General features: G+C 66.1%; 80 protein-coding genes, 7 tRNA genes, 3 pseudogenes and 1 riboswitch. Of the genes and pseudogenes, 31 read left to right on the top strand and 59 right to left on the bottom strand.

What is annotated here, in order from left to right:
- Window positions 1–273 (top strand): hypothetical protein (locus AC1DIP_RS19120; protein ID WP_477734700.1); only part of this gene is annotated, 273 nt, incomplete at its 5' end.
- A 174-nt stretch (window positions 274–447) separates the two neighbouring features.
- On the opposite strand, the gene AC1DIP_RS19115 is transcribed toward AC1DIP_RS19120, so the two are convergent.
- From AC1DIP_RS19115 to AC1DIP_RS19100, 4 genes are all read right to left on the bottom strand, one after another.
- Entirely contained in the window at window positions 448–2,808 is a 2,361-nt protein-coding gene (locus AC1DIP_RS19115; RefSeq protein ID WP_476210781.1) for a N,N-dimethylformamidase beta subunit family domain-containing protein, read from the bottom strand.
- Window positions 2,809–2,811: 3 nt separating this feature from the next.
- On the bottom strand, window positions 2,812–3,159 hold the full coding sequence (locus AC1DIP_RS19110; RefSeq protein ID WP_477734695.1) for a N,N-dimethylformamidase alpha subunit family protein: 348 nt from the start codon (window positions 3,157–3,159) through the stop codon (window positions 2,812–2,814).
- Window positions 3,160–3,523: 364 nt separating this feature from the next.
- Window positions 3,524–4,930 carry an APC family permease gene (locus AC1DIP_RS19105; protein WP_477734694.1) on the bottom strand — a complete coding sequence of 469 codons (1,407 nt, stop codon included), beginning with the start codon at window positions 4,928–4,930 and terminating at the stop codon, window positions 3,524–3,526.
- A 126-nt stretch (window positions 4,931–5,056) separates the two neighbouring features.
- On the bottom strand, window positions 5,057–6,199 hold the full coding sequence (locus AC1DIP_RS19100) for a hypothetical protein (protein ID WP_477734693.1): 1,143 nt from the start codon (window positions 6,197–6,199) through the stop codon (window positions 5,057–5,059).
- Window positions 6,200–6,543: 344 nt separating this feature from the next.
- Between AC1DIP_RS19100 and AC1DIP_RS19095 the strand changes: the two genes are divergently transcribed.
- Window positions 6,544–7,554, top strand: a complete 1,011-nt coding sequence (locus tag AC1DIP_RS19095; protein ID WP_477734692.1) for a helix-turn-helix transcriptional regulator — start codon at window positions 6,544–6,546, stop codon at window positions 7,552–7,554.
- 72 nt (window positions 7,555–7,626) lie between these two features.
- Window positions 7,627–8,433: a DUF6805 domain-containing protein gene (locus tag AC1DIP_RS19090; protein ID WP_477734691.1), complete on the top strand. Its 807-nt coding sequence runs from the start codon at window positions 7,627–7,629 to the stop codon at window positions 8,431–8,433.
- Window positions 8,434–9,075: 642 nt separating this feature from the next.
- On the opposite strand, the gene AC1DIP_RS19085 is transcribed toward AC1DIP_RS19090, so the two are convergent.
- Window positions 9,076–9,486: a MerR family DNA-binding transcriptional regulator gene (locus tag AC1DIP_RS19085; protein WP_476210773.1), complete on the bottom strand. Its 411-nt coding sequence runs from the start codon at window positions 9,484–9,486 to the stop codon at window positions 9,076–9,078.
- A gap of 92 nt (window positions 9,487–9,578) precedes the next feature.
- On the opposite strand from AC1DIP_RS19085, the gene AC1DIP_RS19080 reads away from it, so the two are divergent.
- Window positions 9,579–10,562, top strand: a complete 984-nt coding sequence (locus AC1DIP_RS19080; protein WP_477734690.1) for an aldo/keto reductase — start codon at window positions 9,579–9,581, stop codon at window positions 10,560–10,562.
- A gap of 332 nt (window positions 10,563–10,894) precedes the next feature.
- On the opposite strand, the gene AC1DIP_RS19075 is transcribed toward AC1DIP_RS19080, so the two are convergent.
- The 7 genes and pseudogenes from AC1DIP_RS19075 to AC1DIP_RS19045 all read right to left on the bottom strand — a co-directional run bounded on the left by AC1DIP_RS19075 (window position 10,895) and on the right by AC1DIP_RS19045 (window position 16,164).
- On the bottom strand, window positions 10,895–12,103 hold the full coding sequence (locus tag AC1DIP_RS19075) for a cytochrome P450 (protein ID WP_476210771.1): 1,209 nt from the start codon (window positions 12,101–12,103) through the stop codon (window positions 10,895–10,897).
- A 26-nt stretch (window positions 12,104–12,129) separates the two neighbouring features.
- Entirely contained in the window at window positions 12,130–13,101 is a 972-nt protein-coding gene (locus AC1DIP_RS19070; protein WP_477734689.1) for a PDR/VanB family oxidoreductase, read from the bottom strand.
- Window positions 13,102–13,202: 101 nt separating this feature from the next.
- Window positions 13,203–13,967 carry an IclR family transcriptional regulator domain-containing protein gene (locus tag AC1DIP_RS19065; protein WP_476210769.1) on the bottom strand — a complete coding sequence of 255 codons (765 nt, stop codon included), beginning with the start codon at window positions 13,965–13,967 and terminating at the stop codon, window positions 13,203–13,205.
- A 64-nt stretch (window positions 13,968–14,031) separates the two neighbouring features.
- Window positions 14,032–14,277: pseudogene (locus AC1DIP_RS19060) on the bottom strand (SDR family oxidoreductase); the annotation flags it as partial.
- 31 nt (window positions 14,278–14,308) lie between these two features.
- Window positions 14,309–14,795 (bottom strand): annotated as a pseudogene (locus AC1DIP_RS19055) (transposase); the annotation flags it as partial.
- 32 nt (window positions 14,796–14,827) lie between these two features.
- A complete protein-coding gene (locus tag AC1DIP_RS19050) occupies window positions 14,828–15,751 on the bottom strand; it encodes a hydroxymethylglutaryl-CoA lyase (RefSeq protein ID WP_477734688.1) in 924 nt (307 codons plus the stop codon).
- Window positions 15,748–16,164, bottom strand: a complete 417-nt coding sequence (locus AC1DIP_RS19045; RefSeq protein ID WP_477734687.1) for a hypothetical protein — start codon at window positions 16,162–16,164, stop codon at window positions 15,748–15,750. The genes AC1DIP_RS19050 and AC1DIP_RS19045 overlap by 4 nt, the downstream gene beginning before the upstream one ends.
- 374 nt (window positions 16,165–16,538) lie before the next feature.
- On the opposite strand from AC1DIP_RS19045, the gene AC1DIP_RS19040 reads away from it, so the two are divergent.
- Window positions 16,539–17,714: a GDSL-type esterase/lipase family protein gene (locus AC1DIP_RS19040; RefSeq protein WP_476210765.1), complete on the top strand. Its 1,176-nt coding sequence runs from the start codon at window positions 16,539–16,541 to the stop codon at window positions 17,712–17,714.
- Between the two features lie 267 nt (window positions 17,715–17,981).
- Here the strand turns inward: AC1DIP_RS19040 and AC1DIP_RS19035 are convergent.
- A tRNA-Leu gene (locus tag AC1DIP_RS19035) sits at window positions 17,982–18,063 on the bottom strand.
- Window positions 18,064–18,264: 201 nt separating this feature from the next.
- On the opposite strand from AC1DIP_RS19035, the gene AC1DIP_RS19030 reads away from it, so the two are divergent.
- The gene (locus AC1DIP_RS19030; protein WP_009358190.1) at window positions 18,265–18,870 is read left to right on the top strand and encodes an ANTAR domain-containing response regulator; all 606 of its coding nucleotides are present in this window, start codon (window positions 18,265–18,267) and stop codon (window positions 18,868–18,870) included.
- Between the two features lie 127 nt (window positions 18,871–18,997).
- Here the strand turns inward: AC1DIP_RS19030 and pyk are convergent, their stop codons facing one another.
- The 11 genes from pyk to hisI form a co-directional block, all read right to left on the bottom strand.
- A complete protein-coding gene (gene pyk / locus AC1DIP_RS19025; protein ID WP_224025746.1) occupies window positions 18,998–20,506 on the bottom strand; it encodes a pyruvate kinase in 1,509 nt (502 codons plus the stop codon).
- A gap of 77 nt (window positions 20,507–20,583) precedes the next feature.
- Window positions 20,584–22,041, bottom strand: coding sequence for a glutamate synthase subunit beta (locus AC1DIP_RS19020; RefSeq protein WP_477734686.1), 1,458 nt, complete (start codon window positions 22,039–22,041; stop codon window positions 20,584–20,586).
- Window positions 22,034–26,647, bottom strand: a complete 4,614-nt coding sequence (gltB, locus tag AC1DIP_RS19015) for a glutamate synthase large subunit (RefSeq protein WP_477734685.1) — start codon at window positions 26,645–26,647, stop codon at window positions 22,034–22,036. Before gltB ends, AC1DIP_RS19020 begins: the two co-directional genes overlap by 8 nt.
- 261 nt (window positions 26,648–26,908) lie before the next feature.
- Entirely contained in the window at window positions 26,909–28,075 is a 1,167-nt protein-coding gene (lgt, locus tag AC1DIP_RS19010; RefSeq protein ID WP_477734684.1) for a prolipoprotein diacylglyceryl transferase, read from the bottom strand.
- A 2-nt stretch (window positions 28,076–28,077) separates the two neighbouring features.
- Window positions 28,078–28,926: a tryptophan synthase subunit alpha gene (trpA, locus tag AC1DIP_RS19005; protein ID WP_476210706.1), complete on the bottom strand. Its 849-nt coding sequence runs from the start codon at window positions 28,924–28,926 to the stop codon at window positions 28,078–28,080.
- Window positions 28,923–30,242, bottom strand: coding sequence for a tryptophan synthase subunit beta (gene trpB / locus AC1DIP_RS19000; RefSeq protein ID WP_477734683.1), 1,320 nt, complete (start codon window positions 30,240–30,242; stop codon window positions 28,923–28,925). Before trpB ends, trpA begins: the two co-directional genes overlap by 4 nt.
- A 120-nt stretch (window positions 30,243–30,362) precedes the next feature.
- The gene (gene trpC / locus AC1DIP_RS18995; RefSeq protein WP_477734682.1) at window positions 30,363–31,184 is read right to left on the bottom strand and encodes an indole-3-glycerol phosphate synthase TrpC; all 822 of its coding nucleotides are present in this window, start codon (window positions 31,182–31,184) and stop codon (window positions 30,363–30,365) included.
- Window positions 31,184–31,471 carry an HGxxPAAW family protein gene (locus tag AC1DIP_RS18990; protein ID WP_141160741.1) on the bottom strand — a complete coding sequence of 96 codons (288 nt, stop codon included), beginning with the start codon at window positions 31,469–31,471 and terminating at the stop codon, window positions 31,184–31,186. Before AC1DIP_RS18990 ends, trpC begins: the two co-directional genes overlap by 1 nt.
- A 104-nt stretch (window positions 31,472–31,575) precedes the next feature.
- Entirely contained in the window at window positions 31,576–32,247 is a 672-nt protein-coding gene (locus AC1DIP_RS18985) for a Trp biosynthesis-associated membrane protein (protein WP_477734681.1), read from the bottom strand.
- A complete protein-coding gene (locus AC1DIP_RS18980; protein ID WP_476210698.1) occupies window positions 32,247–33,809 on the bottom strand; it encodes an anthranilate synthase component I in 1,563 nt (520 codons plus the stop codon). The genes AC1DIP_RS18985 and AC1DIP_RS18980 overlap by 1 nt, the downstream gene beginning before the upstream one ends.
- 112 nt (window positions 33,810–33,921) lie before the next feature.
- Window positions 33,922–34,362: a phosphoribosyl-AMP cyclohydrolase gene (gene hisI / locus AC1DIP_RS18975; protein ID WP_477734680.1), complete on the bottom strand. Its 441-nt coding sequence runs from the start codon at window positions 34,360–34,362 to the stop codon at window positions 33,922–33,924.
- 112 nt (window positions 34,363–34,474) lie between these two features.
- Here hisI and AC1DIP_RS18970 point away from each other — a divergent pair, with 112 nt between their 5' ends.
- The gene (locus AC1DIP_RS18970) at window positions 34,475–35,119 is read left to right on the top strand and encodes a TIGR03085 family metal-binding protein (RefSeq protein WP_224025739.1); all 645 of its coding nucleotides are present in this window, start codon (window positions 34,475–34,477) and stop codon (window positions 35,117–35,119) included.
- A 73-nt stretch (window positions 35,120–35,192) separates the two neighbouring features.
- Here the strand turns inward: AC1DIP_RS18970 and hisF are convergent, their stop codons facing one another.
- From hisF to AC1DIP_RS18900, 14 genes are all read right to left on the bottom strand, one after another.
- Window positions 35,193–35,969, bottom strand: coding sequence for an imidazole glycerol phosphate synthase subunit HisF (hisF, locus tag AC1DIP_RS18965; RefSeq protein WP_476210693.1), 777 nt, complete (start codon window positions 35,967–35,969; stop codon window positions 35,193–35,195).
- Between the two features lie 53 nt (window positions 35,970–36,022).
- Complete coding sequence (gene hisG, locus AC1DIP_RS18960; RefSeq protein WP_477734679.1) at window positions 36,023–36,883, bottom strand: ATP phosphoribosyltransferase; 861 nt, start codon at window positions 36,881–36,883, stop codon at window positions 36,023–36,025.
- Between the two features lie 83 nt (window positions 36,884–36,966).
- Window positions 36,967–37,230, bottom strand: a complete 264-nt coding sequence (locus AC1DIP_RS18955) for a phosphoribosyl-ATP diphosphatase (protein ID WP_009358176.1) — start codon at window positions 37,228–37,230, stop codon at window positions 36,967–36,969.
- 104 nt (window positions 37,231–37,334) lie between these two features.
- Window positions 37,335–37,823 (bottom strand): 6,7-dimethyl-8-ribityllumazine synthase, encoded by a 489-nt coding sequence (gene ribH / locus AC1DIP_RS18950; RefSeq protein WP_476210686.1) that lies wholly within the window; start codon window positions 37,821–37,823, stop codon window positions 37,335–37,337.
- Between the two features lie 33 nt (window positions 37,824–37,856).
- A complete protein-coding gene (gene ribA / locus AC1DIP_RS18945; protein WP_476210685.1) occupies window positions 37,857–38,591 on the bottom strand; it encodes a GTP cyclohydrolase II in 735 nt (244 codons plus the stop codon).
- Window positions 38,588–39,277 (bottom strand): 3,4-dihydroxy-2-butanone-4-phosphate synthase, encoded by a 690-nt coding sequence (gene ribB, locus AC1DIP_RS18940; protein ID WP_477734699.1) that lies wholly within the window; start codon window positions 39,275–39,277, stop codon window positions 38,588–38,590. The genes ribA and ribB overlap by 4 nt, the downstream gene beginning before the upstream one ends.
- 80 nt (window positions 39,278–39,357) lie before the next feature.
- Window positions 39,358–40,020, bottom strand: coding sequence for a riboflavin synthase (locus tag AC1DIP_RS18935; protein ID WP_477734678.1), 663 nt, complete (start codon window positions 40,018–40,020; stop codon window positions 39,358–39,360).
- Entirely contained in the window at window positions 40,020–41,159 is a 1,140-nt protein-coding gene (ribD, locus tag AC1DIP_RS18930; RefSeq protein ID WP_477734677.1) for a bifunctional diaminohydroxyphosphoribosylaminopyrimidine deaminase/5-amino-6-(5-phosphoribosylamino)uracil reductase RibD, read from the bottom strand. The genes AC1DIP_RS18935 and ribD overlap by 1 nt, the downstream gene beginning before the upstream one ends.
- A 170-nt stretch (window positions 41,160–41,329) precedes the next feature.
- Window positions 41,330–41,478: riboswitch (FMN riboswitch) on the bottom strand.
- Window positions 41,479–41,517: 39 nt separating this feature from the next.
- Entirely contained in the window at window positions 41,518–42,195 is a 678-nt protein-coding gene (gene rpe, locus AC1DIP_RS18925) for a ribulose-phosphate 3-epimerase (RefSeq protein WP_477734698.1), read from the bottom strand.
- A gap of 81 nt (window positions 42,196–42,276) precedes the next feature.
- Window positions 42,277–43,911, bottom strand: a complete 1,635-nt coding sequence (locus AC1DIP_RS18920; RefSeq protein ID WP_477734676.1) for an RsmB/NOP family class I SAM-dependent RNA methyltransferase — start codon at window positions 43,909–43,911, stop codon at window positions 42,277–42,279.
- The gene (gene fmt / locus AC1DIP_RS18915; protein WP_476210674.1) at window positions 43,908–44,828 is read right to left on the bottom strand and encodes a methionyl-tRNA formyltransferase; all 921 of its coding nucleotides are present in this window, start codon (window positions 44,826–44,828) and stop codon (window positions 43,908–43,910) included. Before fmt ends, AC1DIP_RS18920 begins: the two co-directional genes overlap by 4 nt.
- Entirely contained in the window at window positions 44,825–45,427 is a 603-nt protein-coding gene (gene def / locus AC1DIP_RS18910; RefSeq protein ID WP_476210672.1) for a peptide deformylase, read from the bottom strand. The genes fmt and def overlap by 4 nt, the downstream gene beginning before the upstream one ends.
- Window positions 45,428–45,505: 78 nt before the next feature.
- On the bottom strand, window positions 45,506–46,360 hold the full coding sequence (locus tag AC1DIP_RS18905; RefSeq protein WP_477734675.1) for a cytochrome: 855 nt from the start codon (window positions 46,358–46,360) through the stop codon (window positions 45,506–45,508).
- A gap of 104 nt (window positions 46,361–46,464) precedes the next feature.
- Window positions 46,465–46,536, bottom strand: a tRNA-Val gene (locus AC1DIP_RS18900).
- 305 nt (window positions 46,537–46,841) lie between these two features.
- On the opposite strand from AC1DIP_RS18900, the gene AC1DIP_RS18895 reads away from it, so the two are divergent.
- The 7 genes from AC1DIP_RS18895 (at window position 46,842) to AC1DIP_RS18865 (ending at window position 49,163) form a co-directional block, all read left to right on the top strand.
- Window positions 46,842–46,914 (top strand) — tRNA-Gly (locus AC1DIP_RS18895).
- Window positions 46,915–46,961: 47 nt separating this feature from the next.
- A tRNA-Cys gene (locus AC1DIP_RS18890) sits at window positions 46,962–47,032 on the top strand.
- Window positions 47,033–47,069: 37 nt separating this feature from the next.
- Window positions 47,070–47,141 (top strand) — tRNA-Val (locus AC1DIP_RS18885).
- Window positions 47,142–47,199: 58 nt separating this feature from the next.
- A tRNA-Gly gene (locus AC1DIP_RS18880) sits at window positions 47,200–47,272 on the top strand.
- Window positions 47,273–47,305: 33 nt separating this feature from the next.
- Window positions 47,306–47,377: transfer RNA gene (locus tag AC1DIP_RS18875), tRNA-Val, on the top strand.
- 147 nt (window positions 47,378–47,524) lie between these two features.
- Window positions 47,525–47,788, top strand: coding sequence for an Rv0909 family putative TA system antitoxin (locus tag AC1DIP_RS18870; RefSeq protein WP_476210668.1), 264 nt, complete (start codon window positions 47,525–47,527; stop codon window positions 47,786–47,788).
- A 142-nt stretch (window positions 47,789–47,930) separates the two neighbouring features.
- Window positions 47,931–49,163, top strand: a complete 1,233-nt coding sequence (locus AC1DIP_RS18865; protein WP_477734674.1) for a benzoate/H(+) symporter BenE family transporter — start codon at window positions 47,931–47,933, stop codon at window positions 49,161–49,163.
- On the opposite strand, the gene zapE is transcribed toward AC1DIP_RS18865, so the two are convergent.
- Complete coding sequence (gene zapE / locus AC1DIP_RS18860; RefSeq protein ID WP_476210666.1) at window positions 49,160–50,197, bottom strand: cell division protein ZapE; 1,038 nt, start codon at window positions 50,195–50,197, stop codon at window positions 49,160–49,162. The two genes, AC1DIP_RS18865 and zapE, sit on opposite strands and share 4 nt — an antisense overlap.
- Window positions 50,198–50,410: 213 nt before the next feature.
- Here zapE and AC1DIP_RS18855 point away from each other — a divergent pair, with 213 nt between their 5' ends.
- From AC1DIP_RS18855 to ybaK, 3 genes are read left to right on the top strand one after another with little or no spacing between them, the layout of a single operon-like run.
- Window positions 50,411–51,337: a rhodanese-like domain-containing protein gene (locus AC1DIP_RS18855; RefSeq protein WP_476210664.1), complete on the top strand. Its 927-nt coding sequence runs from the start codon at window positions 50,411–50,413 to the stop codon at window positions 51,335–51,337.
- Between the two features lie 27 nt (window positions 51,338–51,364).
- Complete coding sequence (locus AC1DIP_RS18850) at window positions 51,365–51,817, top strand: SufE family protein (RefSeq protein ID WP_477734673.1); 453 nt, start codon at window positions 51,365–51,367, stop codon at window positions 51,815–51,817.
- A gap of 9 nt (window positions 51,818–51,826) precedes the next feature.
- Complete coding sequence (gene ybaK / locus AC1DIP_RS18845) at window positions 51,827–52,339, top strand: Cys-tRNA(Pro) deacylase (RefSeq protein WP_477734672.1); 513 nt, start codon at window positions 51,827–51,829, stop codon at window positions 52,337–52,339.
- A 23-nt stretch (window positions 52,340–52,362) separates the two neighbouring features.
- Here the strand turns inward: ybaK and AC1DIP_RS18840 are convergent, their stop codons facing one another.
- The 4 genes from AC1DIP_RS18840 to AC1DIP_RS18825 form a co-directional block, all read right to left on the bottom strand.
- Window positions 52,363–54,093: a multicopper oxidase family protein gene (locus AC1DIP_RS18840; RefSeq protein ID WP_477734671.1), complete on the bottom strand. Its 1,731-nt coding sequence runs from the start codon at window positions 54,091–54,093 to the stop codon at window positions 52,363–52,365.
- 141 nt (window positions 54,094–54,234) lie between these two features.
- Window positions 54,235–55,068 carry an SDR family oxidoreductase gene (locus AC1DIP_RS18835; RefSeq protein WP_477734670.1) on the bottom strand — a complete coding sequence of 278 codons (834 nt, stop codon included), beginning with the start codon at window positions 55,066–55,068 and terminating at the stop codon, window positions 54,235–54,237.
- A gap of 33 nt (window positions 55,069–55,101) precedes the next feature.
- The gene (locus AC1DIP_RS18830) at window positions 55,102–56,673 is read right to left on the bottom strand and encodes a succinic semialdehyde dehydrogenase (protein ID WP_477734669.1); all 1,572 of its coding nucleotides are present in this window, start codon (window positions 56,671–56,673) and stop codon (window positions 55,102–55,104) included.
- 1 nt (window position 56,674) lies between these two features.
- Window positions 56,675–57,958, bottom strand: a complete 1,284-nt coding sequence (locus tag AC1DIP_RS18825) for an alpha/beta hydrolase family protein (RefSeq protein WP_477734668.1) — start codon at window positions 57,956–57,958, stop codon at window positions 56,675–56,677.
- Window positions 57,959–58,135: 177 nt separating this feature from the next.
- Between AC1DIP_RS18825 and AC1DIP_RS18820 the strand changes: the two genes are divergently transcribed.
- From AC1DIP_RS18820 to AC1DIP_RS18780, 9 genes are all read left to right on the top strand, one after another.
- Complete coding sequence (locus tag AC1DIP_RS18820; RefSeq protein WP_477734667.1) at window positions 58,136–58,627, top strand: hypothetical protein; 492 nt, start codon at window positions 58,136–58,138, stop codon at window positions 58,625–58,627.
- 77 nt (window positions 58,628–58,704) lie between these two features.
- Window positions 58,705–59,190 carry a peptide-methionine (R)-S-oxide reductase MsrB gene (gene msrB / locus AC1DIP_RS18815; protein ID WP_477734697.1) on the top strand — a complete coding sequence of 162 codons (486 nt, stop codon included), beginning with the start codon at window positions 58,705–58,707 and terminating at the stop codon, window positions 59,188–59,190.
- Between the two features lie 150 nt (window positions 59,191–59,340).
- Entirely contained in the window at window positions 59,341–60,708 is a 1,368-nt protein-coding gene (locus AC1DIP_RS18810) for a DUF6421 family protein (protein WP_477734666.1), read from the top strand.
- On the top strand, window positions 60,705–61,457 hold the full coding sequence (locus AC1DIP_RS18805; RefSeq protein WP_477734665.1) for an SDR family NAD(P)-dependent oxidoreductase: 753 nt from the start codon (window positions 60,705–60,707) through the stop codon (window positions 61,455–61,457). The genes AC1DIP_RS18810 and AC1DIP_RS18805 overlap by 4 nt, the downstream gene beginning before the upstream one ends.
- A gap of 8 nt (window positions 61,458–61,465) precedes the next feature.
- On the top strand, window positions 61,466–62,563 hold the full coding sequence (locus tag AC1DIP_RS18800) for a threonine aldolase family protein (protein ID WP_477734696.1): 1,098 nt from the start codon (window positions 61,466–61,468) through the stop codon (window positions 62,561–62,563).
- Window positions 62,564–62,621: 58 nt separating this feature from the next.
- Window positions 62,622–63,314: a DUF3000 domain-containing protein gene (locus tag AC1DIP_RS18795; protein ID WP_477734664.1), complete on the top strand. Its 693-nt coding sequence runs from the start codon at window positions 62,622–62,624 to the stop codon at window positions 63,312–63,314.
- A 12-nt stretch (window positions 63,315–63,326) separates the two neighbouring features.
- Window positions 63,327–64,661 (top strand): HRDC domain-containing protein, encoded by a 1,335-nt coding sequence (locus AC1DIP_RS18790; protein ID WP_477734663.1) that lies wholly within the window; start codon window positions 63,327–63,329, stop codon window positions 64,659–64,661.
- A gap of 121 nt (window positions 64,662–64,782) precedes the next feature.
- Entirely contained in the window at window positions 64,783–66,060 is a 1,278-nt protein-coding gene (locus tag AC1DIP_RS18785) for a thiolase family protein (RefSeq protein ID WP_477734662.1), read from the top strand.
- Window positions 66,057–68,222 carry a 3-hydroxyacyl-CoA dehydrogenase NAD-binding domain-containing protein gene (locus AC1DIP_RS18780; protein ID WP_477734661.1) on the top strand — a complete coding sequence of 722 codons (2,166 nt, stop codon included), beginning with the start codon at window positions 66,057–66,059 and terminating at the stop codon, window positions 68,220–68,222. The genes AC1DIP_RS18785 and AC1DIP_RS18780 overlap by 4 nt, the downstream gene beginning before the upstream one ends.
- Before the next feature lie 12 nt (window positions 68,223–68,234).
- Here the strand turns inward: AC1DIP_RS18780 and AC1DIP_RS18775 are convergent, their stop codons facing one another.
- The 11 genes from AC1DIP_RS18775 to AC1DIP_RS18725 form a co-directional block, all read right to left on the bottom strand.
- On the bottom strand, window positions 68,235–69,827 hold the full coding sequence (locus tag AC1DIP_RS18775) for an ABC transporter ATP-binding protein (RefSeq protein WP_477734660.1): 1,593 nt from the start codon (window positions 69,825–69,827) through the stop codon (window positions 68,235–68,237).
- Complete coding sequence (locus AC1DIP_RS18770) at window positions 69,820–70,614, bottom strand: CbiQ family ECF transporter T component (RefSeq protein ID WP_476210645.1); 795 nt, start codon at window positions 70,612–70,614, stop codon at window positions 69,820–69,822. Before AC1DIP_RS18770 ends, AC1DIP_RS18775 begins: the two co-directional genes overlap by 8 nt.
- Before the next feature lie 10 nt (window positions 70,615–70,624).
- A complete protein-coding gene (locus tag AC1DIP_RS18765) occupies window positions 70,625–71,530 on the bottom strand; it encodes an ECF transporter S component (protein ID WP_476210644.1) in 906 nt (301 codons plus the stop codon).
- Window positions 71,531–71,679: 149 nt separating this feature from the next.
- Window positions 71,680–72,705: a nucleoside hydrolase gene (locus AC1DIP_RS18760; RefSeq protein WP_476210642.1), complete on the bottom strand. Its 1,026-nt coding sequence runs from the start codon at window positions 72,703–72,705 to the stop codon at window positions 71,680–71,682.
- Window positions 72,706–72,711: 6 nt separating this feature from the next.
- Window positions 72,712–73,689 carry an aldo/keto reductase gene (locus AC1DIP_RS18755; RefSeq protein WP_477734659.1) on the bottom strand — a complete coding sequence of 326 codons (978 nt, stop codon included), beginning with the start codon at window positions 73,687–73,689 and terminating at the stop codon, window positions 72,712–72,714.
- Window positions 73,690–73,698: 9 nt separating this feature from the next.
- On the bottom strand, window positions 73,699–74,259 hold the full coding sequence (locus AC1DIP_RS18750) for a hypothetical protein (protein WP_476210638.1): 561 nt from the start codon (window positions 74,257–74,259) through the stop codon (window positions 73,699–73,701).
- A complete protein-coding gene (locus AC1DIP_RS18745) occupies window positions 74,256–74,876 on the bottom strand; it encodes a DUF402 domain-containing protein (protein WP_476210636.1) in 621 nt (206 codons plus the stop codon). The genes AC1DIP_RS18750 and AC1DIP_RS18745 overlap by 4 nt, the downstream gene beginning before the upstream one ends.
- Window positions 74,873–76,846, bottom strand: coding sequence for a 1-deoxy-D-xylulose-5-phosphate synthase (gene dxs / locus AC1DIP_RS18740; protein WP_476210634.1), 1,974 nt, complete (start codon window positions 76,844–76,846; stop codon window positions 74,873–74,875). The genes AC1DIP_RS18745 and dxs overlap by 4 nt, the downstream gene beginning before the upstream one ends.
- A 129-nt stretch (window positions 76,847–76,975) precedes the next feature.
- Entirely contained in the window at window positions 76,976–79,789 is a 2,814-nt protein-coding gene (locus AC1DIP_RS18735) for an aconitate hydratase AcnA (RefSeq protein WP_476210632.1), read from the bottom strand.
- A gap of 166 nt (window positions 79,790–79,955) precedes the next feature.
- A complete protein-coding gene (locus tag AC1DIP_RS18730) occupies window positions 79,956–81,359 on the bottom strand; it encodes a class I SAM-dependent RNA methyltransferase (protein ID WP_477734658.1) in 1,404 nt (467 codons plus the stop codon).
- Window positions 81,356–83,332 carry an amino acid permease gene (locus AC1DIP_RS18725; RefSeq protein WP_476210628.1) on the bottom strand — a complete coding sequence of 659 codons (1,977 nt, stop codon included), beginning with the start codon at window positions 83,330–83,332 and terminating at the stop codon, window positions 81,356–81,358. Before AC1DIP_RS18725 ends, AC1DIP_RS18730 begins: the two co-directional genes overlap by 4 nt.
- 118 nt (window positions 83,333–83,450) lie before the next feature.
- Between AC1DIP_RS18725 and AC1DIP_RS18720 the strand changes: the two genes are divergently transcribed.
- Both AC1DIP_RS18720 and AC1DIP_RS18715 read left to right on the top strand, forming a co-directional pair.
- Window positions 83,451–84,125: a potassium channel family protein gene (locus AC1DIP_RS18720; RefSeq protein WP_141160783.1), complete on the top strand. Its 675-nt coding sequence runs from the start codon at window positions 83,451–83,453 to the stop codon at window positions 84,123–84,125.
- Entirely contained in the window at window positions 84,122–84,880 is a 759-nt protein-coding gene (locus AC1DIP_RS18715) for a potassium channel family protein (RefSeq protein WP_477734657.1), read from the top strand. Before AC1DIP_RS18720 ends, AC1DIP_RS18715 begins: the two co-directional genes overlap by 4 nt.
- Here AC1DIP_RS18715 and AC1DIP_RS18710 read toward each other — a convergent pair.
- The 4 genes from AC1DIP_RS18710 to dut all read right to left on the bottom strand — a co-directional run bounded on the left by AC1DIP_RS18710 (window position 84,877) and on the right by dut (window position 87,321).
- Window positions 84,877–85,632, bottom strand: a complete 756-nt coding sequence (locus tag AC1DIP_RS18710; protein ID WP_477734656.1) for a DUF3159 domain-containing protein — start codon at window positions 85,630–85,632, stop codon at window positions 84,877–84,879. The genes AC1DIP_RS18715 and AC1DIP_RS18710 overlap by 4 nt on opposite strands.
- Window positions 85,629–85,880 (bottom strand): single stranded DNA-binding domain-containing protein, encoded by a 252-nt coding sequence (locus AC1DIP_RS18705; RefSeq protein WP_476210621.1) that lies wholly within the window; start codon window positions 85,878–85,880, stop codon window positions 85,629–85,631. Before AC1DIP_RS18705 ends, AC1DIP_RS18710 begins: the two co-directional genes overlap by 4 nt.
- A 100-nt stretch (window positions 85,881–85,980) precedes the next feature.
- Complete coding sequence (locus AC1DIP_RS18700; RefSeq protein WP_477734655.1) at window positions 85,981–86,694, bottom strand: DUF3710 domain-containing protein; 714 nt, start codon at window positions 86,692–86,694, stop codon at window positions 85,981–85,983.
- A 108-nt stretch (window positions 86,695–86,802) separates the two neighbouring features.
- Window positions 86,803–87,321 (bottom strand): dUTP diphosphatase, encoded by a 519-nt coding sequence (gene dut, locus AC1DIP_RS18695; RefSeq protein ID WP_477734654.1) that lies wholly within the window; start codon window positions 87,319–87,321, stop codon window positions 86,803–86,805.
- Between the two features lie 117 nt (window positions 87,322–87,438).
- On the opposite strand from dut, the gene AC1DIP_RS18690 reads away from it, so the two are divergent.
- The 3 genes from AC1DIP_RS18690 to AC1DIP_RS18680 all read left to right on the top strand — a co-directional run bounded on the left by AC1DIP_RS18690 (window position 87,439) and on the right by AC1DIP_RS18680 (window position 90,102).
- Window positions 87,439–87,927, top strand: coding sequence for a DUF3093 family protein (locus AC1DIP_RS18690; RefSeq protein ID WP_476210616.1), 489 nt, complete (start codon window positions 87,439–87,441; stop codon window positions 87,925–87,927).
- A 130-nt stretch (window positions 87,928–88,057) separates the two neighbouring features.
- Window positions 88,058–89,389 (top strand): septation protein SepH, encoded by a 1,332-nt coding sequence (gene sepH / locus AC1DIP_RS18685; RefSeq protein ID WP_477734653.1) that lies wholly within the window; start codon window positions 88,058–88,060, stop codon window positions 89,387–89,389.
- Between the two features lie 104 nt (window positions 89,390–89,493).
- A complete protein-coding gene (locus tag AC1DIP_RS18680) occupies window positions 89,494–90,102 on the top strand; it encodes a dihydrofolate reductase family protein (RefSeq protein WP_477734652.1) in 609 nt (202 codons plus the stop codon).
- A 43-nt stretch (window positions 90,103–90,145) separates the two neighbouring features.
- On the opposite strand, the pseudogene AC1DIP_RS18675 reads toward AC1DIP_RS18680, so the two are convergent.
- Window positions 90,146–90,379: pseudogene (locus tag AC1DIP_RS18675) on the bottom strand (HNH endonuclease); the annotation flags it as partial.

Raw genomic sequence — 90,379 nt, 5'->3', positions numbered from 1 at the left:
CCTCGATCCGACCGGTGCCGGCAGGACCCGATGGACAATGCGCTGGAAGCCCGCTTTGAACGCCTTCGCCATCACTTTCAGCGACCGATTCCCGGCAGCCGAAAGCTACTAAAAGAAACCGCCGGATACACCGTTAATGAGATAGTCCCGGGCCAATCTGACGGCGGTGGTTATGCTGTCCTCGATTTCTGTGGTGGTAAGCCCTGTGATGTGGAAGTAGCGGTCGGCTTCTATTGTGGTGATCATTGGACCTCCGTCGTGGCCGCTTGGTAGTCGACTTTAAACTTTGATGCCGCGGGTCCGCGTCACTGTGCGATGGTCGGCAGGCTCTGGCGGGGAAAGCTGGGTGGTGTTGCGCGCCTGAGGGCGGCCAACTCGGAGAATGGGCCGCCCTCAGGCTTCGCGCTGCTGTCCTCGTGGGGCAGCTGAGATTCTTTGGTTTACGCGTCAGCTGCCGGTTACCTGAAGTGTTTCTGTTTCATTGAGTGCTACTTCAAGTGGCTGGGCCTGACGGAACCGCCTTAGGACGTTCCCTGTCATCTTGGCGATGTTGTTGTCGTAGTTGTTGTGGGAGAGCGCGGCTGTGTAGGCGATGGAACCGACTGAGAAGAAGCCGCCGCCTCCTTCCAGGGGGCAGTAGACGATGTCTGACCGGACGCCTGGGTGTTCGGTGCCGCCAGTGCCGGGCAAGGATTCGTACACTTCTTCTGCGGCCAGGAGGTAAGCGTCCGACAGTGGGCCTGATGTTGCGAGGACGAGTGTTCCGGGGGGCGAGCCGAGACCGGGCTGGTAGCAGTCGACTTCGGCGCCGGCGGCGCCGCCTCCCATGATCCCGAACTCGCCGAGGCGCTCGTCTTCACCGATTCCGTCGAAGATGAATTCTGCGGCTGGGGTGTGACTGTCCTCAAGTCGTTCGTAGTAGGTGCAGCGGTCAAAGCCCTGCGCGGCGAACCCTACTCCGGCGAGCTTCTGCGGCGGTAGGCCTTTGTTCCTCCAGATGCCGGCGAGTTCCCCGGATGTGGCGTGGCGTTTGTCTCCGTACGGGGACTGGTGGGGGCGCGTGCCGCCGTCGGAGCGTCGGAGTTCCATCAGGTGTGGCTGGTCGGGGTCGAAGGAGACGGTGGCGTAGAAACCGTTCCCGCCCAGGTACATCAGCCTTCCGCCGTTGGCGGTGAATTCCTCCAGGGCGGTGAGTTCGTTGCGTGTGACGTATTCGGGGTGGCTGCCTGTTATGACTACCCGGTAGTCGCTGAGAAGGCTGTATCCCTCGCGGTCGAGGTCTTCATCAGTGATGGCGTCGTAGTCGCAGTTCTCGGTTTCGAGCCAGTGAACGATGCACAGGTCTGCGGGCAGCCCCCATACGCCTTCGGCTTGGAACCATGCCCGGTGTTTGGGCTGGAGGGTCAGGATGGGTTTGCGGACGCTGCCGAAGACAACTCCGGAGCCATCGTTGTGGATTTCATAGCAGGAGCGGCCGAATTCGGGGTGATCCTGGAGCGTGAGGTCTTCGCGGTCCAGGATGGGCGTCCGGCTGACGATGATCTCGGCTCCGTCTGCCTCGAAGGCAATGCGGTCGTTGGCGTACGCGAGATATGTTGCTGTGGAGAACAGCACGGCGACGTCGTTCTTCTTTTCGCCGGCCCGGACAAAGAAGGGAAGGTACTGTTCCGCGCCTTCGGCAGTGAGTTTGGCCGCGTATACGCCGCTTGGCAGGTCAGAGGGAACGTTCAAAGTGAACGCTGTTGGCCAGCCGGCGTCGGTGATGTCGTCGTCGTGGAAGTGGATTGCGTCGTATTCATCGGGGACAAGCCGGAAGTCATCCACCAGACCGGTGAAGGAGTGTCCTGCGACGGCTCGGGTTGGTGCGTTGTGACATGTTCCGTGGAGCTGGTTTGGTGATTCGTCGATGACGTCCCACAGGAGCAGTCCGTCATCACGGCTGCTGCGTCCAAAGTGCCAGTCAGCAACGGTCTCCGTTCTGGTGGGAGTGCGTCGCTGAATGGAGACATCGCCGATCTTGCCGTTGAAGCCGTTGGCTGCAAGCCATCGTTCGCCGTCTCGACGCGCTCCGGCGCCGATTCGGAACGGGGCTTCGGGTGCGCTGGCTGCAGGGATGGCGTCTGCGACGTTGTCTTCGGCTTCCAGGGGCAGTGCGTGGTCGGTGTACCGGTTCATGATGTTGGACAACGGTGCCTGCGTCAGATGGATCTGGCCATCTGCGGTGTTCACCTCGACCTGGAGGCTGTACCAATGATGTCCTTCCAGCGGGCTTTCAAGAGCCAGTGACTTCACGGTGCCCTGTTCGCTCCAGAGGAAGGTGGGTCGGCCGGCGTCCAGGACAAGTGCGTAGCCACTGGAGGACTCTTCGTCCCAGTTGCCCAGGATGACCTGCCGGTCGCTGCCTCCTCCGAATGAGTTCTGAGTGACGTGGTAGGCGCCGTAGTTACCGGAGCGGGAGCTCAGGGGCAACGTGGGGTACACCTTGGCTTTGATGACCAGTCCGTCCGGTTTCGTCATCAGCGAGGACGGGTCTGGCACCTCGACATAGGATCCGGGCTGGCATACGTATTGCGTGCCCTGTTTTTGACCATCGAATTCTGATGCAACCGGAGTTTCCAGGAAGCCCGGCCCGGCTTCGCCGGTGAACCCGTGCCGTAGGCGGACAAGTGAGGCTTGGTAAGCGGAGGGTCCCTCACAGCTGACGTGGAAGGAAATGCTTTCACCCGGGCGGGCGGCAAAACGGTCGGTGTAGCCGAAGATTTTCGGTTCGACGAGGATCTCGGATGAGGGGGCGGCTTGGGCAGTCATGGTTCAGCTCTCCAAAAAGTTCTTGCGACGCAGCGCGAACACTCCGCGTAGCGCGTTTTCATAGGTGTAGAAGGTTGAGGGCAGAAGAACCAGGTTTCCGGGTGCTCCTACGGTGATCCTGCCGATCGCCCAGGGACCGTTGGGGCCGAGGTTCAGGACGATCTCTTTGCCGTTGACCGAGGCGTTGCCCAGGGCCCGCACGACGCGTGCGGTCTTGTCGTCATGAGGTCCCAGCGGGCAGCGGTCGTACGCCGCTGCTACTTCATCGGTGAAGTCGCGGCGAAGCCGGGCGGAGAACCGCTGTTCAAAAATGCTCAGGAGTTCGGATGAGCGGTCCGCGCTGGTACGCATCAGTTCGCTCCCCTCCGGCAACAATTTGCTTGGCCACTTGGTGGACTGGTCCGCGGATTCAAGAGGTTCTCGCTTTCATTCTGAGATGGGATTGCTGTGGAGCGGGCTGGTTCGGGGAACTCCCCCGTTACCTGCGCTGAAGCGTTTTGTGTTCTAGGTAACTTCAACGTTAGGGCCGGGGTGACGGGAAAAATATCGGTAGTTTTGCGTAGTCCAGAGCCTCCTATTGGAGAGTGGAGCCCTCTCCTGCCGGGAGCCTTGGGGCAAAAGACTTCCTGACACGCCACGAAAGCACCGGGCGCTGCTAAGGCGGCAGACCCGGTGCTTTCGGCCCGTCGGTGAACGGCAAGGGGCGCGTGGCTGTCTAGAGACCGTCCTCGGTTTCGAGGGTGCGGCCGGTGCGCTTCAGAACGAGCGCGACGATCGTTCCTATGACCAGCCAGGAGATGCCAATGACTTTGGCCAGAATGTTAGTGCTGTAGAGGGCGTATCCGAGCACGGCAATGCCGAGGATTGGCGAGATCCAGTGCATGAAGTACTTCTTGCTGGACTGCCGGATTCCAAAGTGAATGATGACGCTGACGTGCAGCAGGATGTACGCGGTGAGTGCGCCGAAGGTGACCATCGTGACGATGAGTTCGATCTGGCCTACGGCCAGGACGCCGATAACGGCGGTGAGGATGGTTACGACGATCATGGCAGCGGCCGGAACTTTGTGTTTCTGGGTGACCACTGCCAGACGTCGGGGCAGCTGCCCGTCGCGGGCCATTGCGAAGATCATCTTTGAGGTGGTCGCGTGGGATACCAGCACGTTGGCAAAGAGCGCTATCAAGGCCGTGATCAGGGTGAAGACGATTTTGAACCAAGGCGCCACCACGGTTTCACTGATGTAGTAGAAGGCGTTGTTCACGGCGTCACCGTCGGCGAAGGGTTCGTTGTTCGGAACGAAGAGAGCCGCGAAGTAGACCTGCGCGACAAACATGGCGATGACTAGCCAGAGCACGATCATGGTCGCTTTCGAGACCGCTTTTCCGCCGCCCTTGGCTTCTTCATTGAGCGTCGAGATCGCATCGAAGCCGATGTAGCTAAGGGCAGCGACCGGGATGGCCGTGAACACGAGCTCCCAGGAGAAGAATTCTGGCTGATAGAAGGGTGCGAGGCTGAACTGCGCCCGCCCTTGAGTAATTGCTACCAAGGCTCCGCCCACGAACACGACGAGCGCTGCTCCTTGAATGATCAAAAAAATCATGTTCATCCGTGCCGTGACCACGATTCCGCGGAGATTGATGAAGGCGACCACGGCGATAAAGCCAATGACCCACACCCAGCCTGGAACTTCAGGCATGAGTGCTCCCATGGCGGATGCGGCGAGGATGCACAGCAGCGCCGGCAGGAGGAGGTAGTCGAGGAGGATGGCCCATCCAGAAAGGAAGCCAACGAATTTGCTGGTCCCCAAGCGGACATAGGAGTACACGGACCCTGCCACGGGGTATTCCTTGGCCATCTCCTTGTAGCTGACGGCGCTGAAGAACATGGCGATACCGGCGACCAGGTAAACCAAGGCGGCCATGCCGTGGGAGAAGTTGAAGATGGTACCGAAAACGGGCACGGGGGCCAACGGCACCATGAAGATGAGCCCATAGACAACGACGTCCGTGAGGGTCATGGTGCGATTGAGCTCTTGCTTGTAGCCAAGAGCCCCTAGTTTCTGCTGCTCGACGTCGTTGATCCCGGCGTCACTGGCCGGGGTAGCGTGACTGTCAGTTTTCATGGGCTATCTGTGCCTCTCGGAAGAAATCCTAGCCGTGAATTCGGCTCAGCGGATTCTGTAGGTGGATCGGTGAAAACGAGCGATCGATGGGCGCTCTGTGCTGTGATGCGGCCTCGTGGGCGGACGTTAATGGGACTTGGGCTGTCTTTGCTGCAGTGGGTCGTCAGGTTCCGTTGCGGGTGAGACGACAAAGGGAACAAATTCCTCGACGTTTAAGGCCTTTAGTCGCACGGCGTAGAACCCTGCCTGCAGTGTTTGTGGTATAGGGAGGACGATCCGCGATTTCCATCTCTCTGGATCTGGACGGCGGTCGAGCAGGTGGATGGCACCGTAGCTCTCCGGGGTCGTTCCGATGCCGTCGGCTATGCAGCTGCGGTGACCAGGGACGGCTCTCATCGGGGCGTTAACGCAGTGGGCGGGAAACGAGCCAACGACATCCGGAACCTGGTTTGTGTGGATCCCGCCCTCGGAAAGCCCTTCAGAGAAATCCCACGCCGCTACGAGGTCCGGGGCCTGGAGTCGCCGGGCGTGTAGCCCCCACAGATCAGTTGCCGGCGTGGACTTCGCGATCACGTAAGGCGACTCGATAGTTCCCTTGAAGGACTCTTCTGCGGCCATCCACCCTGAGACGTATTTGGCACTGGTGCCGAGCATCATCGGAACGGCTGGCAGTTGCTCGAGTCTGCGATGTCCGGCCGTTGTTTGGCTGCCGCGAAGTTCCGAATGGACTGATGCGGTACGAGGCTTCAGGAAAATAACGCCGAGACCGGCTGCGAGGTCATACGACGCGGCGACTTCGTACCAGAGGCCAGGACGAAGTTCTTCAGGAAGACTGAGTTCCAACCTGGCGTGACCGTCCCCGACCAGAAGCGTCAGCTTGCGCTTCTGCAGGAAGAGCCCAATGCCGCTGTTGCTGCTTGTATCCCAGGCGGTCACAACACCTTGCCAAGAAGCCTCGGGCTCGTCTGGCCGTATCAACGCTCCCAAGGTGACACCCTGAACTCCGGTAAGCGCACCTTCGCTGCCTGGAACTTCCAGAAACGGGCGAAGACAGGTTGCGTGGACCCGGCGTTCCGTCACCGCGTCAATAGTGCTGGTAACTGGCATGGCATCCATGAAAGATGCGATCGCTTCGCCGCGGTATTTTTCGATCCGCAACAACTGAGACTGAAAGTTGGAAGTTCCGCGGCATACAACTGTGAAACAGATGTCCTCGAGCGGCCCGACGTTGAAACGGTCTGCCTGCCCGTGGATCTCAAGGGAGGACATTGGCTTGCTCCTTGGTGCCAGATGCGTCGCCGGAATCGCTTCTGTCGTTGCAGCCGGCTGGCCGCGTTGCCCTGCCAAAGGGGCACTTCGTCTCACACTTGGTGTGAGTTCCGAGAAGAAGTTTTGGCTCATTGCTTGTCACTTTGTGCTCTTTCACGACTCAGGTGACGCTCATCACTCCGTGTGATCAAGCCTAGGAATACAGAGGTCCTGGCAACATCGGTATTTGTACGTACGCCCTGACGAAACCGGACGGCTGCGGCCTGCCTAGGCGTCCGTCAGGCCCGATACGAAAGAGAGGGCCGTATAATTAGCCCGTACCCGGAGGTCAGGATCCTCCCGTCTTGGAGGCCATCATGGTCAGCGGAAAGTCCCAAATTCTCCTCAAGGCAGCTTTCGCTGCCGGCGCAGCCCAATACCAGCGCGACGGCGCCAACGAGATTCTGCACGTTCTGGCCGACGGAACCAGGCACGACGCCGCCGCACTGATTTTCTGGAACCGTGCGCTATCCAAACACGACGTGCTGGCAAACGATGGCTACCAGCCAGAAACCCTCACAGCACTGGGTGACCCCTACGCTTCAACCAAAGCCCATCGGAAGCTGCTTAAGCTTCATCAACCGTTACGCATCGATGACCTGAAGTACGACTACCGGGATACGGAGCTGTACCAGACGGCGCTGGCACCCGCAGGTTTCGCGGATGGCATGAGCGCCTGCCTCATCTCCGACGACGGCCAATACGCGGGAATGCTCCACCTTTCCGCCTCCCGTTTCCACAACTTCGACGATGATGCCCGCGACCTTATTGGCGCGCTGTCCCCGATCGTCGCAGAGCTGTGCCGAAGGCAATCTTCCGGCTACCCAATACTGCGACTTCGCGAAGACTGTAGAGCAGCGCTCTTCGATGGACAGGATTCGCCTAGGCCCGTCATTTCCAGGGAGATGAGCGGTGTCGTATTTGACTCCCGGTTCAGGGACTTCGTCTCGCGCTTTCTGGCCGGACCGGCAGCTTCCGTGTCCGGGCTTTGGACCTCCGAGAAGGGAACCGTAGCGCTGGAGATCACCCGCACTGCCGGGGTGGCATCAGGCAAAGGTGACGTCGCTTTGATCGTTGAGACTCCAATGGAGCTTCCCTTCGGGCTGACAGCACGCGAAGCCGAGGTTACCGATCGCATTGCATTGGGGCGCTCTAACCAACAGATCGCATCTGAACTCGGCATTTCCATCCGCACCGTCACAACGCACGTGGAGAACATCCTCGTGAAGACGGCCCAGGAATCCCGAGCCGGTGTTGCTGCAGTAGCGATCAACGCCGGCCTTCGAAGACTCGACTCATACAGTACCTCCCTGTGAGGACCATCTGACCGCCGCAGATCATTAAGCACACGGAATCCGAGCCGCGAAGTGCACACACGGAAATCAGCAATGAAGGGGCGTGGGCTTATGTCCCACTTCCTTGGACGTGGAACAACCTCGTGGCGGAACACTCCCCGAGATCTATTGGTGGATGGCTCGGCGGAAAGCTTCGAAGCACCTGACGAACGCATGGGCCATGTCACCAGCGGCCGCCAAACAGCCCTCGCGAACACTCCGGTCGTCTCCGCACGCCAGCCGGCAGACGCAGTTGTCATGATCAACCGCGAGACGCTGGCCGCGGACCTCACGGCCACAAAGGATGGCTCTACCGTCCGTGTCCGCCTTGAACCATTCGCGGGGCTCCACAACGACCGCTACACGGTCTACTGGCCAACCGGACCGGTCCCCGAGGTCCGGACCGCCGAACTCGCCATCATGGATGCAGATGCAGCGACATCGGAGGCCGTCACCGACGCCGTCACCGCCGGCGAACAGCAACCAGAAGCTGACCATTTCTTCGCTGGCGAAGGCACGCGCGCCGCTGGACAGGACGGCCTGCACTGGCGAACCGCAACAGGCTGGTTCTCCTGCATCCTCAAGGACCCCCACATTGAAGCAGCCTGCCTCAGGATCAAAAGCCGCAAAAATCCGGGACGTCGCCAGCGGCTCACCCGGCTCACCCTAAACGGTGCGCCTCTGACTAAGGTATTGCGTTCCGCAACGAATGATGGCCACGGGGTAATCGAGTACGCCATCCCGGCGGAAGCAAGAATTCAGGACTCGCAGACACTCGTGCTCGCGGTGCATGCGGAGGCAGGCTCCACCACCGAGGACTTGCTGTCGGTGGAACTGCGAAAAACAGATGACCACGGCTAACGAAGGCAACGATCGCATGCTCTCGAAGCGGGCCACCTACCCCACCCCTTGCTCATTGCATTTGTAGAGACTTAGGTTTGTTGCGAGCACGTGGAAGCCCCCGCAACGAACGTTTCTGACCAGGACGGGTCTCTGACCCGCATTCTGCAAGGTTGGTCGCGACACAGGTTTGCCCATTGCTGAGGAGCTTGGCGAAGGTCACCCGGTTCCCTCCGCTGCTGACAGCGAAGTACACCTGTTCCCCATCCGGAAGTCGTGGCCCATGTAGGCAATAGGTACCCATCTGCTCTATTTGATTGTGGTGTTCCCTGCGGCCCGGCGTCCACGTTGTGATCCCTGCACTCCCGCGGGGAAGCCAATCGGCTGGAGGGGGCAATGCAGGTATTAGGGACACGCGAGCAGGTCCTGGGGCCAGCGCCGGGCGCGCAGCTCGATCGCAGCGAGGCCCACTTGCCGCGCGGATCTTCTTGACGTGTGGTCCCGCAGGAAGGTGGCGTGATGATTATTCGCCAACACCGGGAGAACGAGGACTAGGAAAGCTTGTCGAGTACAGTGGGACTGCTCGCGTAGTTAGCTGCAGAAAATCGCGTTTTGTTCCACACCCCCGCTACATTGCCTTCTCGTTGACACGGCTGACGGCAGCTATGGGCTCGGCACCTGATTGCCGGTGTGGATGGCTTCCCTGTAGGCGCTGATTTTCCGTTCCAGGGCACCGAGGTGCACATGTACTTCCGCGAGTCGGTCAAGAACCGCCTCGTGGTGCTGCTCAAGCAGGGCGAGCCGGTCTTCTGCAGAGGCCCCGGCCTGGTACGCAACGGCGTACTCACGCATCTGTTGGATATTCATGCCGGTACCGCGGAGCATGAGCACCCCAGCGAGCCAACTCACGGCCGAAGCATCGTATCTGCGCCACCCGCTCGGCCCTCTTCCCGGCGCGGGGGCGATGCCTTCCTTCTCGTAATAGCGGATGGTGTCCACGGTGGTGCCCAGAAGGTCTGCCGCTTCACTGATGGTGAGGCCGGGGTCGGGTCCGGCCGGTGTCAGGGGAGGCATGCTCCCCAGTCTCCCATTTGACATGGTGTGCACACCAGCACCGACGCTGGAAGCATCCGGACGCTCCGGACCTTGATGTGAAAGGGCAGCATATGAAACAGGTTCCACTGGGCTCGCAAGGCCTGACCACCTCCGTCATGGGCCTTGGTTGCATGGGTATGAGCGCTTTCTACGGCGGCGCCACCGAGGACGAATCGTTCAGGACCATCCGCCGGGCGCTGGACCTCGGAGTGACTATGTTCGACACCGCTGAGGCCTACGGGCCCTTCACCAATGAGCAACTGCTGGGGAAAGCGCTTGGCGGTGATCGCGATCGCGTGAGCATTGCCACGAAGTTCGCCATTGAGTTCGACGACGACGGGACGCCTCATGGGCCCAACGGTTCCCCTGAGTACGCACGCCGGGCCCTCGACCGGTCCCTTCGTCATCTGGGAACCGACTATATCGATCTCTGGTACCTGCACCGCGTCGACCCGGCAACACCGGTTGAGGAAACGATCGGGGCGATGGGGCAGGCGGTGGAGTCCGGCAAGGTCCGCTACATCGGCGTCTCCGAAACGTCAGCCCAAACACTGCGGAGAGCTCATGCCACGTTCCCGATCACAGCCATTCAGTCGGAGTACAGCCTGTTCGAGCGGGATGCGGAGCACAACGGAGTCCTTGATGCCGCCCGTGAACTGGGCATCGGGTTTGTTCCGTTCTCGCCGCTGGGCCGGGGCTTCCTCGGCGGCACGATCACCAGAAAGGATGATCTGCCGGAAGGTGATGCCCGCAGGAACCTGCCTCGATTCTCCGATTCAGCCATCGAGGCCAACCTCCGGATCCTGGACGTGCTGCGGACGATCTCGGAGCGAAGGGGCATCACACCAGCGCAGCTCGCACTTGCCTGGGTGATCCACAACGGCACAACCCCCATCCCAGGGACCAACAAGACCCATCGCGTGGAAGAGAACGCAGCCGCAGCCGACGTCGAGCTCACCACGGCGGACCTCGCCCAAATCGAGAAAGCCTCACCCCACGGAGCAGCAACCGGCACCCGGAACACCCAAGCAGCCATGGCGCGGGACCGAGGCTAGCACGACCAGGCGCCATCTTGGGATGTATGTGTCTAGTGGCCGGGTCAGGGCTCCTGCGAACTCCTACACCAAGGTCAGAACGTCGGCAGGCCGCGCCTGCTACAGCGGACATTCCCCTTTCCGTCGGAATAACAATCAGCGGTATGGCCGTGGCAATTCCTCCAGCGCTGCATTAGCACTTAGGAGTTAGCGCCGAAAGCAGTTCGGGATGAGAGGTGGCAAGGGGTGAGTCAGGGCCGCCGCCCGAAGGTGGCCGTCATCATGTATGTCGCATTACTTGTCTGGTATCCCGGATGGGTGGGTTTCCGTCTTGAGTGCCTCGTCTGCGGCTTTCAGGCCAGTTCGACGCGCACGGGCAGGGATTCCCAGGCCCGCAGGGTGTTGTTGTGGTGCCGACGGGTTGGGCCGTTGATTTCAAGGGATGTGATGCGTTTCGCCAGTGTGTTCAGGATGGTCGACGCCTCCAGCCGTGCGACGTGCTGGCCGACGCATTGGTGGATGCCGAAGCCGAACCCGACGTGGCCGGAAGGGTCCCGGTTCAGGTCGAAGATTTCGGGGTTTTCCCAGCGGCGTGGGTCGCGGTTGGCTGAGCCAAGGAACATCAGGATCTTTCTGCCCTCGGGAATGAGGGTTCCGCCCACTTCGATGTCGCGGGTCGTGGTCCGGAAGAACGTCTGCACGGGCGACTCGAACCGTACGGCCTCGTCAAACGCAGTACGCGACAGGGCAGGATTTTCGCGCAGCCGGGCCCACTGGTCTGGGTAGGTGGCGAACGCGGAAAGGACGGCAGCGAGACCGTTCACTGTTGTGTCGACGCCGGCAGTGAGCAGTGACCGCACAATCAAAGGTGCCTGGGCTTCAGTGATGTCTCCCCTGTCAGCCGCTGCCCAAATCTGCGCACCAAATCCATCCGGTGTCAAAACATCTCGGGCGCACTGAGCGGCAATGGACGCCGAAAGCTGGGCGACGCGCGGTGCTCCCTTGGCGACGAGTTCATTGGGAGGGCCGAACGCGTTGAAGACGTGGTCTCCGTAAGGCAGGAGGTTCTCCCGCCCCTCTTGGGGTATGCCGACGGCATCCGGAAAGATCCTGAGGGGGAACGCTGCGGCGAGGTCCGTGACAGCGTCAAACTCGGTGCCCTTCGCCAGTAGATCGTCCACAAGTTCCTCCGCGTCGGCTGCCCAAGACTCGGCCAGCAGGCGGAGCTCGCGGGGCCCAAGTATTTTGGAAAGGATTGCGCGGGGTGCATCGTGGTGAGGAGGGTCAGCTTCCAGGAGCAGGCTCGGCGGCCGCCACGGCTTTTCATAGCGGAAGTTGCTCAGCCCCACGCCGGCGGCAGATTGGAAGGTTTGCCAGTCAGTCAGGGCAGCATGAACTTCCGCGTAGCGGCCCATCGCATAAACATCGTACTTTTCCAGATACACAACAGGACCAGCCTCGCGGAGGGCGGCTTGGAACGGTAGGGGGTCCTCGAGTACGTCGTAGCTGAACGGGTCGACGTTGCTTACGGGGGTATCCGAGGTAATTGGTTGTGCAGTCATCGCGGGTCCTCTCTCAGGAAGCCGGGTTAGAGGTCAATAACTAAGCGGTCACTGCAGGAGCGTGAGACGCATGGAAGCATGCAGTGGCCCGCGGCCCGGTCAGCGTCGCCGAGAATGGAGTCGCGGTGGTCAGGCTCCCCCGCAAGGACGGTCACTTCGCAGGTTCCGCAGGTCCCTTCCCGGCAGGACGTCAAAACGTTTATTCCGGCCCCCTGAAGTGCGTCAAGAACGCTCTCGTCCGGGGAAACAGTAACGGAGAGGCCTGCCCGGGCAAGCTCGACTTCGAAGGCTGTGTCCCGCGCCGGGGCGCCCTGCGCCTTGGCCGCGAAGTGTTCCAGACGCAGCAAGCCTGTCGGCCATTGGGCGCAATGATGTTCGACGGCGGTCAGAAGGCGTTGCGGACCGCAGACGTAGACTTTCGTATCCATGGAGGGCCCGCCGATGAGCTCACCCAGGTGACACGGCCCGGTTTCGTCCTTGGGCATGACCACAACCCGCTCGCCGTAGGCAGCGAGCTCGTCCAGAAAGGCCATAGTGTTCCTTGACCGGCCAAGATAGAGCAGCTTCCAGTCAGCCCCAAGCATCTCTGCCTGCTGGATCATCGGAAGCATCGGGGTTATGCCGATACCGCCAGCGATGAACAGGTACTTTTCGGAAGGCACAAGAGGGAAATTGTTCCGGGGCCCGCCCAGCGCCACCATAGTCCCCTTCGTCAGCTCTTCGTGGATGTAGGCGGAGCCCCCGCGCCCGGTCCGCTCATGCAGGACAGCAATGCGGTAGCTGTAAGCGTCCCACCTGTCCCCGCAAAGCGAATACTGACGAATAATGCGGGAGGGAAGCACTACATCCACATGGGATCCTGGCGTCCAGTCAGGCAACCTCCGCCCATCAGGGCGGGCCAGGTTCAGGGCAACCACGTCTGTCGAAACCCTGATCTTCGCCGTCACGGTCAGCTGGATTTGCGACCCGTCGGCGACGGAATTCTTTCCCGTTAACATCTCGGCTCCTTTGCTCGCAGCGTTCTACCCAAGGTTCAACCGAACGTGACCTACACCACTACGCGAGTCTCAATGATTGAGAGAATAAATCTTGGGGGGAGCTATGAAGGAGGGGGCGCCGGGTACTCCATCGCACGGGACACAGCGGAGGAAGCGGCTTGAAGTACGGCGATGCGAGACTTTGCGGCGGCGTCGTTCGGTACAACGATCGCCAAGGCGGCCACTACTTTTCCGGCCGGGTCCTTGACGGGCACGGCGACGCCGGTGGCATCGGGGTGTATGTGTCCGGGCAGGAAGGCATATCCCTGGCGACGCACCTCTGCCAGGGCTGCCCGTAGCTGTGAGGGGGTGCTGATGGTCTGTTCAGTGAACACTTCCAGCGGTTGCCCCAAGATGCGTTCCTGCTGCGCCGGCGGGGCGAATGCCAGGAGCAGCAGACCTGAGGATGAGGCGTGCAGGGGCAGGCGTCCTGCAACCCTCGTGATGTTGATGACGGCTCCGGGGGCTGTGAGACGCTCGACGAAAAGCACCTCGTCGCCTTCCATGACACCCAGTTGGATGTTCTGGCCAACAATCGCATGGAGGTCCTCCATGACAGGCATGGCGGCTTCCCTGAGGCTGAGGGTTGGCGAGGCGCGCGAAACCACTTCCCACATTCGAACCCCGATCCGCACGCGGCGGTCCTCGTCCCTTTGAAGCCACCCAAATCTACCGAGTTCTTCCACCAAGCGAGATGCGGTCGCGATGTGCAGCCCGGACCGCCGCGCAATTTCAGTGATTGTCAGGGCCGTATCACCGGGCCCGAAAGCCTCTACGATGCGGACTGCGCGCGAGAGGACCGATTCCCCTCTTTGAGTACGAGGCATGTTCTATAGCTTCCGGTACTGCCAAGGAAGTGTCGAGCCTGCTTAGACGATGGCGAACGTCAGTCTAGGCGAAGAATCCACCATCGACCGGAAGGCTGGTGCCGGTCACGAAGAGCGCACGGTCTGAGATCAGGAAGGCTGCAGCGTAACCGACCTCCCCTGGCTCTCCCATTCGTTTGATCGTCTGAGGGGCAATCAAACTTTCGATAACCTCCGGAGGCGCGGTCCCGGCAAGAGGTGTGCGAATCGCATTGGGGAGAATAGCGTTGACTTTAATACCGCGTCCTCCATACCCTGTAGCCGCGTTCTTGGTGACCCCATTACGCCGTGCTTGGTTGCGGGTTCTGCCACTCGATCATCTCCCCGCTGCCCTTCTCGGTGATGCGCGAGGTGGTGTCCTTGGAGCCGCTGGCGCCGAACACTTCGGCGAAGTGCGCCGCGATCTCCTCGGTCGTGAGCCCTTTCGGGCTCAGTGACAACACGATCTCTTCAACACCGGTCAGCCGCCGCTGCCGCTTGCGCACGATTGAGGATCGGAAATGGAGCCGGCGTCCCGCGGCGCATCGATCTCCACCGGCCCGATCTCAGTCAGCAGGGTTTTCGTGCGGGTGCCTTTGCCGGAGCTCCCGCTCCCCAGCCCGGCCACGTCGTGCTTTTCGTATCCGAGGTGTTCGTTCCTTTCCGCTTCCAAAGCGGTCTCCAATACGTTCTTCGTCAACGGTTCAACAGCCCGTCAGGGCCGACGAGGCCCATGCCCCGCTCCCTGGCCTGGGCCAGGAGCTGCTGCGCTAACTCTTCCTGATCCACATCAGTCACCATGGGATCCATGGTTACGCTCATGATCAGTCCTCCCCGCCAGATCAGCCAGCCATAGCGTGGGCAATCCGGGAAGGCCGACGGCCAAGGAGATCAGTGATGGTCTGGCCCGCCCGCACTACTGCGTCCAGGTCAACGCCTGTACTTATTCCCAGCCCGTGGAGGAGCCACAAGAGTTCCTCCATGGCCAAGTTGCCCGTCGCGCTTCCTGCGAAAGGGCATCCACCTATGCCGCCGGTAGATGCGTCGAAGCAGGTGATCCCGGCCTGGAGACCGGCCAGGACGTTGGAGAGCGCCTGCCCGTACGTATCGTGAAAATGCAGGGCAAGCCGCTCCAGCGGTACGCCGCCTTGGACGTGCTCATCTATTAGGGCTTTCACGTGCCCGGCGGTGGCGACGCCAATGGTGTCACCGAGGCTGATTTCGTAACAGCCCGCGTCCAGCAGTTGACGCGAAACTTCTGCCACCGTGTCTTTCCCCACCGGCCCTTCCCACGGGTCCCCGAAGCACATGGACACGTAACCGCGGGCTGTCATGCCTCTCTTGATGGCTTCAGCGACGACTTCCATCGCCGTCTCACAGGCTGAGGCGCGGCTCATGTTGAGGTTCTTCCGGGCGAACGTCTCGGTGGCGCTGACAAACACTGCCACGGACTTCGCCCCGCTCTCCCGGGCCCGTTCAAGTCCGCGCATGTTGGGGACCAGAACAGGATGGCTGGTGAGGTCGCCGAGTTCCGCGAGCACCTCCGCAGCGTCGGAGAGCTGGGGCACCCATTTCGGCGACACAAAGCTGGTCGCCTCTACGACTGGCAGGCCAGCTTCAGCAAGCTCTTTAATGAAGCGAACCTTTACATGCGTGGGTACGAGCGTAGCTTCTGCCTGAAGGCCGTCGCGGGGGCCCACCTCGTAGACCCTGACATCCGTGGGGAAGCCTGGAGTGCTGTAGACCGCTGGCCGCGGCCCCGTCACGCCTGGGCTCCGGCGCGGAATTCGGCGAGGACCTTCTCCGCAAAGTCGGTTCGGACGCTCTTCTCTGCAATCATCCGGGCGACGACGGCGTCCACCTCGTCCAGATGCGCTCCGACAGTGACTGCGATGTTGCGCGCGTGCAGGGACATGTGGCCCCGCTGGATGCCCTCTGTTGCCAGGGCACGGAGAGCCCCTGCGTTCTGGGCCAGACCGACGGCCAGGATGATCTCTGCCAGCTCGGTTGCGGTGCCCACACCCAGAACGGCAACATTCGCCTGCGCCACCGGGTGAACCTTGGTGGCGCCTCCGACCAGGCCGACCGGCATCGGCAATTCCAACGTTCCGACGAGGTTTCCCCTCGCTGTCCGTGGAACTGCGAAAAATCTAACGGTCTCGTAGGTAGCTGGCCTCATTAGGTCCGGAGAATCGGCGTCAAGAGCTATGTTTGCCAGGTCGGGCACACCTCAACCTGACGTCCGGCAGCAGTCCCGGATGCTTCTATGTTCGTCAAGCCGTCAACCACCCCCGATCCAAACTCGTACGCACTTCTGTCCGGGCAGCAGCCCGTCAATGCGTTCTGGGCCGATCGCACTTGCGAAGGTAGCCGGGTATGTCGGTCACTTCGCCATGGGTGCCTTGGCCGAGGAAGACCACGTTTCCGTAAAGATGTAGCTCAGCGGCAGGCCGGTTGTCACTCAATGAAAATGGTGATGTCCACTTGGTTCCCGATAGAGAATCCTAAGTCGGACAACTGGGGTTTGCCCTAAGAACTTTGAGGAATTCGACGATGCCATTTTTGACCGAGTGGGACCTTGCGGTAGGGAACTTTCCGCTGATCAGGGATGCGGTCCGCGGGGCCTTGCATGTAGAAGCTGTGGAAGATGGGATTAGCATTTCGCGCCTTCCTGGTTGGACGCGTGCTCAGGACGGTGGGGATCTGATGATCGGGCGAGCATCCTCAGAGAGTTCGGGAGTCCGGCTGGTATTGACGACCGCTGCCAGTTGGATCGAGTTGGAAATGACATTCACCCGAGTCTCGCTGGAGTGGCTCGGATTCCCCGCCCGGCCCGCGGCAGTTTGCCTCACGACCGGAGGCGGCCACGAGGAAAGTGTGTTCTTCGAGGAGGGCGATATTCTGCAGGTCGGTGATCGTGATCAGCCACCTGTCACGGTCCCGGGTTCGCGGAGCATTGTGCGGTTCGAACTACCTCCCGCTGATGGCGATCAGACTGTCGAGATTTGGCTGCCGCACAACTCCAGTATCCGACTTCACCGGCTGCGTGCTGATTCTGAGCTGCGGCCGGGAAATCGGACCGGTCCGCGTTGGATCCACTATGGAAGTTCTATCAGCCAGGCAGCCGCGGCCGACACACCTTTGGGTGTTTGGCCGGTGATCGCCGCGCGTGAATTGGGTTTGGATTTGCTCAACCTCGGGCTGGGCGGTTCGGCACATCTTGATCCGTTCGTTGCCAGATCCATCAGGAATGAACCGGCTGAACTCATCACGCTCAAACTCGGAATCAATGTGGTTAATGGAGCAACCTTTCGAAAGCGCACCTTTGGGCCAGCAGTTCACGGCTTTCTGGACACGATCCGTGAGGGCCAGCCAGAGACACCAGTCGTCATTATCGGCCCAATTTTCTGCCCGGCGCACGAAGAAACACCTGGACCGACGATGTCCGAAAACGGGACCGTTCGTGGCAGCGATATTCCTCGCCGACCCAATGACGGGCAGCTAACATTGGTCGAAATTCGAAAGATTCTTGCGTCCATCGTCGAGTCGAGGGCCGCAAATGACCCGAACCTCTATTTCCTCGACGGGCTCCGACTTTTCGGCGCCGGCGACGCCGAGTACCTGCCGGATGGTCTGCACCCTAATGCTGCGGGATACGAACTCATGGGCAAACGCTTCACAGCGATTACCCGCTCTGAACCGTGGCGCCCGGCCATTTCACCCTCGTAGTCCTGGCTGTGGCTCCAGCCGTAGCCAGCCAGCCTAATCGCTTTCGCGGGCCCCCAAGCCGCGGAAGAGCAGCATCCCTTTGCTGATGTATCTCGCGATGGAAGGCTGTGCTGGCTGACGTAATTACAAACTTCCGGAGGACGCGAGCCCATTAGCCGGCCTGGTCGGAGAGCACGCGACCGAACCTGCTTGTACGCCCAAAATTTACCGGCGTCAAGGTTTGTACACACTAAACAGCAAAAAAGCCTCTGACCCGCGGAAACACTGTGCCCGAGGTGGGACTCGAACCCACACACCTTTCGATACCGCATTTTGAGTGCGGCGCGTCTGCCAATTCCGCCACTCGGGCGCGGACTACGTGGAGCCGAAGTACGCCCACAGCTGACTGTGAGCAACGCGATCGCTTCACGTACGCGGAATTACTCTACATGCAGATAGGCTGAATTCCAGAATCGCGCCGCCGTCGCCGCAAACGAACCCTGCAAGCCAAGTACAGCCGCGGTGGCACCTAAGATAGTGATGTCCCGCCGTACCTTTTCAAGGAGATCCCGTGACTGAACAGACGGAGTCCAAGCCCACGTCCCAGCCGGCGCGCCGCGTCATTGTGGCGGAGGATGAAACCCTCATCCGCCTCGACATCATCGAGATCCTGCGCGGTGAAGGCTACGACGTTGTGGGCGAGGCGGACAACGGCGAGAAGGCCGTCCAGCTCGCCGAGGAACTGAAGCCGGACCTGGTCCTGATGGACGTGAAGATGCCCGTCATGGACGGCATTTCCGCGGCCGAGAAGATCGTCAAGGCCCGCATCGCCCCCGTGGTGCTGCTGACCGCCTTCAGCCAGAAGGAACTGGTGGAGCGTGCCCGCGACGCCGGCGCCATGGCGTACGTGGTGAAGCCGTTCACGCCTGCAGACCTCATCCCGGCGTTGGAGATCGCGCTCTCCCGCCACGAGGAAATCAAGGCACTCGAGAGCGAAGTTTCAGACCTCCAGGAGCAGTTCGCCACCCGCAAGCTCGTGGAACGCGCCAAGAGCCTGCTGACCACCAAGATGGGCCTGACAGAGCCTGAAGCCTTCCGCTGGATCCAGAAGACCTCCATGGACCGCCGCCTCAGCATGCGCGAGGTCGCCGAAACCATCATCAACCAGGTCAACTAGCGCTTCGGCTGGCCCGCGGAAACGCACGACGGCGGGACAAGCCTCGCGCAGGCAGGTCACCGAACCAGCCAAACCAGCACAACGCAAAGGACCCCTGCCAACCGGCAGGGGTCCTTTTCGTTGAAGCCTAGGCCTGGGCGGCCTGGTTCTTCTTCTTCTTTTCCGGCCAGGGGCCGAGCTTCTCGCGGTTGCTGCCGGGCTCGCCGCCCTGGCTGCCGGCATCGGCGAGGTCGCCCACCTTGTGGACCTTCAGCATGTTCGTGGAGCCGGCTTTTCCGGGAGGGGAACCGGCGGCAATAACCACCAGGTCGCCGTCGTCCACCAGGTCCATTTCCAGCAGGCTGCGGTCAACCTGGGACGTCATCTCATCGGTATGCCCCACCATGGGGACCAGCACCGGCTGAATGCCCCAGGTCAGCGCCAGCTGGTTCCACACGTGCTCCACCGGGGTGAAGGCAAACACGGCCTTGATGGGCCGCAGGCGGGAGAGGCGCCGGGCGGAGTCGCCGGACTGGGTGAAGGTACAGATGTACTTCGCATCCAGCTGGTCGGCGATTTCGACGGCGGCACGGGTGATGGCGCCACCACGGGTCTTGGGCTTGGTCCCCAGCGGAGGAACGCGCTCCAGGCCATGCACTTCGGTGGACTCGATGATCCGGGCCATGGTCTTGACCGTCTCGATCGGGTACTTGCCCACGCTGGTCTCACCGGACAGCATGACCGCGTCAGCACCGTCCAGCACGGCGTTGGCGCAGTCGGACGCCTCTGCACGGGTGGGGCGCGGGTTGTCGATCATGGATTCCAGGACCTGGGTGGCCACGATGACCGGCTTGGCCCAGCGGCGTGCCAGTTCCACGGCGCGCTTCTGGACGATCGGCACTTCCTCCAGCGGCAGTTCCACGCCGAGGTCGCCACGGGCCACCATGATGGCGTCGAACGCGTCGATGATCTCGGGCAGCTGCTCCACGGCCTGCGGCTTTTCGATCTTGGCGATGACCGGAACGCGGCGGCCTTCCTCGTCCATGATCTCGTGCACGCGGGTGATGTCCGAGGCATCCCGGACGAAGGAGAGCGCCACCAGGTCGACACCGCGGCGGATGGCCCAGCGGAGGTCATCCTCGTCTTTTTCGCTCAGTGCGGGGACGTTGACTGCCACGCCGGGGAGGTTGATGCCCTTGTTGTTGGACACCATGCCGCCGACGGTTACCTCCGCGACCACCTTGACGTCGTCGACCTCGATGGCGCGCAGCGCCACCTTGCCGTCGTCGATCAGCAGGGCGTCGCCCACGTTGACGTCCTCGGTGAGGCTCTTCAGCGTGGTGGAGCAAATGTCCTTGGTGCCGGGAACATCCTCGGTGGTGATGGTGAAGATGTCGCCAACAGCGAGGGCGTGCGGGCCGTCAACGAAGCGGCCCAGGCGGATCTTGGGACCTTGCAGGTCGGCCATGATGGCCACTGCCTTGCTCAGGTCGGACGCGGCCTTGCGGACGTTCTCGTAGGTGTTGTCATGCACGGTGTAGTCACCGTGGCTCATGTTCATGCGGGCGACGTCAACGCCGGCCTCCAGCACCGCGAGGGTGTTTTCGTAGCTGGCAATTGCCGGGCCGAACGTAGCCACAATTTTTGCGCGTCTCATATACCTACCCTATTGGTCTCTTGCATTGGTTAAGTTGTCTGCGAGGTGAACCCTCGATGCATCCCCCAGGTCAGCGGTCAGAGGACGGCGATGGCGCGGTCCGTTGGCGCGACGGGTGCAGGAAGGATGGTGCTTCCCATCAGGTACTTGTCCACCGCGGCGGCAGCTGCGCGGCCCTCGGCGATGGCCCACACGATCAGGGACTGCCCGCGGCCGGCGTCACCGGCAACGAACACACCTTCGGTGTTGGTCATGTAGTAGCCGTCACGTGCCACGTTGCCGCGGCCGTCGAACTCAGCGCTGACCTGCTCGGTGATTCCGGCAGGTTCGGCGCCGGTGAAGCCCAGGGACAGGAACACCAGGTCGGCGGGGATGATCCGCTCGGTGCCGGCCTTGGGGAGCCGCTTGCCGTCCACGAACTCGGTCTCGGCCACCTTCACCCCGGTGAGCTTGCCGTTTTCGCCAACGAACTCGACGGTGGAGGCGAGGTAGGTGCGTTCGCCGCCTTCCTCGTGTGCGCTGGCCATCTCGAAGAGGGTGGGGAACGTCGGCCAGGGCTGGTGGCTGGCCCGCTCGGCCGGCGGCTGCTTGCCGATGGCCAGGGTGGTGACGGACGCGGCGCCGTGGCGGTGGGCGGTGCCCAGGCAGTCGGCACCGGTGTCGCCGCCGCCCAGGATCACCACATGCTTGCCGTGGGCGTTGATCTGGTTCTCGATGGTTTCCCCGGCCACCGCGCGGTTGGCGGGCACCAGGTAGTCCATGGCGAAGTGGACGCCGTCCAGGTCACGGCCCGGGATGGGCAGGTCGCGCGGGACGGTGGCACCGGTGCAGACCACGACGGCGTCGTAGCGCCTGCGCAGCTGCTCCCAAGTGACGTCGGTGCCCACGGACACGCCGGTCCGGAAGCGGGTGCCTTCCGCCTTCATCTGCTCGACGCGGCGGTCCACCTGCTCTTTTTCCATCTTGAAGTCGGGGATGCCGTACCGCAGCAGTCCGCCGATCTTGTCGTCCCGCTCGTAGACGGCAACGGTGTGGCCCACCCGGGTGAGCTGCTGGGCGACGGCGAGGCCGGCGGGGCCGGAGCCGACCACCGCAACGGTCTTGCCGGTGAGGCGCGTGGGCGGCAGCGGGCTGACCCAGCCGTTGTCCCAGGCCTCGTCGATGATCGACACTTCCACCTGCTTGATGGTCACGGCGGGCTGGTTGATGCCCAGCACGCAGGACGCCTCGCAGGGGGCCGGGCAGAGCCGGCCCGTGAACTCGGGGAAGTTGTTGGTGGCGTGCAGGCGCTCGATTGCTTCATCGCCCTTGTCCCGCCACATGAGGTCGTTCCACTCGGGGATGAGGTTTCCCAGCGGGCAGCCCTGGTGGCAGAAGGGAACACCACAGTCCATGCAGCGCCCGGCCTGGGCTTTCAGCGTGCCCTTTTCCTGCGCTTCGTAAACCTCTTTCCAGTCCATGATGCGGACGGGAACAGGGCGGCGTGGCTGGGTTTCACGCTGGCGTACTTTCAGAAATCCGCGTGGATCAGCCACCGGTAACCTCCAGGATTCGAGACCATACTTCTTCGCCGTCGGGGTCAAGGCCCTCTTCGATGGCGTCGAGACGGGTTTGCAGCACGGCCGCGTAGTCGCGCGGCAGCACCTTGGTGATGCGGGCAGCGGTGTCATCGAAGTTCTCGAGGAGGCGTGCCGCCAGCTGGGAGTCAGTTTCTTCCTCGTGCTTGACCAGCAGGTTGTGGACGATGTCGCGGTCCTCGGAGTCCAGCTCGCGGAGCTGCAGCTCGCCGGACTCCAGCGCCTGCTTGTTGACGCGGGTGGTCCGCAGGTCCAGGACGTAGGCGGTACCGCCGGACATGCCCGCGCCGAAGTTACGGCCGGTGCGTCCGATGATCAGCGTCTGGCCACCGGTCATGTACTCGCAGCCGTGGTCGCCAATGCCTTCGACGACGGCCGTGGCACCGGAGTTGCGGACCAGGAAGCGTTCGCCCACCTGGCCGCGCAGGAACATCTCGCCGCTGGTGGCGCCGTAGCCGATCACGTTGCCGGCGATGACGTTGGTCTCCGCCTTGAACACGTTGGTACGGTCCGGGCGGACGATGATCCGGCCGCCGGACAGGCCCTTGCCCACGTAGTCGTTCGAGTCGCCGTACAGCCGCAGGGTGATGCCCGCCGGCAGGAAGGCGCCCAGGGACTGGCCGGCGGTGCCGTTCAGCGTCACGTCGATGGTGTCGGTGGCCAGGACGTCGGTACCAAAGGTCTTGGTCACCACGTGGCCCAGCATGGTGCCCACCGAGCGGTCGGTGTTGATGACGTCCACGGTGATCTTGACCGGGCTGCGGTCCGTCAGCGCCTCAGTAGCCATGGTGATCAGGCGCTGGTCGAAGTGCTTGTCCAGCTCGTGGTTCTGGCCGGTCATGTTCCGCAGCGGCGCGTCGTCGTCGAACTCCAGGCCGTGCAGGATCGGGTCCAGGTCCAGGCCGTCGGCCTTCCAGTGGTCCACCGCGTCGCGGGTGTCCAGGACCTCGGCGTGGCCGATGGCCTCCTCGAGGCTCCGGAAGCCAAGCTCCGCCAGGATCTCGCGGACTTCCTCGGCCAGGAACTCGAAGAAATTGACCACGAACTCCGGCTTGCCGCTGAAGCGGGCCCGCAGCTCGGGGTTCTGCGTGGCGACGCCCACCGGGCACGTGTCCAGGTGGCAGACGCGCATCATGATGCAGCCTTCCACCACCAGCGGGGCCGTGGCGAACCCGAACTCCTCACCACCCAGGAGGGCGGCGATGACGACGTCGCGGCCGGTCTTGAGCTGGCCGTCCACCTGCACCACCACACGGTCGCGCAGGCCGTTGAGCATGAGCGTCTGCTGGGTCTCGGCCAGGCCGAGCTCCCAGGGAACGCCGGCGTGCTTGAGGGAGTTCAGCGGCGAGGCGCCGGTGCCGCCGTCATGTCCGGAGACAAGGACGACGTCGGCCTTCGCCTTGGTCACGCCGGACGCCACGGTGCCGATCCCCACCTCAGAGACAAGCTTTACGTGGACGCGGGCCGAGGGGTTGGCGCGCTTGGCATCGTAGATGAGCTGCGCCAGGTCCTCGATCGAGTAGATGTCGTGGTGCGGGGGCGGGGAGATCAGTCCGACGCCCGGGGTTGAGTGCCGCGTTCGGGCCACCCACGGGTAGACCTTCTGCGCCATCAGCTGGCCGCCTTCGCCGGGCTTGGCACCCTGCGCCATCTTGATCTGGATGTCGTCGGCGTTGGTCAGGTAGAGGCTGGTCACGCCGAAACGGCCGGACGCGATCTGCTTGACGGCGGAGCGGCGCTTCGGGTCGAGCAGGCGGTCCACATCCTCGCCGCCCTCACCGGTGTTGGACTTGCCGCCCAGCTGGTTCATGGCGATGGCCAGCGTCTCGTGGGCCTCCTGGGAGATGGAGCCGTAGCTCATCGCACCGGTGGAGAACCGCTTGACGATGCTGGAGACCGGCTCCACTTCCTCAAGGGGAACGGAGGGGCGTTCGTTGTTGAACTTGAGCAGGCCGCGGAGCGTCATGAGGTTGGTGGACTGGTCGTCCACTCCCCTGGTGTACGCCTTGAAGATGTCGTAGCGGCGCTCACGCGTGGCGTGCTGCAGCCGGAAGACGGTCTCCGGGTTGAACAGGTGCGGCTCGCCGTCGCGGCGCCACTGGTACTCGCCGCCGCCCAGGAGCGGACGGTGCGGCTGTTCGATGCCGCCCTCCGGGTAGGCCATCTGGTGCCGGGCGGAGACCTCGGCGGCGATGACGTCCAGGCCCACGCCGCCCAGCTGGGAGTGCGTGCCGGCGAAGAATTCGTCCACCAGGTCCTGGCCCAGGCCCAGTGCCTCGAAGGTCTGGGCACCGGTGTAGGAGGCCACCGTGGAGATGCCCATCTTGGACATGATCTTCAGGACGCCCTTGCCCAGGCCCTTGATGAGGTTGTAGACGCCGTCCTGCGGGGTCACGCCGGTGACGTCGCCGGCTGCGATGAGCTGCTCAACGGATTCCATGGCGAGGTACGGGTTGACGGCGGAGGCGCCGTAGCCGATCAGGACTGCCACGTGGTGCGTCTCGCGGACGTCGCCGGCCTCGACCACAAGGGCGGTCTTGGTGCGGTTGGCGCTGCGCAGTAGGTGGTGGTGCACGGCGCTGACCAGCAGCAGCGACGGGATGGGCGCCCACTGGGCGTTGGAGTCACGGTCGGAGAGCACGATGTACTGCACGCCGCGGTTGATGGCACCGGAGACCTGCTCGCAGATTTCGGTGAGCCGGGCGCGGAGCGCGTTTTCGCCGCCTTCGGGGCGGTACAGGCCGCGGACCTTCATGGCCACGCGGTTGCCGTCGGCGTCCTCGATGTTGGCGATCTTGGCGAGCTGGTCGTTGTTGATCACCGGGAAAGGCAACTGGACCTGGGGCTGGCGGACCTGCTTGGTGTCCAGCAGGTTGCCGTTGGGTCCGATGGCGCAGGTCAGCGAGGTGACCAGTTCTTCGCGGATGGCGTCCAGTGGCGGGTTGGTGACCTGCGCAAAGGATTGCACGAAGTAGTCGAACAGCAGGCGCGGGCGCTTGGAGAGCACTGCAACGGGGGTGTCGGAACCCATGGCACCGAGGGGCTCGGCGCCGGTGCGGGCCATGGGGCCCAGCAGGATTTTCAGTTCCTCGGTGGTGTAGCCGAAGGTGCGCTGGCGGATGTTCACGGACGCGGCGGTGTGGACCACGTGCTCACGCTCGGGCAGGTCGTTGAGGTCGATCAGGTTGTCCTTGACCCACTCGGCCCACGGGTTGGCCGCGGCCACTTCGGCCTTGACCTCTTCGTCGTCGATGATGCGGCCGGCGTCGGTGTCCACCAGGAACATCTTGCCCGGGGACACCCGGCCCTTCTTGACCACCTTGGAGGGTTCGACGTCGATCACGCCCACCTCGGAGGCGAAGACGATCAGACCGTCCTCGGTGATCCAGAAGCGGCCGGGACGCAGCCCGTTGCGGTCCAGGGTGGCGCCCACGAGGTTGCCGTCGGTGAAGGAGACGGCGGCGGGGCCATCCCAGGGTTCCATCAGCAGCGAGTGGTATTCGTAGAAGGCACGGCGGGCCGGATCCATGGTGGCGTGGTTTTCCCAGGCCTCCGGGATCATCATCATGATCGAGTGCGTGATGGGGCGGCCTGAAAGCCACAACAGTTCCGCTACCTCATCGAAGGAGGCGGAGTCAGAGGCACCCGGGGTGCAGATGGGGTACAGCTCTTCGGGCGAGTCACCCAGCAGCGGGTTGGCAAGCTGCGACTGGCGGGCGCGCATCCAGTTCCGGTTGCCCTTGACGGTGTTGATTTCACCGTTGTGGGCGATGGTCCGGAACGGCTGCGCAAGCGGCCAGGACGGGAAGGTGTTGGTGGAGAAGCGCGAGTGCACGATCGCGAGCTTGGTCTTGAACCGCTTGTCCGACAGGTCCGGGTAGAACGGTTCCAGCTGCGCGGTGGTGAGCATGCCCTTGTACACAATGGTGCGGGAGGACAGCGAGGGGAAGTACACGCCGAACTTGTTCTGGGCGCGCTTGCGGATCCGCCAGGCGCGGGAGTCCAGCTCGTTGCGGTCCAGTTCCTCGCCGTTGGCGGAAGCCAGGAACGGCTGGGAGAAGTACGGCATGCAGGCACGGGCCATGGCGCCTACCAGGTCGGCAACCACCGGCACTTCACGCCAGCCGAGGACCTTCAGGCCCTCGTCGGCGGCCAGGCCTTCGATGCCTGCCTTGGCGGCGTCGGCCTCCCGCTGCTCGGCAGGAAGGAACGCGGTGCCTGCAACGTACTGGCCTGGGGCCGGGAGCTCGAACTCGGTGACGGCCCGGAAGAACTCGTCGGGGATCTGCATGAGCAGGCCCGCGCCGTCGCCGGTTCCCTCGTCGGCGCCCACGGCGCCGCGGTGCTCAAGGTTGCGCAGTGCGGTCAGGGCGGCATCGACGATGTCGTACCCGGGTTCGCCGCGGAGCGTCGCAATGATGGCGAGCCCGCAGGCGTCCTTCTCCTGTTCCGGGTTGTACAGCCCGGCGGCCTCCGGCATGGCTGCGAAGCGCTTGAACGGCGACACTGCAGCCTCAGGCTGATCCGGTCCGGACCAGCTGGGAGTGTTAAGAGTTTGGGTCATGGGAGACGTCCTTCCTCCTGATCGTGCGTATGGAAGGGACACCGTTGGCCCCACTCGTCGGCGCCGTTGCAAGGGCACAACAAAGTGTTGATTACTGGAAATTGTAGGTCAGCGCAGCCTGCTGAACTAACGGTTACGCAGGCACCTGCCCGGGGCAACACCGGACAGCAGCTTCACGCTGTCCGGACGGTGCCCCATGCCACGACATTGTGGTTTCGGGCTCTTCGAGCGGTGGCTCTACTGCCCTGCCTGGCCGGCGCCCTACTTTCCGGTGCCGGCCTCCGACGCGGGTCCCGTGGCTGTGCTGCCGGAATGTCCGGCAGCCGTTGCATCCGTTCCGGGCTTTGAGCCGGCCGGTGCCGCCGCGGCTTCTTCCGTGGGGTCGGAAGCATGCCTGGAACCGCTGTGGTTATCAGGGAGATTACCACGCGAATCACTATCTGAGACAACATTGTCCGGATCGCGGACCTCTGTGACGGTCTCAGAAAGTGGTCCGGCCGTAACAGGCTGGTCCGGTTCATGGCCCGCAAGGTAGACAGTGTCCGGCTCCGGCCGGCCCTTGAGCCCCAGGATAATGAAGGCGGCCAAGGCAGCCAGGAAGACGAAGATGCTGGTCCAGACATTGAGCCGGGTGGTGATGCCCAGGATGCTGATCTGCTCGGCGTCGTCGATACGCATGGCTTCAATCCAGACGCGGCCCAGCGTGTAATACATGGCGTACAGCCAGAAGAGCCTGCTCCGCCGGAAACTGAAACGCCGGTCCAGGGCCAGGAGGATCGCGACGCCGGCCAGGTTCCACAGCGACTCGTAAAGGAATGTCGGGTGGAAAAGGGTGTCGGCGGGCATTCCGGCGGGAAAGTTGGGGTTGTTGGCGTCGATCTGCAGGCCCCACGGCAGGGTGGTTGGTCCGCCGAAGAGTTCCTGGTTGAAGTAGTTGCCCCAGCGGCCGATGGCCTGGGCCAGGAGCAGGCCCGGCGCGGCGGCATCGACGAAGGCGCTGAGCTTGACGCCGCTGCGCCGGCAGCCGATCCAGGCACCCACGGCACCGAGGACGACGGCGCCCCAGATTCCCAGCCCGCCGCGCTGGATTTGCGGAATCAGGGAGAGGTCTCCAGTGCCGTTGAAGCCGGGGCCGAAGTAAGCGTCCGGGGACGAGACCACATGGTAGAGCCGGCCGCCGATGATGCCGAAGGGGATGGCCCAGATGACGATGTCCCAGACGCTGCCTTCAGGGGCGCCGCGCTTGGCCCAGCGGACGGACGTCAGCCACAGGCCCACCACGATGCCGGCCAGGATGCACAGCGCATAGGCGTGGATCCTCAGGCTGCCCCACGGGAGGGGGATGTCGAAGCCGGACCAGTCCGGGCTGGGGATGCTGGCGGACACCAACGTGGGTGCCAGGGCGGTTGCCTGAAGGAGCGCCTGCACGGTTACGCCCCGGTTTCCTGCGTAAGGCCGGATTCCCGGCTCAGCCCGGTGGCGAGGTCCTTGGTGAGGGCGCCGACGGCGTCCACTCCCCCGTCGCGGAGCGCTGCCACCAAGGCGGTGCCCACGATGACGCCTTCGGCGTAGGCGGCGATTTCGCGGACCTGGTCCGCGGTGGAGACGCCCAGGCCCACGCAGACGCGTTCTGCGCCTGCGCCGTGCGCGGCTGCCACAACATCCTTGGCGGCCGTGCTGACGGATGTCCGGGCACCCGTGACGCCCATGATGGACACGGCGTAGACGAAGCCGCGGCTTGCGTCCACGGTCCGCTGCATGCGCTCGGCCGTGGAGGACGGTGCCACGAGGAATACCCGGTCCAGGCCGTACTTGTCAGAGGCTGCCATCCATTCGGCGGCCTCGTCCGGAATCAAGTCCGGGGTGATGAGCCCGGCGCCGCCGGCCTCCGAGAGCCGCCGGGAGAATTCATCCACGCCCATGCGGACCACGGGGTTCCAGTAGGTCATGACCAGGACGGCGGCATCGGTCTTGCTGGTGATGCCGGCTACGACGTCGAACACCTGGCTGACGTGGAAGCCGTTGGCCAGGGCCTCGGTGGTGGCCGTCTGGATGACCTGGCCGTCCATGACGGGATCGGAGTAGGGGATGCCGATTTCGATCAGGTCGGCACCGTTCTCCGCGAGGGCAATGCCCGCGGCGATGGTGTCCTCCACGGTGGGGTAGCCGGCGGGGAGGTAGCCGATCAGGGCCGAACGCCCCTGGGAGCGCGCCCTGTCGATGGCCGCTGCCGACTTGCTGGTGGTCCCTGCCTGGCTGGCGATGTCTGCGCTGTTCACAGCTGCTCCCCCTCTTTGCCGATTTCGGATTCGGCGGAATTCTTGTCCAGCAGGTCAAACCATTCGGCGGCGGTGGCCACGTCCTTGTCGCCGCGTCCGGACAGGTTGACGATCACGATCTTGTCGCCGGCGGAGGCCGGGTCTTCGGCGGCGAGCCGCTGGCCCACCTTGATGGCACCTGCCAGTGCGTGCGAGGACTCGATGGCAGGGATAATGCCTTCGGTGCGGCACAGGAGACGGAAGGCTTCCATCGCCTCACCGTCCGTGATGGGCTCGTAGCTCACCCGTCCAATGTCGGCCAGGTAGGAATGCTCCGGCCCGACGCCCGGGTAGTCCAGGCCGGCGGAGATGGAATGCGACTCTATGGTCTGCCCGTCGTCGTCCTGCATCAGGTAGGAGCGTGCGCCGTGGAGCACACCGGGCTTGCCCAGGGTGATGGTGGCGGCGTGCCGGCCGGTCTCCACGCCTTCGCCGCCAGCTTCGAACCCGTAGATCTTCACGCTGGGATCATCCAGGAACCCGTGGAAGATGCCGATGGCGTTGGAGCCGCCGCCGATGCACGCGCAGACAGCATCGGGGAGCCGGCCCTCCTGCTCCAGGATCTGGGCGCGGGCTTCCTCACCGATGACTTCGTGGAAGTACCGGACCATGGCGGGGAACGGGTGGGCACCTGCCGCGGTGCCCAGCAGGTAGTGCGTGTTGGACACGTTGGCCACCCAGTCCCGGAGGGCTTCGTTAATGGCGTCCTTAAGGGTCTGGGATCCGCTGGTCACGGGAATGACCTTGGCGCCCAGCAACTCCATGCGGGCTACGTTCAGGGCCTGGCGGCGGCAGTCCTCGGCGCCCATGTACACCACGCACTCCATGCCCATCAGGGCGGCGGCGGTGGCACTGGCCACGCCGTGCTGGCCGGCGCCGGTTTCGGCGATGATGCGGGTCTTGCCCATGCGCTTGGCGAGCAGTGCCTGGCCCAGTACGTTGTTAATCTTGTGCGATCCCGTGTGGTTCAGGTCCTCGCGCTTGAGGAACACCCGCACTCCCCCGGCGTGCTGGGAAAACCGCTTGGCTTCCGTGAGCAGTGACGGCCTGCCGGAGTAGTTCTTGTTAAGGTCGGCAATCTGCGCCCGGAACTCGGGATCGTCTTTGGCCTTGTTGAAGGTCTCTTCGAGTTCGTCCAGGGCAGCAATGAGCGACTCAGGCATCCATCGCCCGCCGTAGTTGCCGAAGTACGGCCCGGGGGCGTGGCGGAGGGATCCGCCCTGCAGGAATGCTTCCGCGGTCTTGTTGTCAGCGTTTCCCGAGGGTGCGTCAGCCATCAGTCCTGTCCTGTTCGGTTGGTTGTGGTCAAAAGTGTGCGGCTCCGGCCGGTGGCCGGAAATGTGTGCCTGCCCTGCGGGGCCCCAACTGCCGGCCCCGCAGGATGAATGCTGTGTGCCTCAGGCGCGGGCAGCTATGGCGGCGGCGCCGGCAGCGGTGAACTCGGCGATGCGTTCCCGGGGAGTTGCGTGGCTTACCAGCGCTTCGCCCACCAGGATGGCGTTCGCGCCGCTGGCGGCGTATTGCGTCACGTCGTCGGCATCCCGGACACCTGACTCGGCCACCACCACGGCCTCTGCGGGGATCATCCCGGCAAGCGAGGCAAAGACGGAACGGTCGACGTCGAGCGTCTTCAAGTTGCGTACATTGACGCCGATAATGCGGGCGTTGGCCGCCACGGCCCGCTCGATTTCCTCCTCCGTGTGCGTCTCCACCAGGACGTTCATGCCGAGCTCCCGGCTGAGGGCGCTGAACTCGGTGAGCTGGGCGTCCGACAAGGCCGCCACGATGAGCAGGATGAGGTCGGCGCCGTGGGCACGGGCTTCCCAGATCTGGTACTCGTCGAGCGTGAAGTCCTTGCGCAGCAGCGGGATGTCGACGGCGGCGCGCACGGCATCGAGGTCGGCCAGGGACCCGTTGAAGCGGCGCTGCTCGGTGAGGACGCTGATGACGGAGGCACCGCCGTCGGCGTACTGCCTGGCGAGCGACGCCGGGTCCCCGATGCTCGCGAGATCGCCCTTGGAGGGGCTGCGGCGCTTGATTTCGGCGATGACTTTCAGCTGTTCCCGGGTTGGGGAGGTTCCACCGAGGGCTGCCCAGGCGTCGCGGGCGGGTGCCGCGGCCTGGGCCAGGTCCTTCAGCTCAGCCAGGGTAACGAGGCGCTTCCTGGCGTCCATATCCTCCCTGACACCGGCGTTGATGTCATCGAGAACAGTGGCCATCAGTGGCCGGAGTTCTTCAGCTTGCTGCCCTCGACGCCGTAGCCGGCCTTGCGCATGACGTAACCAAGGATCAGGCCGATCACCATGACAACGGCGCCGCCGATGAAGATGGGGGTGCTGGCGATGACGAAGGCAATGGCTGCGATGAGCGCGCCGACGAGCATGACGATAACGCAGGTCCATGCGGCCGGGCTGTTGCCGTGGCCAAGTTCCTGGCTGTGGTCAATGGCGCCCGGGGCGACCTGTCGGGTGCCGGACTTGGAAACGGACGCAGGTGCTTTGCTCATGGAAAATCTCCTCAGGGTGGATACTGCTTACATTCTGCCATTTTTTGGCCGCCGCCCGCGTACCGCAGGACTGGACGCCCGGCCGGCGGTGGCAGCCGAAGGCCTTAGGTCGGGTCCTCGCCGCGGGAAAGCCGGTCCCAGCTGTCGATCTCGTCCACCGGCCCTGCCGCTGCAACGGTCCCGGCGGCGCCGGGTGCGTCATATTTCGTCCGCGTCTTCCAGTAACGCGAGGCGGGCAGGATCAGCAGCGCGCCCAGGGCCAGCAGGCAGCCGGCGACGACGGCGAGCACGGGAAAGGCGGTGAGCTCAACGTGTGCCTGGCTGCCGGAGATCCCGGTGGCCCCTGCGATAGTGCCCTGCGCCGCCGCGAGCGGATCCGCCAAGACCATGGCTGCGGCGGTGACCACCCCGGCTGCAGCAAGGAGGATGATGGCCGTGATGACCCACCGGGCAATCCTGCCCGCGATGGCAGCGGCAAGCCCCCCGGCCAGCGCCACCAGTGCCAGTGCCGTCACGGTGGTGGCGGCTTTGCTGCCCTGCACCTGGATGGCGCTTTGCGTGGCCCCGGCCTGGCCCACCTGGTTGGGGTCGAGGGTGGCTGTCATCCAGGTTTGGGTGGTGGTGCCGAAGGCGGCCAGCGCGAGGAGCGTGATCAGCAGCACCAGCGTGGACTTGCGCGCCCAGACGGGCGTCCGGCGTGCCTTCCCGGGCGTGCCGGCACCGCCGGTTGTGCCGGCCTTGCCTGCGGGGCCCACCGCTGCTCCGGAATCAGGCATCAGGAATCAGTCCCGCCGGGGAGGGATTCCGCCGAAATGTTGTGCAGGGATCCGGCGGTGTGGACCGCGCGCAGCGGAGCGGCCGCCTTGTTGACCGTTTCCATGGCCTCGGTGGGGTTCACCGAGTCTGCCACGATGCCGCCCCCGGCCTGCACGTAGGCGCGCCCCTCCCGGAGCAGCGCGGACCTGATGGCGATGGCCATGTCCATGTCGCCGGCGAAGTCGAGGTAGCCCACCACGCCGCCGTAGATGCCGCGTCGGTGCGGTTCCAGTTCATCGAGGAGGCGCAGCGCCCTGGGCTTGGGGGCTCCGGAGAGGGTGCCGGCCGGGAACGTGGCCTTCAGGACGTCGTAGGCCTTGGCCTGCGGGGCGAGCCGCCCCACCACGGTGGATACCAGGTGCATGATGTGGCTGAAGCGCTCCACCTCCATGAACTGGGTGACATCCACCGTGCCGGCAACGCAGACCTTGGAGAGGTCGTTGCGGGACAGGTCCACCAGCATCAGGTGCTCGGCGCGTTCTTTTTGGTCGGCCAGCAGTTCCTCGGCCAGCGCCTTGTCCGCTTCGACCGTCTTGCCGCGGGGGCGGGAGCCGGCGATGGGGTGGGTGATGACTTCCTCGCCCGTGACCGTCACCAGCGCCTCCGGGGAGGACCCGACGATGGAGTATTCGCGGCCCTCGGCGTCTTCGAGGCTGAAAATGTACATGTACGGGCTGGGGTTGGTGTTGCGGAGCACGCGGTAGACGTCCAGGGCGGATGCCTTGCATTCCATCTCAAAGCGGCGCGAGATGACCACCTGGAAGACTTCGCCGTCGACGATGGCTTCCTTGCCGCGGTCCAGGGCTGCCAGGTATTCGGCCTCGTCCCAGCGTTCCTGGACGCTGGAGGCGAAGTCCAGGGCGGCAGGTGCCAGCACGGACACGGGCTGCACCACGGGAGCGCTGATCCTTGCCAGGAGTTCCTTGACCCTGGCCACGGCGTCGTGCCAGGCCTCATCGACGCGCTCGGAGCTGTTGTCGAAGTTGATGGCGTTGGCGATGAGCAGGACCGTGCCGTCAACGTTGTCGTGCACGGCCATGTCCGTGACCAGGTTCAGGGCCATCTCCGGCAGGTGCAGATCGTCCTCCGGCGGGCTGACCAGCCGCTCCCAGTGCCGGACGGTTTCCCAGCCGAGGAAGCCCACCAGGCCGGACGTGAAGGGCGGCAGCCCTTCGAACCGGTCCGTTCGCAGGGCGTCGATGGTGTCACGGATGGCGTCCACCGGGCTGCCGCTGACCGGTACCCCGGCGGGCGGCTCGCCCAGCCAGTGCGCCTGGCCGTCCTTGGTGGTCAGCGTGGCCCGCGACCTGGCACCGATGAAGGAGTAGCGCGACCAGGCACCGCCGACGGCGGCAGATTCCATGAGGAAGGTGCCGGGCTGCCCTTGGGCCAGCTTCCGGTACAGGCCGATGGGGGTTTCGGCGTCGGCGAGGACCTTGAGCCGGACGGGAATGACGCGGCTGTGGCCGGCGAGTTCCCGGAACTCCTCAAGGCTGGGGCTGATGGTTCCGAGGTCCTGCATGGCTGTGCTTGTCCGCCTGTTCTTCGAAAGGCCCGGCGTCGCCGGTTCCTTGGATGTGCTTTGCTGGGATGCCTCCGGCCGGCTGGGGGCCGGCCCGGGCCGTGTGTTCCGCCTAGCCTGCCTGGCCTGCGACGACGTCAAGGTCCCTGCCGTCGAAGCAGGTCCGGGTGCCGGTGTGGCAGGCGGCACCTACCTGGTCGACGCGCACCAGGAGGGCGTCGCCGTCGCAGTCCATGGCCACGGATTTGACCCACTGGACGTGTCCGGAGGTGTCCCCCTTGCGCCAGTACTCCTGGCGGGAGCGGGAGTAGAACGTCACGCGTCCGGTGGTCATGGTGCGGTGCAGGGCTTCGTCGTCCATCCAGCCGAGCATGAGCACTTCGTTCGTGTCATACTGCTGCACAACAGCGGCTACCAGGCCCGCCCCATCCCGCTTCAGGGCGGCGGCCACCTCCATGGGAAGCGGGCTCGCCGGTGCGGATCCGACGGACGACGCCGGCACGTGGGACACGGCGGATCCTGCGGTTTGGACGGGGGTTGGCTGCTCAGACATCGCCTCAAGTCTAGTGCCTCGGCCGGACCGTTCTCCTGTTGTGAACAACGGCACGCCACCGGCCGCCACAGTGCTGCCCATCTCCACACCACTCGTGCTAGTTTCACAAGTGATGCATTTCGTCGAACCGTCCCGAGAAGTCCTGGCCGAAACCCTGCTTGCGGCCGGCCCTGATGCGCCCACGCTGTGCAAGGGCTGGCGTACCAGGGACCTTGCCGCGCACCTTTACCTGCGCGAGCGGAAGGCCGCCGTCGGGCTCGGTTTGATCATCAAGCGCCTGGCCAAGGCTTCCGACCAGGCCACCGCGAAGCTGGCCGCCAAGCTCACCACCAACGAGGACTACGCCCGGCTGGTGAACACCTTCCGCGCCGGGCCGCCTGCCCTCTCCCCGATGAGCATCCGTGCGCTGGACGAGAGCGCCAACCTGATCGAGTACTTCGTCCACACGGAGGACGTCCGGCGCGCCGTGGACCGGTGGGCGCCCAGGGCACTGGACGAGGCCTACTCGGATGCGTTGTGGGACGAACTGGTCAAACGCGCTGCCATCCTCTATCGCGGCGTGGACCTGGGCATTGTCTTGGTCCGGCCCTCCGGCCCCCGCCACGTCGCCAAGCGCGCACCGGTTTCCGTAGCCATCGTCGGTGAGCCGGGCGAACTGCTGATGCACGCCCATGGCCGCACCCGCCACGCCCTGGTCACCTTCGAAGGCCAGCCCGACGCCGTCGCCCTCCTCCAGTCAGCCGAAGTAGGGCTGTAACGGAACCCGGTGATTAAGCCTGTCGAAATCCCCTTTCGACAGGTTCAAGCACAGTCGGCTGGCGCCACAGCTGCTACCTGACTTCGAAGCCTGCTTCGCGGATGGCGTCCTTGACCTGGGACATCATGTTGTCCGGGCCCCAGTGGAAGATTGAGGCAGCCAGGACGGCGTCCGCGCCGGCCGCGACGGCGGGCGGAAAGTGCGCCGGCTCCCCCGCACCGCCGGAGGCGATGATCGGTACCCTGACGGCGGCCCGGACCAGCTTGATGAGTTCGAGGTCGAAGCCGTCCTTGGTGCCGTCGGCATCGATGGAGTTCAGCAGGATCTCCCCGACGCCGCGGTCGGCTGCTTCCCTGGCCCATTCGATGGCGTCGATCCCGGTGCCGGTGCGGCCGCCGTGGGTGGTCACTTCGAAGCCCGAGGGCGTGGGCTTCGATCCGGGCCGGGTCCGGCGGGCGTCAACGGACAGGACCAGCACCTGGGAGCCGAAGTGCCGGGTGATCTCGTCGATGACGTCCGGGCGGGCCACTGCTGCCGTGTTGATGGAGGCTTTGTCCGCGCCGTAGCGGAGGAGCTTGTCCACCTCGGCCACGCCCCGGACGCCGCCGCCAACGGTGAGCGGAATGAAGACTTCCTCGGCGGTGCGCCGGACAACGTCGAAGGTGGTCTCCCGGTTGCCGGACGACGCGGTGACGTCGAGGAAGGTCAGTTCGTCGGCGCCGGCGTTGTCGTAGCGGTGGGCGAGTTCCACGGGGTCGCCGGCATCGCGGAGGCCCTCGAAGTTGACACCCTTGACGACGCGCCCGGCGTCGACGTCGAGGCAGGGAATGACGCGGACTGCTACTGCCATGGGTACTCCTGGAGATTCAGTGCTGCTGGGGGTCGCCGGTAATCAGACGGGGATCAGATGCGGCAGGCGTGGATGCTGCTGACCAGGATGGCGCGGGCGCCCAGATCGTACAGTTCGTCCATGATCCGGTTGGTTTCCTTCTTGGGGACCATGGACCGGACAGCCACCCAGTCGGAGTCGCGCAGCGGGGAGACCGTGGGCGATTCAAGCCCGGGGGTCAGGCTGGCGGCCTTCTCCACGAGCTCCTTGCGGATGTCGTAGTCCATCAGGACGTACTGGCGCGCCACCAGGACACCCTGGAGCCGCCGGATAAGGACCTCGATCTCCTTGGCCGTGCCGTTGGCTTCCCCGCCGGCACCGGTGCGCCGGATGAGGACAGCTTCGGATTTGAGGATGGGCTCGCCGAAGATTTCCATGCCGGCGGCCTTGAGGGTGTTGCCGGTTTCCACGACGTCGGCGATGGCGTCCGCGACGCCGAGGCGCACGGAGGATTCCACCGCGCCGTCGAGCCGGACCACCTTGGCGTTGATCCCGCGTTCGGCCAGGTAGTTGCGCAGCAGGCCGTCGTAGCTGGTGGCCAAGCGCTTTCCTTCGAGTTCGGCGGCGGAGCTGAAATCGCCCACCGGCCCGGCAAAACGGAACGTGGAGGCGGCGAATCCCAGCGGCAGGAGCTCTTCGGCTTCCACCTCGGCGTCCAGCAGCAGGTCGCGGCCGGTGATGCCGACGTCGAGAGTTCCCCGGCCGACGTAGACCGCAATGTCGCGGGGGCGGAGGAAGAAGAACTCAATGTCGTTGTCGGGGTCCACCATGACCAGCTCGCGGCCGTCGCGCCGCTGGCGGTATCCGGCTTCGGAGAGCATGGCGGAGGCGGCTTCGGACAGGGAGCCCTTGTTGGGGACGGCTACTCGCAGCATGGGGAATTCTTTCTGGGGTGGAAGGGTTGGTTTCAGGCAGTGCAGGCCACAGCGGGCCCGGCGGCAGGGCGCCGGACCGGTGGCTACAGATGCTTGTAAACGTCTTCCAGGGTCAGGCCTTTGGCGAGCATCAGGACCTGCAGGTGGTACAACAGCTGGGAGATTTCCTCGGCCGCAGCTTCATCGGATTCATATTCGGCAGCCATCCAGACTTCGGCTGCTTCCTCAACGACTTTTTTGCCGATGCCGTGAACACCGGACTCCAATTCAGCGACGGTGCGGGAGCCTTCCGGGCGGGTGGCTGCCTTCTCGCTGAGCTCAGCGAACAGCGTCTCGAAATTCTTCACGCCCTCCAGCCTACTTGCTGCGGACGCGGCGGCGCTTCCCGGGCGGTTGCATGACGGGCGCGATGTGAGGGAATACACACCGCGCCCGTGCGGCGCGCCGCGGCTTAGCTGCGGTATTGCTTGAGGACGACGGCGGTGGCCAGCGCCGCGGTGACGGCTTCGTGGCCCTTGTCCTCCTTGGAGCCGGGCAACCCGGCGCGGTCCAGCCCCTGCTGCTCGTTGTCGCAGGTGAGCACGCCGAAGCCCACCGGCACACCGGTGGCTACGCTGACGTCGGTGAGGCCCGACGTCGCAGCCTGGCAGACGTAGTCGAAGTGCGGGGTTCCGCCGCGGATTACGACGCCGAGGGCAACCACGGCGTCAAAGTGCGGTGCCAGGCGTGCGGCTGCCACCGGAAGCTCGAAGCTGCCCGGAACGCGCAGCACGGTGGGCTCGGGGATGCCGGCATCCTTGGCAGCGCGCAGGGCGCCGTCCAGGAGTCCGTCCATAATCTGGGTGTGCCAGCTGGCTGCGATGATTGCCAGCTTCAGCTGTGAGGTCTCAGCAGGGTTGAGGGTGCTGAGGTCGATGTCGGGGGCGCCGTGTCCGCTCATGGGTTTGTTGTGTTCCGTTCGTTCGTAAAGACGTCAGTCTTGTTCGTGGTCGTAGGGGGTTTCGGGGGCGGTCACGGGAACGGGCGCCGCCTGCGTGTCCAGCAGGAGCATGTGTTCCATGCGGTCCTTCTTGGTTCGCAGGTACCGGATGTTCTGTTCGCGGGACGGGACCTCGGTGGGCACCATTTCCACGACCTTCACCCCGGCGTTGGCCAGCCTGTTCTGCTTATCCGGGTTGTTGCTCAGCAGCCGCACCTCGTGCAGCCCCATTTCCGCCAGGATCTGCGCCGCGGCCTTGTAGCAGCGGGCATCAACGGGAAGGCCCAGCTGTTCGTTGGCCTCTACGGTGTCAAAGCCGGCTTCCTGCAGCGCGTAGGCCTTGATCTTGTTGGCCAGGCCGATGCCGCGGCCTTCCTGGCCGCGGAGGTAGAGCAGCGTTCCGCCATTGTCCCGGATCAGCTCCAGCGCGAAGGCGAGCTGTTCCCCGCAGTCGCACCGGTAGGAACCAAAGACGTCGCCGGTCAGGCACTCGGAGTGCAGCCGGACCAGGGGAGCTTTTCCGTCGGTGGGAGCATTGGGCGAGCTGACGGCCAGGTGTTCCACACCGGTCACGAGGTCGGTCCACGCCTGCGCCACGAAGTCGCCAAAGGCGGTGGGCAGTTGCACTACCGGTCCTCCGCTGACGGGATGGGGCGCCTCGCCGGACACCGCGTGGGACTTGCGGTGGCCGTTGTGCTGGCTGTCGTCGCTGGCTGCCGCTGCCGTCATCGTTTCTCCTTTTCTCCACCCGGGACCACCCGGGCATCCTCATCCGGGGCGCCCCCGGCCCCGGCTTCAAGATACGCCACCAGGTCCTCGATGGAGATGAGGGGGCACCCATGTTCAGCTGCGAACGAACGGAGCCCGTCCAGGCGCATCATTTCGCCGTCGTCGTACACCACTTCCGCGATCACCCCGACAGGCTCGAGGCCCGCAAGGCGGCACAGGTCCACAGCGGCCTCGGTGTGGCCCTGGCGTTCCCGCACACCACCATTAACTGCACGGAGCGGGAAAATATGCCCCGGCCTGGTCACGGACGCCGGTCCAGCCTGCGGGTCGGCCAGGATCCGGGCGGTCAGGGCCCGGTCCGTGGCGGAGATTCCCGTGCTGACGCCGATCGCCGCATCACAGGAGACGGTGTAGGCGGTGCCTTTGGCGTCCTCGTTGACGGCCGTCATGGGAGGCAGCGCCAGTGCGTCGGCGCGGTCCCCCGTCAGCGGCACGCAGATCACGCCGGAGCTGTACCGGATGGTCCAGCCCATCAGCGCCGGAGTGGCGTGCTGGGCGGCGAAGATGATGTCGCCTTCGTTTTCGCGGTCCTCGTTGTCGACCACCAGCACCGGGCGCCCGGCAGCCATGGCGCGCACGGCGTCCTCGATGGAATCCAGTACCCGGGCGGGTCCGGATGACGCCACGCCCGTGGCGGGGCCACCGGTGACCGGCTGGTTGGTTTCGGGATCATTCGCGACGGTGGGCGCCAGGCGGACAGCTGCGTTCACAGTGCACCTCCCGCAAGGGCGTCTTTGTCGTGGCTTGCTTGCGCTCCGGCGCCGCGGAAGGCCAGCAGCCGTTCGGTGTATTTGGCCAGGACGTCCACTTCCAGGTTCACCCGGCTGCCGGTGGTCTTGGTGCCCAGTCCGGTTTCGGCGAGGGTGGTGGGTATCAGTCCCACTTCGAACCAGGGTTCCTGCTCCGCGGCAGGGCTGACGGCAGTCACCGTGAGGGAGACGCCGTCGATGGCGATGGAGCCTTTCTCGGCAATGTACCGGGCCAGGTTGGCGGGGACGCCGAACCGCAGCCGCTCCCAGTTGCCCTGGGGCTCCCGTTCCAGCAGGACGCCTACACCGTCCACGTGCCCTTGCACCACGTGGCCGTCCAGGCGGCCACCTGCGGGGACGCACCGTTCCAGGTTCACGGAGTCGCCGGCGGTGAGCTCGCCGATGGTGCTCCGCACCAGGGTCTCCCCCATAACGTCGACGCTGAAGTCCCTGCCGTCGATGGCGGTTGCCGTGAGGCAGACCCCGTTGACGGCGATGGAGCCGCCCAGCGCGAGGCCGTCGGTCGAGGCGGGCGCGTGCAGCCGCACGGTGGCGCTGGTGTTGCCGTCGCGCTCAACGGACAGCACCTGCCCCTGCTCGGCAATAATTCCGGTGAACATCAGTAGCCTCCCTGGGCCTGGTCCGCGCTGCCGCGGGATGGTGGGTAATCGAGTGCAACTTTGCGTTGCGGTCTGAGGTGGAGCCTGAGGTCCCGGCCCAGCGTCCGGACCGCGCCGCCGTCGGAGGCGTCCCATTCCCATTGCTGGGCGTCGGGAAGGCTGGTGATGCCCAGCCCGTTCAGTGCGGCGGTGCCGGATCCCAGCAGGGTGGGCGCCAGGTACACGATGAGTTCATCCACCAGGCCGGCCGCCAGGAAGGAGCTCAGGATGCTGGATCCGCCCTCAACCATGACGTGACGGATCCCGGACGTGTACAGCATGGACAGTGCCTCGCGGGGATCACGGGTTGGGAGGTGGACGGCCAGGCCGTCGTCCCCATGGATTGCAGCGTCCTCCGGGATGGCCCGCAGGCCCATGACGGCACGGACGGGCTGCTTGGGCGCCGGGTTGCCGGAGGCGTCCCGGGCAGTCAGCCGGGGGTTATCCACCAACACCGTCTGTGTGCCCACCAGGATGGCATCGATGCGGCTGCGGATCCCGTGGTTGTCCGCCAGGGACTCCGGGCTGGAGATCCACTGGCTGGTGCCGTCTTCGGCGGCGATTCGGGCGTCAAGGGTCTGCGCGATATGGAGGGTAACGAAGGGCCGCTTGGCAGCGACTGCCTCGAACCACTGGCGGTTCAGGTCCAGGGCTTCATCGGCGCCCAGTCCGCTGCGGACCCGGACGCCTGCCGCGCGCAGCGTCGCCGCTCCCCCGGCAGCAGGGTCATGGGGGTCATCCACGGCGTACACCACGTCCGTGATTCCGGCGGCGATGATCGCTTCCGTGCAGGGACCCGTGCGGCCCACGTGGTTGCAGGGTTCCAGCGTGACCACCATGGTGCAACCGGACAGATCCAGTCCGACGGCGGCGGCCTGCGCGATTGCGTCGGCTTCGGCGTGTGCGGTGCCGGCGCCGCGGTGGTGGCCGGAAACCAGCTGGCGGCCGTCAGGCCCAATGACGACGGCGCCCACCAGGGGATTCGCGCCGCGGGGGCCTTCCAGAGCTGCCTCGAGGGCGTCTTCCATGGCGCCGGTTTCGGCGGCGCTGAAGGCTGTGACCACGCCGGCGTCCGGCTGGAGCTTCGCGGCGCCCGTCATGCGGATGCCACTGCGGAGGAGTTGCCTGCCTTGGAAGCGGCAGTACTTGCGGCATTAAAGAGCCATCGCTGGGGGTTCATTGTGCGTCGTTCCTTCCCTGTCGAACCGCGATGGCTCCGGGGATACGACAGCAGAACGCTGCGGAGCCCAAAGGCTGCGCAGATACAGCTGTACGTGCTTCTCTCATCCAGACTTTAACTGTCGGTACCGGAATTCCACCGGTTCAACCGTCCGCCGGAATCCTCCTGGGAGGACACCGGCTCGCGGGTCGCGGACTGTCACCGCCGGTTCGGACTTACACCGACCCCGGAGCACGTATGTGTGTTGTTATTGTGCCACAACCCGGGTGGCCTCCCGGTTATTCCGTCGCGGCACGTAATGTCCGGCTGCCCTTGGCGCGCAGCAGGTCGATGGCAGCGGACGGATCCTCGGCGCCGTACACGGCGGAACCGGCGACAAAGACGTTGGCCCCGGCTTCGGCGGCGCGGGCAATGGTCTCTTCGGTAATGCCGCCGTCCACCTGGATGGCCACCCCCAGTCCGGAGCCGTCCACGGCCGCCCGGGCCCTGCGGATCTTCGGCAGGGTGATGTCCAGGAACGCCTGGCCGCCGAACCCCGGTTCCACGGTCATGATGAGTAGCATGTCCAGTTCCGGCAGCATGTCCAGGTACGGTTCCACTGCCGTTGCCGGGCGCAGGGCCATCCCTGCTTTGGCTCCCCTGCTGCGCAGTTCCCGCGCCAGCTTGATGGGTGCAATGGAAGCTTCGGCATGGAACGTCACGGAGGCCACGCCGGCATCCGCGAAACCAGGCGCCCAGCGGTCCGCGTCGGCGATCATCAGGTGGGCGTCGAGCGGCACGGGGCTGACGGCCTGGATCCGCTGCACGACGGGCAACCCTAGGGTCAGGTTGGGAACGAAGTGGTTGTCCATGACATCGACGTGCACGGCGTCGGCATTGCTGATCCGCTGCAGTTCGGCCTCAAGGTTGACGAAGTCGGCGGAGAGGATGCTCGGGTTGATGCAGCACTGCGTCACGGAAAAAGCCTTTCGCTGGTTGTTCTGGTCCCACGGCATGGATCACGTCGTGGTTGCTGGGTGTCGCGCCGTTCCTGCTGGTCAGGCTTTCTTCCTGATCAGGGCAAGGAACATCGCATCGGTGTGATGGATGTGGGGCCAGAGCTGTGCGGTGAGCTCGTGGCCGGCACCGAGGGACCCGGTCAGGCTGACCGCGTCCAGGGCGGCCCCGGCGTCAAGGAGTTCAAGGTCGGTGCGCTTGCGCAGGACGTCTGACACAACTGCTGTTGTCTCCGCAGGATGCGGTGAGCAGGTCACGTAGGCCACCACTCCCCCTGGCCGGACGGCGGCCAAGGCTGACGCCAGCAGTTCGCGCTGCAATGGCCCGAGGTCCGCGATGTCCTTGGGCGAACGACGCCACCGGGACTCCGGCCTGCGGCGGAGTGCGCCGAGGCCGGTGCAGGGAACGTCAACCAGCACACGGTCATACTGCTCCGGCTGCTCACCGCCCACTTCACGGCCGTCGCCGGTGCGGACCTGCCAGCTGCCGTGCGGCACGGCGCCTAGTGCCTGGCTGACCAGCTTGGCCCGGTGCGGCGCGGGCTCGTTCGCCAGCAGGGTGGCGCCCCGCTGGTGCGCCAGCGCACCAAGGAGCGCGGCTTTCCCGCCGGGACCGGCACAGAGATCGAGCCACGCTTCAGCGCCGCCGTCGGCCGCTGGGGCGCTCAGGGGCTCGCTTCCGTCCACCGGTGCATCAAGGTCCACCGCGGCCAGGGCCCTGGCCACCAGCTGGGAACCGACATCCTGTACACGGGTGGTGCCGGCGCGGACGGAAGCCAGGCGGCCCAGGTCGCCGCCACTGGAGAGCGCTGAACCTTCAACGAGCTCCCCGGAAGTGGCGCCGCCTTCCAGTGCTTCGTCCAGGCTGCCCAGCCCGGGCAGCGCAACGAGGTTGACCACCGGGGCGGCGTTGTCGGCTTCCAGCAGCTCATCGATCTCTGCCGCGGAACGGCCGTGGGCCACGAGGGACTGCCGCATGGCCCGGACGATCCACTCGGGGTGGGCGTACTTCACCGCGGCCACCTTCGTGGCGTCGGTTTCGCCTGCCACGAGCAGGTCCAGCCACTCCTCGAGGCTGCGGGCGGCGACCTTGCGCAGGACGGCGTTGATCAGCGTCGACGGTCCGGCGCCGATCACCGCGCGGGCGAGCCCCACGGTCTGGTCCAGTGCAGCGTGGGCGGGGACCCGCATGGCAAGCAGTTGGTGGGCGCCGATGCGGAGCGCATCCAGGATGGCCGGGTCCAGCTGGGCCAGGGGACGGTCCACGCACCGAGCCAGGATGGCGTCATAGGTGCCTTGGTTGCGGAGTGCGCCATAGCTCAGCTCGGTGGCGAATCCGGCGTCCCGCTTGTCCAGGTGGTGGTGCCGGATCCGGGCCGGCAGCACGAGGTTGGCGTAGGCGTCCTCCGCCGCGACGGCGCGGAGCACCTCGAAGGCCACGAGGCGGGCGGGATCCGCGCGCCTGGTGCGCTGGGCCGGAGCCTGCTCGGTGAAGCTCCGCTGCGGACCGCGGTTGCGTTCGCGCCCCTTGGCGTTCCGCCGGCTGGCGTCCCGGGGACCGCCATTGCCACGGCCGCCGCCGGCAGCTCCGCCGCTGCCGCCCTGGCCGCCTTTCCCGGCGCTGCTGCGTCCTCCGGCACTGCCCCGTCCGCCTGTATTGCCTCCGGACCCGGTCATTCGAACACCACGCTCTCCAGTGAAGCCAAACCGCGCGCCCAGTCGGGGGCGGCCATCATCTTTTTCCCGGCAGGCTGGATACGCGTCAGTTCCACCGCGTGCGACCCTGTTCCCACCAGCACGGCCTTGCCGTTAAGTTCCACGGCTCCCGGGGCCAGCCCGGAAACATCCGGCCGCAACCGGACCGGCTCGACTTTGACCCGCTGCCCGTGGAGCACGGTCCAGGCACCGGGCTCGGGGGTGGCACCGCGTGCCTGCCTGCTGATGGCAAGAGCCGGGTGTGCCCAGTTCAGGTGGCCGTCCTCCAACGTCAATTTCGGCGCAAGCGAGACATCCCCGGCCTGCGGCTGCGGCACTGCTTTTCCGGCGTCGATGGCGGACAGGGTCTGGGCCAGCAGGACCGCGCCACTGTGGGACAGCCGTTCCAGGAGGTCCCCTGCGGTGTCCTGGGGCTTGACGGCCTCCGTCAGCGTGCCGAAGACCGGCCCGGTGTCCAGGCCTTCCTCGAGTTGGAACGTCACGGCGCCGGTGACGTCGTCTCCGGCCATGATGGATCGCTGGACCGGGGCCGCGCCGCGCCAGGCGGGCAGCAGGGAAAAGTGCAGGTTGACCCAGCCGTGCCGCGGGATGCCCAGGGCATCAGGGGGAACCAGCCCGCCATAAGCGACGATGGCCGCGACATCCGGCTTTACCGCGGCAATGCCGGCGATGGCATCGGCGTCGACGCGCGCGGCGCGGATGACGTCGATGCCCAGTTCCGCGGCCCGCTGGGCAACGGGCGACGGCGTCAGCACGCGCTTGCGGCCCAGCGGTGCGTCGGGCCGGGTCAGGACGGCAACGACGTCAAAACCGGCGTTGACCAGCGCGTTCAGGGAGGGAACTGCGACGGCGGGTGTCCCCGCGAAGAGGACCCTCACCCGGCTGCGCCGAAGCTGGAGCCGGGGGTGCTGGTTCCGCCAAAGCTGGCGCCGCCGAAGCTTGACCCGACACTCTTGGCGCGTTTGGCTGTGGTTCGTCCGGCGACGGCGTCGTAATTGGCGTTGCGGATGGACCTCAGGGCGGCCTTCCGGTCCTCGCCCTCGAGGCGGTCCGTGTAAAGAATGCCGTCCAGGTGGTCGTTTTCGTGTTGGAAGCAGCGAGCCAGCATCCCTTCACCGTCGATGGAGACCGGGTTGCCGTGCATGTCGACACCGGTGACGCGGGTGGCGCGGAAACGGCGGACCGGGAAACCGAGGCCTGGGATGGACAGGCAGCCCTCCACGTGGTCCGGCTGGTAATCCTCGCTGTTCTCCAGGACAGGATTAATGATGTGGCCCTCGACGCCGTCGATCCGGTAGGTGAAGATGCGCTTGCTGACGCCGATCTGGGGAGCGGCGAGGCCGGCGCCTTCGACGTCCTCCATGGTTTCGGTCATGTCGGCGACCAGTTTGGCAAGGTCGGGTCCGAATTCCGTCACGGGATCGGCGACTGTGCGCAGCACAGGATCGCCGATGATGCGGATATTCAGAATAGCCATGCGCTGTGTGTCCTCACGGTTGGCGGCAAAAGGGAACCTATCCAGTTTAGGTGCAGTCTCGTCACGTGCACCGTTACCCTAGGCGGTGCGGGCCAGGGGTGGAGGTGCGATGGGCAACAGCGCGGTGCCGGCACTGAGGGTATCTGCTGAGAGCTCCCAGACACGGCGCAGTGCGCAGAACTTCCACCAGTGGTGCTTAAGGACTTCCGGGTTGGCGCGGACCGGGCGGACTTCCGTCTCGCCGATGGCCACGGCCAGCAGGACGGGGTCTTCGCCGTACTTCCAGGGTTCCCAGGTGCCGGCTTCAGGATCCACGAGGCTCTCTTCGGCCTTCATCCCGGCCACCAGCTGCATGACCACCTTGTTGTCCAGCGGCTTGACCTGTCCGTCCCGCGTTGTTCCCTTGGTCTTGTAGTCGATCAGGCAGATGCGTCCGTTGATCCTGGCCACGAGGTCAAGGGTTCCGGCGTATCCCACCGAGTTGTTCCAGACAGTGATCTCCGGGGCAATCGGCTCCACGCGGAAGAGTTCCCACCATTCGTCGAACCGCACGGCGAAAGCTTCCTCACCGTTGGCGGCCAGCGCGTCGCGGGCTTCCTTCATGGCATGGGGGCGGCCCAATGCCCTCAGCGCCACCTGTTCACAGTAGTTGTGCACACGGTCTCCGCGGCGTGCGGCGTCGTCCCGGTACGTTTCAGCAGCTTTGGCTGCACGGTTGATGGCCTGCTTGATCTTGGCAGGGCTCCCCAGGCAGTCGGACAGCAGCGGATCCTTGGCCAGGCTGCTGGCACCCATGTAGCCGAACCAGCCATCGAGCCCGTGCGGCTGCTGGCTGATCACCGTGGTGATGGAAGGCACCGAGAACTGCTCAGACGTTGACCGTGCGTACATCCGGCCGTATTCGGTGGCGTGGGCGAGAAGCGGATCAGTCATACAAAAGACTCTTTCACAGGGGGCCGACAAAAGCTCCGGGGTCCGGAGCCGCACACAAAAAAGGCCCGTTTCCGCTGCTGATGAGCGGAAACGGACCTCTGCGGTGGGCGATACTGGGTTCGAACCAGTGACCTCTTCGGTGTGAACGAAGCGCGCTACCACTGCGCCAATCGCCCCGATGCATTTGAATGCTAGCCCACGACCACCCCAATTCAAAAATCGGCGTTCCGCAGCCCGGCGCGCTCCTTCCGTGGGCCCGCCGCACGCGGCTCCGTCCGATCCCTGGCCCGCGAAGCCCGCCGCCGTCGTCGGAAATTACACGCCTGTAACTCGCGAAAGTCCGCGTGGATGCTGGGAAGCGGGACGGTTGGCAGTTCCGCGGCCCGCCCCGATTTGGAGTTTCTCGGAACCTCCTATATTGTTTTTACTCGTTGGAACGCGAGGAAATGCCGGAAACGGCAAGGAATCAAGCCTCCAAAATGCGGACGTAGCTCAGCTGGTAGAGCACCACCTTGCCAAGGTGGATGTCGCGAGTTCGAATCTCGTCGTCCGCTCGCAGGACACTGTCACGGCAAACATTCTTCGGAATCGGCGCCAGCACGGTGGGTTGGCCGAGAGGCGAGGCAGCGGCCTGCAAAGCCGTATACACGGGTTCGAATCCCGTACCCACCTCGGTGAAAACCATGGTTTCCGGAGTTCCGGATGCAATGGGCGATTGGCGCAGCGGTAGCGCGCTTCCCTGACACGGAAGAGGTCACTGGTTCGATCCCAGTATCGCCCACTCGGCAAGGCAACTTGCCGGCAGTACCACCGGATTCTCCGGAACAAACTGCACAAATGCGGACGTAGCTCAGCTGGTAGAGCACCACCTTGCCAAGGTGGATGTCGCGAGTTCGAATCTCGTCGTCCGCTCTCTTTTATCCCATCAGCCGGTCTTCCGGTTCCGGGCGATTGGCGCAGCGGTAGCGCGCTTCCCTGACACGGAAGAGGTCACTGGTTCGATCCCAGTATCGCCCACACACGAACAGCAGCTCTCCGGAGCTGCTTTTTTCGTTTCCGGGTATCCGCTGCAGGCGAACGTGATTCCCTTGGCACGCCTCCCGCGCCCGGATAGGATCGAATGCGCGAGGAGCGACCTGGCTCCGCGATAGAAGGGAGGTGTCCGTGGGTTTGATTGACGATCTAAAGGGCAAGGCTCAGGGTCTCATCCGCGGCAACGAGCAGGCTATCAAGGACGGCATCACCAAGGCCGGCGATTTCGTCGACACCAAGACCGGCGGCAAGTACGCAGGCCACGTCGACAAGATCCAGGATGGCGCTTCCAAGCTCGTTGACAAGAACGGCACCCCGGGGCAGGCACCTGCCACCGAGCAGGTTCCCCCGGCAGCTCCTGGTAATCCGGTTCCGCCGGTCGACAGGGCTCCGTAAAGGATTTGGCCAGGGCTTTTGCCCGGCACGTCAAGGAGGTGCGGGTCCCGCCGGGAGGCGGCACCCGCACCTTTGGCGTTTAAGGACTTCTTCTGAAGCTCCCGATTGCCGGTTGGGAAACCTGCGCCGGTAACCTGCCGGTATGCCCAAGTCCCCCGCACCCGCCCTATCCACCAGGTCCGGACTGGCCCGGACCGATTCCAAGCCGGTCATCGCCGGGATTGTCACAGCATTGGTGGGGTTCACCTCATCGTTTGCCGTGGTCCTGGCCGGCCTCACGGCGGTGGGTGCCAACCCCGCCCAGGCAGCGTCCGGCCTGCTGGCGGTGACGCTCACCGTTGGGCTCGGCGTGTTGTTCCTAGCGTGGCGTTCCCGGGTCCCGGTGACCCTGGCCTGGTCCACGCCGGGCGCAGCGCTGCTTGCTGCATCGGCAGTGCCCGACGGCGGGTGGCCCGCCGCCGTCGGAGGCTTCGTTGGGGCGGGGCTGCTGCTGGCTCTGACCGGCCTGGTGCCCGCGCTCGGCAGGCTGATGGCGCGCATCCCGACATCCCTGGCCCAGGCCATGCTGGCCGGTGTCCTGCTCCAGCTCTGCCTGGCACCCTTCAAGGCCCTTGGTTCGGTGCCCCTCTTCGTGGCACCCGTGATCCTGTGCTGGCTGCTGATGATGAAGTTCGCCCCGCGGTGGGCGGTGCCAGCAGCCCTGCTGGTGGCCCTGGGCGTAATCGGAGTGTCGCTGGCATCGGCAGGAACGACTGTCGCACCGTCCGCCCTGGTCCCGGCCCTGTCGTGGACCATGCCCACGTTCAGCGTGCAGGCCATGGCGGGGATCGCCGTGCCGTTGTTCGTAGTGACCATGGCCTCCCAGAACATTCCGGGGGTGGCCGTACTCAGGTCCTTTGGCTATGAAACACCGTGGCGGCCGGCAATGCTGGTCACGGGAGCGGGGACCCTTGCCGGTGCACCCTTCGGCGGCCACGCCATCAATCTCGCCGCACTCAGCGCCGCCCTTGCCGCCGGGGAGGAAGCTGGCGCGGACCGAAGCCGCCGATGGATCGCCGGCTTCACCTCCGGCGCAGCGTACTTGGTGCTGGCAGCATTCTCGGCCGCCCTGGTATCGCTGGTCAGCAACGCACCCGCCGGGATGCTTGAAACCGTTGCGGGGCTGGCACTGCTGGGCACCCTGGCCTCGGCCGTCTCGGCGGCGCTGGCGGACGCCGATGACCGGATTGCCCCCGCCGTCACCTTCCTGATGGCCGCCTCCGGCCTGGTATTCGCCGGGATCGGGTCCGCTTTTTGGGCGCTCCTGGCCGGCCTTGTGGTCAGGCTGGTGCTGCAACCCCGGCCCGGTGGCCGGGCCGGCAGGAAGTCCGCCTAGGAGGGTTCGTGGTTTTGGCCTTCGCGGGCCAGGGCAGTGAGGCGGGAGACGGCGCGGAAGTACTTCTTCATGTACCCGCCGGCCATCATTTCCTCGGTGAACAGCTTGTCGAACGGGACGCCGCTGGCCAGGATAGGCACGTCCTTGTCGTAAAGCCGGTCGGCAAGGACCACGAACCGCAGCGCCACGGCCTGCTCCGTGATGGTCTCCACGTTGCGCCACACCACGCCCTCGATGCCGTCGATCAGTTGGCGGTAGCGGCTGGGGTGAACGCCGGCCAGGTGGTGGATTAGGGTGGAGAACTCGTCCTGGGCCACCGTCTTCCCGTCGAACTCCGCCTTCATGTGCGTGTTGAGTTCGCTGTTCTTCAACGGTGCCGGTGCGGCCGGGAGGCCGCGGTGCCGGAAGTCCTCGCCGTCAATGCGGATGACGTCGAACTGGTCCGCAAGAACCTGGATCTCCCGCTGGAAGTCCACGGCGGCGAACCGGCCGTCGCCCAGGGAGCCCGGCAGCGTGTTGGACGTGGCGGCAAGCTTGACGCCTGCGTCTGCCAGTTCACGCATGAGCCGGGACATCAGGACGGTGTCGCCCGGATCGTCCAGTTCGAATTCGTCGATGCACACCAGTTGGTAGCTGCTCAAGGCATCCACCGTTTTGCGGAAGGAGAGGGCGCCCACCAGGTTGGTGTACTCCACGAACGTACCGAAGGCCTTGGGTCCGGGTGATGCGTGCCAGAGGGACGCGAGCAGGTGCGTCTTGCCCACCCCGAAGCCGCCGTCCAGGTAGATTCCCGCCCTGGATTCGTCCTTTTTGCCGAACAGCTTCTTGAAGAGCCCGCCTCCGTTGCCTGACCCCACGCCGTCGGCAAATCCTTCCAGGGCACGCACGGCGGCAGCCTGGCTGGGCTGCTTGGGGTCCGGGCGGTAGCTTGAAAAGGAAACCTCCCCGAACCGGGGCGACGGGTAGAAGCCCTTGAGGAGTTCATCCACCGAAACTGCCGGAGTGCGGGCGGCAAGCTGTTCGATCTGTACCAAGGTGGTCCGTTCTGCTGGTGGTTGGTCCCCAGAAAGGATACCGGCAATGCGGGCCGTACCCGGGTGGAACGCCGTCCAGCCCCCCCGGGCGTGACGAAGGCAACATTTCGCCCTATTAACGGAATACGGACAACCCTGCGGGCGCTGGCTAGGGTGGGAACAGGTTCCATGCATGTTCCACGGTTTCCCGTGCTCTTACTGAAAGGCCAAGCCATGCCCTACCCGGTTGAACAGAATGAGAAGTTCGCAGCCTACGCCCACCCGGAGCGGCTCGTTTCCACCGACTGGCTCGCGGCCGCCATCAGCAACGGCGCAGTGGCCAACGGCGACCTCATCCTGGTCGAATCCGACGAGGACGTGCTCCTGTATGAAACTGGCCACATTCCCGGCGCCGTGAAGATCGACTGGCACACGGACTTGAACGACGAAGTCTCCCGGGACTATGTGGACGGCGCGGCCTTCGCCGAACTCGCGGCCGCCAAGGGCATTTCCCGCGACAGCACCGTGGTCATCTACGGTGACAAGTCCAACTGGTGGGCCGCCTACGCCCTCTGGGTCTTCACCCTGTTCGGCCACCAGGACGTCAGGCTGCTGGACGGCGGCCGGGACAAGTGGGTTGCCGAAGGCCGCGAACTGACCAGGGACCGGCCTGCTCCCGCTCCCGGAAACTACCCGGTGGTGGAGCGCGACGACGCCCCGATCCGCGCCTTCAAGGACGACGTCCTGGCACATCTGGGCACCGGCCCGCTGATCGATGTCCGCTCCCCCGAGGAATACACCGGACAGCGCACCCACATGCCGGCCTACCCGGAGGAGGGCGCCCTGCGCGGCGGCCACATCCCCACTGCCGCGTCCATCCCCTGGGCCCGCGCCGCCGCCGAGGACGGCACCTTCCGGAGCCGGGACGAGCTGGCAGCGATCTACCTGGGCGAAGCCGGCCTGGCCGAAGGCGACGACGTGGTGGCGTACTGCCGCATCGGCGAACGGTCCAGCCACACCTGGTTTGCCCTGAAGTACCTCCTGGGCTTCGAGACCGTCCGCAACTATGACGGATCGTGGACCGAGTGGGGCAACGCCGTGCGTGTACCGATCGTCAAGGGCGCCGAGCGGGGTTCCGTTCCCGTCGCCGTCGGAGCCTGACCACGCTCCCCGCGTAGACTTGGAACGATGACTACTCAAGCTTTGCCTTCCGCCCTGGCGGCAATCGTTGACGACTTCCAGGCCCTGTCCGAACCCGAGAGGCTGCAGCTGCTGCTGGAGTTCTCGGAGGGACTGCCGGAACTCCCGGACCGGCTCAAAGACCACCCCGAGCTCCTTGAGCAGGTCGTGGAGTGCCAGTCGCCGCTGTTCCTCACCATCGAGACGGAAAACAACGACGACGGCGCGGTCCGCCTGTTCTTCAAGGCACCGCCCGAGGCGCCCACCACGCGCGGTTTTGCCGGTGTGCTGCACGAGGGGCTTGATGGCCTGACGGCGGCGGAGATCCTGTCCGTGCCCGATGACATGCCGGAACTGCTGGGCCTTACCCGCGCCATCACCCCCCTGCGCATGCGGGGCATGACGGCGATGCTCGGCCGGATCAAGCGCAAGGTCGCCGCGGCGTCCAGCAACGGGGCCTGACCACGCCGCATGGCACGCAGGAACAACGCCCAGGGAACCCCGGCCACAGCGGCACTGACCGCGGCCGGGGTTCCCTTTGCGCTGCATCCGTACACCCATGACCCCTCGGCAGCAAGCTATGGCACCGAGGCCGCCGAAGCCCTGGGAATCGATCCCTCCCGTGTTTTCAAGACCCTGATGGTGGACGTGGAGGGCAGGCTCGCAGTGGGCATCGTCCCGGTCAGCGGCACCCTTGACCTGAAGGCCATGGCTGCGGCGCTGGGAGCCAAGAAGGCCGCCATGGCCGATCCTGCGGCGGCCCAGCGGCGCACCGGATACGTACTGGGCGGCATCTCGCCTCTCGGGCAGAGGCAGCCCTCCCCCACCGTGCTGGACTCCAGCGCCCTGGGGCTGGACACCATGTTGGTTTCGGGCGGCCGGCGGGGGCTGGATATCGAGCTGGCCCCGGCTGACCTGGCCAGGCTGACGGGCGCCGTCACCGCGCCCATCAGCTCCCTGGCCGCCGGCAATTCCCGGCCGTAGTTGTCCGGTCCTGATCCAAGCAACTACTTGATGGTGTAGCGCTGCATCATGTCGTTGTCCTCGTGCTCCAGGATGTGGCAGTGCCACACGTAGTCGCCCTTGAACGATGAGCCAATCGCCAGGGGCTTTCCGCCTGCCGCCCCTGCACCAAAGGGAACCCGGATCCTGGTGACTTCGCCCGGCAGCGCCACCACGGTGTCCTTCCAGCCCTGCTCGTTGGCGGCGGCGTCCCTGGGCCGGCCAATGAGGAAACGGTCGACTTCCACCGCTTTACCCCGTCCCGGTGTGACCAGGCCGGTGGCCGGATCAATATAGCCGGTCTCCTCCAGGTAGGCGTCGGCATGGAATTTTTGCCGGTTGAGCACCTGGAACTGGGTGAAGTGCAGGTGGATCGGGTGGGCGTCCTCGGTGGTGTTGATGAGCTCCCACTGTTCCATCGTGTCGCTCTCCACCTCGGTGGTGTCCGGGCTGTCGAACATCCTGTTGTTCAGCAGGGCCATCACAGGAACGTCGTCCGCGTTGGCTACTTCCACGAGCGCCATCCGACGGATCTTCGCCGGCTCTGCCTCCCGAAGGCTGGTGACGTCCGCGCCTTTGTCCCGCAGCCGGGCAGGCAGGGGCACGGTATAGCCGGTCCGCGACGTGACGATGAACTGCATGATCTGTGGGAGGGGCACCGCGCCGCCCGCCACGGATTCGGGCCCGTCCGGGTACGGCACCCGGGCGCTGTTGCGCAGTACCACCCGGGATCCAGCCCGGAGCCCGGCAAAGTCCACCACGAGATCCGCCCGTTCCCCCGGGCCGATCACCAGCCGGTCCAGCCGGACGGGCGCATTGAGGAGCCCGCCGTCGGACCCGATCTGGTGGAAGGCCAGCGCCGGGCCGCCCGCATCAAACGTGAAGTCGTAGAACCGGGCGTTGGAGCCGTTGAGGACTCGGAAGCGGTACTTGCCGCGGGCGACGTCGAGGTTCGGCCGGACTTTCCCGTTGACCGTCGCCACGTCCCCGAAGAACTCGGGCGCCCAAGCGCGCGGGGCCCCGTCCGGGCCTTTGAGGTCCGGGTTCGGGGGGTAGGCGAGCGTACCGTCGGGGTTGAACATCTTGTCCTGGATGATCAGCGGCACCTCGTACGGCGGTGGCGGAAACTGCGTACCGTCCCCGGTGTCGGTCCCGTCCCTGAGCAGGTAGGTTCCAGCGAGTCCTGCGTAGATGTTCAACCGGGTCATTCCCAGCGCGTGGTCGTGGTACCAAAGCCCGGCAGCATCCTGGTTGTTGCCGTAGTGGTACGTGTAGGAGTCGCCGGGAACGAAGGCCTGGTCCGGGCCGCCGTCGGACTGCGGACTGACGTTGCCGCCGTGGAGGTGTACTGACGTCCGCGGCCGCTTCGCATCGTTGCTGCCGCGGGGGACCAGTTCGCTGTCGATGGCGGAGGCGAGGGGATGGCAGTCGGCGGCGTTGCGGACCTTCAGCTCGAAGGGAACTCCTTTCCTGGCGATGATGACAGGCCCCAGGTAGGTCCTCGACGAACCGGCTTCCTGGTAGGCCAAGGTATTCGCCGGGCCCAAGTCTTCCTGGAACCGGTGGGCGGCGTTACGGACCCACAGCGTGGTACGGCCCCCGCCCCGCATGTCCAGGACGCCCAACTCGTCCAGGGTGGGCAGTTGCTCGGTGAACATGGCCTGCCGGCCGTCCGCAGGACCGCGTGCCGCGGCCGCAGATATGCCGGGCGGGGCCAGGATTCCCGCCCCGGCCACAGCACCGGCCTGTAACAGTTGTCGTCTTGTGATGCGCATTTCGGGGCCCCATTTCTTCGCAGGTTTCCCCCCTTGAGCAGCAGGATAGACCTCTGCACCGGCCTGTCACAGGGTCACGGGCCCCCGCATGAAGGTGCGGGCCTACCCCGAATGCCCTCCGCTGCGGCCCGGGCTACGGCCGGTGAAGTGGTCCATGGTCCGGTTGACTCCCAGCACGTCCATGAGCCGGTCAAAGACGCCGGCCGGAAGCACCCGCAGGACAGGAAGCAGGTTCACGAGGGGCGGCAAAACCAGCTTCCGGTGCCCGGCCTCGATCGCGTCGAGGACCCTGGTTGCCACATCCTCTTCCTCAAGAATCGGGAGCAGGAGGGGCCAGCGGGTCCGGACGCCGTCGAACATCCCTGTGTTGATGTAGAAGGGGCACACCACCAGCGTGTTGACGTCTGTGTGGTCCGCACGGAGTTCCGCGCGGAGTGATTCGTTGAAGCCGACGGCGGCGAACTTGCTGGCGGAGTAGTCCGTCTGCCGGGCGACTCCCACCAGGCCGGCGGCACTGGCTACGGTGACCACGGTGCCGCGCCGGCGTTCCGCCATCCCGCCCAGGAAGGCGCGGGTCACCCAGTACAGGGCCAGGACATTGACGTTCATGGTCCGTTCGATGGCGTCTTCCGTGGCATCGAGGAGCCGCTGGCCGCTGACTACCCCCGCATTGTTGACCAGGACATCCACCGCCCCTGCCTCCACCGCGGCAGCCTTGACCGCGTCCCGGTCAGTCACATCCACGTACTGGACGTCGGCCCGGCCGCCCGCCGCCCGGATCTCGTCGCGGACCGCAGCGCCCGCTGCCGCATCCATGTCCCAGATCACCACCCGGCTTCCCCGCCGGGCGGCGGCGAGCGCCATGCGGCGGCCCAGCCCGCTTCCGCCTCCAGTGACCAGCAGAGTTGCGCCGGCAACTCGGGTTCCTTTGGCCATCCCAGTTCTCCTCGGGTTTTTGTACTGACTGTGTCAGCGGTTTCGGAGAAAGCGGCCCATCAGCGTGATGGCGCCTTTCATGATCCGCGCGTAGGCGTGGTTGGACATTCCCGGGGCGGGGGCTACCGGGAGCAGCCGCTGCACGGAGATGGTCTGCGGCTCGGTGTATTTGAGGATGCCCTCCCGGCCGTGGCGGCGGCCGGCACCGGAGTCCTTCATACCCCCGATGGGAGCATCATGGGACGCCCAGGTAGCGGCGTAGCCTTCGTTGACGTTGACAGTCCCGGTCAGCAGCTTTCGGGCCACCTCCTCCCCGTGGCCGGCGGACCAGACGCTGGCGTTGAGCCCGAAATCCGAATCGTTGGCCTGGGCGACTGCGGCGTCGTCGTCTGCAGCACGGTAGACGGAGACCACCGGCCCGAAGGTCTCTTCCCGGGCAAGGAGCATGTCGTCCGTGATCCCCGTCAGGACGGTGGGCTCGTAGAACAACGGGCCCAGGTCCGGCCGGCGCCGTCCGCCCGTGAGCAGCTGGGCGCCTTTGGCGAGCGCGTCCTGGACATGCCGGTCCACCCGCTCCACCTGGGCCGCACTGATGAGGGACCCCATGCCAATCTCCCAGTCCGGCCCGGCGCCCATGCGGATTCCCTCCACCTTGGCGGCGAACGCCGCCAGGAAGCTGTCATGGACGTCGGCGTGCACGTAGATCCGCTCGATGCTGACGCAGAGCTGCCCCGAGTTGGAGAAGCAGGCGTACACGGCGCCGGCTGCCGCCTTGGCTATGTTGGCATCCGCCAGTACCAGCATGGGGTTCTTGCCGCCCAGTTCAGCGGAGAAGCCAATCAGCCGCTCGGCGCATTGCCTGGCGACGGTTTTGCCGGTCTGGGAGGATCCGGTGAACATCAGGAAGTCCACGCGCCCGATCAGGGCAGGGCCTATTGAGGTTCCCGGCCCGGTGACGATCCGGAACAGGTCCTCCGGCAGGCCTGCTTCCCGGAGGAGTTCCAGCATCAGCAGCGCCGTGAAGGGCGTCTGTGAGTCAGGTTTCAGGACGATGCCGTTGCCCGCCAGCAGGGCCGGAATGGCGTCCGAAACGGCAAGGGTCAAGGGGTAGTTCCAGGGGCTGATGACTCCCACCACCCCCTTGGGCACGCGGTACTCGGTGGTGCGGGTCAGGACCGGGGCCGCGCCCTTCCGCCGGCGCGGGCGCAGATGCCGCCCGCCATTCCGTTCGTAGTAGCGGGCAGTGAGGATTACATCAGCGAACTCCTCGAAGGCACTAAGCCGGGACTTGCCGCTCTCTGCCTGCACCAGGTCAAGGATGTCCTGCTCTCTGTCCAGCAGCAGCGCCACGAAGCGCCCAACCACGGCCCGGCGTGCGGCCAGGGGCTGGCTTGCCCAGAGCTGCTGCGCCGTCCGTGCAGTGTCGACGGCCGCATGGACGTCTTCCTGCGTGCTGACGGGCACTTCGCCCAGCAGTGTGCCGTCAAAGGGGGCGTGTGAGGCCTGGACGGGGCGGCCCGGGGATGACGTGACCAGGGCCGCCAGGCCTGTGGCCAGTTCCCTGCCGCGGTCGGTTACGGCTCCTGCCGGGCGTTGTTTCGGCATCTCACGCTCCCGCCGGCGCCGGCCGGGCGGGCGTGTCTGCAGCAAGGTCCGGGTCCGGGCCGGATCCCGGGTTGAGGCGCGGCGCGAGCTGCTGGCGCAGCCACGCCTTCACCAGCCGCTCCCAGCGCTCGGGGTCCACGTTCCACTCCTTGGTGTGCCGTGCGTGGTTGAACGTCTCGAACGTGACCATGTCCGGGTTCCGTTCGGCCAGCAGCGCCGAGGGTCCGTACGGCACGTACTCGTCGTCGACGCTGTGGATGATCAGGGTGGGCGTCCTCAGCTCCACGGCGCGGGAGACCCAGTCCATGACTTTGAGGTCCACGGGCGCCGAGAGGCCCGTGAGCCGGCGTCCCAGCGGGTGGCCGAGCATCAGCTGTCCGTACTTGCCCACCAGGGACGGGATCCGGTTCAGCTGCGCGTGGTGCGCCAGCACCGTCACCCAGTCAATGACCGGCGCGTCCAGCACCATCGCACGGATCAGGTGCCGGTAGCGGGAGAGGTCTGCGGTCTGCAGGCAGATGGCCCCTCCCATGGACCAGCCGAACAGGACCACTTCCTCGGCACCGTTGGCCAGTGCGTACCCGATGGCGGCTTCAATGTCCTGCCACTCGGTGGACCCCAGGCCATACCGTCCGTCGTCCGCCGAGGGCGCCAGCCCGTCATTCCGGTAGGACACCAGCAGGCTGGTCAGTCCCAGCTCCAGGGCCGGCCCCACCGCCCGCAGCGCTTCCTGGCGGGTTGCCCCGCGGCCGTGCACCATGATGGCCCAGGTCCGCGCGGTGCCCTTGGCCCGGACCAGCCACGCGGGGGCTTCGCCGCGCTCAACGGGGATCAGGACGTCCTCGGCCGGAATTCCGACGGCGGCCGGGTCCGGGTAGGTGGCCCCGCTCCACCATCCCCAGCGGGCCGTGGAGAGATCCCCGCTGTAGACGGCTTCGACCTCGCGCAGCACGGTCCGTTCCGCCGGCGAGTAGGAAACGATGCGGCCGATCCGTGCATGCCCTTTCCCGCCGTCGAAAAAGAATCCGTACACCCCGTCCACCGTAGTGTCGTCATTGGCGGCCAGGATGACCTGCTGCTCCTGGCCATCGCGGATCACGGCCAGGACTTCCTTGTCCGCCGTCCGCTGCCGGGCCGGGGTGATGACCCGGCGCGCGAAGTACACGGCGAGCGCGGAGGAGCCGGCGCCCAGCAGGCTGGCCACCGACCCGCCGGCGATGGCTCCACCAATGGCCCACTTGGCTCCCGGCGACACGCCGCCGGTGTCCCTGGAAGGTGCAGTCATTGCAGGGCGCGCTCGCCGAAAAGGTGCCATGTGACTATTGTTACCGGCACTGCCGCAGATGCCCGCATTCGGGAACCGGACGGGCACGGCGCGGCCGGGCGGAACCGGAAGGGGACCCGGAAACGGCGGAACCGCCGGTCAGTGCATGTGGCATGCGGGCGGGACTAGGCTAAGGCCATGAGTGATCCCATCGTCATCCTGACTGAAGAACCCCTCGGCGCGGACGACCGCGTGAACATTGAACGGCTGGTGGACGGCGCGGACAGCCGCCTGGTGGTCCTGGTGCCGGCGAACACGGAGCGCCACCTGCTGGTGGACTTCCTCGAGAACCTGTCCATGCTGGACGTCGCCAAGGCTTTCCGCGAACTGGCGGCCCGCAACCCGGACGCCGCCACAGAGCGGGCCCATGCCGACGAGACCCTGGCGGCGTCGCTCGCAGCGCTGCAGGGACTGGGCTCCGACGTGACCGGCCAGGTAGTGGACGGCAAGGCAGTGGACGGCCTGGTGGCCAAGGTCCGCGAAACGGGCGCCTCGCAGGCAGTGGTGATCACCAGGCCGCACGCCGTGGCCGATACCTTCCACACCGACTGGGCCAACAAGGCTCAGGACCAACTCGGAGTGCCGGTGCTCCACCTCTATGCGGGTTCGGGATTTATCGGCGACTCCTAGGCGTTGGGAAAACTATGAGCATCTTTGGAAAAAGCATCTTCGGCAACAAGGCACCAGGCGTCGACGGCGGGACACACATGGGCGGCGCGCAGGAGACTGCAGCCCAAGGCGGGTCCGTCCAGAAAAGCGATGCCCAGTGGCGTGAGGAACTGACCCCGGAGGAATACCACGTCCTGCGGCAGGCCGGGACGGAACGGCCCTACACGGGTGAATACTGGGACACGCACACGGAAGGCATGTACCAGTGCCGCGCCTGCGGCGCCGAGTTGTTCACGAGCAACGAGAAGTTCGATTCCCACTGCGGCTGGCCGTCCTTCTGGGCTCCCCTGGCCGAGGGCAACGTCCGCTACATCCACGACCGGACGCTCGGAATGGAGAGGATCGAAGTGCGATGCGCCTCGTGCGACTCGCACCTGGGCCACGTGTTCGAGGGCGAGGGTTACGGAACCCCCACGGACCAGCGCTACTGCATCAACTCCGTCTCCCTCCGGCTCGTGACCAAGGATGACGCGGAAAACCACGGCGCGGACGGTGGGGCCAGGGCTGACGGGGCGCAGCCCTGAATTCGGATCCCACAGCCCAAGCACGGTCTCGACCCAGCCGGCAATAGCACTAGGCTAAGTCCTGCTTACGGTAAGGCCATCCGGGCATAAGTCCTGCTGGTTGCTTGTTACGCTCGCCAGAGAAGCAAGCAACCAGAAAGGCAGCCGACGATGACAGAGACCCTGACCACCGCCGTTACCGGAATTTCCGCGCAGAACCAGGACTGGCTGCGGCTCAAGGGCGCCGCCAGCGCCCTGCAGGCCATCCAGGTCCAGGATGGATCGATTCCCGAGCCGGCAGACCACCGTGCGGCCGCACAGTACGTGGAAACCATCGTGGACGCTGTTACGGCCTTGTCCCCTGCCTTCCCGCACGATGCCGCCTACCTGGAGGCCGCCTGCGCCGACTTCCGCGCCTGGGCCGCCGGCGGCTTCGCCGTCCCGGACTTCCTCGCCTCGCTGCTGGCGTTCCAGCCCCAGGAACAGCGCCGCGACGGCCTGCAGCACCTGGTGGTGTTCCCCATGTACACCCAGAACGGCAGCAGCAGCCGGCTGGTGGAGGCCGTGCTGGTGGAAGTGATCTGGCCGGAGTTCATCGCGGGCCTGGAAGCCGGCGGGTACTCCAACAAGCTGTTCGTCCCCATCCGCTTCGTCGACTTCACCCCCGGCTATGACACCAACTCGGCCGTGCTCTTCCCTGAGACCGTGGCCGTCAGCCGGACCCCCACCTTCACCTGGGGCGCCATCTTCGCCGACCGGGAGGCCGCCCGGTTCCGCCGGGTGCTGAAGGCCGCCGCAGAGATCACGTCCCTGGAACTTCCGGAGGGCGCCGCGGAACTTCTCGCTGACCAGGACCTCACCGAGGCCACCTTCGTCATGTGGGACCTGATCCACGACCGGACGCACATGCGCGGCGACCTGCCCTTCGACCCCTTCATGATCAAGCAGCGGATGCCCTACTTCCTGTACTCGCTCGAGGAACTGCGCTGCGACCTCACCGCCTTCCGCGAATCCGTCCGGATCGAAAAAGACGACGACGCCGACCCCGAAGCGCGCCGGAACGCCAAGCTCGTCCAGTACGCCATCATCTTCGACCGCATCTTCCGCTTCGCCATCACCGGCAGCCGGGTCCGCAACTACGACGGCCTCGGTGGCCAGCTCCTGTTCGCCTGGCTGCACCAGCAGCACGTGCTGCACTGGACGGACACACGGCTTACCATCGACTGGGATGAGGTGGCCGATGCCGTAATTGCCCTCGGAGCCAGCATCGATGATCTGTACTGGCGCTCCATCGACCGGCCCAAGACCGCCCACTGGCTGGCGGCCTACCAGCTGGTATCGGCCACGGTCACCCCCAACCCGGCCTCCGTGTGGGCCAAGGGCCCGGATGCGCTGCCGCTCGCCGGGACACCCCGCGGCCTGACGGACCAGGTCCTGGACGACGAATTCCCGCTGTCCATGTTCTACGAGGCATTGGAGAAGAAGATGCGCCCCGTCATTGAGTCGACCGCCGGGATCACCGGCCACTCCGCCCTGTGACCGTCCCCGGCGCTGCCCGCGTCCTGGTCACCGGCGGCAGCGGCGCGTCCGGCGTCGCCGTTGCGCGTGCCCTCGCTGCGGCGGGCCACCGCGTGGCCACCGTGGGCTCGGACCAGGCCAGGATCGCGGCCGCTGCGGAAAAGGCGGGCGACGGCGTCACCCCCTTCACGTGCGACCTCGCGGATTTCGACGGCGTCCGGAAGCTCCGGGAGCAGCTCGGCGAAAGCTTCGGGCCGGTTGACGCGGTGATCCACCTGGTGGGCGGCTGGCGCGGAGCCAAGGGCATCGCCGACCAGTCCGACGAGGACTGGGACTTCCTGGAGCGCGGGGCGGTCACCACGCTCCGCAACGTCTCACGGGTCTTTTTCGACGACATCGCCGCATCGCCCGCCGGCAGGTTCGCCATGGTGTCTTCCACCGCACTGGACAAACCCGCCGCGGCCGTGGCCAGCTACGTGGCGGCCAAGGCGGCCGCGGAGGCCTGGACCATGGCCATGGCGGACGGTTTCCGCCGCGCCGCCGGGGACGGCGGCGCCCGGGCGGCCGCCGTCGTCCTGGTGGTTAAAGCCTTGGTGGACGATGAACAGCGGCGCAGCCACCCGGAACGGAAGTTCCCGGGGGCGACGGACGTGGCAGACCTGGCCGCCGCCGCCGTGAACCTCTTCATCCCCCCGGCGGCCGAGCTGAACGGCGCCCGGCTGAGGCTCCCGCCGCTGACGACGGACACCCACCTAGACTTGAAAGCGTGAACAACCCCATGACCACCACAGCAGAAACAGGCCCGGCGCTCCGGCTGCACGATCCGAACGTGCGCGGCTTTGCCTCCGACAACTACTCCGGCGTCCACCCCGAGGTCCTGGCAGCGCTGGCAGCAGCCAACGAGGGGCACCAGGTGTCCTACGGGGAGGACGACTACACCGCGCGGCTGCAGGAACTGATGGTCGAACACTTCGGCCCGGGCATCGAATGCTTCCCCGTCTTCAACGGCACCGGCGCCAACGTCCTGTCCCTGCAGTCCCTACTCCCCCGCTGGGGCGCCGTAGTGTGTGCTTCCACCGCGCACATCAACATGGATGAAAACGGGGCACCCGAGCGCATCGGCGGCATGAAGCTGCTGCAGGTCCCCACCCCGGACGGCAAGCTGACCCCGGAGCTGATTGACCGGGAGGCCTGGGGCTGGGGCGACGAGCACCGCGCCCAGCCGCTGGCAGTGTCCATCACCCAGACGACGGAACTGGGTACGTGCTACACCCCGGAGGAAGTGCGGGCCATCGCCGACCACGTCCACGCCAAGGGCATGAAGCTGCACATGGACGGCGCCCGGCTCGCCAACGCGGCGGCCCACCTGGGCGTTCCCCTGCGGGCGTTCACCAGGGATGCCGGTGTGGACATCCTCTCCTTCGGCGGTACCAAGAACGGGCTGCTGTTTGGAGAGGTAGTGGTGGCGCTCAATCCTGAGGCCGCCCACGGCCTGGTGTACCTGCGCAAGATGAACATGCAGCTGGCGTCCAAGATGCGTTTCATGTCCGCACAGTTCATCGCCCTGCTCGAAGGCGGCCTCTGGCTGCGCTCCGCCTCGCACGCCAACGCCATGGCAACCCGGCTGCGTGCCGCCGTCGACACCATTGAAGGCGTCCGTCCCACCCGGAAGACCGAATCCAACGGCGTCTTCGCCATCCTTCCGCCCGGCGTTGCGGACAGGCTGCGGAGTTCCTTCAGGTTCTACGACTGGGATGAGGCAGCAGGGGAGGTCCGCTGGATGTGCTCCTTCGACACCACGGAGGAGGACGTTGATGCCTTCGCTGCCGCCATCCGCCATGAGCTGCGGGATTACCGGGATGGCCGGGCAGGGTGACCGGCCGCTGACGGCGAGCCTTCCTCCCCTGCCGCGCCCCGCCCCGTAATCTGCCAAGGTGAACGCACTTGACCAGGTTCCTCCGGATTTTCTCCACGCCTTGGGAACCCTCAGGAAAGCCCGGTGCCGCAAGGAGCTGCGGCTGGCCGAGATCCCTGCCCCCGCGCGGCTGGCTCCCTTCGCCGTCGCGCTCGGCGCTGAAGTCATGGCGCCCGGCGTCGGTGCCCCTTCGACGCCGGTCCACGGCCCGGCAGCCCTCGCTTTCGCCGCGGCCGCCGGTGCAGCCGAGGCGGGGACTGCGGACGAGGACGGGACCGAACTCGCCACCGGACGCTTCATCCTCCTGCATGACCCGGATGGCTCAGCGGTCTGGGACGGCGAGTTCCGCATCGTGACCTACATCCGGGCCGAACTGGAACCGGAAATGGGCAACGACCAGATGCTGGGCACCGTTGCATGGACGTGGCTGGTGGAGGCGCTGGAAAACCACAAGGCCCCGTACCGGGCCGCCGGTGGCACGGCCACCCGTGTCCTGTCAGAAAGCTTCGGCACCCTGGCCGGCCGGCCTGGGTCCATCGACATCGAACTCCGGGCCTCCTGGACCCCCGATTCCTCCGATGTTCAGGCACACCTGGAAGCCTGGTCCGACATGGTGTGCACGTTCGCCGGCCTGCCGCCGCTGCCCGAGGGCGTCACGGCCCTCCCGCCCCGGCGGCGGGGCCAGCAGAACGGTTTCGGGGCAGCCCGGTAAACTGGGGGCATCATGACCCCAAACATTCCGGAAAACACCACGGCCGGCGTCCCGGCTGCTGCTGCCGCACCCCACATCACGGTGGAGGGCTTTGACAGCCCCATCCCCGAAATCATCGATCTCGACGCACCCCGGGACGGCGTTCCCCTGGTCATCGAAACCCAGTCCGGGCTGGAACGCTGCGCCGCCGCGATTGCCGCCGGCACCGGCCCGGCCGGTGTTGACGCCGAACGGGCCTCCGGGTTCCGTTACGGCCAGCGCGCCTTCCTGGTCCAGATCCGGCGCGAGGGCGCAGGCACCTGGCTGATCGACCCCGAGCCGTTCGGGAACCTGGACATCATCAACGACGCCCTGCACGGCGTCGAATGGATCCTGCACGCGGCCAGCCAGGACCTGCCCTGCCTGTCCGAACTCGGGATGTGGCCGGACAAGCTTTTCGATACCGAACTCGCCGCACGCCTGGCCGGGCTGCCCCGGGTGGGCCTGGCGGCAGTCATCGAACAGCTCCTGGGATTCGGCCTTGCCAAGGAACACTCTGCGGCCGACTGGTCCACCCGCCCCCTGCCGGAACCGTGGCTCCGGTACGCCGCCCTGGACGTCGAGGTCCTCACCGAGCTGCGTGAGGAACTCATCGAGTTGCTCCAGGCCGACGGGAAGCTCGAATACGCCGAACAGGAATTTGCCGCCATCCTGGCCGCCGGCGTCGCCCCTCCCCGCGTGGACCCCTGGCGGAAAACCTCCGGCCTGCACCAGATCCGGGACCGCCGCCAGCTGGCCGCCGTCCGCGAGCTGTGGCTGGAGCGCGACTCCCTGGCGCAGAAACGCGACGTGGCACCGGGCAGGCTCATTCCGGACTCCGCCCTGGTGGCGGCGGCGAAGGCCATGCCCGCCACCGTCCCGCAACTCCTCAGCACCAAGGGATTCCACGGACGCGCTGCGCAGCGCGAGGCTCCGCGCTGGCTGCGCTGCATCGCCGCGGCACGGGACCTCGAGGAGCTCCCGCCCCTGCACCTGGCTACCAACGCCCCGCCGCCGCCGAGGGTCTGGGCAGACCGCGATCCGGAGGCGGCTGCCCGCCTGGGCACGGCCCGGCCCCTGCTCCAGGCAAAAGCCGAGGAGCTGAACCTGCCGCTGGAGAACCTGCTGACACCCGATTACCTGCGGCGGGTGGCATGGCGGCCTCCTGCAGATGTCAGCGATGACTCGATTGCTGCTGAACTGCGGGCCCTCGGTGCGCGGGAGTGGCAGGTGGAGCTCACCGCCCCGTTGATCTCCGGCGCCTTCCTGAACCCGCAGCCGCTGCCGCCCAAGGAAACCAAACCTGTCACGGCGGCCAGCGGCCAGTAACCTTCCCGACCAAGCCCTTGCGGGCTAAGTTACTCACGAGTAACATCGGTGTGACCGACGCTTGGCTGCTGCCGCCCTCCGGCATGCACCCGGCGCGCCACATCTCGATGAGGAGTTACACGTGAGCCAGCACGGAAGCGGCGCATCTACGCGCACTGTCCGGGACGTCGTCTTTGTGGACGGCATCCGCACGCCCTTCGGCAGGGCCGGTGAGAAAGGGATTTACGCCGGGACCCGGGCCGATGACCTGATCGTGAAATGCATCCGCGGCCTGCTGCGCCGCAACCCGTCACTGCCACCGGAGCGGATCGACGAGGTGGCCATCGCCGCCACCACCCAAACAGGCGACCAGGGCCTCACCCTCGGCAGGACGGCCGCACTCCTGGCCGGCCTTCCACGGACTGTTCCCGGCTTCGCCATCGACCGCATGTGCGCCGGCGCCATGACCGCTGTCACCACCACGGCCGGTGGCATCGGCTTCGGCGCCTACGACGTGGTGGTCGCCGGCGGTGTGGAACACATGGGACACCACCCCATGGGCTCCGGCGCCGATCCGAACCCCCGGTTCATGTCCGAACGGTTGGTGGACCCGGCCGCCCTGAACATGGGAAACACCGCCGAGAACCTGCATGACCGGTTCCCCGCCATCACCAAGGAACGCACCGACGCCTACGCGGTAGCGTCCCAGGACAAGCTGGCAGCCGCCTACCAGGGCGGCCGCATCCAGCCCGACCTGGTTCCCGTTGCCGCCCGCAAGCCCGGCGAGGGCTGGACAGTCCACAGCAAGGACGAACCGCCGCGCCCCGGCACCACCCTGGACGACCTCGCCGGCCTCCGCACGCCCTTCCGCGCCCACGGCCGGGTCACCGCAGGAAACGCCGCCGGCCTGAACGACGGCGCAACCGCTGCTGTCCTGGCGTCCTCGGAAGCCGCCGCCGAACTGGGCCTGCCCGTCAAGATGCGGCTGGTCAGCTACGCCTACGCGGGAGTGGAGCCGGAGGTCATGGGCATCGGGCCTGTGCCGGCCACCGAAAAAGCCCTCAAGAACGCCGGACTGACCATCGATGACATTGGCCTGTTCGAAATCAACGAGGCTTTCGCCGTCCAGGTCCTCAGCTTCCTGGACCACTACGGCATCTCCGACGACGACCCCCGGGTTAACCGCTACGGCGGGGCCATCGCCGTAGGCCACCCCCTGGCGTCTTCCGGCGTCCGGCTGATGATCCAGCTGGCCCGCCAGTTCGAGGAAGACCCATCGGTCCGCTACGGGATCACCACCATGTGCGTGGGCCTTGGCATGGGCGGCACCGTGATCTGGGAGAACCCGCACCACCCCGACTACAGTGGAACTCCCGCCGGGGACACCGCTGCTACCGCTTCCGAAGGAGCCATGGCATGAGCGCCGCAGATTTCCGCACGTTGGCGGACCTCTTCCCCAACGAAACCGTGACCCACTCCTACGTCCAGGACATCGCCCTGCCGGGAACTGCAGGGAAGCCCAGCCCGGGTACCTTTGCCCTGGTCACCCTCGACAACGACCTGGACCACACCAAGCCCACCACCCTTGGCCCCAACACCCTCGTGGAGCTCGGCACAGTACTGGAAGGCCTGCGGGAACGCGCAGCCCGCGGTGAAATCGTGGGCGTGGGCGTCACCGGTAAGCCGCACTACCTCGTGGCCGGCGCGGATCTCTCCGCTGTGAAGTCGCTCGAAAAGCGTGAACACGGACTGTGGATGGCGCAGCTGGGCCACGACGTCTACGCCACCCTGGCCAACCTGGGCGTCCCCAGCTTCGCCTTCATCAACGGAGTCGCACTGGGCGGCGGCCTGGAGATCGCCCTGCAGTCCACCTACCGCACGGTGTCCACGGGGGCGGGCGCCCTGGCGCTGCCGGAAGGCTTCCTGGGCCTGGTTCCCGGCTGGGGCGGCGTGTACATCCTTCCCCGCCTGGTGGGTCCGGAAAACGCAGTCAAGGTCATGATCGAGAACCCGCTGAGCAACAACCGGACGCTGACCGGCACGCAGGCATTCGGCATGGGAATCGCGGACGCCGCCTTCGAGCCCGCCGACTTCCTGGAGCAGTCGCTGGCCTGGGCTGCGGGAGTCATCTCCGGCGAGGTGGTCCCGGAACGGCCCAACGCCGTCGACCCCTCCTCCCCCGACGCCGCCGCCCGCTGGAGCGCCGCCGTGGCCGCGGGGCGGAAGTTCGTGGAAGGCAAGACCTCCAACGCCTCTCCGGCCCCCGCCAAGGTCCTCGACATCCTCGAGGCCAACCGCACCATGACCGCCGCGGAGTCCGCCGCCCTGGAGTGTGAAACCCTCGCCGAGCTCATGCAGACGGACGAGTTCCGTTCCACCGTCTACGCCTTCCTCGACCTGGTGCAGAAGCGCGGCAAGCGGCCCGCCGGCGCTCCGGACCGCAAACTGGCCCGGCCCGTTACCAAAGTGGGCGTGGTGGGCGCCGGACTGATGGCCGGCCAGCTGGCACTGCTCTTCGCACGGCAGCTGAAGGTGCCGGTGGTCCTGACCGACATCGACCAGGCCCGGGTGGAGAAAGGCGTGGCCTACGTCCATGGCGAGGTGGACAAACTGCTGGCCAAGAAGCGCGTCAGCCCGGACGCGGCCAACCGCACCAAGGCGCTGGTGACCGGTTCGGTGTCAAAGGAAGCCTTCGCGGACGCCGACTTCGTGATCGAGGCCGTCTTCGAGGAACTGCACATCAAGAAGCAGGTCTTCGCCGAAGTGGAAGCCATCGTCTCTCCGGAGTGCATCCTGGCCACCAACACGTCATCGCTTTCGGTGACGGAGATGGCCGCGGACCTCGAGCACCCGGAGCGCCTGGTGGGCTTCCATTTCTTCAATCCCGTGGCAGTCATGCCGCTGCTGGAGATTGTCCGTGCCCCGAGGACCGACGACGCCGTGCTCGCCACCGCCTTCGAGCTGGCCAAGGCCCTGAAGAAGACCGGGGTGCTGGTCAAGGATGCGGCCGCGTTCGTGGTCAACCGCATCCTGCTGCGGCTGATGGGCGAAGTGACGGCGGCCTTCGACGAGGGCACCCCGGCGGAGGTGGCGGACGCCGCGCTGCGGCCCATGGGGCTGCCCATGACGCCGTTCACGCTGCTGGCCATGGTGGGACTGCCCGTGGCGCAGCATGTCCAGGAGTCCCTGAACGCTGCCTTCGGCGACCGCTTCCCGGTCTCGGACAACCTCAAGAAGCTCATCGACAACAACATCAAGGCACTGTGGGAGACCGCCCCGGACGGTACCCGGGCCATCCCCCAGTCCACGCTTGACCTGATGTCCTTTGGCTCCAGCCCCTCCACGGCGGAGCAGGTGCTGCACCGTGTCCAGGATGCATTGGCAGAGGAAATCGGCCTGATGCTGGCTGAAGGGGTCGTCGCCGGACCCGAGGACATCGACCTGTGCATGATCCTGGGCGCCGGCTGGCCCATGTTCCTGGGCGGCATCACGCCGTACCTGGACCGGGTGGGTGCATCGGAGCGGGTCAACGGCAAGCGTTTCCTGCAGCCCGGCATCGCGTCGGGCAAGTCCCGGGACTAGGCGTACCGGCGGTCAGGCCGGAACCAGCCGGCCGCCGTCGAGCGCCAGGATGCGGTGCGCCGCCGCGCGTGCATAGCCCAGGTCATGGGTGACCAGCACGACGGCGGCGCCCGCCTCCGCAACCGACCGTACGGCAGCGTCAAGCAGCGCGAGTCCGTCCCCGTCCAGCGCCACTGTCGGTTCATCCAGCGCCACGACGGCCGGCCTGCGGGCCAGCACGGTGGCCAGGGCCAACAGTCGCTGGGCGGACGCCGGAAGCTCGGCCGGATGCTCCCGGGCCGCGTCCGCCAGGCCCACGGCCTGCAGTGCCGCGCCGGCGCGCTCCGCAGCCAGGGCCGGCCCCAACAGGCGGTCCAGGCCGAACCCGACCTCCCGCAGAACGGTCCGCTCGAACAGTTGGTCGCGGGGCTGCTGGAACAGCAGGCCCACCGACGCTGCTGTCTTTCCCACGGGAGCTCCGACCATGTCACTGCCGCGGACAAGCACAGTGCCCGAAGTGGGACGCAGCAGCCCGTTGAAGTGCCGAAGCAGGGTCGACTTGCCTGCCCCGTTGGGCCCGGTGACGGCCACGATTTCCCCCGGGTGGACTGCCAGCCGGACGTCCTGCAGCACCATGGCCCGGCGGCCGGGTTCACACCTTCGGCGGCTGCGCCGGGATGCCGGCGCGTCCGGGTAACCAAAGGACACGTCCCGCAGCTCCAGCGCTGCGGGCGTCGCCCGCTCCGTGCGGCTGGAGGTCGCGGAGGTGGATGGCAGCGCCGCTGGCGGGGCGTCCAGCCGCCGGACGGCGCGCGGCAGCCTCCCGGAGCCGGGCCCGAAGAAGGCAGGCGGCCCGGCGTTGGTGAGCGAGCCGTCTTCCAGGACCAGCCAGGTGCCGGCCTCCAGCAGCAGCGGATCGACCGCCTGGCTGAGGATCACGACGGCGGTCCCGCCCCTGATCAGGTCACGGACCAGGGCGGCCAGTTCGTTGGCCCCTGCCGCGTCCAGGGAGGCGAAGGGCTCGTCCATGACCAGCACAGGTGGCCCGGGGATGATCGCGCAGCCGATGGCCAGCCGCCGCAGCTGGCCGCCGGACAGCCGCGCCGGGTCCCGGTCCAGCAGGCTGCCAAGCCCCAGCAGGCCAGCAGTCCGCTCGACGGCGGCTTCCATCCCGGCACGGTCCATGCCGGTGTTTTCCAAACCAAACGCCAGTTCCTCCGCCACCGTGGCCCGGACCGTGGACAGCACCGCGGCAGGGTCCTGCGGCACGAACCCCACGTGCCGGCCCCACTGGGCCGGATCAATCCGCGGGTCCCCCGGGCCGCCGTCGAACTCCAGCCGCGTGCCGGCCAATTCAAGGAAGCCTGCCAGCGTGCCGTGCCCACCCGGTGGCAGCCAGCCGGACAGCAGCCGGCCCAGGGTTGACTTGCCGCTTCCGGATGCGCCGAGGATGGCCATGAACGAGCCCGGTGGACAGGACACGCTGACATCCCGCAGGGCTGGGGCGGGCGCCTCGTGGAAGGTGAAGTCCCTGATGCCGGCAGCCAGGATGGGCGCGGACCCACCGCCGGCGTTGCCGTCACTGACGGGAAGGCCGGGACCGCCCGTGGCCATGTGGTCAGCCACCCGTACCTGCCAGGACCACCCGGAGAACCACTGCGGCCAGGGCCAGCAGCACCAGCACGGACCGTGCCGCCCGCTGCAGCGTGGAATCCGGCACCTCCCGGTAACTGGTCCGCGGCCCGGCGTTACCCAGCCCACGGGCCTCCAGGGCAGCGGCCCGGGTACCTGCATCCTCAATCAGTGAAAGGACCAGCGGAATGGCCTGCAGACGGAACGCCGCCGCCCTGGAGACCAGGCCCCGGGAGATGACCAGGCCGCGGGATTCCTGGGCCTGCCGGATACTGCGGGCCCGCCCCGCGATGGCCGGAAGCAGGGTCAGCGTGGATGCCAGCACGAACGCGAACCGGCCCTGCACGCCCCGGGCGGACAACGCCGCCACCAAGTCCGCGACCCTGACACTGAAGGAAAACACCAGCAGGGCCATGACGACGGCGGCCAGTTGCAGGATTCGCTGCCCGGCAAAGCCCAGGCCCTCTGCCGTGATGCGGGCAGGCCCCCACGCCGCCAGCACTGTCCTTCCTTCCGGGAAGAACAGGCCGTGCAGGACCAGCAGGGACAGGCCGAGCGGGACCATGACCGCGGCCGCCGCAGGCAGCACGCGGCGGCCCGTCCCTGCTGCCAGCGACAGGACAAGGCAGGCGGCAACCACGGTGAGGGACAGCGGCCAGCTTGCCGCCGCCGTCGTCATGACCGCCGTGCTGCCTGCAACGGCGAGGGAGGTCAGCGGGTTGAGCCGCTCCCGCCGTGCCGTTGCCGGTGCTGCCGTGCTGCCTGCCGGGGATGCCGTCACGGTGCCCGGGTCAGCCGTTCCGCGACGAATCGTTGGCCGGCCCGGAACCGTTCCCTTGGGCCGGTGCCTGCGCCTGTGCTGAAGCTTCGACCCGGGTTCCCTCCGCCGTCGAGGCCGGGGTGGTGCCGGCGAGCACCCGGTGGCGCCGGATGAAGGGGAACTGCTGGCGCGCCCGGCGGGGCAACGCGTAGACCAGGACGGCCACGATGGTGAACACGATGGCCTTGTCCATGGGGTCGGACAGGAGTGCCTGCTTGGTGATGGCCGCCAGGAGGGTGTCCCCCATGGCCCGGAAGGCGCTGACGATAGCGCCGGTGGCCACGCCCGACGTTCCGCCGAAGACGAAGGCGGCCACGGGGGCGGACACGACGCCGGCGATGATCCCGGTGACGAAGCCCGCCACGGGTGCCAGGTAGAAGCGGCGGAAGAGGCCGTAGCGTGCCGCGAGCCCGGCCAGGCAGCCGATGAGCGCGGCGCCGGCGGCGAACGGCAGCACGGTGGGATTGAAGAAGGACCAGACAATGCTGCTGAGGGCGCCGGTGGCGGCACCGGCGGCCGGCCCTGCCAGGACGGCGATCAGCACGGTGCCGATGGCGTCGAGGTAGAAGGGAACAAGGGTGCTGCCGACGAATTGTCCCAGCACGATGTTCAGGACCAGCGCGACCGGGATCAGGACCAGGGTGGATGCCGGGAGGGTGGGCAGCACGGCAATGATCAGCAGGACTGCCCCTGCCAGGAACCCGGTGAGGGCGATCAGTGCCGATGCGCTGCCTGGACCGCCGGTGATGTCTGCCGGCTGGTTGAGGACCAGGTAGACGTAGGTGGCCACGATGGCCAGGGCGCCAAGGATCTCCAGCAGCCGGCGGCGTGCCGCGGGGCGTTCCTGGGACGGGAGCGTCAAAGAGGGCGATGACATGGGAAATGTTCCTTTGGGTGCAGGCAGTGGGCCCGGCAGTACCGGGCCGGAGTGTGGCTGCCTATGTCACCTCGGCAGAATCCGGCGGCAACTGCGCCGGGCCGGTCCGGAGCCCATTCTACCGGCGATTGCCCGCGGAGGGCTGCTCCTCATCCCACCCGGCGGGCAAGGCCTCCGACGGCGGAGACGAGCTCACGGAACGCCTGCTCCGGGTTGTTGCCGGACACCACGCGCGCGTTTGGGGGCGCTCCCCACAGTCCCCGGAAGTCTGCCACCGTTGTTCCCATCAGGAGCGGGGAGTCCGTTTCGACGTCCACGGTGGCTGGGCGCGCGGTATATTCGAGCGTGCCCGCCGCCACCCCGGCCGCAAAGAAGTCGTGGACGTGGGCCAGGTAGCCCTGGTCGTAGCGCCGGTGGAACTCGAAGTAGAAGCGCAGGGCATCCGACAGGTGCCTGACCAGTGTGTTGCCGGAGGTGCTGCGGCGCCCCTCCGGGTCCACCGGGAGGACCCGTTCCGGAGCGGAGGCACCTGCCGCCCGTGCCAGCGCGGCGACGTGGGCTGGATGCAGTTCCATCCGCTCGGTGGTGTCCAGGGAGCAAACGATGGGAAGTTTATCCAGCGGCTGGCCGCGGTAGGCGGCGTAGACCTCCTTGGCCGCGTGCGGGTCCACGTGGGTGTTCCATTCGGCGGTGGGGGTGGTGTTGCCCTGGTGGTAGAAGGCACCGCCCATGATCACCACTTTGGCCAGCAGGTTGGGGAGTTCCGGTTCCTGCCGCAGCGCCAGGGCGAAGTTGGTCAGCGGAGCGGTGATGAGGGCAGTCAGCTCCCCCGGGCGGGCCCTGGCTTCTTCGATCCACAAATCCACGGCGTTCCGGCGGCTCGGCTGGCCGGCCGGTTCAGGCAGAACGGCGTAGCCGATGCCCTGGGGTCCGTGGGTTTCCGGAGTGGTAACCAGCGGGACGGACAGCGGCTTTCGGGCCCCCACGGCCACCCGCACCCCTGGCCGGCCGCACAGCTCCAGTAAGGCGAGGGTATTGCGCGCTACCTGGTCGGCGTCGACGTTGCCCGGGGTGGCCGTGACCGCCACGAGCTCCGTGTCCGGCAGGGCGGCAAGGTAGGCAAGGGCAAGGGCATCGTCGATGCCGGTATCGACATCAAGGAGGTAGGCGGGCATCGTGGCCTAGAAGAGGGCGACCTTGGGCACGGCGGGGAAGATGTCGTCGAGTGTGGCGAGGTCCTCAGGGGTGGGGGTCCAGTTAGCGGCTTCGGCGTTCTGCCGGACCTGCTCCGGCCGGGTGGCGCCGGCGATGACGCTGGCCACCGAGGGCTGGGCTGCGAGCCAGGAGAAAGCCACCTCAATCTCCGTGAGGCCGCGTTCTTTCGCGAAGGCGCTGTACCTGCCCAACTGGTCCCAGTCGGCGTCGTCCACCATGTTGGTGCGGGTGTGGCTGAGCCGGGACCCTTCGGGGGCGTGGCCCGGGGAGTACTTGCCGGTGAGCAGGCCGTTGGCCAGCGGGAAGTACGGGAGGACGCCGAGGCCGAACTCCTCCGCGGCCGGGGTCACTTCCAGCTCGGCGCGCCGGTCCAGCAGGTTGTAGTGGTTTTGCGAGGAGATGAACCGGGAGGTCCCCAGTTCGCGGGCCACGTATTCCGCCTGGGCGATCTGCCACCCGGAGCGGTTGGAGTGGCCGATGTAGCGGACCTTGCCGCTGCGGACCAGGGTGTCCAGGGCTGCCAGGGTCTCGTCGATGGGCGTCAGCGGGTCCGGGGTGTGGAACTGGTAAAGGTCGATCCAGTCCGTATCCAGGCGCCGCAGCGAGGCTTCGACTGACTGGATGATGTACCGCCGGGAGCCGCGGGCACCGAAGTCGGGGCCGTTGGCGCCCCGGGTGTCCATCCCGAACTTGGTGGCAACCACCACGTCTGCGCGCCGGCGCCCGAGCGCCTTGCCCAGCATGGTTTCGCTGAGCCCGGGTTCCTTGCCGTAGTTGTCTGCCACGTCGAACAGGGTGATGCCGGCGTCGATCGCGGCATTCACGACGCCGTCCGTGGCGTCCTGCGACTCGGTGGCGGTGTTGGCGCGGCCCAGGTTGTTGCAGCCCAGGCCAACGGTGGAGACGGTCAGGCCTGATTTTCCAACACGGCGGTAGCTGGTCACGAACGTCTCCTAGAGGCTGAAGCTGCTGGCGGGCTTGGCGGAATGCTTGAGTTTGTACTGGTCCGGCTGGCTGTACGGGGCAGCCCCGATGCTGAGCTTGGTGAAGTCGAGGTCCTCGTTGCGGGCGCAGACCTTGATGGCGCTGACGGCCTTGTTCACATCCGGGCACAGGCAGAAGATGTTCAGCTTGTAGTCGGTGAATTCGGAGCGTTCCACCGTTCCCAATCCGCGCCAGGCCAGGTGGCTGATGAGGGAGTCCTTGGCCTTCTGTTCAAGGCGTCGGTCACGGTCGGTGCCGTCCTTGGTCTTGAGGGCGAACTGGACCACCACCCAGGACTGCTCCCCGTTGGGGACTTCGGCGTAGCCGTCCTCCGCGCACTGGGCTGCGAAGGCGTCCAGGAGGCCGTCGGCAGCGGCGGCGTCGGGGACATCCGTTTCCTCAGTCTTGCTCTGGTGCCCCACGGCGCCGAAGTTCATGACGAACTGGGAATACTCTTCGTCGAACCAGGCCTCCCTGAAATGGAGGGCGCCTTCGTCGTCGCGCTTGTAGACCCTGACAATGCCGCTCATGTGGTGCGTCCTTTGGTAAACCATTCGACGTCGGTGCCGTCGAATGGCGCGTGCTGTGCCTTCACGGCGTGGTAGAGCCCGTCCGCGGCAGCCTGGATATCCTCGATCAGCCGCTGGGGGTAGTGCATTGAGACGCTGTGCTCCGCGAACTCGTCCTGGTCGTCGATGAAGACGCCGCGGGCCTCGGTCCGGATGACGTCGAGATCCATGTCGATCACATGGAACTCAGTCACGGCAGGCCGGATGTGTGTCCACTCATGGCCTACCGCGAGGTCGATGTAGACCCGCACTCCACCGGGGTGCGCGGAGTCGTAGAACGTGGCCACCCAGTCACCTTGCCGCGGCACCAGGAGGACAGCGTCCGAGCGTGTGTAGAACGCAGCGCCCGGGCGGGAGCAGAATTCGTTGGTGCCCTGGAAGATCCACCACCCGTGTTCGTCTTCGCCGAGGTAGCGCCCGGGTACCACCCAGTGGGCCTTGCCGTTCCATTTCCGGTTCCTGGAGACCACCAGCTGGCCTGGCTCGAGCCCATTCGGAACCCGGGTGGTCGTGGTGTGCAGGACTGGTCCGGATTCCCCCGCCGGCCCGGGATACTTCAGCTCGTCCTCGTCCCTCACAGGATCGGAAGGCTGCCGGTGGTGGGGTGCTGCTGCCCGGGGAGGGGCCGTGCGAAGGGGACCTTGGTTCCCAGGACCTGCGCGACGACGTCGTGCGTGATCTGCTGGGCGGTCAGCCCAACGCGCTCCAGCACCTGGTTGCGGGTGCCATGGTCGAGGAACTCCACGGGCAGGCCTACCTCGTTCAGTGCCGTGTCCACACCGGCGGCGCGCATCTCCTGGCGGATGCGGGAACCGACGCCGCCCGCGCGGACGCCGTCTTCGATGCAGATGACCAGGCGGTGGTGCGAGGCCAACGCGATGATGGAACGGCGGACGGGGAGGACCCAGCGGGGGTCCACCACGGTGGTGCTGATGCCCTGCGCGCCGAGCCGGTTGGAGACATCCAACGCCAGTTCTGCCATGGCGCCGACGCTGACGATCAGGACGTCGTTTTCGGTGGAGCCGGACGGCCTGCGGGCCAGGATGTCCGCGCCGTCGCTGAGCCGTTCCACTGCCTCGACGGCGGGGCCGACGGATCCCTTGGAGAAGCGGACGACGCTGGGCGCGTCATCGATGGCCACGGCTTCGCGCAGTTCCTCGCGGAGCCGGGTGGCGTCGCGGGGCGCGGCGAGGTGCAGCCCGGGGACGATCTGGACCATGGCCATGTCCCACATCCCGTGGTGGCTGGCGCCGTCCGGGCCCGTGACGCCGGCGCGGTCAAGGACGATGGTAACGCCTGCCTTGTGGAGGGCCACGTCCATGAGCAGCTGGTCGAAGGCCCGGTTCAGGAATGTGGCGTAGACGGCCACCACCGGGTGCAGGCCGCCAAAGGCCATGCCTGCGGCGGCGGTCAGCGCATGCTGCTCGGCGATGCCGACGTCGATGACGCGCTTGGGGTGCTTGGCGGCGAACTTGTGCAGGCCCACGGGAATCAGCATGGCCCCGGTGATGCCCACGATGTCGTCGCGCTCGTCGGCGATGGCGGCGATTTCATCGGCAAACACCGAGGTCCAGGACTGGGCTCCCCCGGTGCCGGTGGGCTCGCCGGTTTCGGGGTCGATGATCCCAACGGCATGGAACTGGTCCGCTTCATGGGCACGGGCCGGAGCGTAGCCGTGGCCCTTCTCCGTCATGGCATGGACGATCACGGGACCGCCGTAGTTCCTGGCGGTGGACAGTGCATGCTCCATGGCCTGGAGGTTGTGGCCATCCACCGGGCCGATGTACTTCATGCCGAGGTCCTCGAACATGCCCTGCGGCGCCCACCAGTCCTTGATGCCCTTTTTCATGGCGTGCAGGCTCTTGTAGGTGAACTGCCCCACGGGGCCGCCGTCCTGCAGCTTCTTCTTCCACCAGTCGAGGGCGCCCTCGTAGGCCGGGGCGGCGCGGAAGGAGTCGATGGTGGGGCGCAGGGACGCCAGGTAGTCGGCGAATCCGCCAACGGTGGGTGCATAGGAACGGCCGTTGTCGTTGACGACGATAACCACGCGGCGCTTCTTGTCCGCCGCAATGTTGTTGATGGCTTCCCAGGCCATTCCGCCGGTGAGCGCTCCATCGCCGATGATGGCCACCACGTGCCGGTCGCCTTCGCCGGTGAGCTGGCGGGCCCGGGAGATACCGTCCGCCCAGGACAGGGACGACGACGCATGCGAGCTTTCCACAATGTCGTGTTCGGATTCGGCCCGGTCCGGGTAGCCGGAGAGGCCGCCTTCCTGGCGGAGAGTGCTGAAGTCCTGCCGTCCCGTCAGCAGCTTGTGGACGTAGGACTGGTGCCCCGTGTCAAAGACGATGCTGTCGCGGGGGGATTCGAAGATGCGGTGCACGGCCAGCGTCAGTTCCACGACGCCGAGGTTGGGCCCGAGGTGGCCGCCCGTCTGGGAGACGTTCGTGATCAGGAAATCCCTGATCTCCGAGGCCAGCTGTTCCAGCTGTTCCTCGGTCAACTCGTTCAGGTCCTGCGGATTCCGGATGGTGTCCAAGATTCCCAATGACCCCTCCTTCGGGTGGTAGACGTGCCGTTTAACTCTAACGCCTCGGTGTGAATGCAAAGCCGAAGCCCCGGCTGGTCGGTGACCGGCCGGGGCTTCGGGGTGGATGGTGACTGCTGTCGGAACCCGCTAGTTCGCGGAGATCTGGCGCAGCACGTACTGCAGGATGCCACCGTTGCGGTAGTAGTCCGCTTCACCCGGGGTATCGATGCGCAGCACGGCGTCGAACGACTTGGAGGAGCCGTCCTCTGCGGTGGCGGTGACCTTCAGGGTCTTGGGCGTGGTGCCCTCGTTGAGGGCGGTGACGCCTTCAACCGAGAAGGTTTCCGTGCCGGTCAGGCCCAGGCTGGCAGCGTTCTCGCCGGCCGGGTACTGCAGCGGCAGGACGCCCATGCCGATGAGGTTGGAGCGGTGGATACGCTCGTAGCTCTCGGCGATGACGGCCTTGACACCCAGCAGCGCGGTGCCCTTGGCAGCCCAGTCACGCGATGATCCGGAACCGTATTCCTTGCCGGCCAGGACCACCAGCGGGGTGCCGGCTGCCTGGTAGTTCTGCGCGGCGTCGTAGACGTAGGCCTGCGGGCCGTCGGCCTGGGTGAAGTCACGGGTGAAGCCACCCTCGACGCCGTCCAGGAGCTGGTTCTTGATGCGGATGTTCGCGAACGTGCCGCGGATCATCACTTCGTGGTTGCCACGGCGCGAGCCGTAGGAGTTGAAGTCCTTGCGCTCCACGCCGTTGGCCAGCAGGTACTGGCCGGCGGGGGTGTCGGACTTGAAGGATCCGGCCGGAGAGATGTGGTCGGTGGTGACCGAGTCGCCGAGCTTCAGGAGCACGCGGGCGCCCGAGATGTCCTGGACGGGCTCCGGCTGGGCCTTCATGCCCTCGAAGTATGGGGGCTTCCGGACGTAGGTGGACTTCTCGTCCCAGGCAAAGGTGTCGCCGGCCGGGGTGTCGAGGGCCTTCCAGCGGTCGTCGCCCTCGAAGACGCCCTCGTAGCCGCGGGCGAACATGCCCTTGTCGATGGAGGAGTCGATGACCTGCTGGACCTCAACCGGGTTCGGCCAGATGTCCTTCAGGAAGACGTCGTTGCCGGCTTCGTCCTGGCCCAGGGCGTCGTTCTCGAAATCGAAGTCCATGGTTCCGGCCAGGGCGTACGCGATGACCAGCGGCGGGGAGGCCAGGTAGTTCATCTTGACGTCCGGGTTGATCCGGCCTTCGAAGTTGCGGTTGCCCGAGAGGACTGCGGTGACGGAGAGGTCGTTGGCCTGGATGGCCTCGGAGATCTCGGCGTCGAGGGGGCCGGAGTTGCCGATGCAGGTGGCGCAGCCGTAGCCCACGATGTAGAAGCCGAGCTTCTCCAGGTAGGGGGTCAGGCCCGACTTGTTGTAGTAGTCGGTGACAACCTTGGAACCGGGGGCAACGGAGGTCTTGACCCACGGCTTGGCGGCGAGGCCCTTTTCGACGGCGTTGCGGGCCAGCAGTGCTGCGGCCAGCATCACGGACGGGTTGGACGTGTTGGTGCAGGAGGTGATCGAGGCGATCGACACCGCACCGTGGTCCAGCTCGAATTCGCGGCCGTCGGCGGTCTTGACGGCCACCTTCTTCGCCGGGCGGCCGTTGGACTTCGGACCGTGGGCGTGCGGGGCTTCCTCGGAGAGGTGCGTTGCCGTGGCGGTGAACGACGGTGAGTCGGACGCCGGGAAGCTCTCGTCGATCGCTTCGTCCAGGCTGCCGTCGGCGAGGTCCACCTTGACGTAGTTGCGCAGGTCCTCGCGGAACTGGGCCTTGGACTCGGAGAGGATGATGCGGTCCTGCGGCCGCTTGGGGCCGGAAATCGACGGCACCACCGTGGACAGGTCCAGTTCCAGGTACTCGGAGAACTTGATGTCGCGGGAAGGATCGTGCCAGAGGCCCTGTTCCTTGGCGTACTGCTCGACAAGTGCCACGTTCTGGTCTGAGCGGCCCGTGAGGCGCAGGTAGTCCAGGGTGACGTCATCGATGGGGAACATGGCGGCGGTGGAACCGAACTCGGGGCTCATGTTGCCGATGGTGGCGCGGTTGGCCAGCGGCACTGCTGCGACGCCTTCGCCGTAGAACTCAACGAACTTGCCCACCACGCCGTGCTGGCGCAGCATTTCGGTGATGGTCAGGACCACGTCCGTTGCGGTGGCGCCGGCGGGGATGCTGCCGCTGAGCTTGAAGCCCACGACGCGCGGGATGAGCATGGAGACGGGCTGGCCGAGCATCGCTGCCTCGGCTTCGATGCCGCCGACCCCCCAGCCCAGCACGCCCAGGCCGTTGACCATGGTGGTGTGCGAGTCGGTGCCAACGCAGGTGTCAGGGTAGGCGCGCAGCGCACCGTCCACTTCGCGGGTCATGACGGTGCGGGCCAGGTACTCGATGTTGACCTGGTGCACAATGCCGGTTCCCGGGGGAACAACCTTGAAGTCGTCAAAAGCGGTCTGGCCCCAGCGCAGGAACTGGTAACGCTCACCGTTGCGCTGGTATTCGATCTCCATGTTGCGCTCCAGTGCGCCGGAGTTGCCGAAGGCGTCGATCTGGACGGAGTGGTCGATGACCATCTCGGCGGGAGCCAGGGGGTTGACCCGCTTGGGGTCGCCGCCCAGGTCCTTGACCGCTTCACGCATGGTGGCCAGGTCCACCACGCAGGGAACGCCGGTGAAGTCCTGCATGATCACGCGCGCCGGCGTGAACTGGATTTCTGTATCGGGCTCCGCATTCGGATCCCAGCCTGCCAAAGCGCGGACGTGATCGGCAGTGATGTTCGCGCCGTCCTCGGTCCTCAGCAGGTTTTCAAGCAATACCTTGAGGCTGAACGGAAGGTTTTCTGCACCTTCAACGGAGTTCAACCGGAAAATTTCGTACTCGGTTCCGGCTACATTAAGTTTGCCTTTTGAACCGAAGCTGTCCACAGTGCTCATCGCAGGACTCCTCTCGCAACAGTTTCATCTTTGTCGCGCGGTTGACCGCCTGCTAGTTAGGAAGCCCTAAGTAGCTCCAGGGCCCGAAAATTTGCACACGGCCGGCCGAGAATTCGGGCGCGACGTGGGACTACTACGGCCATCGTAGTCGAAAACCGCACCGGCATCACGGAGCCGGAGTCAGCAACGCCACCGTCTCGAGGTGGTGGGTGTGGGGGTACAGGTCGAACGCCCGGAGCCCCGCGAGTACCCACCCGGAGCGGCGGAAGTAACCGAGGTCACGTGCGAACGACGCCGGATCGCAGGACACATAGGCAATGGCCCGGGGCTGGGCGGCCACGAGTTGCCCGACGACGGCTTTCCCGGCACCGGCGCGGGGCGGGTCAAGGACCAGCGCGTCGAAATTCCGCGGTTTCTGGCGAAGGACCCGTTCCACGCGCCCCTGGATTACTTCCACCTGGGGCGCAGAATGCAGGTTCTTCCGGGCGTCGCGGCTGGTGCCCGGGGCCCCTTCGACCGAAAGCACGGACCCTGTCTCCCCTACTGCGTCGGCCAGTACGGCGGTGAAGAGCCCCGCGCCGGCGTAGAGATCAGCCACCACCGCACCGGGGTTGAGGAAGTCCCCCTGACGCAGGAATTCTGTGACAGCACCCACAAGCGTCCCGGGCGCGTCGCGGTGGATCTGCCAGAAACCCTCGCCGGTCACCCGGTAGTCATGGCCGGCGGCGGATTCCTGCACCCAGGTGCGCCCCCGGAGCTGCGTGACCGTGCCGGCCAGCGGATCAAAGGCGGCCACCGAGGCCTCCTCCGGCAGCGCGGCGGCGATGGCCCGCAACCGCTTGTCCTTGGTTCCGGGCGCGGGGGCCAGGAGCACCAGGGGGCGGGAACCGTTGGCCGGAGCGGCCACCTCGACCCGTTCGATGCCCTGCAGGTCCAGGTCCCAGAGGCGCAGCGCGTTGATGGCTTCGCTGGCCAGCGGCATCTCCCGCACCGGAACGATGAAGTCGGAACGGTGCGCGTGCATCCCCAGCCTGCCGCCGGAGGTGACCGAAAAACTCGCCCGCGTGCGCCACCCAAGGCCGGTGCCGCCGTCGTCCGCTTCCCCCACGGGTTCCACGGCACCGTCCCACATGGACGGCACCTGCTCGAAGCCGGCAAGCCGGGTGAGCTGCTCGGCGAGCACGTCCGCCTTCAGGCTGCGCTGTTTGGCCAGCGCCATGTGCCCGAATTCGGCACCGCCCACCGGCGGGTGGCCGTGGCCCCAGGCGCGCAGGGAATCGGCCACGTGCCAGAAGTGCTCCACCCGGTCCGGGGACGCTTCGAGCACCTCGGTGACATCGGCGCGCCAGAATTTGGCACTGTCCCCCGCATCGGTCAGCCGGACCCGGACCTTTTCGCCCGGAACGGCGTGCCGGACAAAGACCACCCGGCCCTCATGGCGCGCCACGCAGTGCCCGCCGTGGGCCACCGGTCCGACGTCGAGCACAGCCTCCTGGCCGGTGTGGCCGGCTTGGTCCCCTTCCGCTGGAGCAGTTACCGGCTGGTCGGCGGGGGAAGTTCTGGTGGTCACTGGACGTCCTGGAGGTTCTTGGCTTCTTCGGAGGATTTGAGCTGCCAGGGAACGCTGGCCACCATGACGCCCGGTTCGAAGTGCAGCCGGGTCTTGATGCGGAGGGCTGTCTGGTTGTGCACCAGCTGTTCCCACCACTTACCCACCACGTACTCGGGGATGTAGACCACCACCAGGTCCCGCGGGGAGTCCAGGCGCATCTGCTTGACGTAGTCCATGATGGGCGTAACCGTCTCACGGTACGGGCTGGCGAGGACGGTCAGCGGAACCGGGATCTCGAGCTTTTCCCAGTCGGCGATGGTGTGCGCCGTCTCGTCCGGGTCGATGTCCACCGTGATGGCGTCCAGCCGGGAGGGCCGGGACGCGCGGGCGTAGGCCAGGGCACGCAGGACGGGCTTGCGGACGTGCGAGACCAGCAAAACGGCGTGGACCCGGGTGGGCAGGGCGCGGGGCGAGGAGTCCTCGTCCACCGCGAGTTCCTTGGCCACGTTGTCGTAGTGGGCCCGGATGCTCCACATGATCAGGAAGAGGATGAACATGGCCAGCAGCGCAATCCAGGCGCCCTGCTGGAACTTTGTGATCAGCACGATGACCAGCACCAGTCCGGTCATTCCGAAGCCGATGCTGTTGATGGTCCGCGACTTGATCATCTTGCGCCGGACGGCCTTGTCCTTGGCCAGTTTCAGTTCGCGGCCCCAGTGCCGGATCATGCCGAGCTGGCTGAGGGTGAAGGAGATGAAGACGCCCACGATGTACAGCTGGATCAGCTTGGTGACGTCGGCATCGAAGGAGATGATCAGGATCAGGGCACCTGCCGCGAGGGCCAGCACGCCGTTGCTGAACGCGAGCCTGTCGCCGCGGGTCCGGAGCTGGCGGGGCAGGTAGCCGTCCTGGGCGAGGATGGAGCCCAGGACCGGGAAGCCGTTGAAGGCAGTGTTGGAAGCGAACACCAGGATGACGCCGGTGGCGGCCACCACGATATAGAAGGGGATGCTGCCGGCGCCGAAGATCGTTTGCGCAATCTGGCTGATGGCCGGGTTCTGGATGTAGCCCTCTGGCAGAGGGTTGCCGTTGAGCAGGAATTCCTTGGCGGGGTCCAGCACAATGTGGACCTTGGTGGCGTTGGCCAGGTAGATGATGCCGGCCAGCATGGCGGCGCCGATCACACCCAGGAGGAGCAGCGTGGTGGCAGCGTTCTTGCTCTTGGGGTGCCGGAAGTTGGGGACGCCGTTGCTGATGGCCTCGACGCCGGTCAGCGCGGCGGCGCCGGAGGAGAAGGCCCGCAGCAGCAGGAAAGCACCGGCCAGGCCCACCAGGCCCTGGTCGAAGCCCTCGGCCGGGACGATGGTGAAGGCAGCCGACGGCGCCTGCCCCAACTGCCCCGTGGCAGCCTGGAACATGCCCACGGCCGTCATGCCCAGGATGGACGCCATGAAGATGTAAGTGGGGACGGCGAAGACGCTGCCCGCCTCCTTGATGCCGCGCAGGTTCACCAGCGCGAGGATGACGACGCCGATGGTGGCGATGACGGCCTGCTCACCGTGCAGGGACGGTACAGCCGTGGTGAGGTAGGCGGCCGCCGAGGACATGGACACGGCCACGGTCAGGACATAGTCCACCAGGAGGGCCGACGCCACCGTCAGGCCGGCGTACTTGCCCATGTTCTCGTTGGCGATCTCGTAATCGCCGCCGCCTGACGGGTAGGCGTGCACGTTCTGCCGGTAGGAGGCCACCACGGTCAGCAGCACCACCATCACGGCCAGGCCAACCCAGGGCGAGATGGCCACGGCGCTGACACCGGCCAGCGCCAGGGTGAGCAGGATCTCGTCCGGCGCGTAGGCCACCGACGACAGGGCGTCCGAGGCGAAAATCGGGAGGGCGATCTTCTTGGGAAGCAGGGTATGGGCCAGGCGGTCATTCCGGAAGGGCCTGCCCACCAGCACGCGTTTGACGGCGTTCAGTATTGTCAACACCCCACAAAGCTAGTCTGATTCGCGGTCGATGTCATGACGGGCGCCTGCCAGTCCTAACAGGTGCCATGCCGGTAGAGTTCTAGCTGCACGATCCAGACACAGCTACAGAGGAGATACGGTGGCGCATTTCGTGATCATGGGATGTGGCCGGGTGGGGGCAACGCTGGCGCACACGCTGGAGGATGCCGGCCATTCCGTGGCCATCATCGACCAGGATGACCGCGCGTTCCGCCGGCTCCGCCAGGGCTTCACCGGCCGGAAGGTCACCGGTGTGGGCTTTGACCGGGAGACCCTCAAGCAGGCCGGTGTGGGCGAGGCCTACGCCTTCGCCGCCGTCTCCAGCGGTGACAACTCAAACATCCTGGCCACCCGGGTGGCCAGGGAAACCTTCCACGTCCCGCATGTCGTCGCCAGGATCTACGATCCCGGACGTGCCGAGATCTACCAGCGCCTGGGCATCCCCACGGTGGCCGCCGTCCGCTGGAGCGCTGACCAGGTGCTGCGCCGCATCCTGCCCGAACAACACCTCGCCGGTGATTTCCGTGAGCCGTCCGGGCGGCTGGTCCTGGCCGAACTGGACCTCGACGCAGGCTGGATTGGACACCGGATCAGCAGCATCGAAAAGGCTGCCGACGTCCGGGTTGCCTATGTGACCCGCTTCGGCGAGGGCCTGCTCCCTGACGCGGGAACGGCGTACCAGGACGGCGACACCGTGCACGCCATGCTGCAGGTGGACCGCAGCGCCCAGATCGCCCAGATCCTCGCCAAAGCCCCCGCCAAGGAGTACCAGTGAAAGTCGTTATCGTCGGCGCCGGCAGCGTCGGATCATCCATTGCCCGGGAACTGCTGGCGCACAAGCACGAGATCCTGCTGATCGACCTCAAGCCCGAGGTGATCGGCCGCAGCGGGCTGCGGGGCGCCCATTGGCTGGTGGGCGACGCCTGCGAGCTCTCCACCCTGCAGGGCGCGAAGGTGGAGGACGCCGACGTCGTGGTCTCCGCAACGGGCGACGACAAGGTCAACCTGGTGGTGTCCCTGCTCGCAAAGACCGAGTTTGGGGTGGGCCGCACCGTGGGCCGGGTCAACAACCCGAAGAACGACTGGATGTTCAACGACTCCTGGGGCGTCGACGTGGCCGTCAACACGCCGCAGCTGATGACCGCACTGGTGGAGGAGGCAGTGGAGATCGGCGACCTGGTCCGCCTGCTGACGCTGCAGACCGGAGTGGCATCACTGGTGGAATTCACCGTGCCGCACGATTCCCACGTGATCGGCATGACGGTGGGAGACATCCACTGGCCCGAGGACGCCACCCTGGTGGCGATCCTGCGCGACCAGGCACCCATCACGCCCAGCCGGGACGACGTCATCGACGGCGGCGACGAGCTCTTCTTCGTGACCACCATTGCTGCCGAGGACGGGCTGCGTGAGCTCCTGTCCTCCGCTCCGGGCAGCATCGACATAGGCGACCAGCCCTCGGACGGCGCCGAGCCGGCCACCGCGGGCAGCCACGGCCACGCGTTGGACGACGACGGCTTCGACGGTTAGTCGGCCGGCTCGGCCTTGGGTGCGGGCCGGGTTACCAGCCACGCCACCCAGATGCCCAGGATGTACAAGGGTGCGCCCATGATGAGGCGGGTGGTGGCCAGTGCGGCCAGGCCGTCCGTGCCCATAAGGTAGAGCGGCACCTGGACGATGAGCCGGAGGGCCAGGACCGCCACGATGATCCACGTGCCCAGCCGGTAGGCCTTGACCCGCGACGGTTCCTTGCGCCACTCGACGCCCTCGTTGCGGATGAAGCCGAAGAGGAGGCCCGCCACGGGCCACTTGACGGCGATGGAGAGAACCATCGCCAGGATGTACGCGCCATTGGTGAAGAAACCGGGAAGGTAGAAGTCCTCTGCCTTCCCGGTGGTGTTGGCAAGCCACGCGGAGATACCGACGCCGGCGACGCCCGCCAGCGCCTGGGTCAGCGGGCGCCGCTGCACCAGCCGCACCACGGTGAAGATGGCTGCCGAGGCCAGGGCGGCCACCAGGGACAGCGTGAGTTCGCGGGTGACGGTGAACGCGACCAGGAAGACCAGGCCGGGGACGATGCTCTCGGCAATGCCCTGCACTCCCCCGGCACTCCGGAGGACGTCCACCTGTCCGTCATGGCGGCGGTGAAGTCCGGCCTTGGCCGCGTACTCGGCGGCCAGCCCTGCCACCGGCGATGGACCGGCATCCTGCGGCGTGTCCTGCTGCCCGGCCCTGCCGGGCTTCTCAGGTCCGGTGGGCTGTTCGGGCTGCTGGGCGGTCATTCGTTCTCCTGGCGGGACAGTATCTCGTAGCGGGGGTTGAAGATGGTGGGCATGTCCTTGCCGCGGGCCAGCATCCCCTCAACCCGGATTTCCGCCCCGGCTTCGATGCCAGGAACCCGGCGGCGGCCCAGCCAGACAACGCGGAGCCGCGGAGGCCTGCCCTGTCCCGGGCCGGCGGGGCGGACAGCGTCGTCCTCCGAAACGATGGCGCTGAATTCGGCCGTCCGGTCGGCCGGGACGAATGTCACGGATTCGATATGCCCCTGGCACAGGACCCTGCCCCGGTCCGGCAATTGGCCCAGCGGCGTAATTCCACGTCCCGCCTGCGTGCTCCCGTTCTCCGGGGACTCAGCCGATCTGGGTGATTTCGGGACCACGTTCGGGCTCCTCCAAAGTGGGCGCGGCGGGCGGAGGAGTGGTTGAGGCGTCCTTGGGCAGCCGCAGCTGCAGCAGGTCGCGCGGCGGCATGGGGCTGTCTCCGCGGACCACCACGACCTGCCGGAACAGGGCCTCGAGCGGTTCGGCGGCCGGGCGTTCGAGCGCCGCGGGGCCACCCAGGACACCGCGGAGGAACCAGCGGGGTCCGTCCACGCCGATGAACCGGGCCACACGGTAGCCCTGGCTGCCATCGGGCAGCCCGGCCGGCAGCTTGGCCACCAGTTCCGTGCCGAAGGCGCCTTCCACCTCCTCAACCTGTCCGCCCTGCGCGCCCACCGACTGGCCGATCTGTTCCCGGATCTCGTCCCACAGTGTTTCCGTCTTGGGGGCGGCGAAGGCCTGGAGCTGGAGGCTGGATCCGTTCAGGTCCAGGGTGACAGCCACCACCCGCTGGGTCGCTTCTTCCACCTCGAGACGGAGCTGGAGGCCTTCGCTCGGAGTGATCAGCAGGGCGCCCAGGTCCACGAAGCCGTCACGGCTGCTGATCTCGGCCTCGTCGAACGGACCGTCCTGGCGGCGGGCCGCGGTGCCCGGTTCGCCTTCCCCGTCCTCTGCAATCGTCAGTTCTTCGTCCGGCTGCGCCGGTTCTTCGTTCTTTGTTTTCCTGCCGAGCCCAAAGACCATGGGTGACTCCTTATTCCTGAAAAATGTGCCAGTTCTGGATGGTGCCGGTGGGACCCATGGAGGTCCCGCCGTCGTACGTGCTGGCGTGGCAGCGGTGCGTGTGCGGGGTCAGGCCCCAGGAACGGTGAATCCGCCGGTGGACCCGAAGCCGCCCGTGCCGCGCACGGAACCGCTCAATTCGCTGACAGGAATGAACTGGGCGTACTCAACCCGCTGGATGACCATTTGGGCAATTCTATCGCCGCGCCGCAGCTCTATCGGCTGGGACGAGTCGGTATTCAACAGGGTCACCGAGATCTCGCCCCGGTAGCCCGCGTCCACGGTGCCTGGAGCGTTGACAATGGTGAGGCCGTGCTTGGTGGCCAGGCCGGAGCGGGGGTGGATCAGCGCCACGAAACCTTCGGGCAGCGCAATCGCGACGCCGGTGGGAACCAGCTTGCGCTCCCCGGGCAGCAGGACCACATCCTCGCGGGCACGCAGGTCCGCGCCGGCGTCACCCGGATGCGCGTAGGACGGCGCTTCCAGGTCCGGATCCAGCATTTTCAACTGGACCTCGAGGGTGGGGACGGCAGGTGCTGGCGATGCTGCGTCCGGGGCAAGGTCTACCGTGGCGGGATGATCAGTCACAGTCACTCACTCTAACCCGCGCCCACGGAACACTCATAAGGAACCCCCTTGGCAGACGGAGCTCCAGGCGGCTCCACCCAAGGTGAAATAGCGGGCCAAAGGTGGAAAGCTTGGCCTATGCCCGAATCAAGCTCGCCCGCGTCCGTTCCCAGCTCACCCTCCGCCGGGGCACCCGTTGTCTACCGGGAGAAGCTGTGGCCCAACGCCTGGATCTGGGTCATCGCAGCAGGCGTTTCCGCAGCAGGCATCCTGGTCTTCGCACCTATCAGCATGGCGGCCGGCTACACAGCGGCACTGATACTGCTGGCCATCATCACGGCCCTCCTGGTCCTATCGACCCCCGCCATCACCGTCACGGCGGATGCCCTCACGGTTGGAAGGGCCACCATCGAACGCCGGTTCGTGGGCGGCGTCCAGCAGTTCGAAGCCGGAGAAGCGACGGCGGAACGCGGCACCCGGCTTAATGGGCTCGCCTACCTTTGCATCCGCGGCTGGATTGATCCCGTGGTGAAAATCGAAATCACGGACCCCGCCGACCGCACCCCCTACTGGCTGGCTTCCACCCGGCACCCCGACAAGCTGACGGCCGCCTTGGTCCGGCAATAACGCTGCCTTCACTCCCCGTCCGGGCCCGGATCCGGCGGAAAATCACGGCGCGCCCTGTTCCTTGAGCCAATTCAGCGCTGCCGGGTGGCAGAGTTTCGATTGATAGTAATGCCAGGGTGGAGGATTTTGTATGCAGGATCTACGGCTTGTAGGCGTGCACGACGACGGGACGCATCTCCTGTTGAGCGGGGCCGGCGGCGAGATGTTCCAGCTGCCGATCGATGAAGCCCTCAGGACGGCCAGCCGGTCCACGGCCAAACCGCGGACGGAGCGGCCTGCCGTTCCCATGTCTCCACGGGATATCCAGGCCCGTATCCGTGCCGGCGCCACTGCTGCCGACGTAGCGGAGCTGTCCGGCATGCCGCTGGCCAAGGTGGAGCGCTACGAAGGCCCGGTCCTTGCTGAACGGGAGTACGTTGCGCAGCAGGCACGGAAGGTTGAAGTCGCGGCACCCTCCCCCGGCCATGACGCTTACCGGTCAGCGTTCGGCGACAACCCGGCAACCCTGGACGACATGGTGGCCCACCGCCTCTCGGCGCATGGCATCGATCCCGCCACCGTGGAATGGGACTCCTGGCGGCGCCAGGACGGTACGTGGACTGTCTCGGCAAACTTTGAGGCCAAATCCGGCGGAACCACCGGCATCGGCGAAGAACCTCCCGCGCTCTGGACCTTTAGCCCCGGACGCAAGTCGCTGCAGAACACCAACCGCTGGGCCCAGCAGTTGAGCGAACTCGAACCGTTGGATGGCCCCGTTCCGGCCCGCCGCCTCACTGCGGTTTCCGACCGCCCGTTCGATTTTGAAACTGACGCGGACAGCGCAAAGACATCTACCGGCAGCCAGGGTCCTGTCCAGGAAGCCGGGAAGGAATCCGACGGCCTCCTGGACATGCTCCGGTCGCGGCGCGGCCAGAGGCTGGGTGTGGACGAGGATTCGGACGACGCCCTGGCGCTGCTCCTGGCTCACGGTGTCCCGGCTGCCCACCCACGGCCTTCCGAGGTAGTCGCCGAAGCGCCTGCCGAGGCGGAACCGGAAGAGACCGAATCCCAGGACGGGCCGCAGGAAGCGCCTGCGGCGCAAGGTGATTCCTTTATCCGGCGCCGTGATGCGAGGCCGTCAATGTTGTCCCGGCTGAGCCTGCTTCCGCCGCACCGGGATGGCAACGATGACGCCCTGCGGCTTCACGACGGCGTCAGCACCGACACCCGGGAAATCACCATTGCGGCGTCCCCACAGAAGCCGTCCGGTTCCGCCCCTGCTGCCGGGTCCGGCAACTCCGGCGGCGCCGGGCTGGATGAGCTGCTGGGCAGCAATTCCCGCCGTCCGTCACCCAAGCAAAACGACGCGTCCCCCTCTACCGGGCAGTTGCCGGAGGCCGAGGCGCCGGAACGGCCAGCCCGGCCAAAGCGTTCCAGCGTCCCTTCCTGGGACGAAATCGTTTTCGGCACACGGAGCGACTAGGACCTTTCCTTCGTCCCGTTCCTGGGCTGGTTCCCGCCACTGCTGCATGCTAGGCTCCCCGCACCCGATCGGTCAGAAGCTGCACTTACCCCTGGAGGTTCGCTGTGCCGGACACCACCTGCCACATGTCAATGTCCCTGGACGGGTTCGTCGCCGGGCCTGACCAAAGCCTCGAGAACCCGCTGGGCAAGCGGGGGCTGGAACTTCACGGCTGGCACATCGGCGATCCCCGCGCCAACGAGGCCAACGGGATCGCGGCTGACTGGCTGATGCGCCCGCGCGGCGCCTACGTAATGGGCCGGAACATGTTTGGTCCCGTCCGCGGCGACTGGGACGAGGACTGGAGCGGATGGTGGGGCCCCGAGCCGCCCTACCATGCACCGGTGTTCGTCCTCACCCATTACCCGCATGATCCGATCCAGATGGAGGGCGGGACAACCTTCCACTTTGTCACCGACGGCTTCGATGCCGCGTACGCGGCGGCGGTCGAAGCGGCCGGGGGCAAGGGCGTGGATATAGCCGGCGGAGCATCCACCGTCCGCCAGGCCCTGGCCGCCGGCGTGATAGACGAGCTCACCCTGGACATCGCACCGGTTTTGCTCGGTTCGGGTGAACGGATTTTTGACGGTATTGAATCGTTTGGCTTCGAACCCGACGAGGTACTCCACTCTCCCCTGGCCACCCACATCCGCTACCGCCGGACGCCCCAGTAGCGATCAGCGCTCCCAACCAGGCGGCGCGCCTCACATGGGCGGGTCACACGGCAAGGTGCTGGAGGAGGGCATCTTCCAGAAGGCTCCGTTCTCCAGGCTTTTTGTACGCCTCCGGCAGGAAACCAGAGGGCCAGCGTGGTGGTTCCCAGTCCTGGTGTTCGCTCGGGTAGTGGCGGCCCGATGGTGAGGTCCAGCCTGGTGGTTCGTTCTTGGTGGCGGGGGTGGGTTTCCAGCCGGTGGTGTGGCGGAGTTTGTGGTGTTTGGGGCAGGGCTGTCC

This window comes from Pseudarthrobacter sp. 05T312 (genome assembly GCF_056396685.1).
The sequence above is the reverse complement of the archived record's forward strand: the minus strand, read 5'-3'. Positions and strand labels throughout refer to the sequence as shown.

What these genes read in the sequence shown, in the direction of transcription:
- AC1DIP_RS19115 (WP_476210781.1), bottom strand. Translation starts at nt 2,808, where the DNA reads ATGACTGCCCAAGCCGCCCCCTCATCCGAGATCCTCGTCGAACCGAAA.
- AC1DIP_RS19110 (WP_477734695.1), bottom strand. Translation starts at nt 3,159, where the DNA reads ATGCGTACCAGCGCGGACCGCTCATCCGAACTCCTGAGCATTTTTGAA.
- AC1DIP_RS19105 (WP_477734694.1), bottom strand. Translation starts at nt 4,930, where the DNA reads ATGAAAACTGACAGTCACGCTACCCCGGCCAGTGACGCCGGGATCAAC.
- AC1DIP_RS19100 (WP_477734693.1), bottom strand. Translation starts at nt 6,199, where the DNA reads ATGTCCTCCCTTGAGATCCACGGGCAGGCAGACCGTTTCAACGTCGGG.
- AC1DIP_RS19090 (WP_477734691.1), top strand. Translation starts at nt 7,627, where the DNA reads ATGAAGGGGCGTGGGCTTATGTCCCACTTCCTTGGACGTGGAACAACC.
- AC1DIP_RS19085 (WP_476210773.1), bottom strand. Translation starts at nt 9,486, where the DNA reads ATGCCTCCCCTGACACCGGCCGGACCCGACCCCGGCCTCACCATCAGT.
- AC1DIP_RS19080 (WP_477734690.1), top strand. Translation starts at nt 9,579, where the DNA reads ATGAAACAGGTTCCACTGGGCTCGCAAGGCCTGACCACCTCCGTCATG.
- AC1DIP_RS19075 (WP_476210771.1), bottom strand. Translation starts at nt 12,103, where the DNA reads ATGACTGCACAACCAATTACCTCGGATACCCCCGTAAGCAACGTCGAC.
- AC1DIP_RS19070 (WP_477734689.1), bottom strand. Translation starts at nt 13,101, where the DNA reads ATGTTAACGGGAAAGAATTCCGTCGCCGACGGGTCGCAAATCCAGCTG.
- AC1DIP_RS19065 (WP_476210769.1), bottom strand. Translation starts at nt 13,967, where the DNA reads ATGCCTCGTACTCAAAGAGGGGAATCGGTCCTCTCGCGCGCAGTCCGC.
- AC1DIP_RS19045 (WP_477734687.1), bottom strand. Translation starts at nt 16,164, where the DNA reads ATGAGGCCAGCTACCTACGAGACCGTTAGATTTTTCGCAGTTCCACGG.
- AC1DIP_RS19040 (WP_476210765.1), top strand. Translation starts at nt 16,539, where the DNA reads ATGCCATTTTTGACCGAGTGGGACCTTGCGGTAGGGAACTTTCCGCTG.
- pyk (WP_224025746.1), bottom strand. Translation starts at nt 20,506, where the DNA reads ATGAGACGCGCAAAAATTGTGGCTACGTTCGGCCCGGCAATTGCCAGC.
- gltB (WP_477734685.1), bottom strand. Translation starts at nt 26,647, where the DNA reads ATGACCCAAACTCTTAACACTCCCAGCTGGTCCGGACCGGATCAGCCT.
- trpB (WP_477734683.1), bottom strand. Translation starts at nt 30,242, where the DNA reads ATGGCTGACGCACCCTCGGGAAACGCTGACAACAAGACCGCGGAAGCA.
- trpC (WP_477734682.1), bottom strand. Translation starts at nt 31,184, where the DNA reads ATGGCCACTGTTCTCGATGACATCAACGCCGGTGTCAGGGAGGATATG.
- AC1DIP_RS18990 (WP_141160741.1), bottom strand. Translation starts at nt 31,471, where the DNA reads ATGAGCAAAGCACCTGCGTCCGTTTCCAAGTCCGGCACCCGACAGGTC.
- AC1DIP_RS18985 (WP_477734681.1), bottom strand. Translation starts at nt 32,247, where the DNA reads ATGCCTGATTCCGGAGCAGCGGTGGGCCCCGCAGGCAAGGCCGGCACA.
- AC1DIP_RS18980 (WP_476210698.1), bottom strand. Translation starts at nt 33,809, where the DNA reads ATGCAGGACCTCGGAACCATCAGCCCCAGCCTTGAGGAGTTCCGGGAA.
- hisI (WP_477734680.1), bottom strand. Translation starts at nt 34,362, where the DNA reads ATGTCTGAGCAGCCAACCCCCGTCCAAACCGCAGGATCCGCCGTGTCC.
- AC1DIP_RS18970 (WP_224025739.1), top strand. Translation starts at nt 34,475, where the DNA reads ATGCATTTCGTCGAACCGTCCCGAGAAGTCCTGGCCGAAACCCTGCTT.
- hisF (WP_476210693.1), bottom strand. Translation starts at nt 35,969, where the DNA reads ATGGCAGTAGCAGTCCGCGTCATTCCCTGCCTCGACGTCGACGCCGGG.
- hisG (WP_477734679.1), bottom strand. Translation starts at nt 36,883, where the DNA reads ATGCTGCGAGTAGCCGTCCCCAACAAGGGCTCCCTGTCCGAAGCCGCC.
- ribH (WP_476210686.1), bottom strand. Translation starts at nt 37,823, where the DNA reads ATGAGCGGACACGGCGCCCCCGACATCGACCTCAGCACCCTCAACCCT.
- ribA (WP_476210685.1), bottom strand. Translation starts at nt 38,591, where the DNA reads ATGACGGCAGCGGCAGCCAGCGACGACAGCCAGCACAACGGCCACCGC.
- AC1DIP_RS18935 (WP_477734678.1), bottom strand. Translation starts at nt 40,020, where the DNA reads ATGTTCACCGGAATTATTGCCGAGCAGGGGCAGGTGCTGTCCGTTGAG.
- ribD (WP_477734677.1), bottom strand. Translation starts at nt 41,159, where the DNA reads ATGACGGGCGCCGCGAAGCTCCAGCCGGACGCCGGCGTGGTCACAGCC.
- AC1DIP_RS18920 (WP_477734676.1), bottom strand. Translation starts at nt 43,911, where the DNA reads ATGACCGGGTCCGGAGGCAATACAGGCGGACGGGGCAGTGCCGGAGGA.
- def (WP_476210672.1), bottom strand. Translation starts at nt 45,427, where the DNA reads ATGGCTATTCTGAATATCCGCATCATCGGCGATCCTGTGCTGCGCACA.
- AC1DIP_RS18905 (WP_477734675.1), bottom strand. Translation starts at nt 46,360, where the DNA reads ATGACTGATCCGCTTCTCGCCCACGCCACCGAATACGGCCGGATGTAC.
- AC1DIP_RS18865 (WP_477734674.1), top strand. Translation starts at nt 47,931, where the DNA reads ATGCCCAAGTCCCCCGCACCCGCCCTATCCACCAGGTCCGGACTGGCC.
- AC1DIP_RS18855 (WP_476210664.1), top strand. Translation starts at nt 50,411, where the DNA reads ATGCCCTACCCGGTTGAACAGAATGAGAAGTTCGCAGCCTACGCCCAC.
- AC1DIP_RS18850 (WP_477734673.1), top strand. Translation starts at nt 51,365, where the DNA reads ATGACTACTCAAGCTTTGCCTTCCGCCCTGGCGGCAATCGTTGACGAC.
- ybaK (WP_477734672.1), top strand. Translation starts at nt 51,827, where the DNA reads ATGGCACGCAGGAACAACGCCCAGGGAACCCCGGCCACAGCGGCACTG.
- AC1DIP_RS18835 (WP_477734670.1), bottom strand. Translation starts at nt 55,068, where the DNA reads ATGGCCAAAGGAACCCGAGTTGCCGGCGCAACTCTGCTGGTCACTGGA.
- AC1DIP_RS18830 (WP_477734669.1), bottom strand. Translation starts at nt 56,673, where the DNA reads ATGCCGAAACAACGCCCGGCAGGAGCCGTAACCGACCGCGGCAGGGAA.
- AC1DIP_RS18825 (WP_477734668.1), bottom strand. Translation starts at nt 57,958, where the DNA reads ATGACTGCACCTTCCAGGGACACCGGCGGCGTGTCGCCGGGAGCCAAG.
- AC1DIP_RS18820 (WP_477734667.1), top strand. Translation starts at nt 58,136, where the DNA reads ATGAGTGATCCCATCGTCATCCTGACTGAAGAACCCCTCGGCGCGGAC.
- msrB (WP_477734697.1), top strand. Translation starts at nt 58,705, where the DNA reads ATGGGCGGCGCGCAGGAGACTGCAGCCCAAGGCGGGTCCGTCCAGAAA.
- AC1DIP_RS18810 (WP_477734666.1), top strand. Translation starts at nt 59,341, where the DNA reads ATGACAGAGACCCTGACCACCGCCGTTACCGGAATTTCCGCGCAGAAC.
- AC1DIP_RS18800 (WP_477734696.1), top strand. Translation starts at nt 61,466, where the DNA reads ATGACCACCACAGCAGAAACAGGCCCGGCGCTCCGGCTGCACGATCCG.
- AC1DIP_RS18790 (WP_477734663.1), top strand. Translation starts at nt 63,327, where the DNA reads ATGACCCCAAACATTCCGGAAAACACCACGGCCGGCGTCCCGGCTGCT.
- AC1DIP_RS18780 (WP_477734661.1), top strand. Translation starts at nt 66,057, where the DNA reads ATGAGCGCCGCAGATTTCCGCACGTTGGCGGACCTCTTCCCCAACGAA.
- AC1DIP_RS18765 (WP_476210644.1), bottom strand. Translation starts at nt 71,530, where the DNA reads ATGTCATCGCCCTCTTTGACGCTCCCGTCCCAGGAACGCCCCGCGGCA.
- AC1DIP_RS18760 (WP_476210642.1), bottom strand. Translation starts at nt 72,705, where the DNA reads ATGCCCGCCTACCTCCTTGATGTCGATACCGGCATCGACGATGCCCTT.
- AC1DIP_RS18750 (WP_476210638.1), bottom strand. Translation starts at nt 74,259, where the DNA reads ATGAGCGGCATTGTCAGGGTCTACAAGCGCGACGACGAAGGCGCCCTC.
- AC1DIP_RS18735 (WP_476210632.1), bottom strand. Translation starts at nt 79,789, where the DNA reads ATGAGCACTGTGGACAGCTTCGGTTCAAAAGGCAAACTTAATGTAGCC.
- AC1DIP_RS18710 (WP_477734656.1), bottom strand. Translation starts at nt 85,632, where the DNA reads ATGACCGCCCAGCAGCCCGAACAGCCCACCGGACCTGAGAAGCCCGGC.
- AC1DIP_RS18700 (WP_477734655.1), bottom strand. Translation starts at nt 86,694, where the DNA reads ATGGTCTTTGGGCTCGGCAGGAAAACAAAGAACGAAGAACCGGCGCAG.
- AC1DIP_RS18690 (WP_476210616.1), top strand. Translation starts at nt 87,439, where the DNA reads ATGCCCGAATCAAGCTCGCCCGCGTCCGTTCCCAGCTCACCCTCCGCC.
- sepH (WP_477734653.1), top strand. Translation starts at nt 88,058, where the DNA reads ATGCAGGATCTACGGCTTGTAGGCGTGCACGACGACGGGACGCATCTC.